General features: G+C 64.6%; 108 protein-coding genes and 3 pseudogenes (1 of these 111 running past the window's edge). 64 read left to right on the top strand and 47 right to left on the bottom strand.

From position 1 onward, the window contains the following. The 4 genes in view from QOL69_RS00555 to QOL69_RS00540 are tightly spaced (at most 6 nt apart) and all read right to left on the bottom strand, a layout consistent with a single transcriptional unit that may run on beyond the window. A protein-coding gene (locus QOL69_RS00555; protein WP_283401621.1) for a CbaC protein crosses the window boundary here: on the bottom strand, positions 1-66 show its 5' portion. 150 nt of this gene lie to the left of the window's left edge; 66 of the gene's 216 nt are visible here — the first part of the coding sequence; its start codon is at positions 64-66; the stop codon falls past the left edge of the window. Next, positions 63-1,853, bottom strand: a complete 1,791-nt coding sequence (locus QOL69_RS00550; RefSeq protein ID WP_283401620.1) for a b(o/a)3-type cytochrome-c oxidase subunit 1 — start codon at positions 1,851-1,853, stop codon at positions 63-65. Before QOL69_RS00550 ends, QOL69_RS00555 begins: the two co-directional genes overlap by 4 nt. Continuing rightward, a complete protein-coding gene (locus QOL69_RS00545) occupies positions 1,850-2,365 on the bottom strand; it encodes a cytochrome c oxidase subunit II (protein ID WP_048078135.1) in 516 nt (171 codons plus the stop codon). The genes QOL69_RS00550 and QOL69_RS00545 overlap by 4 nt, the downstream gene beginning before the upstream one ends. 6 nt (positions 2,366-2,371) lie before the next feature. Further along, positions 2,372-2,548 (bottom strand): hypothetical protein, encoded by a 177-nt coding sequence (locus QOL69_RS00540; RefSeq protein WP_195155808.1) that lies wholly within the window; start codon positions 2,546-2,548, stop codon positions 2,372-2,374. A 98-nt stretch (positions 2,549-2,646) separates the two neighbouring features. Here QOL69_RS00540 and QOL69_RS00535 point away from each other — a divergent pair, with 98 nt between their 5' ends. Both QOL69_RS00535 and QOL69_RS00530 read left to right on the top strand, forming a co-directional pair. After that, entirely contained in the window at positions 2,647-2,847 is a 201-nt protein-coding gene (locus QOL69_RS00535; RefSeq protein ID WP_048078134.1) for a DUF8131 family protein, read from the top strand. 74 nt (positions 2,848-2,921) lie between these two features. Beyond that, entirely contained in the window at positions 2,922-5,333 is a 2,412-nt protein-coding gene (locus QOL69_RS00530) for a heavy metal translocating P-type ATPase (protein WP_283401619.1), read from the top strand. A 443-nt stretch (positions 5,334-5,776) separates the two neighbouring features. Here the strand turns inward: QOL69_RS00530 and QOL69_RS00525 are convergent, their stop codons facing one another. The 5 genes from QOL69_RS00525 to QOL69_RS00505 all read right to left on the bottom strand — a co-directional run bounded on the left by QOL69_RS00525 (position 5,777) and on the right by QOL69_RS00505 (position 9,767). Continuing rightward, positions 5,777-6,019 carry an Rdx family protein gene (locus QOL69_RS00525; protein WP_048078132.1) on the bottom strand — a complete coding sequence of 81 codons (243 nt, stop codon included), beginning with the start codon at positions 6,017-6,019 and terminating at the stop codon, positions 5,777-5,779. A gap of 57 nt (positions 6,020-6,076) precedes the next feature. After that, positions 6,077-7,159 carry a sensor histidine kinase gene (locus QOL69_RS00520; protein ID WP_283401618.1) on the bottom strand — a complete coding sequence of 361 codons (1,083 nt, stop codon included), beginning with the start codon at positions 7,157-7,159 and terminating at the stop codon, positions 6,077-6,079. A 91-nt stretch (positions 7,160-7,250) separates the two neighbouring features. Beyond that, the gene (locus tag QOL69_RS00515; RefSeq protein ID WP_283401617.1) at positions 7,251-8,654 is read right to left on the bottom strand and encodes a heme o synthase; all 1,404 of its coding nucleotides are present in this window, start codon (positions 8,652-8,654) and stop codon (positions 7,251-7,253) included. A gap of 148 nt (positions 8,655-8,802) precedes the next feature. Continuing rightward, positions 8,803-9,255, bottom strand: a complete 453-nt coding sequence (locus QOL69_RS00510; protein WP_283401616.1) for an FAD synthase family protein — start codon at positions 9,253-9,255, stop codon at positions 8,803-8,805. Next, on the bottom strand, positions 9,252-9,767 hold the full coding sequence (locus tag QOL69_RS00505) for a Mov34/MPN/PAD-1 family protein (protein ID WP_048078129.1): 516 nt from the start codon (positions 9,765-9,767) through the stop codon (positions 9,252-9,254). Before QOL69_RS00505 ends, QOL69_RS00510 begins: the two co-directional genes overlap by 4 nt. 117 nt (positions 9,768-9,884) lie before the next feature. Here QOL69_RS00505 and QOL69_RS00500 point away from each other — a divergent pair, with 117 nt between their 5' ends. Then, on the top strand, positions 9,885-11,831 hold the full coding sequence (locus QOL69_RS00500; RefSeq protein WP_283401615.1) for a Hef-associated nuclease: 1,947 nt from the start codon (positions 9,885-9,887) through the stop codon (positions 11,829-11,831). Between the two features lie 28 nt (positions 11,832-11,859). Here QOL69_RS00500 and QOL69_RS00495 read toward each other — a convergent pair whose 3' ends face one another. Both QOL69_RS00495 and QOL69_RS00490 read right to left on the bottom strand, forming a co-directional pair. After that, positions 11,860-13,638, bottom strand: a complete 1,779-nt coding sequence (locus QOL69_RS00495) for a phospholipase D-like domain-containing protein (RefSeq protein ID WP_283401614.1) — start codon at positions 13,636-13,638, stop codon at positions 11,860-11,862. A 54-nt stretch (positions 13,639-13,692) separates the two neighbouring features. Then, on the bottom strand, positions 13,693-15,060 hold the full coding sequence (locus tag QOL69_RS00490) for a HEAT repeat domain-containing protein (protein WP_283401613.1): 1,368 nt from the start codon (positions 15,058-15,060) through the stop codon (positions 13,693-13,695). Between the two features lie 204 nt (positions 15,061-15,264). On the opposite strand from QOL69_RS00490, the gene QOL69_RS00485 reads away from it, so the two are divergent. Next, positions 15,265-16,728, top strand: coding sequence for an MATE family efflux transporter (locus QOL69_RS00485; protein ID WP_283401612.1), 1,464 nt, complete (start codon positions 15,265-15,267; stop codon positions 16,726-16,728). A 64-nt stretch (positions 16,729-16,792) separates the two neighbouring features. Here the strand turns inward: QOL69_RS00485 and QOL69_RS00480 are convergent, their stop codons facing one another. The 5 genes from QOL69_RS00480 to QOL69_RS00460 all read right to left on the bottom strand — a co-directional run bounded on the left by QOL69_RS00480 (position 16,793) and on the right by QOL69_RS00460 (position 21,480). Further along, positions 16,793-17,344, bottom strand: a complete 552-nt coding sequence (locus QOL69_RS00480) for a cysteine hydrolase family protein (protein WP_283401611.1) — start codon at positions 17,342-17,344, stop codon at positions 16,793-16,795. Next, positions 17,337-18,209, bottom strand: a complete 873-nt coding sequence (locus QOL69_RS00475) for a YqcI/YcgG family protein (protein ID WP_283401610.1) — start codon at positions 18,207-18,209, stop codon at positions 17,337-17,339. Before QOL69_RS00475 ends, QOL69_RS00480 begins: the two co-directional genes overlap by 8 nt. 160 nt (positions 18,210-18,369) lie before the next feature. Then, positions 18,370-19,569: a DUF6498-containing protein gene (locus tag QOL69_RS00470; RefSeq protein ID WP_283401609.1), complete on the bottom strand. Its 1,200-nt coding sequence runs from the start codon at positions 19,567-19,569 to the stop codon at positions 18,370-18,372. A gap of 136 nt (positions 19,570-19,705) precedes the next feature. Then, positions 19,706-21,190 (bottom strand): sodium:solute symporter family protein, encoded by a 1,485-nt coding sequence (locus tag QOL69_RS00465; protein ID WP_283401608.1) that lies wholly within the window; start codon positions 21,188-21,190, stop codon positions 19,706-19,708. Further along, positions 21,187-21,480, bottom strand: a complete 294-nt coding sequence (locus QOL69_RS00460; protein ID WP_283401607.1) for a DUF3311 domain-containing protein — start codon at positions 21,478-21,480, stop codon at positions 21,187-21,189. Before QOL69_RS00460 ends, QOL69_RS00465 begins: the two co-directional genes overlap by 4 nt. A 177-nt stretch (positions 21,481-21,657) precedes the next feature. Here QOL69_RS00460 and dnaG point away from each other — a divergent pair, with 177 nt between their 5' ends. Next, positions 21,658-23,274: a DNA primase DnaG gene (gene dnaG / locus QOL69_RS00455; RefSeq protein WP_283401606.1), complete on the top strand. Its 1,617-nt coding sequence runs from the start codon at positions 21,658-21,660 to the stop codon at positions 23,272-23,274. 38 nt (positions 23,275-23,312) lie between these two features. Here the strand turns inward: dnaG and QOL69_RS00450 are convergent, their stop codons facing one another. Then, positions 23,313-24,335 (bottom strand): A24 family peptidase, encoded by a 1,023-nt coding sequence (locus tag QOL69_RS00450; protein ID WP_283401605.1) that lies wholly within the window; start codon positions 24,333-24,335, stop codon positions 23,313-23,315. Positions 24,336-24,459: 124 nt separating this feature from the next. On the opposite strand from QOL69_RS00450, the gene QOL69_RS00445 reads away from it, so the two are divergent. Beyond that, positions 24,460-24,996, top strand: a complete 537-nt coding sequence (locus tag QOL69_RS00445; RefSeq protein ID WP_283401604.1) for an HPP family protein — start codon at positions 24,460-24,462, stop codon at positions 24,994-24,996. A gap of 6 nt (positions 24,997-25,002) precedes the next feature. Here QOL69_RS00445 and QOL69_RS00440 read toward each other — a convergent pair whose 3' ends face one another. From QOL69_RS00440 to QOL69_RS00415, 6 genes are all read right to left on the bottom strand, one after another. Continuing rightward, entirely contained in the window at positions 25,003-26,280 is a 1,278-nt protein-coding gene (locus QOL69_RS00440; protein ID WP_283401603.1) for a DUF6498-containing protein, read from the bottom strand. Positions 26,281-26,396: 116 nt separating this feature from the next. After that, the gene (locus QOL69_RS00435) at positions 26,397-26,609 is read right to left on the bottom strand and encodes a hypothetical protein (RefSeq protein WP_128909140.1); all 213 of its coding nucleotides are present in this window, start codon (positions 26,607-26,609) and stop codon (positions 26,397-26,399) included. Beyond that, positions 26,606-27,691, bottom strand: coding sequence for a GNAT family N-acetyltransferase (locus QOL69_RS00430; protein ID WP_283401602.1), 1,086 nt, complete (start codon positions 27,689-27,691; stop codon positions 26,606-26,608). Before QOL69_RS00430 ends, QOL69_RS00435 begins: the two co-directional genes overlap by 4 nt. Beyond that, entirely contained in the window at positions 27,688-29,007 is a 1,320-nt protein-coding gene (gatD, locus tag QOL69_RS00425; protein ID WP_283401601.1) for a Glu-tRNA(Gln) amidotransferase subunit GatD, read from the bottom strand. Before gatD ends, QOL69_RS00430 begins: the two co-directional genes overlap by 4 nt. Before the next feature lie 211 nt (positions 29,008-29,218). After that, a complete protein-coding gene (locus tag QOL69_RS00420) occupies positions 29,219-29,494 on the bottom strand; it encodes a PadR family transcriptional regulator (RefSeq protein WP_004597247.1) in 276 nt (91 codons plus the stop codon). Between the two features lie 423 nt (positions 29,495-29,917). Next, a complete protein-coding gene (locus QOL69_RS00415) occupies positions 29,918-30,064 on the bottom strand; it encodes a DUF8555 family protein (RefSeq protein WP_195155830.1) in 147 nt (48 codons plus the stop codon). A gap of 503 nt (positions 30,065-30,567) precedes the next feature. On the opposite strand from QOL69_RS00415, the gene priS reads away from it, so the two are divergent. From priS to QOL69_RS00400, 3 genes are read left to right on the top strand one after another with little or no spacing between them, the layout of a single operon-like run. After that, positions 30,568-31,731 carry a DNA primase small subunit PriS gene (gene priS, locus QOL69_RS00410; RefSeq protein WP_283401600.1) on the top strand — a complete coding sequence of 388 codons (1,164 nt, stop codon included), beginning with the start codon at positions 30,568-30,570 and terminating at the stop codon, positions 31,729-31,731. A gap of 10 nt (positions 31,732-31,741) precedes the next feature. Beyond that, positions 31,742-32,755 carry a DNA replication complex subunit Gins51 gene (locus tag QOL69_RS00405; protein ID WP_283401599.1) on the top strand — a complete coding sequence of 338 codons (1,014 nt, stop codon included), beginning with the start codon at positions 31,742-31,744 and terminating at the stop codon, positions 32,753-32,755. Positions 32,756-32,798: 43 nt separating this feature from the next. Next, positions 32,799-34,049 (top strand): MBL fold metallo-hydrolase, encoded by a 1,251-nt coding sequence (locus QOL69_RS00400; protein WP_283401598.1) that lies wholly within the window; start codon positions 32,799-32,801, stop codon positions 34,047-34,049. A gap of 34 nt (positions 34,050-34,083) precedes the next feature. Here QOL69_RS00400 and QOL69_RS00395 read toward each other — a convergent pair whose 3' ends face one another. Then, the gene (locus QOL69_RS00395; protein ID WP_283401597.1) at positions 34,084-34,341 is read right to left on the bottom strand and encodes a hypothetical protein; all 258 of its coding nucleotides are present in this window, start codon (positions 34,339-34,341) and stop codon (positions 34,084-34,086) included. Positions 34,342-34,512: 171 nt separating this feature from the next. Between QOL69_RS00395 and QOL69_RS00390 the strand changes: the two genes are divergently transcribed. The 4 genes from QOL69_RS00390 to QOL69_RS00375 all read left to right on the top strand — a co-directional run bounded on the left by QOL69_RS00390 (position 34,513) and on the right by QOL69_RS00375 (position 38,020). Next, complete coding sequence (locus QOL69_RS00390; RefSeq protein ID WP_283401596.1) at positions 34,513-35,385, top strand: inositol monophosphatase family protein; 873 nt, start codon at positions 34,513-34,515, stop codon at positions 35,383-35,385. Between the two features lie 497 nt (positions 35,386-35,882). Then, entirely contained in the window at positions 35,883-36,413 is a 531-nt protein-coding gene (locus QOL69_RS00385; RefSeq protein WP_283401595.1) for a DUF5817 domain-containing protein, read from the top strand. 69 nt (positions 36,414-36,482) lie between these two features. Then, entirely contained in the window at positions 36,483-37,499 is a 1,017-nt protein-coding gene (locus QOL69_RS00380; RefSeq protein WP_283401594.1) for a DUF7490 domain-containing protein, read from the top strand. Further along, positions 37,496-38,020 (top strand): DUF8060 family membrane protein, encoded by a 525-nt coding sequence (locus tag QOL69_RS00375; RefSeq protein WP_283401593.1) that lies wholly within the window; start codon positions 37,496-37,498, stop codon positions 38,018-38,020. The genes QOL69_RS00380 and QOL69_RS00375 overlap by 4 nt, the downstream gene beginning before the upstream one ends. A 13-nt stretch (positions 38,021-38,033) precedes the next feature. On the opposite strand, the gene QOL69_RS00370 is transcribed toward QOL69_RS00375, so the two are convergent. Both QOL69_RS00370 and QOL69_RS00365 read right to left on the bottom strand, forming a co-directional pair. Then, a complete protein-coding gene (locus QOL69_RS00370) occupies positions 38,034-38,369 on the bottom strand; it encodes a DUF8113 family protein (protein WP_283401592.1) in 336 nt (111 codons plus the stop codon). 91 nt (positions 38,370-38,460) lie between these two features. Further along, positions 38,461-39,306 (bottom strand): Rieske (2Fe-2S) protein, encoded by an 846-nt coding sequence (locus QOL69_RS00365; protein ID WP_283401591.1) that lies wholly within the window; start codon positions 39,304-39,306, stop codon positions 38,461-38,463. A gap of 258 nt (positions 39,307-39,564) precedes the next feature. On the opposite strand from QOL69_RS00365, the gene ppc reads away from it, so the two are divergent. Continuing rightward, complete coding sequence (gene ppc / locus QOL69_RS00360) at positions 39,565-42,267, top strand: phosphoenolpyruvate carboxylase (protein WP_283401590.1); 2,703 nt, start codon at positions 39,565-39,567, stop codon at positions 42,265-42,267. A gap of 329 nt (positions 42,268-42,596) precedes the next feature. Here ppc and QOL69_RS00355 read toward each other — a convergent pair whose 3' ends face one another. The 7 genes from QOL69_RS00355 to QOL69_RS00325 form a co-directional block, all read right to left on the bottom strand. Next, a complete protein-coding gene (locus QOL69_RS00355; protein WP_048078366.1) occupies positions 42,597-43,052 on the bottom strand; it encodes a 30S ribosomal protein S19e in 456 nt (151 codons plus the stop codon). Positions 43,053-43,183: 131 nt separating this feature from the next. Beyond that, positions 43,184-44,527 carry a hydroxymethylglutaryl-CoA synthase gene (gene hmgB / locus QOL69_RS00350; protein ID WP_283401589.1) on the bottom strand — a complete coding sequence of 448 codons (1,344 nt, stop codon included), beginning with the start codon at positions 44,525-44,527 and terminating at the stop codon, positions 43,184-43,186. A 161-nt stretch (positions 44,528-44,688) separates the two neighbouring features. Beyond that, the gene (locus QOL69_RS00345; protein ID WP_283401588.1) at positions 44,689-46,983 is read right to left on the bottom strand and encodes an Ig-like domain-containing protein; all 2,295 of its coding nucleotides are present in this window, start codon (positions 46,981-46,983) and stop codon (positions 44,689-44,691) included. Between the two features lie 96 nt (positions 46,984-47,079). Further along, positions 47,080-47,274 carry a hypothetical protein gene (locus tag QOL69_RS00340; protein WP_048078369.1) on the bottom strand — a complete coding sequence of 65 codons (195 nt, stop codon included), beginning with the start codon at positions 47,272-47,274 and terminating at the stop codon, positions 47,080-47,082. A gap of 325 nt (positions 47,275-47,599) precedes the next feature. Continuing rightward, positions 47,600-49,183, bottom strand: coding sequence for a transposase (locus tag QOL69_RS00335; RefSeq protein ID WP_283401587.1), 1,584 nt, complete (start codon positions 49,181-49,183; stop codon positions 47,600-47,602). Between the two features lie 80 nt (positions 49,184-49,263). Beyond that, positions 49,264-49,893: a nitrous oxide reductase accessory protein NosL gene (locus QOL69_RS00330; protein WP_283401586.1), complete on the bottom strand. Its 630-nt coding sequence runs from the start codon at positions 49,891-49,893 to the stop codon at positions 49,264-49,266. A 95-nt stretch (positions 49,894-49,988) separates the two neighbouring features. Continuing rightward, complete coding sequence (locus QOL69_RS00325) at positions 49,989-50,780, bottom strand: sulfite exporter TauE/SafE family protein (RefSeq protein ID WP_006630620.1); 792 nt, start codon at positions 50,778-50,780, stop codon at positions 49,989-49,991. A 266-nt stretch (positions 50,781-51,046) separates the two neighbouring features. Here QOL69_RS00325 and QOL69_RS00320 point away from each other — a divergent pair, with 266 nt between their 5' ends. From QOL69_RS00320 to QOL69_RS00305, 4 genes are all read left to right on the top strand, one after another. Further along, the gene (locus QOL69_RS00320) at positions 51,047-52,021 is read left to right on the top strand and encodes a deoxyhypusine synthase (RefSeq protein WP_049906728.1); all 975 of its coding nucleotides are present in this window, start codon (positions 51,047-51,049) and stop codon (positions 52,019-52,021) included. Between the two features lie 155 nt (positions 52,022-52,176). Then, positions 52,177-54,234 (top strand): NosD domain-containing protein, encoded by a 2,058-nt coding sequence (locus QOL69_RS00315; RefSeq protein ID WP_283401585.1) that lies wholly within the window; start codon positions 52,177-52,179, stop codon positions 54,232-54,234. Continuing rightward, complete coding sequence (locus tag QOL69_RS00310) at positions 54,231-55,046, top strand: ABC transporter ATP-binding protein (RefSeq protein ID WP_006630623.1); 816 nt, start codon at positions 54,231-54,233, stop codon at positions 55,044-55,046. Before QOL69_RS00315 ends, QOL69_RS00310 begins: the two co-directional genes overlap by 4 nt. Next, positions 55,043-55,909, top strand: a complete 867-nt coding sequence (locus tag QOL69_RS00305; RefSeq protein WP_283401584.1) for an ABC transporter permease subunit — start codon at positions 55,043-55,045, stop codon at positions 55,907-55,909. Before QOL69_RS00310 ends, QOL69_RS00305 begins: the two co-directional genes overlap by 4 nt. Before the next feature lie 41 nt (positions 55,910-55,950). Here QOL69_RS00305 and QOL69_RS00300 read toward each other — a convergent pair whose 3' ends face one another. Beyond that, positions 55,951-56,304: a DUF7471 family protein gene (locus QOL69_RS00300; RefSeq protein ID WP_283401583.1), complete on the bottom strand. Its 354-nt coding sequence runs from the start codon at positions 56,302-56,304 to the stop codon at positions 55,951-55,953. Between the two features lie 164 nt (positions 56,305-56,468). Between QOL69_RS00300 and QOL69_RS00295 the strand changes: the two genes are divergently transcribed. The 12 genes from QOL69_RS00295 (at position 56,469) to QOL69_RS00240 (ending at position 65,285) form a co-directional block, all read left to right on the top strand. Further along, complete coding sequence (locus QOL69_RS00295; RefSeq protein ID WP_006630626.1) at positions 56,469-56,969, top strand: winged helix-turn-helix transcriptional regulator; 501 nt, start codon at positions 56,469-56,471, stop codon at positions 56,967-56,969. A 107-nt stretch (positions 56,970-57,076) separates the two neighbouring features. Then, a complete protein-coding gene (locus tag QOL69_RS00290) occupies positions 57,077-57,802 on the top strand; it encodes an SCO family protein (RefSeq protein WP_049906732.1) in 726 nt (241 codons plus the stop codon). A 543-nt stretch (positions 57,803-58,345) separates the two neighbouring features. Next, positions 58,346-58,774, top strand: a complete 429-nt coding sequence (locus QOL69_RS00285; protein WP_006630628.1) for a CopG family ribbon-helix-helix protein — start codon at positions 58,346-58,348, stop codon at positions 58,772-58,774. Between the two features lie 127 nt (positions 58,775-58,901). Beyond that, positions 58,902-59,930, top strand: coding sequence for an ABC transporter substrate-binding protein (locus tag QOL69_RS00280; protein WP_283401582.1), 1,029 nt, complete (start codon positions 58,902-58,904; stop codon positions 59,928-59,930). Then, complete coding sequence (locus tag QOL69_RS00275; RefSeq protein WP_321169509.1) at positions 59,927-60,769, top strand: ABC transporter permease; 843 nt, start codon at positions 59,927-59,929, stop codon at positions 60,767-60,769. The genes QOL69_RS00280 and QOL69_RS00275 overlap by 4 nt, the downstream gene beginning before the upstream one ends. Continuing rightward, on the top strand, positions 60,760-61,542 hold the full coding sequence (locus tag QOL69_RS00270) for an ABC transporter ATP-binding protein (protein WP_048075804.1): 783 nt from the start codon (positions 60,760-60,762) through the stop codon (positions 61,540-61,542). Before QOL69_RS00275 ends, QOL69_RS00270 begins: the two co-directional genes overlap by 10 nt. 104 nt (positions 61,543-61,646) lie before the next feature. Continuing rightward, positions 61,647-62,057 carry a CopG family ribbon-helix-helix protein gene (locus QOL69_RS00265; RefSeq protein WP_048075805.1) on the top strand — a complete coding sequence of 137 codons (411 nt, stop codon included), beginning with the start codon at positions 61,647-61,649 and terminating at the stop codon, positions 62,055-62,057. 137 nt (positions 62,058-62,194) lie between these two features. Continuing rightward, positions 62,195-62,875, top strand: coding sequence for an energy-coupling factor ABC transporter permease (locus QOL69_RS00260; protein ID WP_283401580.1), 681 nt, complete (start codon positions 62,195-62,197; stop codon positions 62,873-62,875). Beyond that, entirely contained in the window at positions 62,875-63,198 is a 324-nt protein-coding gene (locus QOL69_RS00255; protein WP_048075806.1) for a hypothetical protein, read from the top strand. Before QOL69_RS00260 ends, QOL69_RS00255 begins: the two co-directional genes overlap by 1 nt. Positions 63,199-63,200: 2 nt before the next feature. Next, complete coding sequence (locus tag QOL69_RS00250) at positions 63,201-64,013, top strand: energy-coupling factor transporter transmembrane component T family protein (protein WP_049906736.1); 813 nt, start codon at positions 63,201-63,203, stop codon at positions 64,011-64,013. After that, the gene (locus QOL69_RS00245; RefSeq protein ID WP_283401579.1) at positions 64,010-64,891 is read left to right on the top strand and encodes an energy-coupling factor ABC transporter ATP-binding protein; all 882 of its coding nucleotides are present in this window, start codon (positions 64,010-64,012) and stop codon (positions 64,889-64,891) included. The genes QOL69_RS00250 and QOL69_RS00245 overlap by 4 nt, the downstream gene beginning before the upstream one ends. 4 nt (positions 64,892-64,895) lie before the next feature. After that, positions 64,896-65,285, top strand: coding sequence for a CopG family ribbon-helix-helix protein (locus tag QOL69_RS00240; RefSeq protein ID WP_006630636.1), 390 nt, complete (start codon positions 64,896-64,898; stop codon positions 65,283-65,285). 5 nt (positions 65,286-65,290) lie between these two features. On the opposite strand, the gene QOL69_RS00235 is transcribed toward QOL69_RS00240, so the two are convergent. Then, a complete protein-coding gene (locus QOL69_RS00235) occupies positions 65,291-65,722 on the bottom strand; it encodes a CopG family ribbon-helix-helix protein (protein WP_049906738.1) in 432 nt (143 codons plus the stop codon). A 103-nt stretch (positions 65,723-65,825) separates the two neighbouring features. Between QOL69_RS00235 and QOL69_RS00230 the strand changes: the two genes are divergently transcribed. From QOL69_RS00230 to QOL69_RS00190, 9 genes and pseudogenes are all read left to right on the top strand, one after another. Next, positions 65,826-67,043, top strand: coding sequence for a GTP-binding protein (locus QOL69_RS00230; protein ID WP_049906739.1), 1,218 nt, complete (start codon positions 65,826-65,828; stop codon positions 67,041-67,043). Then, entirely contained in the window at positions 67,043-68,389 is a 1,347-nt protein-coding gene (locus QOL69_RS00225) for a GTP-binding protein (RefSeq protein ID WP_006630639.1), read from the top strand. Before QOL69_RS00230 ends, QOL69_RS00225 begins: the two co-directional genes overlap by 1 nt. Then, entirely contained in the window at positions 68,386-68,970 is a 585-nt protein-coding gene (locus QOL69_RS00220; RefSeq protein WP_006630640.1) for a MogA/MoaB family molybdenum cofactor biosynthesis protein, read from the top strand. The genes QOL69_RS00225 and QOL69_RS00220 overlap by 4 nt, the downstream gene beginning before the upstream one ends. A 39-nt stretch (positions 68,971-69,009) precedes the next feature. Beyond that, positions 69,010-69,651 (top strand): annotated as a pseudogene (locus tag QOL69_RS00215) (cobalt-factor II C(20)-methyltransferase); the annotation flags it as partial. 407 nt (positions 69,652-70,058) lie between these two features. Further along, entirely contained in the window at positions 70,059-71,519 is a 1,461-nt protein-coding gene (locus tag QOL69_RS00210; RefSeq protein WP_283401578.1) for a metal ABC transporter substrate-binding protein, read from the top strand. Positions 71,520-71,733: 214 nt separating this feature from the next. After that, complete coding sequence (locus tag QOL69_RS00205; RefSeq protein WP_049906741.1) at positions 71,734-72,519, top strand: metal ABC transporter ATP-binding protein; 786 nt, start codon at positions 71,734-71,736, stop codon at positions 72,517-72,519. 119 nt (positions 72,520-72,638) lie between these two features. Continuing rightward, positions 72,639-73,577, top strand: coding sequence for a metal ABC transporter permease (locus tag QOL69_RS00200; protein ID WP_345782488.1), 939 nt, complete (start codon positions 72,639-72,641; stop codon positions 73,575-73,577). Continuing rightward, complete coding sequence (locus QOL69_RS00195; protein WP_321169508.1) at positions 73,574-74,866, top strand: FAD/NAD(P)-binding protein; 1,293 nt, start codon at positions 73,574-73,576, stop codon at positions 74,864-74,866. The genes QOL69_RS00200 and QOL69_RS00195 overlap by 4 nt, the downstream gene beginning before the upstream one ends. Before the next feature lies 1 nt (position 74,867). Continuing rightward, entirely contained in the window at positions 74,868-75,251 is a 384-nt protein-coding gene (locus tag QOL69_RS00190) for a DUF7124 domain-containing protein (RefSeq protein ID WP_049906744.1), read from the top strand. A 589-nt stretch (positions 75,252-75,840) separates the two neighbouring features. Here the strand turns inward: QOL69_RS00190 and QOL69_RS00185 are convergent. Further along, complete coding sequence (locus QOL69_RS00185) at positions 75,841-76,107, bottom strand: hypothetical protein (protein ID WP_283401577.1); 267 nt, start codon at positions 76,105-76,107, stop codon at positions 75,841-75,843. Between the two features lie 2 nt (positions 76,108-76,109). Then, positions 76,110-77,396 carry a GTP-binding protein gene (locus tag QOL69_RS00180; RefSeq protein ID WP_283401576.1) on the bottom strand — a complete coding sequence of 429 codons (1,287 nt, stop codon included), beginning with the start codon at positions 77,394-77,396 and terminating at the stop codon, positions 76,110-76,112. Between the two features lie 63 nt (positions 77,397-77,459). Between QOL69_RS00180 and QOL69_RS00175 the strand changes: the two genes are divergently transcribed. The 5 genes from QOL69_RS00175 to QOL69_RS00155 all read left to right on the top strand — a co-directional run bounded on the left by QOL69_RS00175 (position 77,460) and on the right by QOL69_RS00155 (position 83,816). Continuing rightward, positions 77,460-78,617 carry an NAD(P)/FAD-dependent oxidoreductase gene (locus tag QOL69_RS00175; RefSeq protein ID WP_283401575.1) on the top strand — a complete coding sequence of 386 codons (1,158 nt, stop codon included), beginning with the start codon at positions 77,460-77,462 and terminating at the stop codon, positions 78,615-78,617. Between the two features lie 2 nt (positions 78,618-78,619). Next, the gene (locus tag QOL69_RS00170; protein ID WP_283401574.1) at positions 78,620-78,805 is read left to right on the top strand and encodes a 30S ribosomal protein S14; all 186 of its coding nucleotides are present in this window, start codon (positions 78,620-78,622) and stop codon (positions 78,803-78,805) included. Continuing rightward, a complete protein-coding gene (locus tag QOL69_RS00165; RefSeq protein ID WP_283401573.1) occupies positions 78,798-80,519 on the top strand; it encodes a nucleoside recognition domain-containing protein in 1,722 nt (573 codons plus the stop codon). The genes QOL69_RS00170 and QOL69_RS00165 overlap by 8 nt, the downstream gene beginning before the upstream one ends. 607 nt (positions 80,520-81,126) lie before the next feature. Further along, the gene (locus QOL69_RS00160; protein ID WP_283401572.1) at positions 81,127-82,002 is read left to right on the top strand and encodes a DUF8172 family protein; all 876 of its coding nucleotides are present in this window, start codon (positions 81,127-81,129) and stop codon (positions 82,000-82,002) included. A 554-nt stretch (positions 82,003-82,556) separates the two neighbouring features. After that, positions 82,557-83,816: a PAS domain S-box protein gene (locus tag QOL69_RS00155; protein ID WP_283401571.1), complete on the top strand. Its 1,260-nt coding sequence runs from the start codon at positions 82,557-82,559 to the stop codon at positions 83,814-83,816. Between the two features lie 185 nt (positions 83,817-84,001). Here the strand turns inward: QOL69_RS00155 and QOL69_RS00150 are convergent. The 3 genes and pseudogenes from QOL69_RS00150 to QOL69_RS00140 all read right to left on the bottom strand — a co-directional run. Next, positions 84,002-84,118 (bottom strand): annotated as a pseudogene (locus QOL69_RS00150) (IS5/IS1182 family transposase); the annotation flags it as partial. Between the two features lie 255 nt (positions 84,119-84,373). Then, positions 84,374-84,802: a metal-dependent transcriptional regulator gene (locus QOL69_RS00145; RefSeq protein WP_283401570.1), complete on the bottom strand. Its 429-nt coding sequence runs from the start codon at positions 84,800-84,802 to the stop codon at positions 84,374-84,376. Beyond that, positions 84,799-85,296: a ferritin-like domain-containing protein gene (locus QOL69_RS00140; protein WP_283401569.1), complete on the bottom strand. Its 498-nt coding sequence runs from the start codon at positions 85,294-85,296 to the stop codon at positions 84,799-84,801. The genes QOL69_RS00145 and QOL69_RS00140 overlap by 4 nt, the downstream gene beginning before the upstream one ends. Positions 85,297-85,754: 458 nt before the next feature. On the opposite strand from QOL69_RS00140, the gene QOL69_RS00135 reads away from it, so the two are divergent. Genes QOL69_RS00135 through QOL69_RS00120 form a run of 4 tightly spaced genes read left to right on the top strand, consistent with a single transcriptional unit; the run spans position 85,755 to position 91,602 of the window. Beyond that, positions 85,755-86,969 (top strand): lysylphosphatidylglycerol synthase transmembrane domain-containing protein, encoded by a 1,215-nt coding sequence (locus QOL69_RS00135; RefSeq protein ID WP_283401568.1) that lies wholly within the window; start codon positions 85,755-85,757, stop codon positions 86,967-86,969. A gap of 22 nt (positions 86,970-86,991) precedes the next feature. Then, positions 86,992-88,173, top strand: coding sequence for an alpha-1 4-glucan-protein synthase (locus QOL69_RS00130; RefSeq protein WP_283401567.1), 1,182 nt, complete (start codon positions 86,992-86,994; stop codon positions 88,171-88,173). 39 nt (positions 88,174-88,212) lie between these two features. Continuing rightward, positions 88,213-89,349 carry an extracellular solute-binding protein gene (locus tag QOL69_RS00125; protein ID WP_283401566.1) on the top strand — a complete coding sequence of 379 codons (1,137 nt, stop codon included), beginning with the start codon at positions 88,213-88,215 and terminating at the stop codon, positions 89,347-89,349. A 24-nt stretch (positions 89,350-89,373) separates the two neighbouring features. Then, a complete protein-coding gene (locus QOL69_RS00120) occupies positions 89,374-91,602 on the top strand; it encodes a DUF7846 domain-containing protein (protein ID WP_283401565.1) in 2,229 nt (742 codons plus the stop codon). An 80-nt stretch (positions 91,603-91,682) separates the two neighbouring features. Here QOL69_RS00120 and QOL69_RS00115 read toward each other — a convergent pair whose 3' ends face one another. The 3 genes from QOL69_RS00115 to QOL69_RS00105 are packed head-to-tail and all read right to left on the bottom strand — an operon-like array spanning position 91,683 to position 94,731. Next, positions 91,683-92,477: a dolichyl-phosphate hexose transferase gene (locus QOL69_RS00115; protein ID WP_345782472.1), complete on the bottom strand. Its 795-nt coding sequence runs from the start codon at positions 92,475-92,477 to the stop codon at positions 91,683-91,685. A gap of 56 nt (positions 92,478-92,533) precedes the next feature. Next, on the bottom strand, positions 92,534-94,171 hold the full coding sequence (locus QOL69_RS00110) for a GMC family oxidoreductase (RefSeq protein ID WP_283401564.1): 1,638 nt from the start codon (positions 94,169-94,171) through the stop codon (positions 92,534-92,536). Then, a complete protein-coding gene (locus tag QOL69_RS00105) occupies positions 94,168-94,731 on the bottom strand; it encodes a gluconate 2-dehydrogenase subunit 3 family protein (protein ID WP_283401563.1) in 564 nt (187 codons plus the stop codon). Before QOL69_RS00105 ends, QOL69_RS00110 begins: the two co-directional genes overlap by 4 nt. A gap of 114 nt (positions 94,732-94,845) precedes the next feature. Between QOL69_RS00105 and QOL69_RS00100 the strand changes: the two genes are divergently transcribed. Both QOL69_RS00100 and QOL69_RS00095 read left to right on the top strand, forming a co-directional pair. Beyond that, positions 94,846-96,456, top strand: a complete 1,611-nt coding sequence (locus QOL69_RS00100; RefSeq protein ID WP_283401562.1) for an ABC transporter permease — start codon at positions 94,846-94,848, stop codon at positions 96,454-96,456. Between the two features lie 75 nt (positions 96,457-96,531). Next, complete coding sequence (locus tag QOL69_RS00095) at positions 96,532-97,467, top strand: NAD-dependent epimerase/dehydratase family protein (RefSeq protein ID WP_283401561.1); 936 nt, start codon at positions 96,532-96,534, stop codon at positions 97,465-97,467. Positions 97,468-97,585: 118 nt separating this feature from the next. On the opposite strand, the gene QOL69_RS00090 is transcribed toward QOL69_RS00095, so the two are convergent. Continuing rightward, on the bottom strand, positions 97,586-97,840 hold the full coding sequence (locus QOL69_RS00090) for an ATP-binding protein (RefSeq protein WP_283404189.1): 255 nt from the start codon (positions 97,838-97,840) through the stop codon (positions 97,586-97,588). A 106-nt stretch (positions 97,841-97,946) separates the two neighbouring features. Between QOL69_RS00090 and QOL69_RS00085 the strand changes: the two are divergent. From QOL69_RS00085 to QOL69_RS00065, 5 genes and pseudogenes are all read left to right on the top strand, one after another. Continuing rightward, positions 97,947-98,402: pseudogene (locus QOL69_RS00085) on the top strand (thioredoxin reductase); the annotation flags it as partial. A 171-nt stretch (positions 98,403-98,573) separates the two neighbouring features. Next, positions 98,574-101,039 (top strand): DUF5059 domain-containing protein, encoded by a 2,466-nt coding sequence (locus tag QOL69_RS00080; protein WP_283401560.1) that lies wholly within the window; start codon positions 98,574-98,576, stop codon positions 101,037-101,039. Then, the gene (locus QOL69_RS00075) at positions 100,999-102,009 is read left to right on the top strand and encodes a DUF7551 domain-containing protein (RefSeq protein WP_283401559.1); all 1,011 of its coding nucleotides are present in this window, start codon (positions 100,999-101,001) and stop codon (positions 102,007-102,009) included. Before QOL69_RS00080 ends, QOL69_RS00075 begins: the two co-directional genes overlap by 41 nt. Before the next feature lies 1 nt (position 102,010). Continuing rightward, on the top strand, positions 102,011-102,811 hold the full coding sequence (locus QOL69_RS00070) for a DUF7260 family protein (protein ID WP_283401558.1): 801 nt from the start codon (positions 102,011-102,013) through the stop codon (positions 102,809-102,811). Positions 102,812-102,969: 158 nt separating this feature from the next. Continuing rightward, complete coding sequence (locus tag QOL69_RS00065; protein WP_283401557.1) at positions 102,970-103,368, top strand: metal-dependent transcriptional regulator; 399 nt, start codon at positions 102,970-102,972, stop codon at positions 103,366-103,368. An 82-nt stretch (positions 103,369-103,450) separates the two neighbouring features. Here the strand turns inward: QOL69_RS00065 and QOL69_RS00060 are convergent, their stop codons facing one another. Further along, positions 103,451-104,020 carry a halocyanin domain-containing protein gene (locus tag QOL69_RS00060; protein WP_283401556.1) on the bottom strand — a complete coding sequence of 190 codons (570 nt, stop codon included), beginning with the start codon at positions 104,018-104,020 and terminating at the stop codon, positions 103,451-103,453. Positions 104,021-104,154: 134 nt separating this feature from the next. Here QOL69_RS00060 and QOL69_RS00055 point away from each other — a divergent pair, with 134 nt between their 5' ends. Together QOL69_RS00055 and QOL69_RS00050 are read left to right on the top strand one after the other, a co-directional pair. Further along, a complete protein-coding gene (locus QOL69_RS00055) occupies positions 104,155-104,322 on the top strand; it encodes a hypothetical protein (RefSeq protein WP_283404264.1) in 168 nt (55 codons plus the stop codon). Continuing rightward, complete coding sequence (locus QOL69_RS00050) at positions 104,323-104,607, top strand: amphi-Trp domain-containing protein (protein WP_283401555.1); 285 nt, start codon at positions 104,323-104,325, stop codon at positions 104,605-104,607. Between the two features lies 1 nt (position 104,608). Here QOL69_RS00050 and dpsA read toward each other — a convergent pair whose 3' ends face one another. Continuing rightward, positions 104,609-105,154 carry a DNA starvation/stationary phase protection protein DpsA gene (gene dpsA / locus QOL69_RS00045; RefSeq protein WP_283401554.1) on the bottom strand — a complete coding sequence of 182 codons (546 nt, stop codon included), beginning with the start codon at positions 105,152-105,154 and terminating at the stop codon, positions 104,609-104,611. 154 nt (positions 105,155-105,308) lie between these two features. Here dpsA and QOL69_RS00040 point away from each other — a divergent pair, with 154 nt between their 5' ends. Both QOL69_RS00040 and QOL69_RS00035 read left to right on the top strand, forming a co-directional pair. Continuing rightward, positions 105,309-106,499, top strand: a complete 1,191-nt coding sequence (locus tag QOL69_RS00040) for an ArsB/NhaD family transporter (RefSeq protein ID WP_283401553.1) — start codon at positions 105,309-105,311, stop codon at positions 106,497-106,499. A 268-nt stretch (positions 106,500-106,767) separates the two neighbouring features. Then, the gene (locus tag QOL69_RS00035) at positions 106,768-107,946 is read left to right on the top strand and encodes an ABC transporter ATP-binding protein (RefSeq protein ID WP_283401552.1); all 1,179 of its coding nucleotides are present in this window, start codon (positions 106,768-106,770) and stop codon (positions 107,944-107,946) included. A 201-nt stretch (positions 107,947-108,147) separates the two neighbouring features. Here the strand turns inward: QOL69_RS00035 and QOL69_RS00030 are convergent, their stop codons facing one another. Then, positions 108,148-108,498, bottom strand: a complete 351-nt coding sequence (locus QOL69_RS00030; RefSeq protein ID WP_283401551.1) for a cupin domain-containing protein — start codon at positions 108,496-108,498, stop codon at positions 108,148-108,150. Between the two features lie 356 nt (positions 108,499-108,854). Here QOL69_RS00030 and QOL69_RS00025 point away from each other — a divergent pair, with 356 nt between their 5' ends. The 5 genes from QOL69_RS00025 to QOL69_RS00005 all read left to right on the top strand — a co-directional run bounded on the left by QOL69_RS00025 (position 108,855) and on the right by QOL69_RS00005 (position 112,420). Then, positions 108,855-109,238: a cupin domain-containing protein gene (locus QOL69_RS00025; protein ID WP_283401550.1), complete on the top strand. Its 384-nt coding sequence runs from the start codon at positions 108,855-108,857 to the stop codon at positions 109,236-109,238. Then, positions 109,235-109,534 carry a cupin domain-containing protein gene (locus QOL69_RS00020; protein WP_283401549.1) on the top strand — a complete coding sequence of 100 codons (300 nt, stop codon included), beginning with the start codon at positions 109,235-109,237 and terminating at the stop codon, positions 109,532-109,534. The genes QOL69_RS00025 and QOL69_RS00020 overlap by 4 nt, the downstream gene beginning before the upstream one ends. A gap of 4 nt (positions 109,535-109,538) precedes the next feature. Beyond that, entirely contained in the window at positions 109,539-110,315 is a 777-nt protein-coding gene (locus QOL69_RS00015; RefSeq protein WP_283401548.1) for a class I SAM-dependent methyltransferase, read from the top strand. Positions 110,316-111,242: 927 nt separating this feature from the next. Further along, entirely contained in the window at positions 111,243-111,446 is a 204-nt protein-coding gene (locus tag QOL69_RS00010; protein ID WP_283401547.1) for a hypothetical protein, read from the top strand. A gap of 476 nt (positions 111,447-111,922) precedes the next feature. Beyond that, a complete protein-coding gene (locus QOL69_RS00005) occupies positions 111,923-112,420 on the top strand; it encodes a hypothetical protein (protein ID WP_283401546.1) in 498 nt (165 codons plus the stop codon). Positions 112,421-112,613 lie beyond the last annotated feature (193 nt).

Raw genomic sequence — 112,613 nt, 5'->3', positions numbered from 1 at the left:
GTAGACGATCACGCCGAATATCGCGAGCGTCACGAGCAGCCCGCCGCGGCTCACGTCGACGCTCATCGGACCACCTCGACGAGCGACGCCGACGCGTCGCCGACCGCGCCGAGCAGCGGCGCGGCGGCGTCCGCGAGCGCGTCGAACACGGGCGCGACCCACACCGGGTACGTGCCGACGCCGGGACCGAGCAGCCCGCCGCGGTTGATGATCGCCGCCAGCGGGAGCGCGTACGCGAGCACGACCAAGACGAGCGCGATGCTCACCCAGAGCCGGAGGTTATCGAGCACGCGCGGCGCGTCGTCGGGCCCGGACAGGGCCGGCGGCAGCGTCTCGCCGAGGCCGGCGACCTTCGGGTTCCCCATCGTGAGGAGGAGGTTTCCGATGAACAGGATCGTCGAGACGAAAAGCAGCGTCCCGCCGATCGCGATCTGGACGTTCAGCTCCTCGAACCCGCCGAACATCGACGCGTACTCGAACCCGGCGTACTCGGGTTCGGCGGTCCGGCGCGGCACGCCCATGATCCCCTGCGCGTGCATCGCGTTCGACATCAGCGCCATGCCGACGAACCAGACGACGACCTGTACCAGTCCGATCGTGCGGCTGTAGATCGGCTTGTTCGAGATCTGCGGCCAGATCCAGTAGGTGGCGGCCATGAACGTGAGCGCGACCGCGGTCCCGACGGTGAGGTGGAAGTGGCCCGGGACCCAGATCGTGTTGTGGATCATGTAGTTGATGTTCATCCCGGCGTTGACCATACCGGAGAAGCCGCCGGCGGCGAACATCAGTCCCGCGAGCATCATCCCGGTGAACGCCGGATTCCGCCACGGGAGGTCGGTGAGCCAGCCGAGCAGGCCGCTCCCGCCGCGCCGCCGCGCGCCGTACTCGACGCTCGCGACCACCGTGAACGCGGTGAGCAGGCTCGGCAACAGCAGGAACATCGTGTTCGTCATCGAGATGAACTTGAACCCTTCCGCGATCCCCGGGTCCAGGTACTGGTGGTGGATCCCGACCGGGGTCGAGAGGAGCAAGAATAGGACGAACACGACGCGCGCGAGCGGGTCGCTGAACAGGCGTCCCCCGGCGATCTTCGGCAGCACGGTGTACCACAGCAGGTACGCCGGCATCAGCCAGAAGTACACCACCGGGTGGCCGAAGAACCAGAAGAGCGTCCGGGTCAGCGTCGGGTTCACCTGATCGATCAGGCCGAGCGACCACGGGAGCAGGAAGATCAGCACGGAGGCCGCCACGGCCGAGGAGGCGATGTACCACATCGCCATCGTCGTCAACACCATGAACGTCTGGAGCGGGATCCGCTCGTCGGGGTGGTCGCGCTTCCACGCGAGCCACGCCCGGAAGAAGTCGGCTCCGGCGATCCACGAGCCGACGATGAACACGGCGAGGCCCGCGTAGAACATCGGGTGGGCCTGAAGCGGGGCGTAGAACGTGAACAGCACGTCCGCGCTCATGTCGATCGAGTCGACGAAGCCGGCGAGGATCGACACGCCGGTCATCGTCATCCCGACCGCCATGATGGCGTACCATGTCCACGTGACCTTCGTGTTGACGAGCGGTCGATCGAGGCTCCGCACGACCGCCCAAGTGAACAGGCCGACGAGGAAGAACGTCGTGAAGCTGATCGCGAGGAACACCCCGTGTGCGGTCAGAACGGTGTAGTAGTCGCTCGACGGGATGATCCGCGCCACGTCGGTCCGGTGGAGCGTCTGGACGATTCCGAGGGCCGCGCCGATCACTAACGCGAGGAAGGCGCTGAGTAGGGCGGCGCGGACGATCCGCGCTTCCTCGGGGAACTTGTCGGCGAAGGTCCGGTCCGCCTCGATCGCCTCGCTCATTCGCCGTCACCCCCGCTGGTCCGCTCTTCGTACTGCGCCTGACTGACGACGTTCACTTTCCCCTCCATGACGTGGTGACCGGCACCGCAGTACTCGTTACAGACGATCCCGTACTCGGCCGGGTCGTCCGTCTCGACGGTGATCTCGGACACCTCGCCGGGGATGACCATCGTGTTCGCGTTCGTGCCGGCGACCTCGAACCCGTGTGTCACGTCCGCGGACGTGACGTAGAACGTCACGGTGCTGTTCTCCGGGACAACGATCGGGTCCGGCTGGAAGCCGTACTGCCGGGCGACGACGTACGCCGCGTACTCGTTCTCGCCGATCTGTTCGACGCGCGGTTCCGAGAACCGTTCGTCCTCGTCGAGCGCGCCGGGATCGATCGTCGGCTCGGTGTCGCTCACCATCGCGATGCCGGGACCGACCGCGCCGTACGTCACGGTGCCGATGAGGGCGAGTATCAAAGCGATCGAGAGCGCGAGCCAGAGTTTCTCGTACGCGTGAATGTGCATGTCTGATCACCCCACAACGATGAGGTCTCGGCCGAGGAACTCGATGTAGTAGATGTACACCCACGAAAGAACCAGTATCGCGAAGTATATTCCGATGAGCGTGAGAGTTCCAATCGGATCGAACTCCTCGGTGTCACCGCTCACGTCGTCTGTGGGAGCGTGTGCGGTCTCGTTTTGACCCATGGACCGCGCTTATCGGTAATAGACTATATAACGTGTATTCGTTCTCGAAGCGTGAAAACACGGGTATTATATATTTTCGGGGAGCCGATAGTTTCGGTATGGACTTCTCGATCCAACAGGCCGTCCTCCTAATCCTCGGCGGGCTCATCCCCGCGGTGGTGTTCATCGCGGACCGGTCCGAGGTCTTCGTGGCGGTCTCGCTTGTGAACGTGTTGCTCATCTGGGTGAGCCTCCGGATCGCGACCGGCGGCAGCGTGCCGGGGATCAGCGGCGACGACACGGAGCCGGACCGGGCGTAATCGACCCGGACGCGACGAGGAACCGCCAGACTCGGTCCGCGAACCGTCCCGTGCGGCACCGGACGCAACCACACATGTCACACTGTACGCTCTGTGATCTCCCGGTCGGGGACGACCCGCACGTCGCCCCCGACGTCGACGGCGAGTTCTGCTGTCAGGGGTGTCTCGCCGTCGCGCGCTCGCTCGACGACGTGGACGACCTCGACGAGGTAGAGGAGCGACGACCGGACGCGACGCCCGACGACGAGTTCGACGGCGAGACGACGTTCCTCCACGTCGACGGGATGCACTGCGCGACCTGCGAGTCGTTCCTCGAGATGACCGCGGGCGAACAGGAGGGGGTCGCGGCCGCGGAGGCGAGTTACGCGACCGACACGATCCGGGTCGATTACGACCCCGACGCCGTGAGCGCCGAGGACCTCCCCGACCGGCTCTCCGTCGCCGGCTACACCGCGAGCGACCGCGCCGACCCGGAGCCGGACTCCGACGACGTGGCTGTCGTGCGGTTCCTGATCGGCGGCGGCTTCTTCGGGATGATGGCGATGCTGTGGTACGTCCTCTTCCTGTATCCCACCTACTTCGGCTACGACCCGATCCTCGATCTGGGAGGGGTCACCGGGACCTACCTCTTCGCGCAGATCTGGGTGTTCACCTCCATCGTCCTGTTTTACACCGGCTACCCGATCCTCCGCGGGGCGTACGTCAGCCTGCGGGCGCGACGGCCGAACATGGACCTGCTGGTGTCGCTCGCGGCGGGGAGTTCCTACGCCTACAGCACGCTCGCGCTCCTCGTCGGCCGGACCGACCTCTACTTCGATGTGACCATCGCCGTGATACTGGTCGTCACCGCCGGCAACCACTACGAGTCGGTCATCAAACGCCGGGCGACCGGACTGCTCTCCGACCTGACAACGGCCGAGGAGCGAACCGTGCGGACGGAGGCGGGCGAGAGCGTCGCCGCCGACGCCGTCGACCCCGACGACCGACTCCTCGTGCGCCCCGGCGAGCGCGTGCCGTTCGACGGTATCGTCGTCGAGGGGACCGCTGCGGTCGACGAGGCGCTCGTCACCGGCGAGTCGCTGCCGGCGACGAAGCGCGAGGGGGACGCGGTCCGCGGCGGCACCGTCGTCACCGACGCACCGGTCGTCGTCCAAGTTGGCGAGGACGCGACGAGTACGCTCGACACCCTCGTGCGCCTGCTGTGGGAGATCCAGAGCTCTCGGTCGGGCGTCCAGCGGCTCGTCGACAAACTGGCGACGGTGTTCGTCCCGCTGGTGCTTGCGGTCGCGGTCGTCGGCGCGGCCGCCACCCTCGCGCTCGGCTCGCCGCCGGTCGACGCCGCGCTCGTCGGGCTGACGGTGCTCATCGTCTCGTGTCCGTGCGCGCTCGGACTCGCGACCCCGCTCGCGGTCGCCGCCGGGATCCGCGACGCCGCGCGGCGGGGGATCGTCGTCGTCTCCGACGCCGTCTTCGAGGCGGCCGCCGACGTGGACACCGTCGTCCTCGACAAGACCGGGACGCTCACCGACGGCGAGATGCGGCTGCTCGACGCGACCGCCGAGGCGGGAACGTCCGTCGACCGCGTCCGAGAGCGCGCGGCCGCCGTCGAGCGCGCCTCGGTCCACCCGGTCGCCGAGGCGATCGTTTCGGGAGTGGCGGGAGGCGACCGAGACCGCACCGGAGACCGAGCGGCGGCCGACGGCGGGGCCGCGACCGCGGAGTCGACCGAGTCACCCGACGGTCCCACCGCGGCCGACGTCGACGTCCTCGACCGCGGGGTCGTCGGACGGGTCGACGGCGACGAGGTCGTCGTCGGCCACCAGTCGCTGTTCGGGGAGCGCGGCTGGCCGGTCGGCGATCGGCTCCGCGAGGCCGGCGCGGCCGCCCGCGACCGCGGGAACGTCCCTGTCTACGTCGGCTGGAACGGGCGGGTTCGCGGGGTCCTCACCGTGGGTGACGAGGTGCGCGAGGGCTGGGAGTCGGTCGTCGCCGACCTCGACGCGGACGGCCGGCGGGTGGTCGTCCTCACCGGCGACGCCCCCGCTGCCGCGCGGCAGTTCGCCGACCACCCCGCGATCGACGAGGTGTTCGCCGAGGTGCCGCCGGAGGCGAAAGCCGAGACGGTCCGGCGGCTCGGGGCGGACGGCCCGGTCGCGATGGTGGGGGACGGGAGCAACGACGCCCCAGCGCTCGCCGCGGCCGATCTCGGGGTCTCGATCGCCTCCGGCACCGACCTGGCGGCCGACGCCGCCGACGCGGTGCTGCTGGAGGACCGGCTCTCCGCGGTCCCGGAGCTGTTCGCGGTCACGCGCGGGACGAACCGGCGGCTGAAACAGAATCTCGGCTGGGCGTTCTGCTACAACGCGGTCGCGATCCCGCTGGCCCTGTCCGGCGCGCTCAACCCGCTGCTTGCGGCGCTCGCGATGGCGTCGAGCAGCCTCCTCGTGGTGACGAACTCCGCGAGAGCCGTTTATAAGGGCGACTGAGACGGGGCGGTGGGGGGTGAAGCAGTTTAAAAATGGACGGTGGCGCGCGCCTGCGAGCGTGCCGCCGAAGGCGGCCGCGAGGAGCGCCGCGCGAGGGACGCCGCGAACGCCCGAAGGGCGTGAGCGGCGAGGCTGGGGAGGCGTGAGGCTGCGGTTGCGGTGCTGGGCGGGACTCGAAGGGGCAGTCGCCGGCGGCGAAGCCGCCGGCTGCCCGAGGCGCGTAGCGCCTCACTGCCGCGGGGACGAAGACGCGCGATGTAAGCACCGCAGCGAGGGAACGAAGTGACCGAGTGAGGCGCGCAGCGAGCGCATCGAGTCCTCGCGGCTGGGGCTTCGGCGGTCACACTCACAACGGGATCAGCAGCGTATAGCCGAGCGGCTGGGGCTTCGGCGGAGTCCCTCGTCGGTCCGTGCGATACTGATTATAAAAGAACGACTGCGTACTACGCCGCTGCGCCGACGTACGGCTTGACCGCCCGGACGATGGCGTCCACGTCGTACTCGTCCTCCTCCTTGTCGAAGACGACCTCGTCGGCGGCGCGGACGACGAACACGCCGGCGTCGCCCGTCACCAGCGCGACCTCGTCGATCGACTCCCCGAACTGCTTGAGGATCGCCTCGGAGACATCCTGAGCGCGGTTCAACATGCCACACGGGACGCAGTACTCGATTTCGACGCGTGTCATATACCTCGCTTGGCTCCGAGCGAACTTAAATTGGGATCCGGATCGGCGGACCGCTCCCTACGTCGACCGCTCGACTCCGTCGATCTCGAACCGCGCCCCGCCGGCCGCCCCCTCCGTGACCCGTATCTCCCAGCCGTGGGCCGCGACGATCCGGTCGACGATCGCGAGGCCGAAGCCGGTTCCGCCGGCGGCGGACGTGTACCCGGGGTCGAAGACGCTGTCGCGGTCGTCGGCCGGGATTCCAGACCCGTCGTCCTCCACGTAGAGTCCGTCGCGGCCGTCAAGCGTCCCGACGCTGACGGTCACGCCTTCGCCGCCGTGTTCCACGCTGTTCCGAAAGAGGTTCTCGAAGACGTGCGAGAGGCGGTCGGGGTCGGCCCGGATCGTCGCCGTCCCCGGCGTTTCGAGCGTCGCGTCCCGCGTGTCGACCCGTTGCCAGCAGCCCTCGGCGCAGGTCGCGAGGTCGATGTCTTCGGTCTCGTCGACGGTCTTTCCCTGTCGGGCGAGCGCGAGGGTCTCGTCGACGATCGCCGACATCCGTTCGAGCGCGTTCTCGATCGCCTCGAGGTGCTCGTCGTCGGGATGCTCTCGGCGCGCGAGGTCCAGACGCCCGGCGGCGACGCTGAGCGGGTTCCGGAGGTCGTGTGAGACGACGCTCGCGAACTCGTCGAGTCGGTCGCGCTCACGCTGGAGTTCGTCCCGGCGGACGCGGGCACGCTCCGCCGCGACCTCCCGGTCGATTGCCCGGGCCTCGAAGACGCCGATCGCGAGTCCGATCCCCCCACCGAAACCGATCGCCCATCGAGTCCAGCCGACGACCTGAAACGTCGTCGCCGTCGGGATCGCCGCCATGAATCCGAAGTTTATCAAAAGGAACCCGACTGCCCCCGCGGAACACCAATAGCCGATCCGAGAGTACCGGTCGACCGACGGGCCCGACGTCGGAATCTGATAGACTGCGTATCCGATACCTGCGAGGATGACAACGGAGGAGACGGTGCCGGTCCAGTACCCGGCCGGTGCGGTGACAGCCCCGAGCGCGAGGAGTACCCCTTCCGCAACGAGAGAGACCGCAAGGAAAGTCCCGAGGCCCCACACCGGCCACAGTAGCCGCCCGCCGGCAGAGAAACGATTATTCATTTGACTATAGGGCGTATCAATGAAGACATACTTAAGATAAACTGTAGAGCGGGGATCTCGCCGAGACTACGTGAAAGTACGAGCCGACGGCTCAGACTACCAGCGCGTCGAGCACGACCGCGAACAACAGCAGGCCGAGGTAGGCGTTCGAGGCGTGGAACGCGCGGAACGCCGCCCCTTCGGTCTGCTCGTAGTGGAGCCGAACGACCGTCCAGAGGAAGACGGCCCCGACGGCGACCCCGACGACGGCGTACAGCGCGCCGAGCGGGTCGGCGGCCGCCGCGAGCGCCACCGCGGCGACCAGCGTCGCGCCGAGGTACCAGAGGATGTGGCGGCGCGTCGTGGTCTCGCCGCGGACGACGGGCATCATCGGGAAGCCGCCGCGCTCGTAGTCGTCCTTGTACGCTAACGCGAGGTTGTAGAAGTGTGCGGGCGTCCACAGGAAGATCACCGCCGCGAGCAGCAGCCCGCCGCCGCCGACCTCGCCGGTGACCGCGGCCCAGCCGATGAGCGCCGGGAGCGCCCCGGCCGCACCGCCGATGACCGTGTTCTGGACCGTGTTGGGCTTCAGGAGGAGCGTGTAGACGACGCTGTAGAACGCGATCGCGACCAGCCCGAGCACCGCCGTTAGCGGGTTCACCGTCCAGAACAGCCCGAGCGAGACGAGCGTGAGGAGTCCGCCGAACGCGAGGGCGTGCGAGACCGGCACGAGGTCGGTCGCGAGCGGGCGGTCGCTGGTCCGCTGCATCCGCTTGTCAACGTCGCGTTCGAGGACGTGGTTGAACGTCCCCGACGCGCCGACGGCGAGCGCACCGCCGACGAGCGTCGCCGCCACGACGCCGGGCGTGAACCCGGACCCGCCCGCGAGCGCCATCGCCGCCGCGGCGACGAGACAGAGCAGCCACATCAGGCGCGGCTTCGTCAGCCGGAAGTACGCCGCCGCGGTCGCCTTCAGCCGCGGGAGCGTCGCGGTCGGGAGGTCGGGTTCGGGGGCGTCCTCGACCGGCGGGAGGTCGTCGGTCCCCGGCTCGAAGTCGTCGGGGGCGTCGTCCGGATCGCCGGTCTCGCTCTCCAACCACCACGCGAGCGCGGCGAGGACGGCACCGAAGATGCCGACGCCGAGGAGGAGGTGCGCCGAGGCGAGCGGGCCCGGAAGGTCGCCGACCGCCACGAGCGCGCCGACCCCCGCCTGAGCGGGGTAGACGACGAGCGCGGCGAGGAGCGCCGCTCTGACCCGACGGTCCGCGCCGTCCCACCACGCGAGCGCGGCGGAGAGGGCGACGAGGAGGCCGACGGCGACCGCGAGGACGCGGTGGCCGAGGGCGATCCAGCCCGCGGTCGACGCCGGGAGGGCGGCACCGTTCCCGCAGGCGGGCCAGCCGCCGCAGGCGGTCGCCGCCTCCGTGAGAGAGGTGGTCGCGCCGACGACGACGAGCAGGTATACGCCCATCGCGGCCGCGGCCAGCACCGCGGGGAATCTGTCGGGGATGTTCACTCACCTCGATTTGGGAGTCAGTCCATTTAGATGCCGCGCTTCCGCCCCCATCGCCCCTGCCGCCTCCGTCGCCTACCGGCGAGCGAACCGATCCGACCGTCCCACGCCGGGGTCTCGGGCGGGGGCGCTGCGTCCGACCGCCGGCGGACTACGATGAGGATGCGTCCGACCGGCCGCCCCGCTCCCGGAGGATCCGGTCGACGATGTCGCCGCTGGAGAGCAGTTCCTCCTCGTACTTCCGCTCGCGGCCCGACGCGCGCTCGACCCGGCAGTCGATACCGCGCTCCGCGAGCGCGTCGGCGATGTCGCTCTCGTCGTGGTGCTGGTCGAATCCCAAGACGATCACGTCGGGGTCGAGCCGCTCGATGGGAACGAACACGTCCTCGGGGTCGCCGAGGTGCGCCTCGTCGACCGCGTCGAGCGCGGCGACCATGTCGCGGCGCTGACGGGCGCACAACACCGGCGCGGGCTTGTGCGTGACGTTGGTGCGGCGGGCGACGATGGCGTGGAGTTCGTCGCCGCGGGCCGCGGCGTCTTCGAGGTAGTGGACGTGGCCGGGGTGGAGCAGGTCGAAGGTCCCCTGCGCGACGACCCGGGTCATCGGAACCACGAGAGGAAGCCGCCGTCGTCGCGGTCAGCGAGCTCGCGGTCGATGTCCTCCTGCGTGAAATCGAAGAAGTGCTCGTCGGGCACCTCCACGTCGAGCACGTCGAGGGTGGTCTGTCGGCCCTCGTTGTCGAACGCCTTCCAGTCGCCCCATCCGTAGGGAGCGCCGACGATGATGTGGACCTCTCCCTGTCCGAACGTGGCGAGGTCGGCGTCGCTCGGGCGCAGCGCGCCGTTCGGGTGCGAGTGGACCGAGCCGACGGCGCGCATGTCGTTCGGCTTCATGTGGCTGCGGACGCTGGCGCTCGTCGGACTCGACTCCGTCCCGGGGATGACGAGGACGTCGGTTATCACCTGCCCGTCCCGGTCGAGGTCAAGCTTCCGGGCGTCGTCCGCGCGGAGGAACCCCATGTACTCGTTGGGGTGCGTCTCCTCGCTCGCCTCGAGGACGAAATCTAGGGTCTCTCGGGCGATCCCGAGGAGCTCGTCCGAGCGGAACAGTCGCATGGGCGAGACAAGTCGCCGTCGCCTCATAGGGGTTCCGGACCGCGGGACTCGGAGGCGGCGTATCCCTCCGAGCGGCGAGAGAACAGGCTTAACACCGGCCGTTCCCGAAAGACCTCCATGAGCGAAAACACCGCCGGAGGTTCCGGCACGCGAGGCGATTCGAGCCTCGAACCCGACGCCGACGCGGCGGAGGGGGCGGCCGACGACCGGCCGACCGTCTACGATCTGGCCCCGGACTGTACTCTCGAAGACGCCGCAGTCGACGCGCTGTACCACGCCGAGGTCAACGGCGTCGTCGACTACGGCGTCTTCGTCGACCTCTCCGACGCCGTGAGCGGGCTCGTCCACGAGTCGAACCTCGACGGCGACTACGCGGTCGGCGACCGACTGGTCGTCCGGCTCACCGAAGTGAAGGAGAACGGCGACGTGGCGTTCGACGACGTCGACCCCGACGACTACCGCACCGAGACCGTCGCCCACGAGCCGACGGTCTCGCGGGTCCGCGGGCTCGCCCCGGGCGACGAGGTGACCGTCGAGGGCGAGGTCGTCCAGGCGAAACAGACCGGCGGCCCGACGATCTTCGCCGTCGCGGACGCCTCCGGCGTCCTCTCCTGTGCCGCCTTCGAGTCGGCGGGCGTCCGGGCGTACCCCGAGGTCGAGGTCGGCGACGTGGTCCACGTGTCCGGCACGGTCGAGACCCGCGAGAACGCCCTCCAGCTCGAAGTGGACTCGCTGACGCGGCTCCCGGACGAGCGCGCCGCTGAGGCCCGCGAGCGCTACGAGGCGGCCCTCGACGAGCGCGCCGAACCGACCGACGTCGACCCCCTCGTCGAGTGGGAGGCGTTCGAACCGATCCACGAGGACCTCCGCGAACTCGCCCGGCTCCTCCGCCGGACCGTGCTCGCCGGCCGTCCGATCCGCGTCCGGCACCACGCCGACGGCGACGGGATGTGCGCCGCGATCCCCGTCCAGCTCGCCTTGGAGAACTTCGTCGAGGAGGTCCACGGGGACCCCGACGCGGCGCGACACCTGTTCAAGCGGCTCCCGAGCAAGGCCCCGTACTACGAGATGGAGGACGTCACCCGCGACCTGAACTTCGCGCTGGAGGGCCGGGCCCGTCACGGCCAGAAGCTCCCCTTCCTGCTGATGCTCGACAACGGGTCGACCGAGGAGGACGTGCCCGCCTACGAGAACCTCGCGCACTACGACATCCCCATCGCGGCCGTCGACCACCACCACCCCGACCCCGAGGCGGTCGAGCCGCTGCTCGACGCCCACGTCAACCCCTACCTCCACGACGAGGACTACCGGGTCACCACGGGGATGATGTGCGTCGAGCTCGCCCGTCTCATCGATCCGTCGATCACCGAGGAGCTCGAACACGTGCCGGCGGTCGCCGGGCTCTCCGACCGCTCGAAGGCGGAGGCGATGGACGACTACGTCGCGCTCGCCGAGGACGCGGGCTACGACGAGTCCGACCTCCTCGACATCGGCGAGGCGCTCGACTACGCCGCCCACTGGCTCCGCTACTCCGAGGGGAAGACCCTCGTCAACGACGCCCTCAACGTCGGCTGTGACGACGAGGAGCGCCACGAGGAGCTCGTAGAGTTCCTCTCCGAGCGCGCCGAACGCGACGTGGAGCGCCAGCTCGACGCCGTCGACGACCACGTCGAACACGAGCGGCTCGCCTCCGGGGCGCACCTCTACCGGATCGACTTGGACGAGTACGCTCACCGGTTCACCTACCCCGCGCCGGGGAAGACGACCGGCGAACTCCACGACGCGAAGGTGAAAGAGACCGGCGACCCGGTCATCACCATCGGCTACGGGCCGGACTTCTCCGTCCTGCGCTCGGACGGGGTCCGGCTCGACATCCCGAACATGGTGACCGAGCTGAACGAGGAGCTGCCCGAGGCCGGCGTCTCCGGCGGCGGGCACCTCGTCGTCGGCTCGATCAAGTTCGTGAAGGGACGCCGGAGCGAGGTGATCGAGGCGCTCGTCGCGAAGATGGCGGACGCCGAGATCGACGAGGCGCTCTCCTCGACCATCGCGCTCGACGACTAACCGCGGCGACTCCGCCCTCGGTCCCGCTTCACCCGACCGCGATCTCCCGCCGAGCGACGGCACCGGCTCCCGCGAGCGCGACGCCGAACCCGGCGAGGAGTCCGATCGGCAGGTGGACCCCGCCGCCCCGCCAGTCGGCCGCGTACACCCGGGCGTAGAAGTCCGCCACGGACTCGTTTTCGACCGCGATCACCACTTCGCGGTTGTTCGTCTCCGCGCTGGGATTCCAGTTGAGACTCCCGACGACCGCCGTGTCGTCGACGACGATCCCCTTCGCGTGGACCTTCCCGAACCGACCGCGCGGCGCGGCGAGGTCGACGGCGATCGGCTCGTCCGCGAGGGCCTCAGAGAGGTTGCGGTTCGCCTCCCGGTCGTACCACGCGTCCGAGAGCAACAGGTGAACGTCGACGCCGCGGTCGGCCGCGCGCCGGAGCGCGCGGACGATCCGGTCGTCGGGGCCGCCGACGCGCGGCACGATCGCGAGGACCCGCTCGTCGGCGGCGTCGATCCGCGCGACGATCCGGTCCGCCGCGTTGCCGGGCGCGGTCAGCACGGTCACGTTCGCGGCCGCCGGCTCCGCCGGGGCGTCGAACCGGGTCGGGTACGAGCCGTTCGCGCGCCCGCCCCCGTGGAACTCGGCGTCGGCGCGGAACTCGCGCCACGGGCGGGCGTCGTGCGCCCGGAAGTCGGCGACGAACAGGGCCGCCAAGTCGTCCGCGACGGTCCCGTTGCGCGCCGTCTTCGCGCCCCCTTCGGCGTCGATGCCGCGTTCGGCACCGACCCCGGTATCGACGCCGCCCTCGACGAACACTCCCCAGCCGCGGTTGCTCCGTCCGCCCGTGCCGGACCGCTTCCAGTTCTCCGTGAGCACGACGGCGTCGTCGTCCGCGACCGCGTACTTCGGGTGGTGGAAGCGGAACCGCTCGACCTCGCCGTCGAGGATCCGCACCTCGACGCCGGCGGCGGTCAGTCGGTCGAGCAGTCGCGCGCTCCGCGCGGAGAACCCGCCCACGGGCGAGCCTTCGAGCAGGACGCGGACGCGGACCCCGCGGTCGGCGGCCGCGACGAGCGCGTCCGCGACTCGCTCGGAGGTCAGCGTGTAGCCGGCGACGAACAGGCGGTCCTCGGCGGTCCGGAGCTGCTCGACCGGGACGCCGGGGCTGTCGGGGAGGACGAAGGGCGTCACGGCCGCGTCCGCGGTCCGCCTCGGCGGGCGTGGCTCGTAGCCGCGCGGCCGCCACTCGCCCCACTCCGCGCGCCAGCGGTGCCCCTCCGGCGCGCGGTCGTAGTCGACGACGGCGACGGCCGTTCCGTTCCGGCGGAGCTCGATCCGGTCGCCGGACGCAGAGAGCGGGAAGTAGTCGTCGAGCGCGCGGAGCTGCGTTGGACCGTGGGTTGCGCCCGCCGCCTCGTCGTCGAGCAGCGGCGTCGCGTTCGCGGGGTCCATCGACAGCGCGACGACGCCGCTCGCGTTCGCCGGAATCGCCGCCTCGTAGTAACCGTCGGAGAGCGACCAGTTCCCCCGCTCGGGGAGCCTGACGACGAGGTACTCGCCGCGGTTCTCGGCCGCCGTCGGGTTCGGGAACAGCTCGACGATCCGCGGCCGTTCCGACACGAGCGTCAGGTTCTCCGGGTCGTCCCCGGACCTCGCGACGCCCGCCGGGTCGGCTGCTCCGTCCCTCGGGCCGGGCTGGGCGTCGCCGGCGGTCGCAGCCGGCGCGGCGGCCGCGAGGACGAACAAGCCGAGCGCGACGGCGACGGCGCTCGCGACAGAGGCGCGTCGAGTGGTAGAGGGCGTAGCCGGCACGCGGGGTCTGCCCGCGCTATCGAACAAAAGGGGTCGTTCGAATTCGGGTCGGTGTCAGGCCGTCGCCGCGGGCTCGGTCTCGTCGTCGAGCGCGTCGCGCGCCTTCTCGCCCTCGGTCGAGACGATGAAGGAGCGTTCGTCGGCGTACTCGGCGGCCGCTTCGAGCGCCTCGCGGGTGCCGATCTGGCGGAGCGCCCAGCCGGCGGCCGCGCGGACGTCGTCCGACGGGTCGGTTTCGAGCGCGTCGGCCAGCGGGTCGACGGCGCGGGTGTCGCCGATCAGGCCGAGCGCGCGGGCGGCGTGCGGCCGGACCAGGTCCTCGGTGTCCCCGTCGGGGTCGAGCTGGTTCGCGAGCGGCTGGACGGCCTCCGTCGCCCCGATCTCGCCGAGCGCCTTGAACACGGCCTTCTGGAGCTGCGGGTTCGAGTCCTCGTCGACGTACTCGACGAGGGTGTCGGTCGCCTCCGCGGCCGCCATCTTCCCGAGAATCCGGATCGCGGGTCGGTCGCGCTTCTCGGCGCGACCGAGAATCTCCTCGACGGACGCCTCGCTTTTCCCGCGCTTGCCCATCCGCTCGAACGCCTCCAGACAGTGCCGCTCCATGAACTCGGACTGTAGGGAGTCGAGCGCGAGCAGGATCATGTCGACGTTGCCCCGCGCCTCGTGTTCCTTCAGCGCGGCCCACTCGACCGGGAAGTCCTTGTAGTGGCCCAGCACGTCGTAGTACCCCTGCGCGCGGAGCTGCTCGTGGGTCTCGAGGTCGTCCCACTCCTCGGCGTCGTCGAGTCCGGCCTCCAGCTCGTCGGTCGCGTCCAGCAGCGCGGCGATGTCGTCGGCGTCGTCGTCCGCGTCGAGGTCGGCGTCGGCGACCGCCTCGGCGACGGCGTCGAGCGCCGCGACGAGGTCCGCGATCTCGTCGCCGTCGGGACCCCCGTCGGCGTCGACCGTCTCGGCGGCCCTGTCGACGAACGACGCGACCGCGGCCGCGACGTCGTCGTGGCCGTCCTCGGTCCACTCGGTGTCCTCGATCGTTCCGGCGGCGGTCTCGATCGCCTCGACGACGTCCTCGCCGTAGGGGCCACGGGCGTCCTCGACGCCGTCGCGGACCTCCGCGACGCGGTCTTCGAGGTCGCCCCGGGGGTCGTCGGCGTCCTCGTCGTCCTCGTCCGGCTCGGGGAGGTCCGCGTCCTCGATGCCGGTCTCCGCGTCGTCCAAGAGCGCCTCGACGTCGTCGAGGTCCGCCTCCGTCTCGGCGGCGTCGAGGCGGTCCGCGATCTCGTCGAGGTACTCGGTCAGGGACTCCTCGGTCGGGTCTTCGGGGAGCGTCGGGGCGGCCGTCTCCGCCGACTCGCCGGCGTCCCCGCCGTCGTCCGCGGCGTCGGCCTCGTCGGCGTCCGCCGGGTCGTCGTCGCCGTTGCTCATATACCACGAACTCCGCGCGTAGTCCATTAAGAGGTTTCCCTTCGCGGCGGCTGGGGGCCGCGCGAAAGGAGGTTGAAGGAGCGCTCGCGTTCGGCCCGCCGGCCGTCGCTCCGGCGCGACGATCGACGGCCGACGCCCGGATCTGAGAGTCGTGTTCACGACCATCACACTTATATTATCGCCAGCTAATACCGGAACCATTCGATGTTAGACGTCGATCAGGAGGCGGTCACCGACGGGCCGGTCGGGCGCGTGCTGCTCGTTCTCGCCGCGCCGCTCGTCGCGCAGAACGTCGTGTACGTCGCGAACGCGCTGATCGACACGTTCTGGCTCGGGCGGGTCGGCGAGGACGCGGTCGCCGCGGTCGGTCTCAGCCTCCCGATCCAGTCGCTGCTCGGCGCGACGGTCGTGGTCGGCGCGATCGGCACGCAGATCCTCGTCTCGCAGCGCGCCGGCGACGACGATGCGAGGGGGGCGCGACGCGTCGCGGTCAACGGCGCGCTCGTCGCGCTCGCGGTCACGGCGGCGGTCGCGATCCCGGTCGTCGTCTACGCCGAGGAGGCGGTGGCGCTCCTCGGGGCCGACCCCGCGCTCGCCGGCACGACGGCGACGTACCTCGCGATCGTGATCGCCGTCCTCCCGATCGGGGCCGTCGGCGACACCGTCGAGAACTGCTTTACCGCGTACGGCGACACCCGCGCGGTGTTCCACGTGAGCCTCGTCAGCGTCCTCGTCAACCTCGTCGCCGCGCCGGTCCTCATCTTCGGGGTCGGTCCCGCCCCGGAGCTCGGCGTCGCCGGGGCCGCGCTCGGCACCGCCCTCGCGGGCGTCGCCGGACTCCTGTGGATCCTCGGGTACGCGGCCGGAATCGGCCGCGACACCTTCCGGCTCACCCGCGAGGCGTTCGCGCTCGATCCCGCGACCGCCCGCGAGGTCGTCTCCGTCGGGCTCCCGCTGGGCGGGCAGCGCGGCGTGAGCGAACTGGTCCGGGTGTTCGTCGTCGGGCTCGTCGCGATCGCCGGCGGCGCGGCGGGCGTCGCGGCGTACACGGTCGGCGCGCGGGTCGCGACGCTCGCGATCGTCCCGGCGCTCGGGATGCAGCAGGCCGCCCAGTCGATGGTCGGGCAGAACCTCGGCGCGGACGCCCCCCGACGCGCCCGCCGGACGACGACCGTCGGCACCGGGATGGTCGTCGCCGGGTTCCTCGCGCTCGGTGCCGTCCAGTTCCTGTTCGCCGGCGGGATCGCGGACCTCCTCGCCCCCGACCTCACGGCGACCGGGCGCGACCTCGCGGTGACGTACCTCCGGATCCTCGGGGCGTCCTACTGGGCGCTCGGCGGGACGTACACCCTGCTGGCCGGGTTCAACGGCGCGTCCAGGACCCGCACCGCCTTCGTCGCCGACCTGGTCAAGTACTGGGCGGTCCGGTTCCCGATCGCGGTCGCGGCCGTCCCGGTCGCGACGACGTTCGGCGCGCTCGGCGTCACCGTGACGCCGGGGCTGGGGTGGGGCGTCGAGGCCGTCTTCTGGGCGGTCGCCGCCTCGAACGTCGTCGGCTTCCTCGGACTGGGCGGCTACTTCCTGTACACGACCCGGCGCGGGATGTTCGCGAGCGCCGCCGAGCGCGCGAGCGGCGGCGGAACCGGGGCGGAGACGAGCGACGACTGAGCGCGGTCGCTCAGCGGTGCGGTCGCCCTCGGCGGTACAGTCGCCCTCGGCGGTGCGGTCGCGGTCAGCGCTCCCCGAGCAGGTCGCCGCTCTCGACGACCGTCGCGAACTCGCCGTTCAGGTGCGCGAGCGCGACGCGGTGGGAGGTCTCCGGGTCGATCCGCTCGCCGTCGGGCGCGTCGCGGGCGTGCGTCGCGGTCGCGTCGGCGACGACCCAAACGTCGTAGCCGCGGTTCTCGGCCTCGCGCGTCGTGGTCGAGACGCAGTGGTCGGTTGTCAGCCCGCAGACGACGAGCGACTCGTGACCCGCCTCGCGGAGCCACGCGTCGAGTCCGGAGTCGAGGAACGCCCCGTTGACCGACTTCTCGAAGGTCGGCTCGCCGTCGGCGGGGGCCGTCTCGGGCTTCCACGCGAAGCCGGGGGTGTCCGCCCGCAGCGGCGACCCCGGCTCGGTCGAGGCGTGGCGGACGTGCGCGACGGGCCGGCCCGCCTCGCGCCAGCGGTCGAGGAGCGCGGCCGCGACCGCCTCGGCGTCGGGGTTGTTGCGCTCGCCCCAGCCCGGTCCGTCGAAGCCGGTCTGGAAGTCGACGAGGAGGAGGACGGCGTCGTCAGTCATCGCCGAGTCCCGCGGTGAAGGAGGCGTCGCGGTCGACCGCGTCGGCGTCGCCCGCGAGCCGACGCCACGCGCCGGGTTCGAGCAGCGGTTCCGGCGCTTTCGGGTGGTCGCGGGTCGGGTCGAGGGGGCATTCGTCCGGGGCCGCATCGGCGTCCTCGCGGAACAGGTACTGCTTCCACTCGCGGTCGCCCTCGGCCCCCCAGTCACCGAGGTCGGCGTGGGGGCAGACGCCGTCGTACTCGCCCATGCGATCGCGGATGGTCTCGCGGGCGCGCTCGCCCGCCTCGGTGTCGGCCGTGATCCCCTCGAAGACGGCCCGCGGCTGGAAGGTGATCTCTAGCCCGACCGGCGAGTACCGGCTCTTCCGGTCGTCGTAGAAGGGGGCGCGGGAGGTCGGGAACAGCGCCTCGCCGCCGAAGCAGAACTCCCAGCGCGGGGTGTCCGGATCGGTGGGAATGTCCTCGGGCCACGGCTCCGGGTCGTGGACGTGGAGGAACTCCAGCACGTGCCAGAGCCGCTCGTGGTAGTGCGCCTCGCTGCGGTCGTCGTCGGGCGGGTTGAAGAACACCGCGAGCGGCGCGCGGTCGGCGTGGTCCCCGTAGGTGGCGAGGTATTCGAGGAGCGTGTCTCGCAGCCGGAGGAGGGCGGCCGGGTCCGTCGTCGACTCGCAGGCGGCGTACAGGAGGTCACCCTCTCGCTCGACCTCGATGCCGAAGTAGCAGGGGAACGGCGACCCGTCGCGCTCGCCGAGCATCGACTCCCGGAAGGTGCGGTAGTGCTCCCGCAGCCAGCCCGGGGCCTCGTCCAGTCGGTCGTGGAGCGTCTCCTGATCCAACAGCACGCCCTCGGTTCCGGGCTCGTTCATACTCCTGTTGGGTGGTAGACGAGCATTTGCCTTTCGACGACCCCACCGAGACGGGAACGACGGACACGCGGAGGGCCCCCGCTCAGGACCCATCGTCCGGTCGCTCCGCCCGTCGATCGAAGACGTCGAGAACCGGCCCCGGATCTGCCAGTCTTGGGAGTCAGACCTCCCGGTCGCGGAGCTCGACGACGACGGACCGGGTAGCCGTCAGGCGGTCGATCCGGTCGCGCTCGACGCGGAGGCCCTCCTCGTCCCACGGCTCGATCCGCCACAGTACCCCGCCGAACAGTCGGTCGTACGCGACGATCGAGGGATCCTCGTCGTCGATCCGGTACTCCAGCGGGCCGTACCGGATCAGCGAGTCGAACGCAGGAGCGGTCACCGGGGCCGTGACCGCGAGCAGGGCGAGTCCGACGGCGAGCAGGGTCGCGCCCGAAATCCCGGCTAGAAGCGTCGCAGTCGCGAGGAACGCCGCGAGGAGCCAGCCGCCCGGTCGTCGTATCCCGGCGAGCGGATGGCCGAGGACGCGGCCGATTCCGGTCGGTCGAAGTCGGCGGTCGGGATCCGGCACCGGATCGAGGTCCCGTTCGCGGGCGGGCAGGTCGTACGCCCATCCGAGGTCGTAATCCGTCGACTCGTCGAACACGACCAGCCGGTCGCCGTACAGGGCCGCGAGATCGAACGCGAACTTGACGAGCACGGCGAGCCCGAGGACGATCGGACCGAACGTCGTCGGCTCCGCGACCTCGCCGATTGGGACGTCGGCGTCGTCGGCGACGGCTGCCGCGACGAGTGGGACGACGAAGAACCCGACGAGCAGGAGCGTCGCCATCCGGAGGAGGACTCCCCGGAGGGCAGTCCCCGCGCTCTCGTCGCGGTAGCCCCCGCGATAGAAGTAGTCGACCGCGGTTCGGAGGGCCTCGGCGGCGGCTATCCCGACCGCGGCGAGAAGGGCGGTTCCGACCGTCTCGGGACGTACGCCTTCGGCCCCGGCGAGTGCCAGCAGTATCGGTCCGGTGACCGCCCACAACACGGCGAGAAACGGGACGAGAACTGCCAGAGAGAACAGCGAGGAGAGGTGGACCCGAACGCCGGTCCGCGGGACCGGAACCGAGAGCCGCTTCTCGACTATCGCGCCGAACACCAGCACGTTCGCGTCGAACCCGCTCGGACGCCCGGCGAAGACGCCGCGGAGGACCGCGAACGCCGCCACCACGCCCAGCTCGAACCAGTAGACCGTGACGAGCGTCGTCGCGTCCCAGCCGAGCGCGACGACGCCGACGAGGGGGAGGAGGTTCGCGATCCCGACGGCGACCGCTGCCGACCGGCTGGCGTCGGGCGACCGCGGGAGGGCGACCACGCCGGACGCTCGTCGCGATCACTCATAAAATGACTACGTACGGGCCGGGAGGCGTCGACGACCGGTATAACCAGACACGTCGACAGCGACGAGCGCTTATAAATAACCGCGACCGCAACGCGGTCGACCGCCCGCGTTAGTCGCCCGCGACCGCGAACCGTGAGGCGTCGCCCTCCTCCGTCGGCGCGGAGAGGATCGAGACGCCGACCGTGAGCGCGCCCGAGAGGACCATCAGCCCGAGCGCGACGTCCCAGCCGCCGAAGACGGTGCGCGACAGCGTCGGGACGAGCGGGAGGACCGCGGACAGCACCACGAGCAGGTACGCCGCCTGCGGGACGGCGATCCCGGCGACCATGCCCGTGCGGGTCGTCCGCGGCCAGTAGAGCGCGCAGATCACGGGGAGCGCGAGCAGCGCGAACCCGGAGAAGGCGGTGTCGCCGACCTCGATCAGCGTCCCCGGCCGGAACAGGCTCGCGACGAACGCCAGCGTCGCGAACGCCGCCACGCCGATCCGCGCGATCCACGCCTCGCGCCGCTCGGAGGCGTCCGCGTCGACGAGCGGGCGGTACAGGTCGCGGGTGAAGTACGACGACCCGGATAACAACATCGAGTCCGACGAGGACATCATCGCGGCCATCGCGCCCGCGATCACCAGCGCGGCGAACCACGCCGGCGCGTACTCGTTCAACACGACCGGCAGCACGTTCGCGCCCTCGGGGACCTCGATCGGCATCCCGGCCGCCCACGCGCCGAGCATGAACGCGGGGAGGAAGAGTAGGAGGACTAACACGGGCCACAGCGCGAACGACCGCTTCAGCGTCGCGGCCGACTTCGCGACGAAGAACCGCTGGTTGATCTGCGGGAACATCGTCACCCCGAACGCGATGGTGATCGCCGTCGAAATGATGAACCCGGGCGTGTACGTCCCGCCGCCGAAGCTCCCGAACTCGGGGCGGGCCGCTAACATTGCGCCGGTCGCGGCACCGACGCCGCCGACCGCGGAGAGGACCCACGCCGCCGCGATCCAGACGATGGAGAGCATGAACAGCCCCTGAAGCGTGTCCGTCCACGCCACGCCGCGGAGCCCGGCGACGGTGACGTAGAGGATCATGAACGCCGTGATGAGCGCCGCGCCGCCCCAGTAGGGGACGACGCCGTCGGTGAGTCCCACGAGCGCCTCGCCGGCCCCCATCTGCTGGAGCATCACGTACGGGAACAGCCACAGGAGGCTCACGCTGGCGACCAGCGCGCGCAGGCCGACGGAGCCGAACCGGTCGCCGAGCATCTCGCCGAGCGTCACGTAGCCGTTGCGAGCGCCGATCAGCCACTGCTTGTAGCCGATCACGTACCACAGCACGGCGAACAGGACGCCGTCGAGCGTTCCCATGACCACCAGCCACTCGGGTCCGGCGGCGTACGCGAGGTTCGGGCCGCCGAAGAAGGTGAACGCCGAAAGCAGGGTGGCGAAGGTCGTGAACAGCAGTACGAGCGTCCCGATCGACCGGCTCGCGAGGTAGTAGTCCTCGGCGGTCGTCTCCGAGACGCGGTACGCAACGAGGCCGAGCGCGAGCGCGACGACGAGGTAGCCGACGACGACGCCGAGCGAGAGACCGAGCGTCATCGGCGGTCGCCCTCCGCGTCGGCGGTCTTCGCGGTCCCGCTGGCGGTTCCGGGGGTTCCGCTGCCGGAGTCCGTCGTCGACCGCTGCCCCATCCCGCGCTCCCACGCGCCGCTCCGGACGAACAGCGCGAACAGCGCCGCACACAGCCCCAGCCACGCCACGTGCCACCAGATCCACACCGGCAGGCCCGCGACGACGCGGTCGACACCCCAGAGGGGCCACGGCACCGCGAACGCCACGAGTATCGCGAACGTCGGTATCCACACGAGATCGCTCCGTGAGCGCATCATGTGCGATAAATCTGTTTCCGTAGACACTAAGAACTATCGGATAGATTCGAAAATGCGTATCGGAGAGAAATTTTCTTCAATAGCCGTCGACGGAGGGGCGTGGCGATAGCTATTTTCCGCGAGGGACGAAACGTAAGGCGGGCGGCTTCTCCCGCCCGATATCACAATTCACACATCATGAAAGACACAGAAAAATACCTGATACACGCCACCATCGCGGCCGACGGCGTCGTCGAGCGGAGCGATGTCGTCGGGGCGGTGTTCGGCCAGACCGAGGGGCTGCTCGGCGACGAGCTGGACCTCAGGGACCTCCAGGAGTCCTCGCGCGTCGGCCGGATCGACGTCGCCGTCGAGTCCGAGAACGGGCAGTCGTTCGGCGAGGTCACCGTCGCCTCCAGCCTCGACAAGGTCGAGACCGCGATCCTGGCGGCCGCGTTGGAGACGATCGACCGTATCGGCCCCTGTCACGCCTCCGTGGAGGTGACGAGCATCGAGGACGTGCGGGCGGCCAAGCGCCGCGAGGTCGTCGAGCGCGCCAAGGAGCTGGTCGCCGGCGGCTTCGAGGAGACGAGCCTCGCGAGCAGCGACGTGTTAGAGGAGGTCCGCGACGCCGCCCGCGTCGAGGGCATCGTCGACTACGAGGGGCTCCCCGCCGGCCCGCGGGTCGGCGACTCCGACGCGGTCATCGTCGTCGAGGGCCGCGCCGACGTGTTGACGCTGCTCGACTGCGGGATCAAAAATGCCGTCGCGGTCGAGGGGACGAACGTCCCCGAGGCGGTCGCCGACCTGACCGCCGACCGGACCGTCACCGCCTTCCTCGACGGCGACCGCGGCGGGGAGCTCATCCTCCGCGAGCTCGGGCAGGTCGGCGAGGTCGACTACGTCGCGTTCGCGCCGCCCGGCGAGTCCGTCGAGGACCTCGACCGCGACGCCGTCTTCGAGGCGCTCCGCGGGAAGGTCCCGTACGCGAGCCTCGCGGACGCCGCCGACCTCCGGGCGGCCGCGAGCGACGAGGAGATCGCTGACGGCGACGACCCCGGATCGGTCGCCCGCGTCGGCGACGGCGGCGCGGTGCCGAGCGACTCCGCGGCGGACGATTCGCCCGGTCCGTCGCCAGAGTCGCCCGATCTGCCGGGCGTCGACGAGACGGACGAACCGACCGAACCGGCGAACGAACCCGACGGGTCCGACGAGGAACCGACCGAATCCGGCGGCGAACCCGACGCGTCCGGCGAGGAACCGACCGAATCCGGCGACGAACCCGGGCAGTCCACAGACGCGGACGCTGGACCCGCCGGCGGCGCGGCGACCGACGTCGAGTCCGACCCAGCGACCGACGCCGAACCCGACTCGGTGACGGACGACAACCTCGACGTGGAGCCGGTCGGCAAATCGGACGCAGAGCCGACCGAGGTCGACGCCGAGTCGGTCGGAGACGCGGAGACGGACGAATCGGACAGATCCGGCGAGGCCGACGAGACCGCCGACGAACCGCGATCGATCGCGGGTCACGTCAGCGAGGTCGTCGACGGTGAGAGCGGACGCGCGCGCTTCCTCGGCGAGGAGTTCGACATCCTCGACGAAGTCGACGCCGCCGACGCGTTCAACGCGCTCGACGCCGCCGACACCGCGCCTCAGGCGGTCGTCGTCGACGGGACCGTCGACCAGCGCCTGCTCGACGTGGCTGCCCAGCGCGGCGTCGGCGACCTGATCGGCCGCGACCTCGGGGAGTTCGTGAAGCGCCCGGTCGGGACGCGCGTCCTCGCCGCCGCCGACGTCTGGGCCGAGAACTGAGGCGAGTCGCCGTCAGGGAACGGGTTTTCGTCGCGGATTCAGACGAGTCCGACAGCGCCGAGAAGCGCGAACAGCGCGTCGCCGTTCGTGAGCGAGACGACGAGCCCGACCGCCATCGGGACGACGAACGGCATACCGGGCGAGACCAGCACGCGGTCCGCGTCGGCGACGACCTCCAGCCCGTCCCGGAGCGTCGCGGCGTCGGTGCCGTACGCGCCGTGATCGATGTCGTCGAGGAAGCGCTCGGCGGCCCACGGGTCGGCCGCGGCCGTTTCGTCGTCCGTGCCCGTTTCGTCGATCGCGGTTCCGCCGTCCGGGGCCGCGTCGTCGACTGCGCGCCCCCCGTCGGTCCGCGGGCCGACGTGGGTCCCGCCGTCGGTCGGGTCGAACGTCTCGCCGACCGAGTCGGGGTCGCGGAGCCCGTCCGGGTCGTCGCGCAGGTCCGCGAGCGTGAGGCCGCGCCAGCGGAGGTACATCCGGAGCGCGTCGAGGTCGAGACCGCCCCGCGTCGGTCCGTCGGGGTCCTCGAACAGCCGTCCGTGTCTGTCGGGCAGCGACGCGGTCGCGACCGGACGCGCGAGGAACATGTTCGACGAGACCTCGCCGCGGACGAGGTTGAGCACCGCGAGACCGACCGGGTAGGCGAGTCCGATCAACACCGTGTTCGTGAGGATCGTCAGCGAGAACACGCCGAGATCGGTGTCGACGAGCGGGAAGACGAGGGTCCCGACCTCGTAGGCCGGGAACGTCGGGAACGCGATCGCGAGCGCGATCATCGCCTTGGCGTCGGCCCCGCCGAACGCGCCGAGGTACCAGAAGGCGTAGCCGAGCGGCGCGACGAACAGCAGGCTAATCGCGGCCCGGACGAGGAAGATCCGCCCGTCGAACCCCGCGAACGGCCACAGGGTGGCGGCCTCCCAGACCAGAAGCAGCCCGCCGAACAGGTAAAGCGGCGGCCACATCCGGTTCGGGAGGCGTCGGGTCCGGACGTCCCGGATCGCCGCCCACGCGAACACGGGAACGACGAGCAGTCGGAGGAGGTCCGGCAGCGTCGCGAACATGTCATCACGGGGGAGACCGGCCCAATTAGGCGTTCGGGTTCGGCTATCGCGATCGATACCGCCGGTCCGGTTCGACACCGCCGATCCGCCGGGGCTTTGTGAGTCGGCTCCCGAGGCGCTCGCAATGTGCCGGCGGATCGGGACGAGCCTGTACGCCGGCCTGCTTTTCACCGTCCTCGGTACCGTCGCGTGGGCGACCGGCCAGCCGTTCGTCTTCCCGAGCCTCGGGCCGTCCGCGTTCGTCCTCACGTTCGACCGCCGGAGCGAGCGGGAGCGCGCCGTCCGCGTGGTCGGCGGCCACCTGATCGGCGGCCTCGCCGGGCTGGCGGCGTGGACGTTCGTCGCGGACGGGCCCGCGCTCATCGCCACGCCGCCCGCGTTCTCTCCTGAGGGGTTCCGGCTCGCGGCGGCCGCCACCCTCTCGCTCGTGGCGACCAGCTGGGCGATGATCGCGACCGGAACCGTCCATCCTCCGGCGTGCGCGACGACGCTCATCGTCTCGCTCGGCCTCCTCTCGACGCCGCGATCGGTGGCGATCATCGTCGCGAGCGTGACGGTCCTCGTCGCCTTCCACGCCGGCGTCATCCTCGTCTTCAAGCGGCTGGTCGGTGACTCACACCCGCTGTACGGGCGCGACGACGCGGATGACGGGGAGGGGTAGTCGGGGTCACTCGTCCGGCCGGTCCGGCCGTCTGTCGAAGACGTCGAGGATCGGGTCGGGGTCCGCGAGCTCCGGGATGCGGTACCCGTCGTCGCGGAGTTCGATCACGACGGTCTCGGTGCCGAGCCGCCGGTCGAGCCGACCGCGTTCTACCCGGAGATCCGTCTCGTCCCACGGCTCGACGCGCCACAGATCGACGCCGAACAGGCGGTCGCGGGCGACCAAGGCGTCGTCGCCGGCGCGGTACTCGACGAGTCCGTACCGGAGTTCGTGGTCGATCGCGGCGAGGGCGAGCGGGAGCGCGACGGCCGCCGCGAGGAGGACGGCGACGGTCGCCCACTCGCCGCCGATCGCGAACAGCACGGCGACGAGCGCGGGGATCCCGGCGACGTACCACAGGCCCGGGTGGGCGAGGAGGGTGGCCGGCACGCCGGCGAGCCGCGAGCGAACGGGCTGCCGGACCGTTCGGACCGGGTCCGCGACCGAACCGTCGATCGGCTCCGCCGGGGGCGGGTCGTACGAGAGCCCCAGTTCGAGCGACGACGACTCGTCGAACGCGGCCAGCCGGTCGCCGTACAGGCTCGCGAGGTCGAAGGCGAACTTCACCCCGACGATGCCGAGCAGGAGCGGAAGTCCGATCGCGTCGGGATCGAGCGCGGATATCGGTGTGTCGTCCTCCAAGGTCCCCGCGGCGACGACCGTAACGGTGAACAGCGCGCCGAGGAATATCGCCGCACCGCGGGCGAACACCCCTCGTATCGCCGTCTGCGCGCTGTGGTCGCGGTACTCGCCGCGACCGAAGTACTCGACGAGCGTCGTCGCCCCCTCGCCGACGAAGACGGCGATGACCGCGAGCGTCACGGTGTCGAGCGCCTCGGGCGCTAACCCGCCGTCGACGACGACGCCGACCGTGAGCGCGCCGACGATCCCCCAGACGACCGCGAGGATCGGCGTCGCGATCGGGAGGACGAGCAGCGAGGAGACGCGCACCTGAACGCCGGTCCACGGGATCGACAGCCCGACACGACGCTGCGCGAGCGGACCGGAGATCAACACCCCGCGTTCGATCTCGGACGGCCGGCCGGCGAACAGCGCGCGGACGAGGGCCCAGCCGGAGGCGATCCCGAGTTCGAACCAGTAGAGGGTCATCAGCGCGGCCGCGTTCCAGCCGAGCGCGACGACGCCGACGAGCGGGAGCAGGTTCGCGACCGCGACCGAGAGCGCTCGGGGGCGACGACCGCGGACGAACACGCGCAGCCGGGCGACCGGACCGGGGGAGGGCATCCGTCGGTCGTTTCGGGTCGTCGCCTAAAAGCGGTCGGGACCGCTCGACGCAGCGCGGCGTCGGACGAGTCGGCTGCGAGACACGGCGGACCGGTCGGCCGCGAGACGCGACCGAGTCACCGCGCCGGACCGGCGTCGCGGTGGAGGTAGAGGTACGCGAGCACCGGAACGATCGTGAACACGAGCGTCGAGAGCCCCCAGACGAGCGCGTAGCGGCTCCCGCGCGCCCTCGCGTCGCGGTAGATCCACACCGCAGCGGCGACGACGACGCCGTAGATCACGAGCGTGAGCGGGAGCGACCACGGGAGGGCGACGCCGAAGAGGGTCATGGCTCCCCGCCGGTGAGGTCCGCGGCCATGACGAAGTCCGGTTCGGCCGCGACCGGGACGCGGTTCGCCCCGGTGTCGCTCACGTGTTCGACGGTCTCGGGTATCAGCACGCGGGCGGCGTCGGCCTCGGCCGCCCCGGCGTCGGCGGCGACCGCGTCGTACAGCGCCCCCGCCGCGTCGACGCCGCGCCACGCGGCCGCGCCGTACGTCGCGGTCCGGACGGTCTCGCCGTCGACCTCGCGTTCCGTCACGCGCGTCCGGACCGCGAAGCCGGCGAACCCGTCCGCGTCGGCGACGCCGAGCAGTCGGTCCTCGGCGGCCGCGGTCGCGAGCCGCTCGCGGGTGAGCGCCGAGCAGGCCCACGACTCGTCGGGGTCGAGCGCGAGCCCGCGGAGGTGGTCGCGGGCGTCGCTGTCGCTCCAGAACGCCCACGCGGCGTTCGGGTCGGCGTCCGCGAGGACGTCGACCCCGGCGTCGTCGCCGTCGGTCGCATCCGAGCCGGAGCCGACTGCGTCGTCACCGACCGCGTCCGGGTCGGGGTCCGGCTCCGCGAACCGGAACTCGGTCGCCGGCTCGAAGCCGACCGCCCGCGACTGGCCGAGTCCCATGACGTTCCACGAGAACACCATGTTGCGGCAGACGGTCGCGCCGCGCTCGCGACTCCAGTCGAGCGCGGCGGTCGAGAGCGCGGTGCCGACGCCGTGGCCGCGAGCGGCGGGGTCGACGCGGATCCCCTGTCCCCACGCCTCCCACTCCGAGAGGGAGACGGCCTGGATACAGCCGACGACCGCCTCGGGATCGCCCGCGTCGGCGACCCCCGTCCCGTCGCCCTCGACGAGGGTGTCGCCCCCCTCTCGCCCGTCGAGACCGCCGGACTCGGCTGCCTCGGGGGGCAGCGTCGCGACGAACGTGCCGCGGTCCGGGTCTTCCGACGCGGCCCAGTCGGGGAACACCCGCGGGATGTAGTCCTCGTGGCGCTCGCCCCACGTGTCCCGCGTGAACGCCGCGATCGCGTCGGCGTCGGCGGGGCGCGCCTCGCGGACGACGGGGGCGGCCGCCGACTCCCCCTGCGCTCCCGTCATCGCCAGGGCCGCGACTCCTCGGTGAGTTCGCCCGCGAGGTCGCGGCCCATCGCCTCGGCGGGGTCCGAGCGGTTCGCGAGCGCCCACATCAGCTTCACCTTCGCGGTGCCGGGGAGGGTGTCGCCGGCCTCGACGACGCCCGCGTCGAGCAGGTCGCGGCCGGTGTCGTACACGCGGTCGCAAACCCGGCCGGCGAGACACTGGCTCGTCATCGCGACGACGGTCCCGCCCTCGACCAGTTCCTCGATCCGCGGGATGAGGTCGGTGTGGACGTGGCCGAGTCCGGTGCCCTCGATCACGACGCCATCCTTGTCGTCGAGGTACGCCCACGCGGCCGGGTCCATCCCGGGCGTGAACTTGACGAGTTCCACGTCGCCGTCGAGGTCGGGCGCGACGGCGACGCCGTCGCCCTCGGCGTCGCCGGCGGGGCCGGTGCCGGTCTCGCCGCGGGGGAGCGGCTCGCGGTTCCACTCGATCGCGGCGTCGGCCGCGTCGCCCTCGCTCCCCGCCTCCGCGGCGGCCTCGTAGTCGATCAGCCCGAGCGGCGCGGCACCGACCGTCTCGAAGGCGTCCCGGCGCGAGGTGTGGTTCTTCCGGACGCGCGTGCCGCGGTGGAGCGCGCAGGCGTCGTCGGAGGGGCTCGCGTGCATACACACCAGCGTCTCGGCGTGGTCGGCCTTCGCGGCCTCGACGGCGCACACCGCGTTCATCACGTTGTCGGAGGAGGGGCGGTCCGCGGAGCGCTGGCTCCCGGTGAACACGACCGGCACCGGCGAATCGAGCATGAAGGAGAGCGCGGACGCGGAGTACTGCATCGTGTCGGTGCCGTGCATCACGACGACGCCGTCGGCACCCGCCTCGACCTCCTCGCGGACGGCCGCGGCCAGCTCGCGCCAGATGGACGGCTCCATGTTCTCCGAGAGGATGTTCGCGACGACCCGGCCGCGGTAGTTCGCGCGTCCGGCGAGCTCCGGGACGGCCCGGAGGACATCTTCGGCGTCGAACTGGGCCGTGACGGCCCCGGTCCGGTAGTCGACGGTGGAGGCGATGGTCCCGCCGGTCGAGATGAGCGAGACCGTGGGCAGGTCGTCGTCGAAGGTGATCTCCGAGGTGGCGTCGTCGTCGGTCTCGGCCGCGGGGTCGACCTCGCGGACGGCGGATTCGAGCACCTCGACGTCGGCCGCGTCGCGGTCGATCCCGACGTTGTAGCCGCCGTCGAGCTTGACGACGAGGTGGTCGCGCGTCGTGGAGGGGAGCAGTACGCCCTCGTTGGTGACGCCCCCGCGCTCGACGCGGACGCGATCTCCCGGTTGCATACGACCGGGTTCCGCCGGGGCGGACTTGAATCCAACCGTTCGCGGCGCGCGCCTGTCGGTTCAGGGCGTTGCGGCTCGGAACTGGATGAACGGACGGCTCGGCGATCGGAACCGCTCGGCGGAAACGACGGAAGCGAAGGAAGAGGCAGAGACGGCGAGGCCGACGGAGCCGAGGGCTATCGGTCGGCTTCGGGGGTCGCTTGCGGGCGCGTCAGTGCTCGATGTACTCGGCTTCCCAGTCGGTGCGCGCCTCGATCTCGCGGCGACCGCGACGCGTCAGCGTGTAGTAGTTAGTACGGCGGTCGCGCTGGCCCTTTTCGACGAGCCCTTTCTCGACGAGCGTGTCGAGGTTCGGATAGAGGCGGCCGTGGTGGATCTCTTTCTCGTAGTACTCCTCGAGCTCCTCTTTGATAGCCAGCCCGTGCGGCTCGTCGAGCCCCGCGATCACGTAGAGGAGGTCGCGCTGGAAACCTGTGAGGTCGTACATACAACTGTCAGTACATACCTGTCGAAAATAAATAAATATACCGTTATATCAGTCTCCGTACGACCGGACGCCCCGCCTTACCACCCCGCAACGGACACGCCTGTCCTGTCAACTCCGTAACTGTCGTTGGCGGTTGGCGGTAGATTTGCGGTCGAGCGTCGTTTCTCGGGTCTGATACGTGGTGCGAACCGACGGCGACCGCACACGAGTCGGACCGGTCGCGAGGAACGTGGTGACTCGGCGAAGCGAACACGAACGGACCAAACCCGGGGCTACTCGGTCGAGTTATCGGAAGAAGGCACGCCCGACGCGGAAAAAAGCCGCGTCGGGCCTGCCGATTGGTCCCCGCTGACGCTTCGGCCCTCCAGACGAAGCGTCACCTGAACGTACACCGCAGAGCATCATAAACGTGTCGTACGTCGCTCACATGTGTTCCTCTTCTAACACCCAACCGAGCGCGCGCTTGTAGTGGGTGAAAAGCTCCTCGACGCCGCGGTGGTTCATCTCCTCGTCGTCCAGCTGTTCGCGGAGGAACTCGTACTGCTCTCTGATCTCTGCTTCGGAGCGCATGGTTCGGGTAGGGGACGCGCGTGGGGAGAGTGTTGTGGCCGATACCGGAATGATCGGGGAAGATTCACGCTCGACACGGACACCCCCGAAGCCCCAGCCGCTCGGCTGTACGTGACTGATTCTATTGTGACCGACTCTCCGACCGAGACCGCCGAAGCCCCGACCGGGAGGCGGACAGACGCTCGCTGCGCTCCTCGCTCAGTCGCTATCGCTCCTTCGCTGCGGTGCTTACTTCGCCTCTGTCCGCCTCCCGGCCGCCCCTTCGAGTCCCGCCCCGCAACGGCACCGCGACCGCACCTCACGCCTCCCCAACCTCGTCGGCCGCCGTCGCTTCGCTCCGGCGGCCGACTCCCTCGCGCGGCGCTCCTCGCGGTCGCCGAGGGCGACCGCTCGGAGGCGCGCGCCGCCGCACCGGTTGTTTCGTGCGAATCGTCGTTGCTCGCTCCTTGCCGTCGCTCGCGAACGGTAACGTTGATACGTCGACCGCGGGTAGGGACGGAGAGATGGACGACCGGACCCGCGAGTACCTCCGGGGTCGCTTCGGCGACTACTACCGGTCGGTCTCGCTGTCGCTCCCGCCCGACGCGAACCTCCGCGAGTGGGGCCACATCCCGTGGACGCCGGGGTCGGGAACGACGATGGTCCGACACCAGTCGCTGTTCGATCTGGGCGACGTGGACACGTTCTTCGCGGACAACGCACCGCGGCACGCCTACTTCTCGGCCGCGCGCTACGACGACCCCGGGGCGGCGACGATGGGACAGAAGGGGTGGCGGAACGCCGACCTCGTCTTCGACCTCGACGCCGACCACCTCCCGGGCGTCGACCCGGAGACCACCTCCTACCCGGAGATGCTCGCGGCGTGCAAGGACGCGCTCCTGCGCCTGCTCGATTTTATCGACGACGACTTCGCGTTCGAGGACGTGACCGTCGTCTTCTCCGGCGGTCGGGGCTATCACGTCCACGTTCGCGACGAGAGCGTCCGGGAGTTGGACAGCGACGCCCGCCGAGAGGTCGTCGACTACGTGCGCGCGATCGACCTCGACACCGACGGCCTGATCGACACCGTCTCGGACCGCGGCACGACGAAGCGCGTCCTCCGCACCGAGGGCGGGTGGGGCGCGCGCGTCCACGACGCGCTGATCGAGTACGCTGACGACCTCCGCGAGAAGGACGACGAGGCCGCCCGCGAGCGGCTGACGGAACTCGACGGCATCGGCGAGGGGCGCGCGGAGACGATCCTCGGCGCGTTCGACCGAAATCCGGCCGCGGTCCGCGAGGGCAACGTCGAGGCGGGCGGCCCGGGCGTCAGGCGGCTGGTCGCCGCGCTCGCCGCGCGCGTCGCCGCGGCGGACGCCGCGCCGATCGACGAACCGGTGACGACCGACACCCGTCGGCTCATCCGCCTGCCGGGGACGCTCCACGGCGGGTCCGGACTGGTCGTCACGCCGCTCGACCGCGATGAACTCGCCGACTTCGAGCCGCTTCGGGACGCGGTCCCGGAGCGGTTCGTCGGCCGCGATATCCGGATCGAGACCGACGCGGATCGGACGGTAGAATTAAACGGCGAGCGCGTTAGTGTCCAATCCGGCAGAGACACCGTGCCCGAGTACGCGGGTATCTTCCTCATGACCCGCGGCGAGGCGCGGAAAGCCCCCGAACGATGACGGACGACAAATGAACCTCGACGAACTCCGATCCGCGCAGGCGAAGGAGCGCCGGAAGGACAGCCTCCAGCACCTGCGGGACTCGTTTTACGACGACGTGGGCGCGTACGTCGCGGACCTGCGCGCCGCGCGCGACCGCCGCGCGGAGCAAGTCGAGAACCCCTTCGCGGACGACGACATCCGGCGGCTCTCCGACGAGGTCGAGACCGCCGAGGAGGTCGCCGAGGCGCTCTACGAGCGCCGGGTCGGCAAGGTCGTCAAGCTCGCCTCCTTCGCCGCGGCGGACATGTCGGTCGACGAGGAGGGGATGACGACCGAGGAGCGCCGGCTGTTCGACGACCTCGTCGAGCGCATCACCGCGAACAAGTCGCAGGTCCTCGACGTTCTCGCCGGCGAATCTCCGGTCGCCGACGAGGCGACGACGGCGAGCGAGCCGCCGGTTGGGGAATCGCCGGTCACCGAGGAGCCGGCCGACCCGGAGCAATCCGGGTCGCCGTCCGCCGACGCGGGCGCGCTCGCCGGCGCGATGGGCGGCGACGAGGCGGAATCGACCCCAGACGGCTCCTCGGAGCCGATCGATCGCGACGCGGCCCCGCCCGCCGAGTCCGCCGCGGACGGCGACGGGACGACGCCGGTCCCGCCGGATCCGGCACCCCCGGGAGCCGTCGGGGTCGACGACGAGACCGACAAGACCGACGGCACGGAGGGTCTCGCGGACGTAGACCCCGCCGGCGATGCGGACGGCAAGTCGAGTCCCGGGGCGACGACGGACGGCGGAGCGGTGCCCGAAGCGAGGGCCGGCGACGGAGCGGTTCCCGAGGCGCAGGCGGGCGACGAGCCGGCCGCCGGAGCCGACCCGCCGGAGTCGACCGACCGAGCGACCGTCCGGATCACCCGCGACGTCGGGGCCATCTTCGGCGTCGACGAGCGGGAGTACGAGCTCGCGAGCGAGGACGTGGTGTCGCTCCCGGTCGAGAACGCCGACCCGCTCGTCCAGCGCGACGCCGCCGAGCGGATCGACTGAGCGACCGACGAACACTAACCCCGCGGGCGGCTACGGACGGTCGATGGAGTTGGAGTTCCTCGGGGGTGCCCGCGAGGTCGGCCGGAGCGCCCTCCTCGTCGACGACGCTCTCCTCATCGACTACGGGATGCTGGCCGGCGAGCCGCCGCGGTACCCGGTGCGGGACCCCGAGCCGGAGGCGGTCGTCGTCTCGCACGGCCACCTCGACCACGTCGGTGCCGTGCCGGCGCTGCTGAAGGGGGATCGCCGGCCGCCGGTCCACTGGACCCCGCCGACGGGCGAGCTCGCGCGGACGCTCGCGGAGGACACGCTGAAGCTCCACGGGAACAGCCCGCTGTGTCCGTTCTCGACCGAACACGTCGCGCGGCTGGGCGAGGTGGAGCGCCGGCACGGCTACGGCGACCCCTTCCCGGTCGCGGGCGGGGTCGACGACGGCGGCTACGAGGTGACGCTGTTCTCCGCGGGTCACATCCCCGGGTCAGCGCACGTCCTCGTCGACGACGGGGAGACGCGACTGTTGTACACCGGCGACTTCCACACCGACGACCAGCGGCTGGTCGCCGGGACGACCGCGCGCCCCGACGCCGATGTCGTCGTCTGTGAGTCCACCTACTCGGACGTCACCCACGAGCCCCGGGCCGCCGTCGAGGACGGGTTCGCGGAGAGCGTCGAGACGACGCTGTGGGAGGGCGGCACCGTCGTCGTCCCGGCGTTCGCCATCGGTCGAACGCAGGAGCTACTCCTCGTCTGCGAGGCGCACGATCTCCCCTGTTACGTCGACGGGATGGGGAAGGGGGTGACTCGAATGTTGCGGCAGTACCCGGAGTTCGTCCGTGACGCCGACGCGCTCCGACGGGCGACCTCGCACGCCCGGTTCGTCACCGGGCGCGACGGGCAGCGCGAGCGGATCGCGGACCAGAACGCGGCGATCGTCACCACGAGCGGGATGCTCTCCGGCGGGCCGGCGATGACGTACATCCCCGCGGTTCGGTCGAACCCGACGAACAAGGTCACGCTGACGGGGTATCAGGTCGAGGGGACGCCCGGCCGATCGCTTCTGGAGACGGGTAGCGCCGAGATCGACGGGCGCGTAATGACCGTCGCTGCGCGGGTCGAAGGATACGACTTCTCCGCGCACGCGGACCGCGAGGGGCTGCTGTCGTTCCTCGACGCGTACCCGGACGCGCGGGTGCTGGTGAACCACGGGGACCGGTGTGCGGCGTTCGCCGAAGAGTTGCGGGGGGACGGGTTCGCGGCGAGCGCGCCCGAGGTCGGGGAGCGGATCGTAGTGTGACGCGGCGGCGGTGCGTTAGTGGCGCGGCAAAACCTCACTCCCCGCCGTCAGTGTACGCCAAGTCGTCGAGCACGCGCTCGGCCCGCCGGTTCGCGGCCGCGGGACTCGGTCGTTCGCCGTCGGCGACGGTCGCGGCGAGCTGGCAGGCCAGCTCGTACACGGCGCTCCCGTCCGCGCGCTCGGCCACCCGCTCGAAGGTGGGCCGGTAGCTCGCAGCGGCGCGCTGTCCGACGTCGTCGAGCGAGGCGTCGATAGTGTATTCCAGCTGACGGACCGCTTCCTCGGGTTCCATACAATGCCATCCGACCGCGACCCACTTAAGTGTACTCGGATTCGGAATTGAGTTAACTTCGACGGATCGGGAGCGGCGCGCTCGTCGCCGCCGACGAGCGCCGCCGCGGGAGTCGTCCCGTTTCGGCGACCGGATCGACGTTTATAGGCGTCCGGGGGGCCGATCGGGGCCATGACCGACACAGACGAGCGCGGCGACCGCCTCGGCGAAGGCGTCGCCGACGAGGTCCCCGCTCCCGCCGACCGCGCCGACGACATCGACGAGCGCGCCGCCGTCGCGGAGGAGGCGGCACGGGCGGGCGCGGCGCTCGCGAACGAACACTTCCGGAGCGACATCGACGTGGAGACGAAAGGCGAGGACGACGTGGTCACCGAGGCGGACCGCGCGGCCCAGCGCAGGGTCATCGAGGCGATCCGCGAGACGTTCCCGGACGACGCGGTCGTCGGCGAGGAGGAAGACGAGCGCAAGACCGTCCCCGACGAGGGCGCGGCGTGGGTGATAGACCCCATCGACGGCACGCACAACTACGTCCGCGACATCCCCGTCTGGGCCACCGCGGTCGCGGCCGTCGTCGACGGCGAACCGGTCGCGGCCGCGATCGTCGCGCCCGCGCTCGGCGACGTCTACACCGCGACGCCGGAGGGCGCGTTCCGCAACGGCGACCCGATCGCGGTCAGCGACGTGAGCGATCCCCGTCGGGCCGTCGTCGACCCGACGATCTGGTGGGACCACGACGCCCGCGACGAGTACGCCCGCGCGTGCGAGGCGATCGTCTCCCGCTTCTCCGACATGCGCCGACTCGGCGCGGCCCAGGTCGTGTTGCCCACGGTCGCCGCCGGCGGGTTCGAGGGGACGATCACGAACCTGCGTGCGAACCCGTGGGACACCGTCGCGGGCGTGTTCGCCATCCGGCAGGCCGGCGGGCGCGTGACGGATCTGGACGGGAACCGGTGGCGGCACGACTCGACCGGGCTGGTGGCCTCGAACGGCGACCTCCACGACGAGGTACTCGCTGCCGCCCGAGCTATCGAGGACCCGGACTGAGAGCGGCTATTTGCGTAAAGTATCGACGGCGCGTGCCTGCGAGCGGGCCACCGGCCCGCGAGCAGCACCGCGCGAGGGAGTCGGTCGCCGAGCGAAGCGACGGCGACCGACGAGGCTGGGGAGGCGTGAGGTGCTGTGCGGTGCGGGGCGGGGCGGGAATCGAAGGGGCAGCCGCGAGGCGGGCGCAGGGGACGCAAGGACCGCAGGGAACGAGCGCAGCGAGTGACCGAGGACCGCAGCGAGCGTGCGCCCGCCTCGCGGCTGGGGCTTCGGCAGTCGTGTTCTCTGTAGCGACTTCGTCGTAGCGAGCGGCTGGGGCTTCGGCAGTCGTGTTCTCTGTAGCGACTTCGTCGTAGCGAGCGGCTGGGGCTTCGGCAGTCGTGTTCTCTGTAGCGACTTCGTCGTAGCGAGCGGCTGGGGCTTCGGCGATCTCCGTTACACCGAGTACGACGACGTACAGCCGAGGGTTCAAATTCGGGGCCGACGAACCGGAGCGTATGTACGCGGTCGTCGGCTGCAACGAGTGCGCCAATATGTGGCTGGTTCGCGATCCGAGGACGAGCGAGACGGCAAAGTGCTCGCGGTGCGGCAAGACCCACCAAACCGCCAAGCTCAAGCACTTCTTCGAGTCCGACGACCGCGCGGCCGCACAGGAGGCGCGGTCCGCACTGCTCGCGAAGAAGCGGGGGGACAGCGCCGCGTTCGCGGAGGTCGACCACGTCTCGGAGCTCGAAGTCGCCGTCGAGGAGTCCGGGATCGACGACCGCGAGTACCTCGAATCGGCCGGCATCGACGCCGACGCGGTCGACGAGGCCGCCTCGCGCGCCGAGGGGGGCGGAGGCAGCTCCCGAAGCCGCACCCAGGTCGTCCGCGACGCGGTCGAGGCGGTCGACGACCCCACCGAGGCGGCGGTCGTAGAGCGCGCCGCGACCGACGGCGTGCCCGCCGAGGCGGCCCGCGAGATCCTGACGCGCCTCGCGCGCCGCGGGGAAGTGACCGAGTCGAACGGGCGGTATCGGGTTCTCTGAACGCTGTTTCGGACGCCTCGAACCGAACGCCGGACAAAGCACTTATATCGGGCTTGAGAGAGGTCGCGTATGGACACCCGCACGGCCCTCCTGGCGGCCGCGGCCGCGCTCCTCGTCGCGGGCGCGGTCGGCGCGGTCGCCGCGCCCGACGCCCTCACCGACCCGCGCGAGACCGACGAGCCGCCCGGCCGGATCGACATCGCCGGCGCGACCGTCGCACCGGGCGAGGTCCGGGGCGAGACTGCGGAACTCCGCCTCGGAACCGACCTCGAACACCGCGGCTCGACGGTCGAGAACGTCACCGTCCGCCACCGGGCGATCGGCAGCGAGTCCGGCCTCCTCGTCGACGAGACGACGGTCGACGTCGGCGACGTCGACTTCGAGGGCGAACGCACCGTCAACGGCACCGTCACCGTCGAGCGCGAGGGCGGGTACCGGATCGAGACGGTGGTCTTCGCGGACGGCGAACGCCGCACGAGCCGGACCACCCGGATCGCCGGCGTCGCGGCGCTCACGCCCGACTACGCGGACACGCGGGTCGGCTTCACCGACGGCGCGGTCTGGCCGACCGTCGCGGTGAGCGTCGCCGACGCCGACAACGAGACGGCGACGCTGTCGGTCTCCGTCTCGGTGACGAACCGCGGCGACGAGGCCTCGGAGGACGTCGACCTCCGGCTGTACCTCCGGCAGGCGGACTCGAACGTGATCGCCGCGGAGGCGACGGAGACGGTCGGGGCCGTCCGCCCCGGTCGGACCGACACCGTGACCGCCACCGTCGAGGTGCCCGACGGGTACAACTACTACGTCGACGCCGCGCTGTTCGACGACGACGTGCTCGTCGACGAGACGCAGGGCGTCGCGAACCTGAACCCCCGAGAGACGATCAGCGCGAACCAGACCGTCCGCGACGTGGAGTTCTCCGTCGAGGACTTCGAGCGCGGTGAAGGCGGTGCCGGGCGCGACGACGCCGGCGACGACGGCTCGCGGGACCCGAGCGCCAGCGACGACTCGGCCCCCGGCTTCGGTCCGGCCGTCGCGCTCGTCGCGCTCGTCGTCGCGGCCCTGACGGCGCGGAGGCGGCGATGACCGACGAGGAGCGCGGCCGCGACGCGGCCGACGAACCGGAGACCCCCGACGCGAACGACGACTCCGCCCGTCCCGCGAACGGCGACCCCGCGACCGACCCGACCCACGATCCACAGCCCATGACCGACGACACCGACCGCACGACGACCGCCACCGACCGCACGACGACCGCCACCGACCGCACGACGACCGCCTCCGACCGCACGGCGACCGCCTCCGACCGCGCCGAGACGGACCGCGACGCCGAGTCTGACGGCTCGGGAACCGACCGGCTCTCGACCGACGACCTCCGCGGGCTGCTCGACCGCGTCGGTCTCGCGGCGCTGTCGCTGCTCGCGGTGGTCGCCGGCTGGGGGTTCTACAGCCAGTCCGGCAACGCGATCCGGATCTGGTTCGACTCGGCGTACCAGTCGGTCGCGCTAGCGGTGTTCAACCTCGCGGTCCTGTTCGTCGCGCTCGCGGGCGTGACCCATCAGCTCCGCCGGATCCGGGCCGACGACCGCGACGGGTCTGCCGAGTGACCGGACGGCAGGGCTACTCGTCGGGGATCTGGTCGGTCTCCGTCGGAATCTGTTCGACCTGTCCCGCGAGCGTCGCGGCGTCGCCGGCGACCGTCGACGGCTCAACGCCGGCCTCGGCCGCGACCAGCCTGACGTGTGCGGCGAGCAGCGCGAGCGCCCGGAGCCCGGCACCGTCGGGGTCGTCGTCGGTGCGCTGGGCGAAGGTGGTGTCGACCTCGCCGTCGCGGACGACGCCGACGTGGACCGCGTCGATGTCGTCGCCGTCGAGGAGGTCGCGGGCGCGGGCGAGTTCCGTCTCGAAGTCGTCGCTCGCCGACGCGTCGGCGTCCGCGGAGGTGTCGTCGCTCATACCGTCCCTCGGACGAGCGGCGTGAAAAGCGCGACGACGGTCCTCGCGGGACGACTGTGGGAGGAAGAAAATCGAAAGCAGGCGGTCGCGGTTACTCGTCGGGACGGGGCCGCGCGATGAACAGCGCTTCCTCGATGACGAACGGGTCGTACACCGACTGGTGACAGACGCAGTACGTCCCGTCCGCGGCGTCGTAGCGGGCGGACTCGTCTAACACCTTGTAGCCCGGGATACAACAGAAGTGGGTACAGACGTTGAGGTACGCCATGAACCCCTGGTCGGTCGACGCCTGAAGCCACGCGTCGTTCTGGGCCGCCTCCTCGATCTCCGGCGAGCGGATGACGACCGCGTTGAGGTTGGTGTCGGCGTCCTCGGAGCGCCACGTCACCGACGCCGGCTTGCCGACCCCGTCGCTGCCGATCCCGTTGCCCCACTCGGTGTAGTCCTCGAAGTCGTCGATGTGGATCCGGTCGCCGCCCGAGTACGTCTCCGACTGCCAGTCGTACGGCGGGCCGCTCGCGGCGCGGAACAGGTTGTCCGACTCGAAGTTCGGCTGGACGTTCTCCTGCGACTCGACGCCGCAGTACTGGAACCACGCGCCAGAGTAGGTGACGCCGCTGTCGCCGAGCTCCTGTTGGGCGACCTCGATCTCCTGTCCCTCCTGCGTGACGGTCGTCGTCTCGGGCCAGATGCCCTCGATGTACCCGTCATCGGTGACGCGAACCGGGATCTGCGGGAGACCGCGGGGCGCGGGACCGCCGGTGTGGGCGATCGTCTTCGCGATCGTCGACCCGCCGCCGACGCCGCCGGCGGTCGTCAGGGTGTTCACGGTCGCCGACCCCATCGCGCCGACCCCCGCGAGGGCCGCGCCGCCGACGACGCCCTTCACGAAGCGTCGCCGCCCGGACTCTGACGGATACTTGTCGGACGCACTCATACTCGGTTCTGCGGTTGGATCGGTAAAAAGGGTGACGAACCCTCCACCGCGCCGAGAATCGTCGCGCCGCGACCGCTCGTGGCGGGGATCGGAATCCGGATCGTCCATCGTCGGGAACGGACCGGCCACCGTCGGGGATCCGGACCGGCCACCCGCGGCGGTCGCACAGAAACGATCGTGAAGGTGTTTACTCGGAACTGAGGCAAACATTCGTTCGTATCGCGGTTTTTAACCGACTTCGACGGGAGTATCCGTGGTATGGACCTACACAATCGAGACGTGCGGACGGACGTTCGGGAACTCGGGGCGCTGGTGGGAGACGTCCTCGCCGCGCAGGCCTCAACCGAGGCGTACGAGACGGTCGAGTCCCTCCGGAACGCGGCTATCGCGTACCGGCGGGGCGACGCCGCGGACCGCGACGCCCTCCACGAGGCCGTCGATGACCTCTCGACGGCTCGGGAGGAAGTCGTCGCCCGGGCGTTCACGACGTACTTCGAACTCATCAACCTCGCCGAGGAGCGCGAGCGCGTCCGCGAGGTGCGGAACGCCGACGACGGCACCGCCCTCCACGACTCCTTCGACGCGACGATCGCCGAGTTCGCCGAGGCGGGCGTCGACGCCGAGGAGTTAGAGGAACTGCTCGCGGACGTGCTCATCGAACCGACGTTCACCGCCCACCCGACGGAGGCCCGGCGGTCGACGGTGAAGTCCAAGCTCCGCTCCATCGCGAACCACCTCGAAGAGCTCGACGAACACAACCTCACCGACCGCGAGCGGCGCGCCGTCTGGCGCGACGTCACCGCCGAGGTGACCAGCCTGTGGGGCACCCGGCAGGTCCGCCAGCGAGCGCCCGAGCCGGAAGACGAGGCGCGGAACGTCCAGTGGTACCTCGAGAACACGCTGTTCGACGTCGTCGGCGACGCCTACGAGGAGTTCGAGGAGACGATCGCGAAGGAGTACGACGACGTCGACTCCCCCAAGCTCTTCGAGTTCCGCTCGTGGGCCGGCTCCGACCGCGACGGGAACCCGTTCGTCACCCCCGAGGTGACCGACGAGACGCTCGAACGCCAGCGGTCGGTCGCCGTCGAGAAGTACCGCGACCGCTGTAAGCGGCTCTCCGCCGTGCTGAGTCAGGACGGCGACCGGTACGGCGATAACGACGCGTTGGCAGCGTCGCTCGCGGCCGACGCCGACCGATTCCCGACCGTCGTCGAGGAGGCCCGCGAGCGCTACCCGGACGAGCCGTACCGTCAGAAGCTCCGGCTGATGCGCGAGCGGCTCGATCGCGTGAACGACGTCCGACCCGGCGAGTACCCCGACGGCGACGCCTTCCTCGACGATCTCGACGTCATCGCCGACTCGCTGCGCGCCGACGGACAGGAGTCGGTCCTCGAATCGTTCGTCGAGCCGTTCCGCCGGCAGGTCGACACGTTCGGGCTCACGCTGGCGTCGCTCGACTTACGGGACCACCGCGAGAACCACACCGAGGCCGTCGCCGAGGCGGTCGGCGTCGAGGGCGTCGACTACCGCGGGATGGACGAGTCCGAGCGCCAGGAGTTCCTCACGGACGCGATCCTTCAGGAGGACCCCGTCGTCGACCTCGACGAGCCGGGAGACGTCTCGGAGACGACCGAGCGCGTCCTCCGGCGGTTCGAGTCGTTCGCGGACTGGCAGGACGAGTACGGCCCGCAGGCGATAGACACCTACTGCATCTCGATGACGGAGGAGCCGAGCCACGTCCTGGAGGTGCTCTTCTTGGCCGATCAGGTCGGCGTCGTCTCCCTGCCCGACCACTGCGCGGTCGACGTCGTTCCGCTGCTGGAGACCGAGTCGGCGCTCAACGGTGCCGAGCGCATCCTCGGGACGCTCTTCGAGAACGAGGCGTACGCGACCGCGCTCGAAGCCCGCGACGAGGTCCAGGAAGTGATGCTCGGGTACTCCGACTCCAACAAGGAGAACGGCTTCCTCGCCGCGAACTGGGACCTCTACGAGAACCAGCGCCGGATCGCCCGGTTCTGCCGCGAGGAGGAGGTCACGCTCCGGCTGTTCCACGGCCGAGGTGGCTCCATCTCGCGCGGCGGCGGCCCGATGAACGAGGCGCTGCTCGCGCTCCCCAACGAGACCGTCACGGGGCAGGTGAAGTTCACCGAGCAGGGCGAGGCGATAGCCGAGAAGTACGCCAACCCGCGGATCGCCGAGCGCGAGCTCGAACAGATGCTCGACGCGCAGATCCGCGCCCGGAAGGAGGCGAACGAGGAGCCGGTCGAGGACGTGCCCGACCGGTGGGTGGAGGCGATGGAGGTCATGGCCCCCGCCGCGCGCGAGACGTACCGCGACCTGTTGAACACGGACGGGTTCGTCTCGTACTTCGAGCAGGCGACGCCGATCAGCGTCGTCGAGAACCTCAACCTCGGCTCCCGGCCCGCGAGCCGGTCGGGCGAGCGCAGCGTCGAGGACTTACGCGCCATCCCGTGGGTGTTCTCGTGGACCCAGACCCGGCTCATTCTCCCCGGCTGGTACGCGATCGCCTCCGGCATCGACGCCTACCTCGACGAGGTCGGCGAGGAAGAGGGGATGGAGGTCCTCCGCGAGATGTTCGACGAGTGGCCGTTCTTCCGAACGACGCTCGACAACGCCTCGCTGGCGCTCGCGCGGACCGAGCCGGAGATCGCCGCCGAGTACGCCGACCTGGCCGACGACGACCTCCGCGAGCGCTTCTTCCCGGAGCTCGTCGGTGAGTACGAGCGGGGCTGTGAACTCGTCTTGGAGATCAGCGGTCGCGACCAACTGCTCCGCCGCGAGTGGCTCGAAGAGAGCCTCGACCGCCGGAACCCCTACGTCGACCCGCTGAACCTGCTTCAGGCGAACCTGCTCGGGCGCACCCACCGCACCGACGAGGAGGAGCGCACCCTGCGGCTCACCGTCAACGGCATCGCCGCCGGGATGAAGAACACCGGATAGCGAGACCCGAACCCGGTCGAACCGCCGCGAAAACGCCCGCGACCGATTCGTCCTTTCGATTCTATCGAGCGTCAGAACCCGTAACCCCGTCTCTCCTCGACGAGCCACGCGGCCCGACGAGCGACATGCGACGAGTGTGGCGCTCCGCCGATCGGGACTCGCCGGCGCGGATCAGTTTTGATATAGCGAAATAAGATTTACGACGGATACGCGGGCGAAACTGCCGGCTACCGAGGATAGAGGGCCGATCGGCGGATTTCCGCCGGTTCGCGGCGTCAGAAGAGAGCTGCGGCTGAACGGTTACGGCGAAAACGAATCAAAGAGCCGCTCTACGCGTAGCGTTCGAGTTCCGGACGGTCGAGGTCCTCGAAGACCTCGGTCGCGACCTCCGAGAGGAACGCCTCGCCCTCGTCGGAGACACGGCGGCCCTCGCCGGCGGCGGTGGTGACGAGTCCCTCTTCTTCGAGCGCCTGAAGCGCCGTGCGGATGAGGTTACGCGAGCCGCCCTCGTGTTCGCCGGGACGGACCGAGTAGCGGTTCGAGCCGCGCTTCTTGGAGCCGTACTCGGTCGCGAGCCGCTCGATGCCGACCGGCTCGTTCTGAGCGACCTTGCGGAGCAGGCTCGCCGAGCGGACGTACCAGAAGTCTTCCTGCTCGGGCGGAAGCTCCTTGCCGGCACCGCTCTTGGTGAACTCGACCCAGTCGGGCTCGTCGATCCGGTCCTCGAGTCGCGCGGCGACGGCCTCGATGAGGTCGTCCGCCGGCACGTCGTAGATGGTTACCATTGGGTCTCGATTCACGCCAGCGTCGTTTAAAACCATCGTATCGCGTACGGCCCGTGTGAGCCGTTTTCACGGGGTTACGGGCCGCTCCGGGCGACTCGGGGATCGGAGAACGCGCACGGCGACGACCGCGCTTACTCGACGTACTCGTACTTCCGCTCGTTCATCCGACCCCAGCCGGTGAAGACGAACTCCCCGTCAGGCTGAGTGAACTCCTCGATCTCGCGTTCGACGTCCATGTCGTACTCGTGGACGTCGTGGACATCCTCGTACTCGTCCCACGTGAGGTCGTAGCGGGCGTCGAGCTGGTCGTCGATGTCGAGTCCCTCGATCTCCGCGCGCCACCCCTCGCGGATCGTCTCGGCGTGGATCTCGGCCTGCGCGCCGGAGCCGTAGGAGGCGACGAGCAGCGTCTCACCGACGAACTCCCGGTCCCGGGTCAGCGCGTCTCGCAGGGCGCTCACGCGGGCGATGTGGACGGAACTGGTGTACCAGTTGCCGACCTCGCGGGAGAGCTCTAAGGTCGGCTCGACGGCCGTATCGTACCACGTCTGATACTGCTCGGTGGTCTTCAGCTCGTCCATGTACCCGCGGATCGCCTCCTCGTAGGCCTCGCGGTCCTCGTAGTCCGCCTCTCGGGGCTGGCGGCCGATCTCGTCGGCCAGGGCGTCCTCGTGTTCGGTGTCGCGGATGACGTGCCGGTACGCCAACAGCGCGGCCTTGCGGACCATCCCGGGGAACGGCGTGTGGAACGGGGCGTACGTGAAGTCCTCCAGTTCGATGTCGTCCGTGACCGACTCGTAGTCCTCTAAGGCCTCGCGCATCCGGGAGAGGTACACCTGGACCGACCGCTTCCCGTCGACGCTCGGGAACTGCTGGTTCGGCTTGAGGAAGTCCGTCTCGTCTTTCGAGCCGTACCCCTGATCGGTCGACAGCTCAACGATCGAGGGGTCCTCGTCGATCAGCATCGCGACGGCTCCAGCCCCCTGCGTCGCCTCGCCGGGGTCACCGCGGGCGTACAGCGCCGTGTCCGTCGTGATGACGATTGCCGGGCGGTCCCGGTTCCGGCCGGCGCGGATCCAGTTATACGCGTCGTCGATGGCCTGCGTGCCGGCGAGGCAGGCGAACTTCCGTTCGCCCTTGTTCGCGTGGGTGAAGTCGCCGTCGTACACCTGTTCGAGGCAGCCGGCGATGTACGTCGACACCGGCTTCGAATGGTCGAACGCGGACTCAGTGGCGACGTCGATCCGGCCGACATCTTCGGGTTCGAGCCCCTTCCGATCCATCAGCCCCTTCGCGGCGTTCGCGCCCATCGTGACGATGTCCTCGTACACGTCGGGGAACGAGGAGTTGGTGAGTCCGAGCCCCTTCGTATACTTCTCCGGGTCGTCGCCCTTCTCGGGAGCGAACGTGCCCGGCAGGTCGAGTTTGAGCTTCCCGGTCCAGATCTCGATGCCGTCGATCCCGACTGCGGTCATATACGGTCGTTCACGAGGATGGCCTATGGCTTTGTCGATTAGTGATTACGACGATCGTTGTATTTTTCGGGGACGACTCCGCTGACCGGTGGTCAGCAACTCACCGGGACGGCGTGGCGAGAGGTTGATGACACCGAAGCTGCCTCGAAGTCAGCACGGCCTCAGCCGGCGTACTCAACCTCTCGTGTTTCGACGACTTCGTTTCCGAAGACGTCGGTCACGGTCAGCCGGACCGTGTACGTCTGTGCGGGCGGATTTCCGGTCTGACGGAGCTGGTCGGTCCCTGAAGCCCCGCCGCCGCTAGCGTCGTTGAAGACCGTGTCGACGGTGTTTCCATTCTCGTTTATCAGTTCGATTTCGACCGAATCGAGATTTCCGTCGTCATTGGTCACTACCCAGTCGACGTCGAACCGTGCCTGATTCCCGCTCCGATCTGTCACCTCGAACGAGTTGACCGCGGAGGCACCACCGCCGACGACGGTGACATCTTGGTCCAGTTCCGTCTCCTGCGCGTCGCTCTCGTACAGCGTGGCGGTGATTTCGTCCCCGCCGGAGAGGCCGCCGACGTCGGTCGAATCGACCTCCGTTAGTTCTCCATCGGTCGACTCGAACGACACCGATTGGTCGGTCGCCGTGTTCTCGACGACGACCTGTCCCGTCGTCAGGCTCTGGAACTGATCGGTGAACACACCGAAATCGGCGGCGCTCGGGGCGATGCTGTCCTGAAGGTTAACGTTTCCCGCTGGTCGCACCTCGACCGTCGTGACGAACTGCTTCGTTCGCCGCTCGCCGTCGATTTTGTACCCGACAGTCACGCTGAACGTCTCTCCGACGACGTCTGCGACGGTCGCGCCGGTCTGCCCGACCTCGTAGAACTCCGCCAGCGTGATCGTGGCACCTTCCCCGGAGTTCAGCGGGACCTCCACTCCGGAAAAGTCCGTTTCTGCGTCGATGTATTCCTCGAATCTCGTGTCGTACGCGCGCTTTTCAGGGCCGGACTGGAGGTTCAGTCGGAGCCCGCTGTTGGGGACGAACGTGTACTCCGAATCAGCCAGGAGAACTTCCTTGTTGCCAACAGCGCCGTTTTCCGACTCCACGTTCAGCTCGGCCCGTCCCGGTCCGGTGGCGTCGGCCTTATCTGACAGCCCGTTGAGTCTCGGGTCCTCCGGGAGAACCGTTACGTCGGTGATTCGAACCTGCGTGTCATGCTGGTTCTCGATGTCCAGTTGGAACCCACCTCGTTCGGCGGATCCGGGCCCGTTGAACGCGACGGCCTCCTCCGGAGCGACGAGGAGCGATTCGACGCCCCCGCCCGGGACGCCGGCACCGACGTTCTCGAACAGCACGGAGTCCCACGTGTCGGACCCGTCGTTGATCGCCATCTCAACGTCCGAAACGTCGCCGACTTCGTAGCTGACGCGGCCGTCGGCGTCGGTCCGAGCCGTCTCCACGGCGGTACCGTCGACCGAGATTTCGACGTCGGCACCCTCGACGGGGTTGTTGTACCGGTCGCGGACCTCCGCGACGGCGACGCCGTCGGCCGCCGAGACCTCGGTGATGTATCCGTCCGACTCGTTCGTCCCGGTGGCGTCGCTCCCGAGGCCGACCTTCCCGAGCTCGAGCCGGTACCCCTCGGTGCCGTCCAGTTCGATCCGAACTGTTCCGCCCGCGACGACGACGCTTTCTGCGTCGTCACCCAAGCGGTCACGCCACTGTTGTTCGAGGCTGTCCGCCCGCTCCATCGACACATCGGTCGGCAGTTCGACGACGATCGGATCACCGTCGGTCGAATTCAGCCTCACCGAACGCTCGATTTCCGACAGCGTCTCCGGGTCCAGGCTCGTCCGCCGGACGCCCGACTCCGATACCGTCCCGTCCAGGGCAGTTAACCGGACCCGATTGCGGTCGCTGTCCACCGCGATCTGTCCGCTCCGACCGAGGACGCTGGAATCAAATTCGGCAATGACGAGGGAGTGTTCGTAGACGAGGTCGGGGGCGTCTCGGAACTCGTTGTACCCGGGAGAGTACCGCAGCGATCGTGTGTCGAAGGTGATGGTATCCCCGGTTGCGGTTTCGTTAGTCCGGTTCGACCAGTACGCACCGACGTTGCCGCCGTCGTTCACAGTCACGTTCTCGATGCGCAGGGCCCTCGGTTCGGTCGTCGACAGTCGGCCCGACGCCGCTGGCGGGTTCAAGGCGAACGTCCGCTGCGGGTACCGAGTTCCGAGTTTCAACGACGTCGACCGGCCGTCGCCCGTGCCGCTCGCGCTCTCGACCGCGTTCCGTATATCAAGGAACTCTCCCTCGACCTGTTGGCTGTGTTCGAACTCGATATCGCTGTTCTCCTGAGGCACTACCTGTACCTGATACAGCGACAGCGCCAGAATCAGGAACCCGAACAGGATCACCGTCCCGACCACGACCGACTGGCCCCGACGGTCGCGACTGAAGCGCATTGCCAGATATCGACGCCGAGTGGGTATAAAATCCTCCGTCCGACCTCTCACTCGTGAGAATCGCTTACGGGTGTCGAACTCGGGGTGGCGACCGACTCAGTCGCCGTCCGCCCGCCGGGCGGTCACCCACGCCGAGACGACGGCCATGAAGCCGGCGAACCCGCCGATCAGCACGGCCTGCGTCCAGTTGAAGCCGAGCAGCGTCCCCGCGACGGCCGTGACGAGCAGGAACGCGACCGTGAGGGCACCGATCGTCGAGCCGAGGTCGGCCGAGGCGTCCGCGTCTGTCATACCCGAGCCTGATGCCGTCGGGCGATAAAACGGCCGATCAGTCGCGGATTCCGTCCCGATCGAACCGTCGACAGCTGCGGTCCGAAGGCAGCTATAAATTATATTTCGCGATATCAAATTCCGTTTCGAGGGTGTTCACAGTTTCGGAGGATAGGCCAGTTTCAGATCGAATTAGCATCTATTTGTGGCGCATCTCATCGATCAATCACCAATCAAATCCCTGCTGGCCGTATCTACCGGACGAACGGGCGAAATTGCGTGAATTTTGTCGCTCCTGAATAGGGTTGCCACTCCCAAACGGTGAGCTTAGTGGGGGATCAGCCGGTTAGTCGTGTGGAATCAACGCCGAGGCAACGAGTTCAACACACTCACCTGCGGTAAGTACGGGTGCGTAGTCCATCTCGCCGTCGACGTCCGCTTTCAGCAAGAAGTCGGTGAGCCGCCAGATATTGTACAGGAGGACCGCGAACACGAAGTAGAACAGGCGAACGCGGTAGTCTTTCGAGGAGGTCTTGGCGAGAAAGTCACCTTTGATTGATTTGTACTCACTCTCGATCTGCCACCGGCGACTGTACCGTTTACAGAACGCCTCGGCCTCGTCGGGTCCCACTTGGAGATTCGTCGCGAAGACGGCTGTCCCCTCCCCACTCGTCGACGGCACGTACAGCAGCCGCATTGGATGCGATCCAGATTCCACATGGACAGAAGCTGACTCAACAGCCACCTCTTGGTCGTCTTCCTCCATTTGTTCGAGTACATCCCGTTCGGAGCTGGAGACCCGCTTCGGAATGAGGTAGTTCACATCCAGGTTTGAGAGTGTCTGGAACACTTGTGTCGAGTCAAACTCTCGATCACACAGCACTGTCTCGATTGGAACATGCTCCTTCGCTCGTCGAACGAGCTGTCGCACAGTACGATGAATCTGATTCGACGGGTTTCCATCCCACTCGGAGCTCTCTCGGACCGGCTCAACGGCGAGAACGAGCGGGATATTCTGTCCAATGATTGAGAGTGTGGCGAATTTGAACGCTCGACCGTCTTTGTCTTTTGTCCCGCTGACCATCGGCATTCCCTCGACCTCTCCGTAATAGGGAATGGTGGTGATGTCGATCGCGGCAGTGACTGGTCGCCGGAACGATGCTTCAGAGGCGATCACGGAAAGCAAGCGATCTATCGTCTCGTTAAAACTATTCACGAGCTCTTCGGGATCAAACTGCTTGACTGCTCGGAGGTGGGTATCTCCGTGGGGACCGTACTCTTTGCCCCGCCGATACTGGAAGCGAGTCGCTCCTTGGGCGGTGCCACAGCGGACCATTCCCATGAACGTCTGTAACTCGAAGAATTGTGTGTCCTCATAAGAGGCGTTTGAGGCCCGGCCAGAGTCGAAGTGACCGAAGGCGTGGTCGCGTGCGAGGCGCGTCATCTGGCCGATTTTCTCCTGTGAGAAGGATTCGTCTTCTACTGAGTCTGCGGATTCCTCAGTATCGTCGACGATCTCTGCCTTTGGCCGAACCTCGGGCGCTAGGATGTTGCGATCGTGGACCTCTTTGACAACGAAGTTGGCGGTGGCGTGGACATATTCGTGGGTCGTGTCGTTGAACCGGTTCCGCCACGCCCGCGAGAAGGCTGATTCGTCTGGCACTCGGCTGAAGCCGAGAATACTGGCTACTTCTGGTTGCCGTGTAAGTCGTCGAGTGAACTCGGCGTACGAATCGCCCGTGATCTCCATGAACACAGACGAAAAGACCATCGCACGAAAGGAGAGTGGCGCAGGATGCCACGCTGGATACTCGTCTTCGATCGCGTCAATCGAGTGGTCGAGGCTCTCGAACGCAGTGACGAGGTCCGATCCTCCGAGTTCGTTCCGGATGGCGATCCCGAATTTGTACGCTTCGCACAAAGAGCGCATTTGCGGATGCTCATCACAAGCTTGGCTATCAAAACCGTTCATAGGATTGCTGAGGTGGAGATCGGGGTGAAGAGGCAGACCTACTTCATCCCAGTCATTTGGATCCCCTCAACGAGTGATCTGTCAATATCGTCGTACCCGAGAGTGCGCCCACCGTGATTATTCGCGAACGTTTCGGCTTCATCACTGTCAGAGAACGGCAGTAGGTCCGGACCCATTCCCCCCATCACGTCCGTTTCGACGGCGTAGGTGAGATCAGTCGCATCCGCAAAGGTCTCCGGTGCGGTCGGCGCTGGCATCTTCTTCCGTTCAGTTCCTTCAGGGATCTCCCAGTTTACGCGAGAGTAGTCCGTAACGTAGATTGCGGTCGCCTCCGCACCGTCATCCACCATGTCGAAGTGATACGGAAAGAGCCCGTGTGCGAGCGTGTGGAACCAAGCGAGGTACGCTGTCTCTTCAGCGTCCTCGGCAGGTCCCTGTTTGGGTTCCGGCTGTGTGTCGGCGTAGAAGATCTGTCCGTTCGGTCCACCGTGGTCTCCGATCACCATTCCGCCTTGGTAGTCCGTTTTTTGTCCCGACAGATCTACCGGTTCGGGAGTCGACTCGGCAGAGCTACCGAGACAACCGGCGAGACCCATCGTAGCTCCTAGACCGATCGCGTGAACAGCGTGTCGACGCGACACTGACCGCTGATTGAACTTGAGATCCATACGTTACCGTTCGCCCACGTACCGAATACCATTCTGGTGCGGCCGTCGAACGCCGTCTCCCCAGTAGAGCGAGCGACCCGCAGAACGTGTCAGTGTCACATCCCGCCGAGCGGCTGGTAGTGGGGGAACATCGGGTGCGGGAGATGGACGCCGAGCGCCATCAGTCCGTGTGCGAACAGGACGTACCCTAAGACGACGAACACGACACCGAGCAGGCGATGGACGCGACGCCGGTGGGCGACGTCGATAGACTGGATGACGGTTCCGTAGAGGAAGACGGCCGGGATCGTTCCGACACCGAGGGCACCGAGAGCGATCCCGCCGGTCGTCGGGGAACCGCTCGCGAAGGCGAACAGGTACGCGGGATACAGCATCGGACAGGGGAGAAACGCGTGGACGGCACCGAGACCGACGATACTCGGGCTGTTCACGTGACGGTGAACTCGCGCCGCGAGCCACGACGTCACGCGCTGGACGCCCGGTATGCGAATATCGCCGCCACTCCCCCCGATAACGTACCGAACTCCCGTCGCCACGATGAATCCGCCCACCGCGAGGCCGACGGTACCGCGCAGGAGGTCGGCGACCGGCGTCAGCTGGTCGGCGGTAACGAACACGACGCTCCCGAGCGCACCGAAGCCCGCCCCGAGAATCGCGTACGTCGTCGCTCGGCCGACGTTGAACAGGAAGTGCTGTCGAACTTCGTAGGTCGTGAGATGCCCGGCCCGTCCGTCGTTGACCGTCGCGGTTCCGCCGTCCGGCTGCGGCGTCATCTGTTTCGAGTACATCGTGACGAGCGGACCGCACATCCCGATGCAGTGTGCGCCGCCGAGGACGCCGATGAGAACGAACAGCGCGACGTCGATCCGGAACAGCGATTCGATCATAGGTGGTGTTAGTCGCCGACCGGTTTGTGTCGTCTGGTGCGATCCTCGACAAACAGACCTCGTCGAGTGTCGCGACGATATCCGAGAATTGTCACCCTGTGGAGCCCGCGATTGTGCGCGTTAGGTCTGTGAAATCCGTTACAGAGACAATTCTTGACCCGGTTCCGGTCAATACGGATGGCCTGACGCCGGGTCGACTCGGACGTACCGAGAGACTGGTGGCCGATTCCGAGTTATTCAAGCCGGCTGTCAGACTATTCGGTAGTATGGACGAAGATAGCTCTCACACGAACGTCGTCCCTGGGAGTGATGAGGAACTCGACACGGCGAACGTTCGCGGCTACGATTTCCGTGGGGAATTTGATTTTGGCGAGATGCTCGACGCCTACGCGACGACGGGGTTCCAGGCAACGCAACTCGCGGAGGCCATCGACATCGCCGAACGCATACAGGAGGCGGACGCCACCGTCTACCTCACGTTCACGTCGAACATCATCTCGTCGGGGCTGCGCGAGACCGTCGCGTACCTCGTTCGAGAGGGGTACGTGGACGTACTTATCACGACGTCCGGATCGCTGACCGAGGACGTGATCAAAACGGCGAAGCCGTTCAAGATGGGGAAATGGGACGCAGACGAGGCGTCGCTCCGTGAGCGTGGAATCAATCGGCTCGGCAATCTCTTCGTCCCCTCCGACCGGTACGTCTGGCTGGAGGAGTATCTCTACGACTTCTTCGACGACTTCTTCGCAGAAGAGAAGATCAGGACGCCGACGGCGTTCGCACGCGAGTTAGGCGAAACCCTCGACGATGAGGACTCGGTCCTGAAGCAGGCGGCAGACAACGACGTGCCGGTGTACTGTCCGGCACTGACGGACGCCGAAGTCGGCAACTTCCTCTACTACTACCGTCAGGGGTACGACTCAGACGTCGGTATCGAGATACTGGACGACTACGACTCGCTCATTGAGGATGGGTTGTTGGCGGACACGACGGGCCTCATCGCGGTCGGTGGTGGCGTGCCGAAACACCACGCGATCATGACGAACCTCTTCCGCGGAGGAGCGGATTACGTCGTCTACATTTCGACGGGGATGGAGGGCGACGGATCGTTATCGGGTGCACCGCCGAACGAGGCGGTCTCTTGGGGAAAAATCAAGGAGAAACAGACGAACTACACACAGGTCGAAGCGGAGGCGACGCTCGTCTTCCCGCTGCTCGTGGCGGAGGCATTCAAACGTTGACACCCTCCCCGCGCTGAAGCGCGAGGCCCTCTCCTCGATTCTCCGTAACACTCCCGGTACAGTACCCTCTCGGGGGTGAATCTCGCAGTTGACCCGAACTACGCGTTCGAGAGTCGCACCAGATCCGATAAGTCGGTGTAAGCCGAAACCACCGTGTGGCAGTTTTCGCTCCTGATGACGACCGGTCGCGACGCGTTCGTCTCGCGGTCGCCGCGGTCGTGGCTCTCGCTATGGTCGTAACTGCGGGCGCGTTCGTCGCCGATCCGGCCAAGTCGGTTCCCGATCCGGTGGCGTACGACGACACCACCGAACTGGGGCTCTCGTCGGAGACCGACGAGCTGATGGCCGGAAACGCGACGCTCCCGCGGACGCAGGTGTTCTACTCGCAGCTACAGTACGTTGTCGGATACAACGGGATCGGCTCGTTCGTGACATCTCTGTCGGATGGACGGACCGAGCGCCAGTTCGGCTACCCGCTCGTCGCGTACGTCGAGACCTTCGATCACCAGAATCCGGACACGACCAGCGACGGGCTGTTCACGGCGACCGGAGCCGGCGGGTGGACTCCGGCCGAGGAAGCGCACTACGTCGTCGACAGCGACGCCCGCACGCCGGCCGGCGAGGCCGTGATCCCCTTCCGAAGTCGAGAGGCGGCCGAGTCGTTCGCGGCTGACCACGACGGATCGGCGGTCGGCTGGGAATCAGTCCGGAACCGCTCGTTCGACGTCGACTCCGCGGCAACGGTGCGGTCGCTCGCACCGGATCGGTGGCAGGCGGCCGACGATCGGATCGCGAGGGCGGAACGGACTGCGGACCGCCCCGTTTCGGTGGTCGTTGGCGAGGACGCGCCGACGATCGACGCAGCGGTTGAGGTGGCACCGTCGAACACGACGGTCGTCGTCCCAGAGGGAGTGTATCGTGAGACGGTGACGGTCAACGAATCCGTAACTATCGCGGGTGACGGCGCGCGGATCACCGGCGACGGCAACGGATCGGTCGTCACCGTTCGCGCGGCCGATGTCGCCATACGGGGACTCCGGATCGACGGTGTCGGAAACCGGACGCGAGACCCGGAGGCGGCGCGTGCCTCCAGAGACGAGGAGATCGAGCCGTGGGACGCGAACATCCAGAGCGGGTACGGCCACGGCGACGCCGGGATCCGAGCGATCGCCGCACCGGGGCTCGTCGTCGACGACGTCGTGATCGAAACGAACGCGAGCGGACTCCTGTTGCGTGAAGGATCGCACGCGGTCGTCCGCGACCTCCGCGTCGACGGGTCCGAAACCTGGCGGAACGGATTCATGGGGATCACGGGGATGGAGTCGCGCGTGACCGTGACTGACAGCCGGTTCGAGGGCGGTCGTGACGGGATCTACCTCCATCGCGCGGACGGCTCGATCATCCGGAACTCGACGTTCACTGACAACCGGTACGGCGTCCATCTCATGTACACCGGCGACGCGCTGGTCGCGGACAACACCGCCCGCAACGAGCTGTTCGCGGGGATCACCGTGATGACCCGTCCGTCCGGAAACGCGATCGTCGGCAACGACGTGCGGAACTCCAGTGCGGGGATCCAGTCGTCGGGGACGCGGACGTACATCGCGTACAACACGCTGGTCGACAACGAACTCGGGTTCTCGACGAGTGCGCGCAGATCGCTGTACGAACGCAACGTGGTCGTCGACAACGAATTCGGCGCGCGTGCGACGACGGTCGTCCCGTCGAGTCGCGTCGTCGCGAACGACTTCGTCGGCAACGACGACCACGCCGCCGCCGGTGCGGGCGCGCTCCGCGTCTGGGCCGACGGCGATCGCGGTAACTACTGGGAGGGAGCGAACGTCGGACCGCGGCCGTCCGGAGAGCGGGCGTACCGTCCGACCTCGCCGGTCGACGCCGCGCTCCACCGCGAGGCATCGGCCGTTACCGTGCGCGAGTCGCCCGCGGCGGCTCTACTCGATCAACTCCGCGGCACCGTCCCCGGTGCCCGCTCCGGAAGCATCATCGATCCGATACCGGCGTCTGAGCCCTACGATCCCGAACGAATCGACGCGGTGACCGGTTCCGACGCCGAACGTGAGGGACCGATCCACGCGGACTGGCGAGCCGAACTCGGCTCGCTCACCGACGAGCAGGACACGACTCATGAGAACACGACGGATCAGAGTATGACAAATCGGAACAGTGCCAGAGCCGTGGGTGACTACAGATGAGTGAGCGCGCGCACGCTGAAGTCGTCGACCTGACTCGGACCTACGGCGGGGTCCGGGTTCTCGACGAGGTCTCGCTCTCGATTACCCCCGGTATCACCACGGTCGTCGGTCCGAACGGCTCCGGGAAGTCGACGCTGCTCGGCGTCCTCGCGGGAGCAGTTGAGCCGACTGCCGGAGCGGTACGGTACGCTCACGAGGGTAGTGCTGACGACGGGAGTGACAAGCGGATCGGCTACCTCCCGCAACGGGTCCCGTTCCGTGGTGAGTTCACGGCCCGAGAGACCCTCGGCTTCTACGCGGCGCTCGTCGGTGACGATCCCGATGCGGCGCTGGCGGACGTGGGACTTGCCGACGCAGGCGACAAGCGCGTCTCGGCGCTCTCGGGCGGGATGCGACGCCTCCTCGGGATCGCACAGGCGACGCTCGGGAATCCGACGATCGCGGTGCTCGACGAGCCGACGAGCGGGCTCGATCCGGAGATGCGCGAGCGAGCATTCCGAGCCGCAGCGGCCCGTGCGAGCGACGACACTGCCGTCGTTGTCAGCTCCCACGACCTCGACCTCGTCGACGCGTACGCCGACGACGTCGTCGTACTCGACCGGGGTCGCGTGGCCGCGGCGGGCTCCCGCGATCGTCTGATCAACGACTACGGGGTTGACGACGTGAAGGGGCTGTACCGCGCGGTCGTCAACGATAGCGTGAGCGCCGAGAGCGATATCGGTACCGGTGACACGGACGGCGACGACGGCTCTACGGATGCGGATGAGACCGTGTCGGAGTCCGTCCACGTCACGGGGGTGTCGGACCGATGAGTCGGTTGCTCGCGGACATCGGGACCGTGTTCCGTCGCGAACTGGTAACCGTTCGACGGACTCCTGGCTACGCCGTCCTCGCAGCAGGACTTCTCATCGTGCTCGGCGGACTCGTCGCGGTCGGTGGGGGCGGGGGGACCGGGTTCGTGCCGGCAGTCGTCGATCTTCTGCTCCCGACAGAGCTACTCGTCCCGCTTCTCGCGATAGTGCTCGGGTACCGTGCGCTGCTCACGGACGCCACGAGCGGCGAGTTCGCTGTGATACGGACCTATCCCGTGAGTACCGTCGGCTACGTTCTCGGCGTGTTACTGGCGCGTATCGCGGCGCTCGTCGCGATCGTGGGCGTTCCCTTCGCGCTGGTCGGGCTATACGTCTGGATAACTGCGACGCCGGACACAGGAATCTTCGCGACGCATAGCGGAGTAGACTCGCCGCTTCTTTTCGTGCGGTTCCTCGCGTTCGTCCTCCTCTTCGGGACCGCGTACCTGTCGCTGGCGGCAGCGGTCTCGGCGCTGGCGTCGAGCCGACGGAGCGCGATCGCACTCGGTCTCCTCGCACTGCTCGTCGGCGTCCTCGGCGGCGACCTCGCGATCCTCCGGTCGCTGGCGGGAGGTATGTCTCCGGAAGAGATCGCCGGAGCGATCACGCTGACTCCGAACGGGGCGTTTCGCGGACTGATCTTCGAACACGTTATCGGCGTCGCTTTCACCCCTGACGGCAGGTTTGTTCAAACTAGCCGCGCGGTCGGCTCACTCGTCGTCTGGATCCTCGCCGGGATCGCGGTCGCTGTCACGACGCTCACGTACGCCGCTCGGGTTGATGTCGTCGTCGAGCGGGCCCGCGAGCGGTTCGGAGAATACTGAGACGAAATTCGATTCCCAATCGCTTCGGCAAATATCGCTGTTCAGTCTGAGACGGTGTCGTTCCCGACCGATCCTGGCGCATATGCGTACACCGTGTAGAGAATGATCGCTGCGATCAAAAAGTCGAGACCATGTCCGACGAAGTGGTGGATCGGCATCGGCACGATACCGAGGATCGTTCCTGTGCCCACAATCGACCGGAACAACAACATGCTGACCGCGACAGCGATCAACTGGTACTGTGCCCCTTGGCGGCGACGATACGCGACGGCGCTGACGACGAAAAGGATACCCGTACCCATTCCGGCGACGAGTGCAGCCGCGAGCAGCAGTAGTGATCCCTCCACGGACCACCCATCGATCGCGGACAACAGGAGGGCGATTGGCTGCGTCACAACGGGCTTTGAACGGGGACGAATAAGAAAACGACCCTTCGATCGGGACTCCTGTGTCGTTCTGAGCCGATTTGTCGGCTAACGTCCCGGTTTCGTCCGTTCCCAAGCAGAGATAACGAACGCACACGTTTTACTCGGGTAACGGTTAGGTCGGCTGACCACAGATGCCGGACACCCGGACGCAGATCCGACGCCACGTTTGCGACACACCCGGTGTCCACTTCAACCAGGTCGGCCGCGATCTCGATATCGCGACCGGGCAAGTCCAGTACCATCTCCGCCGTCTCGTCCGTAACGACGAACTCGCCGTCGAGCGGATCGGCGGCCGCACACACTACTTCGACCCGTCGTTCGATCCGTGGGAACGACAGGCTCTTGCGTTTCTCAGACGAGAGACCCCCCGGGAGATCCTCATCCGGCTTCATGCCGACGGCCCGAAGCGACCGAAAACGCTCGCGAGCGATCTCGATCTCGCACGAAGTACGATCTCGTGGCACGTCTCGACGCTCGCGGAAAACGGGATCGTTGAGAAGTCCGACGATCGGCCGATGACACTCACATTGAACCGTCCGGACCGCACGGCCGAACTCATCGAGATCGTGTCGCCGTCGCTACCGGACCGGCTCGTCGATCGGTTCGTCCGGACCGTCGACGAGTTCTTTTGAGTGATCACCGCCTCGCCGAGTTGATTATACGCACAGATCGGATACGGGAACACGCATTCGAGGATCACACCAGATACCTCAAGTCCTCAGATCGACCACGATCGAGTATGGATCGACGAACGTTTTGTAAATCGACTGGAGCAATAGGTGCGACTATCGGTACCGCTGGTTGTCTCGGCGTGCTCGGTAACGAAGGTGCTGAGGGAACTGTCCTCGGTCCCCCAGAACAGGACCTAAGCGAGGCCGTTCACCCGAGCTACGGCGATGAGATGCCACATTTCACCGTTCCGGACCCGATCACGAACGAAGAGATCTCAATTAGTGAGTATGAGGGTGAGCGTGCCATCCTCTGGACGTCGTTCTACACGAACTGCCCGGACGGGGTGTGTCCCGCGCTCATCCTCCGCCTTCGTCGGGCACAGGAGGCTGCTTCCGAGGAGGAATACAGTGACAGGATAATGTCTCTTGCGATCACATTCGATCCTGAACGCGACACTGCCGAGACGCTCCATGAGTACGCCGGTCAGCAGGGAGTGAATCTTGATGCGAGCAACTGGCACTTCCTCCGCCCAGAAAGCTACGAACGGGGCCAGGAACTGCTAGACGAGAAGTTTGGGCTCGTGATCGAGAAGATTTCGGCCGATGAGCACGACGACGAGCACGAGAACGATGGGCACGACGATGAGCACGGGACTCTGGAGTACCAATTCCCGCACTATGGGCTGATCCTCCTCGCAAATAAGCAGGGGATCGTGGAGCGTGCGTACCCGAGAGGGCCGCAAACGGACATCGAACGGCTCGTGAACGATGTCGAACGGGTTGCCACGACATGAAGCGCCGGTCTAGCGTACTCGGGCTCGGTGTCTTTGGTGGAAGGGTATGCGCTGGTAGAGTCGGGCTGTGTCGTGCTCGTCTTCCTCGCAGTTATTGCCCATGCTGCCACACTGACGATAGAGACCGCCGCGCTCGTAGTGAGAATCCACGCTGGGGTCGTCGCAATCCTAAGCCGCGACTGCGGTTGCGACAGGTGTCGACCTCCTGAGCAGCGCTACTCGTGAGGGCTCGCGTCGGGGCGTTAAAACAACCTGCTGGCGTCGTAATTATCGTCACAGGCGCCAGCTAACTCTATCTCGCTCTCGTCGTTTATTTTTGACATCCTCCCCGCGCTGAAGCGTGAGGCTTTCTCCTCGATTCCGCATAAGTTCCGACACAGAAGCAGGAAGTTCCGTCCCCAACAAGTGAGAGCCGGGTAGGCCCGAGCGCGGTAGGACAGAGCAGTTCACTTGTGTATTTGTTTGTGTTGTCTAGATCGAGCTACGATAATTGGGATAGCCTAGACAACAATCTTTAATAAATAAGAACCGCTATCTTGTTATATGAGCGTCGTCAGCGTTTCAATGCCGGAAGAGTTGCTTGAGCGGATCGACCAATTCGCAGATGACCACGGGTATACCGGTCGCAGCGAAGTGGTCCGTGAGGGGAGCCGGAATTTGCTCGGCGAGTTCGAGGACAAGAAGCTCGAAGGTCGCGACTTGATGGGTGTTGTCACAGTGCTTTTCGATTACGAGACGACAAGCGTTGAGGAGAAAATGATGCATCTCCGTCACGAACACGAAGACATCGTCGCCTCGAACTTCCACAGTCACGTGGGGGGTCACCACTGTATGGAACTGTTCGTATTAGAAGGATCACTCGAAGACATTTCGACGTTCGTCGGAAAGATTCGAGCGACACAAGATACGATCACGATCGACTACTCTGTATCGCCGGTAGACGACTTCGGCCCGCTGGCAGACATAAATTAATTCTTCCGCACTTCTCGCGGAAATTATGTCTCTCTAGCAACTCCTACGTCAAGAGTATCTAATATGTTAACTATATCTTCTCAAATCACAGGAATTATTATAATTCAGATTAGTGTTAGCAACACTGATGAATCAGATCTCGCGCCGAAAACTGCTACAGAGTGCAGGCGCAACCACAGTCGCTGCGACGGGAATAGCCGGTTGCCTCGGTCAGGGTGGCAACTCACTCGACTCGGTTACCATCGCGTACGTCCCGATCTATCCGAATATGCAACACTATGTGATGGAACGGGAGGGCTACTACGAGGATATCCCGGCAGAGGTCGCGATAGAACGGTTCAACTCTGGCCCTAGCGTTGTCAAGGCGTTCGCCAGCGGTGAAGTAGACGTCGCGCTCTTCGGCATTACTCCTGCGATGGTTCTCGCCGACAAAGGTACCGACGCCGGTATCCTCGCGGCGAATTCGAGGAACGGGTTCAAGATCATGGGGGCGACCGAACTCGTCGATCGCTACGAGCAGGAAGGTAAAGCGGCGTTCGAGCACTTCGAGCAGGAGCGCGGCCGCAAGGTCCGGTTCGGTGCGCCGCCCGACGGGAGTGTGCCCGACATCGTCCTTCGATACTGGATCCAGGAGGATCTCGACCTCGGAGAGATGGAATCGGTCATTGCCAAATCGAAAGTCCCACCGGCGAAGGCGGTCCAGACGATCCAGTCGGGCGATATCGACGCGACGATCATCCAAGAGCCGTTCGCGACGATTATCAGTCAGAATGATAACTTTGGGGAGCTCGCGTGGTCCGGGAACATACTCGAAAACCATCCAGTCACGGTACTGTTCGCGAACCGGAAAATCCTCGACGACACCGAAGTTTCCCAATCACTCGCTGAACAACACACTGCTGCGACCGAGTTCACGACAGGCTCGCCGGATCGAGCTGCTGCCCACGCCGCATCGGTGATCGGCTCCGGTGTGAGCGAGGACCTCGCGAAAGCCGCTATGGAGTCCAAGGCGTCAGATTTCCTCTCGGATCCGCACGCGATTACCGACCAAGCCACGACGATGGGGGAATTCGTCGCGAACGTCGGCAACATCGAGAAACCGGTCGCGACTGAGAACCTATTTGCGTTCGATCCCTACGACACCATTCAAGAATGAGCACGCGTACTGACACCAGATCCGACACGCCGGTCGCCTACGGTTTTGAGGGGAATCTGCGGCGGTATCTCCGCGGACTGGGCGGACTCATTGTGTTCCTTCTCGTCTGGTGGGTCGGCGCGATGCTGACTCAACCGTCATACCTGGTGCCGAGCCCGCTCGACTCGGTCCGCGCGTTCATCGATCTGTTCGCGACCACGACCGCGATTGTCGTCCCCGTCTCGGGATCGAGTCTAGTGCTGCCGACCGGGCTCGCGCACCTCACGGAGACGCTGTTCCACTACGTTCCTGGCCTTCTTCTCGGAGCTGGCGGTGGCATTGGACTCGGACTATTAATGGGTTGGAACGGCGCACTCGACGACTGGTTACGCCCACTCGTTCGGGTCCTTCGCCCGATCCCGCCGCTTGCGTGGATCGTCTTCGCGATTGTCTGGTTCGGCATTCATCACACCGGTGCGGCGTTCATCGTCTTCATCGGGGCGTTCTGGATAAACTTTTACGCCGCCTACGGTGGCGTCGAAGGCGTCGCAGGCGACTTGACCGATGCCGCATCGACGCTCGGCGTGGAACGCGATCTCTCGATGCTGAAACTCGTCGCCCTCCCGAGCGCAGCGCCCCAAGTGTTGACTGGGTTCCGGACGAGCATCGGTCGGTGCTGGATGATCGTCGTCGGTGCCGAGCTGTTCGGCGCGCCCGGCGTCGGGTACGAGATCATCAACGCCTCGAACAACCTCGCGATGGCGACGAGCGTCGCCTACATGTTTCTGATCAGCCTAGCGTTCCTGTGTATGGACATCGGTTTTCGCCTTTTCGAAGGGAGGGTTCTCGCATGGCGCTGAGTTCCGAGTCGCCAGTCAATCGAGAGTCACGCGAGAAGATTACTGTCCAGAACGTCAGCAGGGCGTACGACTCCACCCAAGCGCTCGAGGGTGTCTCGCTCTCGGTCGGGGAGGGTGAGTTCTGCTGTATCGTCGGCCCGTCGGGATGCGGAAAGACGACGCTGTTGCGGGCGATAGCGGGCCTCGATGACCCCGATACCGGGTCGATACTGGTCGGCGGGGACCCGGTTACCGGCCCCGGACTGGACCGGGGGATGGTCTTTCAGGAATACGCGCTGTTCCCGTGGCGAACGGTCCGTGGCAACATCCGGTTCGGCCTCGACCGACCCGCGTGTGGCTGTCCCGACTGCGAGGCGCGGGCTCGAGAGCTGATCGAGTTAGTGGGACTCGACGGATTCGAGGACGCGTATCCCAAAGAGCTGTCCGGCGGGATGAAACAGCGCGTCGGGATCGCTCGCGCGCTCGCGCCCGATCCAGAGATACTCTTGATGGACGAGCCGTTCGGCAGCGTCGACGCCCGGACGCGCGACCGACTACACACCGAACTGCTCGATATCTGGGCGCAGACGGAACAGACGGTCGTCTTCGTCACACATGACATCGACGAGGCAGTAAAGCTCGCCGACCGTGTGGTTGTTATGGATGCCGAGCCGGGAATGGTCCAGTCGACCGTCTCGATCGACGTAGAGCGCCCACGCGAACGGACAGCACACGACTTCGTCGAGTACGTTGCACAGATTCGGGCCGAACTCGGGGAGCCTGAGCCGCGTTAGTCGAGGATCTCCCGCTGAGATATAGTTATTAACAATATTCTTTATATCGTTATATCTATTATCTCTGAGTTATTATTTAATATATGCCCATTGTGAGCTCTTCGATGACGGAGCAACTCCGCGAGGACCTCGACAGTTTCGCGGAAGAACATGGCTATAGCGGGCGCAGCGAGGTCATACGCGAAGCGTGTCAGGGACTGCTTGAAGAATATCAAAAGAGCGATTACGAGAACCGACGTGTCTTAGCGACAGTTACTGCCGGATTTGAATATGATGCACCGGATATCGAACACAAAATGATGGATATTCGGCATGAATTTGAATCGCTGATCCGGTCGAATTCGCACAACTGCTTGGAAAGTAATGCCGGATGTGTCGAGACGTTCGTCATCGAAGCGACTGGTGACGATGTGTTGAGATTCATCGGGACCATTCGGGGAACGGACGAGTCGGTTTCAGTCGAATACACAGTCATACCCGTCGATGAGTTACACGCGGAACCCAGTGAAGACTGAGTCCGGTATATAACAATAGAAACGAAAGCATCGCTTCTACTTATCAATACTTGAGCCTACTCTGTACTACTATTGTTATTTGGATCCATTTATTGCGACAAGTTTATTATAACAGGTCTTAGAATTGTGAAACAGACATGCCACACATCCACCTTGGAGAAGGTTCGTTCCCCCTCTGGGCGCTAGTGCTTTGGACGCTGATCGGGACCGCGTTGATCAGCACTGTGGTCTACCGGGTCCGGAAAGGCGGTATCAAAACACATCAGATTGCGCTCGCGGGTATTGGAGCGGCCGCGAGTTTCGCAATTTTTCAACTGAATATCCCCGTCTGGGGTGGGATTCATATGAATCTCACCGGTTTAGTGGGTATCATCGCTGGACCGCTACTCGGCGCAATCGTCGCACTTGTCGTTAACGTGTTCTCGGCTGCTCTCGGCCATGGAGCAGTCGGCCTCATCGGAGCAAACACCCTCATCAACGCCAGTGAGGCGATTGTCGCCTACTACGCATTTAAAATTCTGATTGGAATGGACTGGGACGTCTTTCCTGCTGGCGCGAGTGCAACAACACTCGGTCTTTCGGTGGGTTCCTTCCTGATGGCTGCGATCATCGTCATTAGTGGGGTAAACGGAAGCGCGCTACCGCGTGGTGACCTGACAATTGCCGTGGCCGGACTCGCAGGACTCAACCTCGGTGTCGCCGTTGTTGAGGGAATTCTCACCGGTCTCATCGTTCAATTCCTTGCCTCCGTGCGCCCCGATCTTGTTGGGCTCACGGACCGCGACACCCAAGAGGAAGCCACGGGGGTGACGGCCTGATGCAGCGCTGGAAGCAGTACGGCGCGTTGTCTGCTCTCTTCGCAGCCTTTCTTGCTGCTGGATACTGGGGTTTCACTGCGACCGGCGGCGCCCTTCCATGGGCAAAGCGCTCCTCACAGGCGCTTCAGCGCGGTATTCAAGAGGGTGGTGGAGGACTTGTCAATTTGGGACGTGGTATCCTCGTAGCAGGCCCTATCCGAAAAGGAGGAATGATGCTTGAGTTCGCTGGGCTCTTTCTTTTACTGCTGTTCCTCGGTATCGGGATGTACGTTTATGTCGACCGCTACGGCGGCTTTGGGGGCGGGGAACGCGCGTCCCGGTAATCGTGACAACGCTCTCAAATCACGTCCCGGACCCACGACTTATTACTGCGTTCGCCGAGCGGCGGGACGGGCCGCTACACCAGGTTAACCCTTGGACGAAGGTCGGGATTATCGGCGCGCTTGTCCTCGCAGTTACGGTGTTTGACCGGCTCGCACTCCTCGCGGGACTGTACGGGACCGTCCTCATCGTCTACGGTCTTGCTGAGCTACCGTATCGGCGTCTCGTCGGCTGGTACACACTCCCGATGTTATTCATCGTCTCCGTTGCAGGGCCGCTAGCGTTTTTCGAACCGGGTACGCCGATCGGTGGTGCGCTTTCGACGCCACTCGGAAATATCTCGGTCACGTGGGCTGGGCTCGTCCTCTTCTTCGAGCTCAGCTGTCGGTCACTCACTGTCGTCACGTTCGCACTGACGGCATCAATGACGACGAAGTACACCGACGTGGCGTATATGCTTGGACGGTTACTCCCCAGACCGATCGATCAGGTCGCGTTACTCACGTACCGGTTCACCTTTGTCATGCTTGAGACGCTTGAAGACCTCGTGAAAGCCGCACTCTCCCGTGGAGCGAACTTCTCGGAGTTTTGGTCGAACAAGCGGCTGTACGCGAGAATTCTCGGCATGACGATGCTATCAGCGATCGAGCAGTCCGAACGGCTGGTCAAATCGATGGAGGCTCGCGGTTATGACGGAGATATCGTGCTGTACGGGGACGTTTCGCGACCGCCGATCCACGAACTGTTTGTCGTCGCCGGTTCGTACGTCGCCGTTGTGGGGTACGCGCTGATTGCGGTCTACGAGGTGGGGCTATGAGCCAAGACGATTCACCGTTGGTCGAGCTTCAGTGTGAAGCTCACACCTATCCTGACGGGACAGTCGGCATGCATGACGTCGACTTCTCGGTGTACCCCAACGAAGTCGTCGCGCTTGTCGGTGGCAACGGTGCCGGGAAGTCGACGCTGCTCGAACACCTGAACGCGACGCTCGTTCCCGATGTCGGCGAGCTCGTCGTTGACGACACGCCAATCACCGAAGACAACAAGTCATATGCTCGAAAGGAGGTCGGATTCGTCTTTCAGGACGCCGATACGCAACTGGTCGCCCCCACAGTTCTTGACGATGTCATGTTTGGTCTCCAAAACTACGGCGTACCTAGTGACGAAGCGAAAGAACGCGCCCGTGAAGCGCTCGCGACCGTCGACGCGAGCCACCTCGAAGACCGGATTCCCCACTACCTAAGTGGCGGGGAAAAACGTCTCGTCGGTCTCGCCGGTGTGCTGGTACTTGAACCGAGCGTGGTCGTGCTGGACGAACCACTCGCGGGACTCGATCCCGAGCGGTCACAACTCGTGGCCGACCGAATCGAACAGGTCCATCAGGAGGGTATTAGCGTCGTTCTCTCGACGCACGATCTGGACTTTGCTGCTACGATCGCAGACCGCGTCTGTGTAATGGCCGACGGCAACGTCATCGGAAACGGAACGCCTAGAGAGGTGTTCTACGACGACGCATTATTAGCAGAAGCCAATCTTCATGCTCCGAGTACAGTTCGTATAGCTCGCGATACAGGGCTGGGAGAGAAAGCACAGCCTGTCACAGAATCTGAGCTTGTCAGGCACCTCACAGCGGCAGTTGAGGATGTGAACTCGAATCAAGTCTCATCTGTCGATACCACCCAAACGAATCAGTAGACCAATGCGGACGAGTTTCAATATATCCGATGATCTCCTCGCTGAGTTCGACGAAACGTGGCAGTCGGAGGGATTAGACTCGCGTTCGCGCGGCGTTCGCGAGGCGATGCAAGAGTACATCGAAGACCACGCGAGACTGGAGGATATCGAAGGCGATGTCGTCGTCATCATCTCCTTCGATTACGAACACGAAGCAGTCATCGAAGACATTCATGACGTACAACACCGATTTCAGGACGTTATCACGACGACGAATCATATCCACGAAGGAGAATGGTGTCTCGAGACGCTCTTTTGTAGCGGGGCTGCATCACGCGTCAGAGACCTCACGTATCGCTTGCGTAACTTCGATACGGTAAGTCAAGTCAAACTGATGCTTCTCGCGGAGCAGTAGCGCGTTCACGACTCGATAGCTTGGTTAAGAGGTACATTATTGAGCGAGGTAATCGAGTACTTGACTGTCTGGACATCTGGCACTGCTCGGACCGCGTTGACAAATCCGGACAGTTCCTTTGTGATTCCTTCCAAGACGTACAACTCCATACAGTACTGGTCCTGTACGTGTACGTGGGTAGTCGCAGAGACGATACCGTCGTACTCGTGACGCACACTCGTGAGACGCTGCTGGACCGCGGGCTGACAGTACTCAAAGAACACTGTCACTGTACACATCTGTTTTTGTCCGTCGACACCTTGCCCTTGGAACTCTTCGAGCAGCGTGCGTGTGCCTTCGCGTACGACCTCGCTCCGCCCACTGTACCCGTGTTTGTCGGCGAACTCGTCGATATGTTCGAGTAACACTTCTGGCATCGAAATGCTAACTACGCTCATATACTATACTAAACTAATATTCTAATATATTATTTCCTGTTATTACTTGATGCCTCACAACGTAATAATTAGTATTTTAACCTTCGACTTTCATAAGACGGATGTGCTGTCTAACAACGATCCGATTCCAGTGACGGTCCTCAGCGGAAGCCTCGGCGCGGGAAAGACGACGACCCTCAATCACATTCTTGAGAGCGAGCAGGAACTGAACGCTGCCGTCCTCGTCAACGACATGGGGGAGGTGAACGTCGACGCCGACCTCGTCGAGCGTGAATCGGACCTCACGCAGAACGACGACGAGATCATCGAGATGTCGAACGGGTGTATCTGCTGTCGGCTTCGCGGCGACATGCTCGACGAAGTGGGGCGGCTAGCAGACGAACGCGACTTTGAGTATCTCCTCGTCGAGTCGTCCGGGATCAGCGAGCCGATTCCGGTCGCCCAGACGTTCGCTCGTGGGTTCGAGGACGCTGACTTCGATCCCACGGGAGTGTACGAGCTCGACACAATGGTTAGCGTCGTCGACGCACACAGCTTCTGGAAAGCGTTCGACTCCGGGCAGGCACTCACCGACGACTCGGTCGACCCACAAGGGAATCGCGTTCCGGAAGAAGCGCTCATGGACCAGATCGAGTTCTGTGACATCCTCCTGTTGAACAAGTGCGACCTCGTCCCGGACGACGAACTCGACGAAATCGAGGCGGTGCTGAAGACGCTACAACCGCGGGCAAAGATCATTCGGACCGAACACGGTGCGGTCGCTCCCGAGGAAATCCTCAACACTGGTCGGTTCGACTTCAACCGTGCCAGTCAGTCGGCCGGGTGGAAGCGCGAACTCCAGGAGGGACATCACCACGAGTCGGCCTCCGACGAACACGGCGTCGCGTCGTTCGTCTTCGACGCTGACCGACCGTTCCACCCCGAACGCCTCTCGGAACTGTTTACGGGCCTCCCAGACGGGATCATCCGCGCGAAGGGCTTCTTCTGGTCGGCGGGTCGCGAAGATGTCGCGATGGGGCTGGATAAGTCCGGGCAGTCGGTCCGAGCCGGTCCGAAGGGGACGTGGGTCGCCACGCTCCCGAAGGCACAACAGGAGCGCTACTTCGCCGCGCGTCCCGGGATCAAAGAGAACTGGGACGAACAGTGGGGCGATCGGGGGTCGGAACTCGTGTTCATCGGTCGCGAGTTCGACCAGGAGTCACTTGTCACAGACCTCGAAGACTGTGTCCTCTCAGACGCGGAAATGGACGAGAACTGGAACGAGTACCCGGATCCGTTCGGTCGTGACGAGCAGCGCGAACTCGTGTTAGCCGACGACTAATGGCCGTCGACGAGCAACCTCCCGTAACGATCCTCAGTGGCGGGCTCGGCGCCGGCAAGACGACCCTGCTGAACCACCTGCTTCGGGTCGCTGGCGAGCAGCGCGATATCGCCGTCCTCGTCAACGACGTCGGAGAAATGAACGTCGACGCCGAACTCATCGAGAACGGTTCCGAGCTTTCGATGGAAGACGGCGGCGTTACTGAACTTTCAAACGGGTGTATCTGCTGTGGGCTCCAGAACGAGCTCGATCAGGAGCTACTGCGTCTCGCCTTCGACGAGGAGTTCGATCACCTCGTCATCGAAGCCTCGGGGATCAGCGATCCGGTCCCCATTGCTCAGCGGTTCGTTTCCCCCGCACGTGCCGCCACACTGTACGAACTCGACACGACCGTTACCGTAGTCGACGCCGCACAGTTTCACCGCGTGTTCGTCGATGGTCACCCGGTCAAGTCGACGGACGACGAGGCTCGACCGCTCTCGGACCTCCTTGCCGAACAGGTTGAGTTCTGCGACGTGCTCGTCCTCAACAAGTGCGATCTCGTCTCGGATGAAGAGTGTGAGGCGGTCGAACGCGTGCTTGAAACGCTTCATCCAGGCGTCGACATCGTCCGCACGACTGAGAGCGCCGTCGAACCCAACGACGTTCTCGGAACCGGACGATTCGACAGAGAGCAAGCAAAACAGTCCGCCCGGTGGAAACAGGTACTCTCAACCGACCACGAGGGTGCCACAGAATCGAGTGAACACGGACACGGTGACGATCACGGCCATGAGGACGGGTCCGGACACGACGACGGCTCTGGACGCGTGGACGATCACGATCATGCCCACAACGAAGACGCCGGTGACGACCATGACCACCTCCACCCGCCCGAAGAGTTCGGCGTCGACTCGTTCGTGTACGAGCGCCACCGGCCGTTGCACCCTGAACGATTCAATGAGTGGCTCAGCTCATTCCCTGAGTCCGTTGTGAGAGCGAAAGGGCATCTGTGGGTCGCCGGACGCGAACGATACGCGCTCGACTTGAGCCAAGCGGGCACGCAGACACACGTCGAAGTCAACGGTCGATGGGCGGCCACAGTCCCCGAGTTTCAACAGGACTCCTACCGGGAGTCGCGACCGGACCTCCACTGGGACGAGCAATGGGGGGACCGCGAAGTGAAACTCGTCTTTATCGGCGCCGGAATGGACGAGTCGGCGATTACTGCCGCCCTCGACGACTGTCTCCTCTCGGAGCCGGAGATGGAGGACAACTGGGACGAACTCAAGAATCCGTTTCCGGGGACGAGAGAGTGGTCTAAACCACCGATGGAACAACGTCTCGTGGTCGGTGACGGACCATGACCGAGAGTCACTCGGAACTCCCGTCCCCGGCGGATCGACGGACGACAGACGCTGATGGTCACGACTGTGTCGATCCGCTCGGCGTCGCCGTCGTAACCGTCTCGTCGTCTCGGGGAACCGCTACGGAAGTAGATCCGTCCGATCCCGGTGGTGACGCTGTCGAGACCATTCTCGTCGATGCGGGTCACGTCGTCACGTCACGCCGAACGATTCCCGACGACTACGTCCAGATCAAGACCACCGTGGGCGAGTGCCTCGAACGTCCGAATGTCGACCTCGTCGTGACTACTGGCGGGACAGGGGTCACCGTCGATGACATCACTCCGGACGCAGTGGGCGAACTCTTCGACCGCGAGCTCCCAGGCTTCGGGGAAGCGTTCAGACGGCTCTCGTGGGAGGAGGTCGGAACACGGGTCGTCGCGACCCGCGCGACGGCGGGTATCGCTCGCGACGTCCCGGTGTTCGTGTTACCGGGAAGCGTGAACGCCGTCGAACTCGCCACGGTGGAGATCATCGCCGAAGAAGCCCCGCATCTCGCCGGACTCGCGACGCGACACACAGTCGGTGAGACCGATGCGTGAATACGTGAGCCGAGTTTCGACCCCACGGAGGCGTTAATCATGACGCTCTACGGAATCGGACTGGGACCGGGTGCGACCGACCTGCTTACAGTTCGCGGCAAGCGACGACTCGAATCGGTCGGCGTCGTCTACTCGCCGGGGCGATTGTCGCGGCGCGTCGCGGCCGAGTACGTTCCCGACTCGAAACTGGGCGACCTCGATTTCCCGATGACGACCGATCCCGACGAACTACAGGCGGCGTGGAAGACAGCGGCCGCCGAAGTCGCACCGAACGTGCGAGACGCTGACGCGGCGTTCGTTACGCTCGGCGATCCCTGTATCTATTCGACGTTTGGACACCTACGTCGGACGCTCCGTGACCAGCACCCGGACGTCGACGTCGAGGTCGTCCCGGGAGTCAGTAGTATGACGGCGTTCGCCTCCGTCCTCGGGGTCGATATCGATGCCGGCGCGGAGTTGACGCTCCGCGAGGCGACCGGCGGTACAGCGCCGATCGGACCGGACCGGTTGATCCTGTTCAAAGTGACCGACGCACCGACGACCCACAAAAAACTGGTCGAGGCAGGGTACGACGTGACGTTCGGTCGGCGACTCTTCATGGATACAGAAGAGACACTCGTTTCGAACGACCCCACCGATGTGACCGACCGGGACTACTACACGCTCGCGTACGCTGAGAAACGGAACGCAACCGACCCCGAGTGACGCGAGCCCTATCGGTCGTTCAGACCGGGCCGAGATGGGGAAATCAGGCAGTAACGCCGAGACTCTCTAGTTCCTCGGTGGAGTATTCGGCGCGGAGTTCTTCGGTAGAGTGTTCGTCAACAATTTCCGCTTGCTCTTCGTCGCTCATTTCGGTCAGTTCGCTGAAGCAGTGGCACATTGCGATCGTATCTGAGGCTCATAGATACAAAATGCCTGTTAGCACGCTTCTTACGCTTATGTAATACAGTATCTGGGATAGCAACTATTAGCAATTCTAGGACCCGCATTATTTAGTAAGACTACTGTCTATCTAGTGATTAATTACTAAATCTACTATCTCAAATCATAGCATTTATTATTTAGTCTCACAGTATTAGCAATAGATGCCTCAATACACTCGGCGACGCCTCGTCGCAACCGGAATTGGATTCACCGCTATCAGCGCACTCGCTGGCTGTACGTCGAATGACGCCGACAGCGGTGACTCAACTGGAGATGGACCGGGAGCCCAGTCTTCGTTCTTCGTGTTCGGCGACTTCGCCACACACGTCGCGGGCGACGCCGCGACTGCCGAGACGCTCGTGCCGGTCGGCCAACACGGCCACGGCTGGGAGCCCGGTCCAGATATTCAGGGAACCATCCTCGAATCCGATCTGTTCATCTACGGTACCGACGGGTTCCAGCCGTGGGTCGGCGACCTCATTACGAGCCTCCGTGACGACGAAGCAGACGTCGAAATGGTTTCCGTCGGCGAAGGGGTTGACCTCATCGAGGGGGGTCACGATCACGGGGGCGAAGACGAGCACGACCACGAGAAAGAAGGTGAAACTCCATGGGAGCACGCCGGACTGTACCATCTCGAAGCAGGATCGTACAGCTACACGTTTGGGGAAGGGCCGGATCCGGAGATGTCACTCGCGGTGCTCGCAACCGACGAAGGCGGCGATCACGGGATCGAACACGTCGAAGAGACGGCGAAAGAACTCTATACAAGCGATCACGAGGCACATACCACAGTCGAGGGCGGGGATACACTTACGCCCTCGCAGGAGAGCCTCTACGTGCTAGAGTTTACGGACTCGGGCGAGACGAACTTTAGCCTCGACATCGATACGGAGGGTCATTACGTGCTGTTCAGCCAGCACGTTCCGGCCGAGTTCGATGCAGCGCTCACTGATAGCGGTGGGGCTGTTGTCAAGCCCGAGGCGAGTGAGACGGCTGGTGGACACGACCACGAAAGCGAGGACGAACACGACCACGAAAGCGAGGACGAACACGACCACGAAAGCGAGGACGAACACGACCACGGAGCGATGGACCCGCATTTCTGGCTCGACCCCCAGCGAGCCGCCCAAGCGGTCGGTAAACTTGAGGCGACGTTCGCCGAGATGGACGGCGAAAACGCCGAGGTGTACGCCGACAACGCGGCCGCCTACCGCGACCAGCTCGAGGAACTCGACGGCGAGATCCAGTCGATCGTCGACGACGCGCCGAAGGAGACGCTGTTCGTCGCCGGTCACGACGCGTTCCAGTACCTCGAAGACCGCTACGGCCTGCGTGTCGAGTCGCTGACGGACCTCTCGCCGGACGACCAGCCCACGCCGCGAGACATCGAGCGCGCCCAAGACATCATCGACGAACACGGGCTCGCGCACGTCTGTGCCGATCCGCTGGAAGATCAGACCGCGGCCGAACAGCTCGTCGAGGAAACCGACGCGACTGGGATGCTACCGCTGACGGCGATCCCGGGGCAGACAAGCGAGTGGGCCGACAACGATTGGGGGTACATCGAGATCATGGAGAACATCAACCTCGACACGCTCGAAACCGCGCTCAACGCATGAATAATACGGACCCCGACAGCACGCGTCCGAGCTGGGACGGAACAGAAACGCCCGGTCCGTCTGACCGCCAGCGACCGGAACTCCTCGCGCTCGTCGTCGGGTCCACAGACGAGCCGACGTGTACGATCTACCCGCCGGATGTGGCGGCTCCATACCGGTCGACGACCTGGATCAGCGCGTCCGGTGACGGCTTCGTACGTCTCGAACAGCACCGATGACAACCGAAACAGCAGGGGCTGAATCGCTCCGAAGGCGTTCGGAAGAACTCGTCGTCAGCGTCGATGATGTCAGCTTCGCGTACGGGGACCTCCCCGTGATCGAATCGGTGTCGATCGATGTCGAGCCGGGGGCGTTTCTCGGGCTCGTCGGGCCGAACGGCAGCGGAAAGAGCACGTTGCTGAACCTGATGCTCGGTCTCCAGAAACCGGACACGGGGACGGTTCAGCTGTTCGGTGAGCCCGCAGGCGAGTTCGACGCCGGCGAGCGGATCGGCTACGTCCCACAGAACGCCACGGCCGCCGCCGATCGAATGCCAGTGACCGTTCGCGAACTCGTCACGATGGGGCGATACCCCCGGCGGCTCGTCGGTCGGTTCTCGGATGAAGACCGCCGCGCGATCGACGATGCGCTCCGCGCGGTCGAGATCACGGACCTGGCCGACCGTCGGGTCGGTCAGCTCTCCGGAGGCCAGCGCCAGCGCGTCTTCATCGCGCGTGCGCTCGCCGCCGAAGCCGACCTGCTCGCGCTCGACGAGCCGACGGTCGGCGTCGATGCCGAGTCCAGAGAGGCCTTCTACGAGCTGTTAGCTGACCTCAACGACTCGGGGCTCACTATCCTGTTGATCGAACACGATATCGGTGTCGTCACGACCTACGCCAGCGAGATCGCCTGTCTCAACCGACGACTGTACTTCGACGGCGATCCCGAGGACTTCGTCGCCACTGACGCTCTCGCAGCCGCGTACGGCACCGATCAACACGTGTTAACTCACGATCACTGAGTATGACTTCCCACCACCTCGCGACGATTCTGTTACAGGGATCGACAGATAGCTTTTCACCGATCGAGAGCTTGTGGCGGCTCTTCGAGTGGTTGCTCGTCGACGTGTACGGAACCGGAATGAACCTCCTGTCCGAGCTGTTGGGCGTGCGGATGCTCGGCTATCCGTATATGCAGCGAGCCTATCTCGCGGCGGTCTGTATCGCGGTGATCGGCCCGCTCGTCGGCACGTTTCTCGTCCACCGCGAACTGTCGATGCTCGCCGACACGCTCGCTCACACCGCCTTCGCGGGCGTGGCGGTCGGGCTGTTTCTCAACGCGGCATTATCGCTGTCGCTGTCGCCGCTGTTGACCGCAATGATCGTCGCCGTCGGAACGGCGCTGCTCGTCGAACTGCTGATCGATTACGCGGACGCCTACAGTGACACGTCGCTGGCGATCGTCCTCACGACCGGGTTCGCACTCGGAAGTGTCCTCATCACCGCGACGGACGGTGGGATCGCCGTCGGAATCGACGCGTACCTCTTCGGCAGTCTCTCGACCGTCTCGAAGGACAACGTCGGGTTGCTCGTCGCGATGAGCCTCCTCATCGGCACGCTCGTCACAGTCGCGTACCGCCCGCTGTTGTACGTCACCGTTGACGCAACCGCGGCACGGGCCGCCCGGATCAACGTTCGGCTCTACAAGCGCCTGATGGTCGTGCTTACGGCGCTCGTCGTCGTCAGCGCGATGCAGATCATGGGGGTCATCTTGGTCGCGGCGATGCTCGTCGTGCCGGTCGCCACGGCGGGATTCGTCGCACAGAGTTTCAAACAGTCGATACTGCTGGCGATCCTTGCCGCCGAGTTCGCCGTGCTGTCGGGCGTGACACTCGCGTATGTATATGGAATCGCGGCTGGGGGCTCAATTGTCCTCTCGGCGGCAGCGGTCTACGCGACGGTTCTCGTGGTGACCAAAGTCGACATCCGGTGGGTGCTTCGGCTGCTCCCGACGCGTTCCGGACCCTCAGTCGAGCATGCGGAGCAGGGGCTCGAAGCCGATGGCGGTGAGCGAGAGTGACGACCAACGACGCTCTCGAAGAACACCCGGCCCCCAACCGTCAGCCGTACGAATATGTGATCGTCGGCGGCGGGATCCACGGCACGTGTCTCGCGAACTACCTCCTCACAGAAGGAGAATACACGCACGACGAGATTCGAATACTCGATCCGCGCGAGGAGTTACTCGCGTCGTTCGGCAAAAAGGCTCGTCAGTGTGGGATTGAGACGCTTCGGTCGACGTTCGTCCATCATATCGATACCGAGTCGTTCTCGCTCGAGTCGTTCGCGGAAGGACACCACCGAGCGCACGAGCTCGTGTCGACGGAGAATCACCCCGATCGACCGACGCTTGACCTCTTTCTCGACCACGCGCGCGACATCATCGACCGCCGTGACCTCGATAACTGTCACTACCGGTCAAGGGTGATAGGAATTTCCCGATCTACGTCTCAGGAGGCCTATGTCGTGGAAACAGACGCGGAGACGATTGAGGCCCACCGCGTCGTCCTGGCCGTCGGACTCGGCGCGACGCCCACGCTCCCGGAGTGGACGACGTCGCTCTCGGAGGACACGCCGCTCGCACACGTGTGGGACGACGAGTTCGATCCGACAACGACGAGCGAATTCGAGGGGCGGACGTTCGTCGTCGGAGGCGGCATCACGGCCGGGCAGCTCGCCTGTCGCCTGGCAGAACAGACTGACGTGACGCTCCTGTCGCGTCACGAACTCGATATCGAGCTGACCGAGGCCGACCCGTACTGGATCAACTGGCGTCACATCGGCAAGGAAATCCACACGCTGCCACCGGGGTCGGAGGCTCGTCTCGATCGGATTCGGGCCGTCAGAAACGACGCCACCATCCCGCCATACGTCGAACAGCGACTGTCCGAAGCGTGTGACGACGGTGCACTCGAACTCCGGCGAGGCGAAATCACGTCTGCGCACGCGACAGACGAGGGGTTGTCCCTCCGCTTCGACGACGGTACGAGGGCGACAGGCGCACGGGTCGTCCTCGCCACCGGACTCGAACCGGTTCCGGAGCGGCCGGTGGTCAAACGCGTCAGCGAGTCGCTGTCGCTCGCACGTGGGGCGGAGGGGTTTCCCGTCCTCGACGATCGAACACTCGCGTGGAGACGGACCGACGGCGACGAGTCCGCGGTGTACGTTTCGGGCGCGCTCGCGGAGCCCAGCGTCGGCCCCTTCGCTCGCAACATCGTCGGCGCTCGACGCGCCGCGGAACGAATCCTCGATCCCCCAGACCAGGCGCGGGCAGAGTCGCTCCCGATGAGCTCTCGAAGCGGGTCCTGACGTGGCTTCGACCGATCTCACGCTGGCCGTCTCGTTGGGCGCACTCGATCGACTCGCACGGCCCGACCGCGCGCTCGAAGACGCCGCAACGTGGGCAAGTCACGTCGGAATCGTCTCCTCGGAGCCGTCATACATCGAACGACGGCGAGTGCGAGAGGCCGGCTATCATCAGGAGTTTCTGTCCGGGCCGCGTTCCGTAGCAGAGGCGCTCTCGGCCGTTCGAAACAACTTCCAGACGGAGCGGTACGTGTTCGTCGGAACCGATGAGACCAGCGGGGCGGTGGAGGCGGTCTCCGGCTGGACATATCAGCCGATTGTGGACGCCGCGACGGCTGCGGACTGGAAACTGTCGACTCCCTCTAGTGTGAACCGCGACTGGCCGTAGCGGCAACATTCTCCCCGCGCTGGAGGTTGAGGTCTTCTCCTCGATTCTGCGTAACTCTTCCGTCTCGAGTCATATCTGGCGGGTAATCCGACTCAGATACCGAGCCAAGTTCGGCTGCTGACTGAACCTCTATATTCAGCATGACTACCTAGATTCATCGGCAGATAAGGACTTCAACGAAGCCGAATCGCTCTGATCGGGTCGTAGCCGAACGTGTGTTTGGATGTGTGACTCCGTCTGCGAAGGAAACCCAGTATCGCGATCGGGGTTGCGGCGGTACCGTACTGAGGAGTACCGATCAGTGACTCTCGTGGACGTGCTCGCGTAGCGAGTCGGTCCCTTCGAACTCCTCATCGCACACGGCACATCGGTCGTGGTGTAAGGCGACGTGCTGGGTCACACCGGCAGCGCTCTGGAACTGTGCATCGCAGTTGGTACATGCGTACGACATTACATTAACAATTCGGGACCATATATACAAGAATCTTATTAAGAAATGGGACACGATAACTGCTTTAGAATATTAATTGGGGCTATCAGCTAACTAATTCCCGTGCGCACGGCGAGAACCGACGAGCCAGACGAAGCGTTAGCGCAGCTGGTCTGCCCGCTCTCGGAGCGCTGTCGGCAGGCTCGCGTCATCGGCCAGCGCCGCGAGCTCTGTCGTCGCTCGGCACCGACCCAGCCCGTTCAACGCCTGCCGGCGGAACGACCCGTTAAATCCGTCCGCGACGACGATAACGCGGAGCTGCGTCGTCGCGGCGATCTCAGCGAGTTCATTGATCGCCGTTGTGCGGGTCTCGCGTGGCGCGTTCTTGTCGACGGCCGTCCGGAAGAGGGAGCGTGGCGAGGACATCGTCAGTCCGCGAGGCCGACCTCCTCGGCGCTGTCGTCGGTCGTCCCAGCCGACCCTTCGGTACCCTCGCCGGGTTCGGCGTCATCCTCGATCTCCCACGTCGGGAACCGGTCGTCGAAGGCGTTCCAGTCGGCGTCTATCTCCTCGTCGGTCAGCAGGGTCGCGTCAAGGTCGGCACGGAGCGCGTCGTGGTCCATCTCCGTCCCGATGAGCACGAGTTGGGTCCCCCTGTCGCCCCACTCGTCGTCCCATATCTCTTCGAGTCCCGGATTGGCCTCGAAGTAGGTCTCGCGCTCTTCTTCCGGTAGCGTCGCGATCCAGTCGCCGGCCGATCCGACTCGGATCGACCGTCCCGCGACGTTCAGGCCGAGCGCCGTCCTCTCGCGACCCGCCACCCAGAAGTGGCCCTTCGAGCGGACGACGTTCGCGGGGAACGCGTCGAGCAGATCGGCGAACCGCTCGGGGTGGAACGGACGGCGCGACGTGTAAACGAACGACGTAACGCCGTGTTCCTCCTCGGCGGACTCGTGTGGCTGCTGGAGTTCCCGTACCCATCCCGCGGACTGACTCGCTTCCTCGAAGTCGAACCGGCCCGTGTCGAGGATCTTGTCGGGATCGACCGCGCCGTGTTCCGTCCGGATGATTTTCGCACGCGGCTGGAGGACCTCGATCATCTCCTCGATCTCGTCGAGCGTCGCCTCGCCGACGAGGTCGCACTTGTTCAACAGGAGGACGTCACAGAACTCGATCTGCTCGATGAGCAGGCTGCCGAGGTCTTTCTCGGTGTCTCCGTCCATGAGCGACTCCTTCGAGTCGAACGCCGTCCAGAACTGATGGGCGTCGACCACGGTGACCGTCGTGTCGAGTTCGTAGTAGTCCATCACCTCGATGCCGGTCTCCTCGTAGAACTCCGTCGGGTCGAGGTCGCCCTGATCGAACCCCATCGTGAGGGTCTGTGCGACGGGTAACGGTTCAGCGACGCCCGTCGATTCGATAACGAGATAGTCGAACTCGCGGGCCTGAGCGAGCTTCGCGAGCGCGTCCAGCAGGTCGCCGTGCAACTCACAGCAGATACAGCCGTTCGACAGTTCGATCAGGTCCTCGTCGTCTTCGGAGATATCCGAGTGCTCGGCGACGTGTTCCGCGTCGACGTTCACCTCCCCCATGTCGTTGACGAGGACCGCGATATCGAGGTCCGTTCGCGTGTTCAGAAGGTTGTTCAACACGGTCGTCTTTCCCGCGCCGAGGTTGCCGCTCAGTACCGTGACGGGGATCGTCTCTCGACTCATCTGTTATTAAGACTATAGCGTATATTATTTATATTTGGCTATTAAGATTCAATTGTTGCTAAAATGGCATCGACAAACCTCCGAAAGTGCGAGTCGCTCGATGCGGTGATCGTCGGCGCGGGCGCTGCCGGCGTCGGAACCGGCGTCGTCCTCGAGGATCTCGGTCTCGACTCCTACGCGATCCTCGACCGAGAGGCGGTCGGCGCGTCGTTCAGAGGGTGGCCCGACGAGATGCAACTGATCACGCCCTCGTTTCCGAGCAACAGCTTCGGCTGTCGAGACTTGAACGCTGTGACCACTGATACATCGCCGGCGTTCGCGCTCGATAGCGAGCATCCGAGCGGTGACGAGTACGCCGAATACCTCGAGGGGGTTGCCGAGTTCTACGACCTCCCCGTCCAGACCGGCGTCGACGTGGAGTCGGTACAGGGTCACGACGACGAGTTCATGCTTCATACGTCGAATGGTCCGATCCAGAGTCAGTTCGTCGTCTGGGCGGCCGGCCAGTTCGGCCGGCCGAACGACGAGCCGTTCCCGGGTGCGAGCCACTGTATTCACAACACTCGGGTCGGGTCGTGGAGCTCGTTCGCCGACGAGTGCGTCGACGATCCGGTCGTGGTCGTCGGCGGGTACGAGAGCGGGATCGACGCGGCGCTCACGCTCGCCGACGAGGGGCAAGAGACGATCGTTCTCGACGAGGAGGGGCCGTGGCGGTTCCGTGGCCCCGACCCGAGCGAAGTGCTCTCACCGTACACGAGCCAACAGCTGCGCGAAGCGTTCGAACGGGACGCGCCGATCACGCTCGAAGACGGCGTCCGCGTCGAACGGGTCGAACGCGTTGAGAGTGATAGCGAGTCGTTCGAGGTCGTCAGTACGGACGGTGAGACGTTTGCGACGCAAAACCAACCCGTGCTGGCGACGGGGTTCCAAAGCGGACTCGGCCCCGCAGACGAACACTTCGCGTTCGACGACGGTCGACCGGAACTGACCGAGCGGGACGAATCGACGACGACTCCCGGCATGTTTCTGGTCGGCCCACAGGTCGCACACAACGGCCAACTGTTCTGCTTTGTTTATAAGTTCAGACAGCGCTTCGCCGTCGTCGCTGACGAGATCGCTGCCAGACTCGATATCGACCGCGCCCCCATTGGGGAGTACCGTGAGAAGGATATGTTCCTCGAGGACCTGTCCTGCTGTGAGCCCGACATGTGCGACTGCTGATCATGACACGAGACACATCGAACGAAGACAGTAGCATCGAGCAATCAACCGGAGCGAGTAACGACGATCGACACGTCTGTCGGGTGACCGGCCGCGAACAGGGTCTCGTTGGGAAGTACGATATCTGGCTCTGTCGGCAGTCGTTCCGCGAACTGGCCCCCGCAATCGGGTTCGAGAAGTATGACTGAAAGCCGGGAGCGACCGGGCGACACACCGGCTGCGGAGGACGCCGACAGAGAGACCGTCGTGGTCGTCGGGAAGGAGAGTGTCGGGAAGTCCGAACTCATCTCCTCGGTCACGGGCGACCGGCCGACCAGTGGGAACTTTCGGGGCACCACCACCCGCAGTGAGCGGTACACGACCGACGGGTACGAGTTCGTCGACACGCCTGGGATCGTCCTCGATGCCGACACCGAGGGGACGCGGGACGCACTGGCGCAGGTCGACGAGAACGAGACGGTGTTGCTCGTCGTTCCGGCGACGGATGTCGACGACGACCTCGACGCGCTACTGCCGCTGGTCGAATCCCATCTCGGAGCCGTCGTCGTTACCTTCTGGGACAAAGTCGAGGAACGAACCGAAACCCGCCGAGCACTTGAGGAACTAAGCGCCGACATCGGCGTTCCGGTCGTCCCCGTTGACGCTCGCACGGTTGAGCGGCCGATAGTCGACGGCGGGACGCCGGAGTCGAGCGCCGGAACGTCGACCGACGCCTACGGGCAGATCATGGACGCCTTGGCTCAGCCGGGGATTTTCCCGAACGCTGCGCGCAAGCAGGTCGGTCGGCGGATCGAACCGCCGAAAACGGTGTTTGAGTGGCCGATTGTCGGCCCGCTGGTGAGCCTGTTGCTCCTGTTGGTCCCGGCCGGCGCAGCGGTCTGGTTCGCCAACACGCTCGCCGGTGAACTCGATCCGATCGTGGGAGCCGCTTTCGAGCCGCTGGTCGCGGCCGCCGAGCGGCTTCCGGAGCCGCTCGCGGTGCTGTTGACGAACGACTACGGCCTGTTGTCGATGGGGCCATTTCTGTTCGTCTGGGCCGGGCCGACGATGCTCCTCTTCGCGGTGATTCTCGGCGTGTACAAGAACACGGGCGTCGTCACCCGCATGACCGTTGCGCTACATCCGACGATGCGACGGATCGGCCTCTCCGGGAGGGACCTCATTCGCGTCGTGATGGGGTTCGGCTGTAACGTCCCCGCAGTGGTCAACACCCGCTCGTGTTCTGACTGTACGCGGTGTACGACCATTTCGGCCATCTCGTTCGGCTCGGCCTGTTCGTACCAGTTTCCCGCGACGCTCGCGGTGTTCGCGGCGGTCGGCATGGGCTGGCTCGTCGGCCCCTACCTCCTCGTGTTGGCGGTCACGACGTTCATCTACGTCGGGGTGATCGCGCCCGCCGAAGCCCGAGAGTCGACCACCGTGATCGACCGCCGAACGTTCCTCCAGTGGCCAGACCCGAAGGCGGTCGCCCGCGAGGCCTGGAGCGCGCTCAGGGAGTTCTTTATGAAGGCACTCCCTGTCTTCGTCGTCATCACCTTCGTCGCCGCCGCGCTCGACCGTCTCGGTGTGATCGACGCGCTGGGATCGGTGCTTGGACCGGCGATGGCCCTGTTCAATCTCCCGGCGGATGCCGCGCTCACAGTCGTGCTGGCGTCGATTCGGAAGGACGGAATCGCCCTGCTAACTGCTGACGGCGCGTCGACGGCGGCCGCACTCTCTCCCGTGCAGGTTCTCGTAGTCGTCTATCTCGCAGGGGTCTTGCTGCCGTGTCTGGTGACAGCGTTTACCGTTGCCCGCGAGGTCTCACCACAATGGGCTCTGACAATGATGATTCGGCAGGCGGTTGCTGCGATCGGCTTTGCGGCCGTGATCGCGTGGGGAGGTGTAATTGTCTTCGGCTGATCTCTGGGAGATCTAGAGAGTAGGATCCTCGATTAGATTTGTTCATTTTAATTCTGCTTGATAAGAAGGCACGCATCAAATCCATCCTCCGAGATTGTGGAAGTTGAGACTATAGCGGGTTTAGCGGGTGTGAGATGCGTGATTTCGACTGAATCGGTACGCAGATACCGGTTGGACGATGCCTCCGAGAGCGGTTTCGTGTCGGCCATCGAACTATTTCGGGAACTGACCGACTGTCACGAGAGCGCTGCCGCTCACGAACTGGGGCACCCCCTGAGTCTCAGATAGCTGCTACCCGATTCCTGTCTCCTGCCGGAGCAATGTCAGCGTGTTCTGCGCCGTTACAACGGGTTCACGGTCGTACACACCACCTCTCTCACACTGGAACAGCATATCGATCCCTCGCCAGATCGAGTACAGGACGGCACGCAGACATACTGAACGGGTGACGCACCCCCTACCGACGTCGAAAGAAAGGAACGCATCAGTTCCATTCTCCGAAGCTGTGGCCGTATACATTGAGATAGTTGGTCTCAACTTACGCGGGCGGTGTTCGATGCCGCTCGTGAACTTGATTAATCAGCACTGACGAGTACTTCGTACGCAGATGGGCCACGTCTACTATCACCACCCCGGCGACAAGCAGTTCTCTCTTGACTTCGTCCATCCAGATCCTGACAAAATCGTCTCGCAGATCGTCGGCTACGGCGACGACGTCGCAGTGAAGGTCCAGAAATACGATATAGACGAAACTTTCTACGTCATCTACACATCCCGCGTTGGCGGTGGGTCTGTTCAGGAGATGGATTTTGACCTGAACGAGTCACTCTCAGAGATGAGTGCCGACAACAGCACCATCGTCGTTCGTCTCCTCGAGATTTACCGTGCACTGCTCGCTCAGAACAAAAAAGAAGAGGGAACGCTCGTCGAGGCGTACAAGAATATCGACGTCGATGTATTACCAGACGTTCTCGATCGGACATTGTGGGAAGGACCAGCAACAGACGTAGCGGGCCAACTCGCCTCGAACCTGATCCTCAAACACGCACTTCCGAACGCCAATCATCGAACCGCTGTTGCGCTAATTCAGTTCTACCTTCGGCGCCTAAATCCGGACTTCGCTATGCCAGAAACCTCCGTAGAGACCGGTCCAGAATCCTACGACTGGCGGGAATGGGTAAACGGGTACATCAACGAATCGAAGCGACTGTTGACCGTTCGACGGAAGAACATCCTCTTCAAGCACCTGTATAGCTTCGGTGCGAGAACACTTGAGCGAAAACACGCGGTCGAGATCGACCTGACTGAATACGAGCTGGATATGTACCCGAGTGAGGCGAAAGTCGTCTACGCAGAGAAGCACGAGGATCTCTGGGTCACGTTCGTTGAGGAGGCTGTCGAACGTGCCGGCTATCCGGAGTTAAAAGAGACGTCTGGCCTCTCAAAAGCAGAATTCGCGGAAAAAATCCGAGATCTCGACTAAGCGGTTCTACTAATCTTGAAGCGTGGCGACTGTTCGGCCCGTTTCCTCGGCCTCTTCGCTGCGCGACATATTGTACGTCGCGAGCGCTTCGTCAACCGCTTGATCAAGGCTCATTAGCTAGCTAAACTTTGATTCTCCTACCGTATAAACGCTTGTGTCAGCCGATCTGTTGTGAACTATCCAATTTCGATTCTTCTGCCCGTTCCACAGGGGAGGTTCTTGACGGTCTAAAGCGAAGGGAGATGTGATGTTCCGCAAACGCTCTTGGGTAGAGGATTGTTGGTGAGAGTTCGTCAGTTCCGGTTGGTTCCGAGAAAGCACGATTTAGCCGGATTTACGTCCGTTCTAGTAGGGTGGGTCAAGAGAGTAGAATCTCGCAAAATCGCAAGACAGCTCTCCACCAACAATCTACGCCACAAGAGTGTCGCGTATTTTTTCGTATTCTTTTATAATTATTGCGTACCTTATATAACAAAAATAACTATACGGCTCGTAGAAGGAGGTGGCGGTAAAAAGAAGCGTTTATATTTTATAATCTTTTAGGTCTACCTAAAATGGCGGATCACGCGGAGCAGCTCGTCGGGACTCTATTCCGTGTTCTCTCCGAAGAGGGGCATGAAGAAACCCAGCAAGCGCTGTTGAAAGCCTATCAATCGCAAGCGACTACAGAGCGTGAAGAGCTCACCCAAGATCTCTTTTCAGATCTTCTTACGGTATTACACAGACAGCTCGATACCGAAGCTCAAGTCGATATTCTCACTACAGCGGTTGAGCGCCTTCTCAATCGCTTTACGGCCGTTGTTGAAGCCGCTCCTGTGGCTATCCTCGTCGTTGATGCGGACGGCATGGTTCAGGTCTGGAACAACGGTGCCGAGAGGATATTTGGGTGGACCGATACCGAAGTGCGCCGACAGATGTATCCACAGGTGCTTTCCTCATCGTCGGGAACCACCGAGGAGATTCTTCCTCGCCTCCAGAACAACGAGCAACTACACGGAGTGGAGGCACGGCATACCCACAAGAACGGAAGTGTGCTCGACGTCCGGATCTGGGCTGCCCCGGTTCAAACGCAAGACGAGGAGTTCAGTGGCGCAGTACTCATTATAAGTGATATTACCGATCAGAAACAGCGTGAACAACGTCTTACCGTTCTCAACCGTGTTCTGCGCCACAATATACGGAACGACGTAAATGTGATTCAGGGACGCCTCGAGATGCTGGTCGATGATTTATCTATCGAAAATGAGCATACTGACATAATAAATAAACATCTATCGAATATTATCGAACTGAGTCAAACAGCACGGAACATCGAACAGCTTCAGGACGATAGTGAGGCAGAACGTACGACAGTCGATCTGGGTGTAATGCTGCGAAAACGAGTCGAGCAGCTTCGTATCAAGTCACAGAACTCGCACATATCCGATGAGATACCGGAATCGCTCTCCGTCGTGGCTCACGAGCTGTTGCCGTACGCATTCGATAACATCCTTGATAATGCTATCGAGCACAACGATTCAGAGATTCCTAGGGTGACAGTCGCTGTAGAGGTCGGACCCTCTCAGAACCACGTTACCGTGAGCGTCGCGGACAACGGCCCAGGGTTGCCCTCGATAGAACAGGAGGTGCTTACATCCGAAACTGAAACATCGCTCAGTCACAGTAGCGGATTGGGATTGTGGCTTACCCGCTGGATTGTGCGGAGTTCCGGTGGATCGATAACCGTACGGGAAAGTGAGTTTGGAGGTACCTGCGTCTCGGTTCGCCTCCGAGCGCAGTCCGAACCTACTGCCGCTTCAAGTCTGAACGGCTAGATACGACTGATAGACGGCCTGTAGCAGGAACCTAGCAGATCACGACTGAAGTCCTACTACTGCTGTGCGCGGATAGAGTGGAAGTCTACTAATAAGGATCACCGTTGTTGTACGGCCGTACACACTCAGAATATCGAATACCGTGACCGATTGGACTGCTCTGCTGAATAGACGTTGAGTCACAATTACAGAAGCTCACATAGCGGTTCTCTGTTAGTGATGACAAACATCAAGACGATTTTGCGGAACTGTCGATACCAGCTCAGTGCTCACACGGTATCACCGAGCGTACTACCGGTCGAACAACTACAGAAACAGGATGGTATGTGACTCAATTCTATAGAATTCGTGTAGATTTGAACAGAAGGCACAGATCAAACCATCCTTCAAGATTGTGTACGTAACACTCTCAGGACCCTGATAGTGATTAGTGCGAGTCTTTACCGCCGTGACGATCTGGACCGGTGCGAAAAACTGCTGAAACGGCGTCTTTTGACACCGTCTGCGAAACTATTCGCACTAATCACTATGAGGATATCAAAAAAATAACCATATGATCAGTCGTCTGTCTCGCTGTCGCCCAAGAACGCGCATTGGTCGGTCTCAGCGTCGAAGCAATCTGGGCATTCGGGGCGACGATCGATGATCGTATCTAATCGCTCCGCAACTGTCGCATCGATCACGCCCTCCAACTGGCTGGCTTCCTCGCGATACGCTTCGATGCCTAACACCGAGTGGAGGAACCGCTCGATGATACAATAAGTCTCGACGGACTCACGAGCCTGCTCAATGCCTGCCTCGGTGAGTGTCACCCCTTCGTATTTCTCGTGCTCAGCCAAGCTATCAGATTCGAGTTTACCGATCATCTCGTTCGCACTCGCCGGACTTATATCAAGTCGCTCGGCGATAGCACCCGTTCCTGCCGGTTCATTTGTCGTTACCTGGATCAGGTAGATCGCACGGAGATAGCGGTCTTTCGTGTTCATTGTTGGTCCATAAGGTTCGTCACTCGTTCGGCACCCTCTGCTTCCTCCTCGCGGATAGTTTTGAGCGTCTCAAGCAGGCGTTTCCGTGGTAGGCTGAACGCTACGTCGGACTGCTCAATACTTTCGATCAGATCATCGTAAAACTTGTACGCCGACTCTTCGGAGTGGAGTTGATCGTATAGAAGACCGTCGAAGTCGTCAGGTTTTGTCGCGCCGTACTGCTCGGCGACCAACGTCTGGATTTGTTCGAACGCAATCGTCTCGGCGTCGAGTTCGTCAATCAGCTCTTCGAGCCTGCGTCGGTGGTCCGCCGATTCTTTTGTCGTCTCTGTCAGTAGATTGGTAACCTCTTCACTCACCGGTTGATGTTCAGTGTCAGAGAGATTCCGATAATGCTGCTCGGCCCGCGCTTCAACTACTTCTTCGAGCACTACGCCGACCTGTAAGAGTCGGACAAGTTGGTGCTCAGAAGCGACACGGGCCTTTACATTCATATACTACCGTTAGTGAGGGGAAATTAAAAAACCCAATTAGTGTCTGACTCACGTTCTTGGAAATCGGATTTGATATACCTGTTTATAACTCTCTATTGAGGCTGTGTTTTAGATCGGTCGGTAAATCGTCTCAAAGGATCTGTGAGATAATGAGTGTGGGTACTATTACGATGCTTGTCAAGGGATATTTCTGAATCTGGAGTATCGACCTGCTGAACACCACGAATCCAATAATAGAATGAGTCTCGAAACCGGTCGAACTCGATGGGGCGATCGCGTCAAACAAAGTTAATCACTGCCGTACCGGTTGGAGCGTGTCAAACACTACTGGACCGTTACCATTATATGTTTTAGGTGTACCTAAATCAGTGTATAATGTTTGAACGGGGCCCCGAGCGGCTTTACACTCACTGGACGGGCAGACGAATTTACCCGCCCCAAAGTGGAGACACACGTCCATGACAGAGAGGAGCCTCCGAGCGCGCTTCCGCGCCGAGGCCTCGCGCGAGCGTCTTACGCTTCTCGGAACGTTCATAGTCCTCGGACTCGGCGCTGCGTACCTCGTCCGTAGAGTCGATCTCAATGAGGTTGTTACAGCAGCGATGGTAGCGGACCCGGCGCTTCTGGGCAGCGCTTTGCTCGTCTACGTGCTGTCGTGGCCGGTGCGTGGGCGTCGCTACGGCGACATGCTGGCGGCTATGGGTCATCGCTGCTGGACCGGGTTCCTTACCATGACGGTATTCGCGAGTCAGACTGCGAATCTCGTCGTCCCGGCCCGCGCCGGTGACGGCGTTCGGGCGTACCTGCTCAAGGAGCGACGGGATGTACCGTATCCGACTGGCGTCGCCTCCCTCGCCGTTGAGCGCGCGTTCGACCTCGTGGCGATCGGTCTCCTCGGTGGCATCGCGCTTGCGTTCCTACTCCTGACTGATCGATCCTTGGGATTGGGCGAATCGGTCGGGACTGTCACGCCATTAACGGCACTTTCGGCCGCGGCTGGCATCGCTGCTGTCGCCGTGACTCTCTCGGCTATCACCGTCGCAGTCGCCCGGAGTGACCGCCAGTTCGGCCCTACACTCTACGCTCGGGTTACGGGCCAACGCATGGAGAAGGTCGTCAAGTCCGTCGTCGATTTCGGTTCGTCGGTTCGGGTCGTCGCCGCCGACCCCCGGAGCCTTGGGACAGTGTTCCTCTGGAGTGTCGTCATCTGGTCGCTTGACGTACTTACAGCCGTCCTCGTGCTCGCCGCGCTCACGGGCGGAATTGGAGGGTTTGTCCCGACGCCGACGCTGCTTGTCGTCGGGACGCTTGCGGTTAGCGTCGGTAACCTCGCGAAGGTACTCCCGCTCTCACAGGGCGGTATCGGGCTATATGAGGCGGCATTCACCGGTCTCGTCGTAAGTGCGACGGGACTGCCAGTCGAGACAGCGCTCGCGGCCGCAATCCTCGACCACGCGCTAAAGAACGTGGTCACACTCGTTGGTGGCGGGACAGCGGCGCTCGCGCTCGGGCTCTCCCCAACGGCCGGTCCTACGGAGACCGATGAGCCGAATCGGGCAGCGAAAGCCGACGGCGGGGATGTTGCTGAAGCGTCGGATACAGAAGGCGTCGCTGAGCCGTCGGACCCCATCGAGGAGAGCAAGTCGTCGACCTCCGAACCGCCAGATTTTTAGGACAACCTAAAATTTTAGTAGTATGGAAGCACGTCGATCGGCCGCCGCAAGCGGTGACATCTGTGTAATCATTCCTACAATCCGGGAGTATGAGTGTCTCCGCGAGTACGTCGCAAACGCTCGGGAGCACGGATTTGATATCTCACGGCTCCACTTCGTACTTGTTACGGAGGACTTCTGTGATGTCGACGCGATGCGCGACATGCTTACCGACCTTGATGTCTCTGGTGAGGTGTTCGATGGGACGCACCGCGAGGAGTGGTACGAGGCAAACGGCGTAGCGGAGTACTCGCACGTCGTCCCGGCCGCGAGCCACGCGGAGACGAGCTTCGGCCTGCTGTATATGTGGGCGAACGAATCGTTTGAGTACGGTCTGTTCATTGACGACGACACGCTTCCGCACGAGGATGTCAATTACTTCGGCCGCCACATGGCGAACCTCGCGTTCGGGGGCGAGGTCGAGCGCGTGCGCTCCAACGAAGATTGGGTGAACGTCCTCTACCAGAACGCCGACGACCACGGCCTGTACCCCCGCGGGTATCCGTATTCCGCGATGGACGAGACAGTCGAGACCGATGCCGTTGAGGTCGACGCCGGTGAGATTGTCGCCTCGCAGGGGCTGTGGACCAACGTCCCGGACCTCGATGCCGTCCGAATTCTGATGGACGGCGACTTGGAGGGGCAGGCACAGACACGGACGACTGTAGACGACTTCGAACGCGATTTTGTCGCCGCGCGCGGCAACTACCTCACCGTCTGCTCAATGAACCTTGCGTTCCGCCGCGAGGTGATCCCTGCATTTTATCAACTCCCGATGGACGACAACGAGTGGGACGTCGGTCGGTTCGACGACATCTGGTCGGGACTGTTCCTGAAACGCGCCTGCGACGTGCTCGACAGGCGGATCTACAACGGAGATCCCCTCTGTGAGCACAACAAGGCCCCGCGCTCGACGTTCGACGACCTCGCGAACGAGGTGGCGGGGTTGGAGCTGAACGAACACGTCTGGGAGGTAGTCGACGAGGCGGGCGAGGACGCGGACTCCTTCGAGGCGGCGTTCGCAGAGATGGCCGACGCGCTTGTGGAGGGCGACTTCTCCGAGTGGAACAACGGCGCATTCCTCAACCACTGCGGCGAGTACATGCGTGACTGGCTCGACTGTCTCGACGCGGTCCATCGGGCGCCGGCGGTCGCGGATGACTGAACCGACACGACTAAGAGTGTTTAGGCAAGCCTAAAGCACATGACGAACCACGACCGAAGCGAGACGAGGATGAACCGTAGGCGCTACCTCGCGAGCGCCGCCGCAGTCGGCGCGGTCGGACTCGCGGGCTGTAACGGGACGAACAACGACTCTGGCGGCGACGGCAGCGACACCGGCTCGGTCGGACAGATCGGCTCGGGCCGCTCGGGGCGTGGGCTTCCCGGCGGTACGTCGATGACGGAGATGCCCGACCTGTCCGGTGAACTCACCGTCTACTCCGGGCGGGGAGAGTTCCTCGTCGGCGAGCTCATCCAGTACATCGAGGACCTGTACGACGAGTTCGACCTGACGGTCCGGTACGGCGGCTCAACCGACCTCGTGAACCAGATCGCCAACGAGGGCGAGGGCTCCCCGGCCGACGTGTTCTACTCGGTCAACTCCGGGTCGCTCGGCGCGCTCGCCAACGAGGGGCGGACGGCGGCGCTGTCCTCCGAGATCACTGACTTGGTCCGCGACGAGTTCCACACTGACCAGTGGATCGGTACCTCAGGGCGGGCGCGGACGATCCCGTACAACACCGACGAGTACTCCGAGGGAGACATTCCGGATGACATCATGGCGTTCCCCGAGGAGTTCGACGGCGACCTCGGATGGGCGCCCTCCTACGGCTCCTGTCAGGCATTCGTCACCGCGATGCGGCTGATCGAGGGCGAGGAAGCCACCCGCGAGTGGGTCGAGGCTGTCGTCGACTCCGGCATCACCAGCTATCCCGACGAGTTCGCCGCCTGTCAGGCGATCGCCGCCGGCGAGATCGACGCGGCGTTCACGAACCACTACTACATCCAGCGCGTCCTCGACGGCAATCCTGAGGCCTCCATCGCGACGGCCTTCACCCGCGGTGACGCCGGTGCGGTGTTCAACGTCGCCGGTGCCGCGGTCGTCGACAGCACCTCGGACGCGACCCTCGCGGAGAACTTCGTCCGCCACCTGCTGTCGGCAGAGGCGCAGGACTACTTCGCTCGGACGACCTTCGAGTACCCGCTGATCCCGGACGTCGAGCCGATCGGCGGCCTCCCCACGATCGACGAGCTCGACGTCCCCGACATCGACCTGACGCAGCTCTCCGACCTGGAACCGACGATCGACCTCATGCGCGAGGCCGGCGCCGAGCTATAGGCGTTCGAACGGTTTCCCTCACCCGTGTCGCTTCGCTTCGACGATGTCTCTCCGGACCGACTCGCAAACCGCATCCGCGAGCGCATCGCTCGCGTCGACCGGCTCACCGTCGCGGCGGCGCTGGTCTCGCTCGCGGCCGGACTCCTGACGTTCGCGATCGCGACGACCGTCTTCGCGTACCATTCGTTCAACCACGACGAGGGCGTCTACCTCACGCAGGCCGCGCTGCTTCTGGAGGGTCAGTTGGAGTTCCATGCCGGCGCACTCGCAGACGCCTTCCACCCGTGGTTCTTCGTCGAGGACGGCGGACGACTCTACCCGAAGTACAACCCGGTTCCCGCCGCGATGTACGCGGTGACGATGTGGCTGTTCGGCGAGCCGCGGGTGACGCTCGCGGCGGTCGCCGCCGGCAACGCCGCGCTCGTGTACCTGCTCGGATCGACCGTCTTCGACCGGCGGGTCGGCCTTGCGGCCGCGGTCCTGTTCGCGGCGTCGCCGATGGCGGTCGTCACCTCTTCGGTGTTCCTCCCGTACGCGCCGACGACGTTCCTGAACCTGCTGTTCGCGGTCGCGTACCTCCGGGGCGTCCGCGATCGGTCGCTCCCGCTCGCCGGCCTCGCCGGCCTCGCGATTGGCCTCGCCTTCTTTGCCCGGCCGTTCACGGCGGTGCTGTTCGCGGCCCCGTTCATCCTCCACGCGCTCGTTCGGACCGCCCTCGCGCTTCGGGACACCGGACTACCGCCGCTCCCCCTCCCCGTTCCGGTCCGTCGTCACGGACTCACGGCGTTTCTCGGTACCCTCTTCGTCGGCGTCACGCTGGCGTACAACCTCCGGATGACGGGGTCGTTCCTGATGTTCCCGTACGAGGCGTTCGCACCGATGGACGGACCCGGATTTGGCGAGCGGCGAATTCTCGGCCACAGCGAGGAGTACACGCCCGAGCTGGCGCTCCGGTCGAACGGGTACGGGCTGTGGTACCTCGCCACTCGATGGATCGTCGCCGGGCCGCTCGGCACGCTGCTCGCGCTCGCGGGGGCCGGGCTGGCCGCGTGGGCCTGGCTGTCGGGGCGACGCGCGTCAGGGGCCCCGGGAGACGGCGGCGTCGACGCTCCCGCGGAACCGGCGTTCGAGCGAACCGCCGGACTCCTCCTCAGCGGCGTCGTCGTCTCCGTCGCCGTCGGGAACCTGTTCTTCTGGGGGACGAACAATCTCCTCGCGACGTTTTCGGACCCGACCAACGGACTGATATCCGGCTTCGGGCCGTTCTACCACTTCGACCTGCTCGTTCCGCTGTCGGTCTTCGGCGGCGTCGCCGTCGTTGCCGGCGGTCGGGGGCTCTCTCGGCTCCGCGCGTGGCTCGCGTCTCGGACCACGGGGGAAACGGCGCGGGCGGTCGTCGCGGCGGTCGCAGTGCTTGCGGTCCTCGGCGGTGCCCTCGGTGCCGCGGCTGCGGCCGAGGGGCCCCTCGACCGTCACGCGGCCCACGCCGACAAGCACGAGGCGGCCTACGATCCGATCGAGTCGGCTGACTTCGACGACGACCTCGTCTTCGTTCCGACCCCGTACGGCGAGTGGCTCGGCCATCCCTTCCAGCCGCTCCGGAACGAGCCGGGGCTGGACGGCGATGCGGTGTACGCGCTCGACCGCGACCCGGCCGAGGACTTCGCAGTGACCGACGCGTATCCCAACCGCGACCTGCGGCGGTACGCGTATCGAGGCACGTGGACTCCGGACCCGAACCGACACGTCGCGCCGAAGCTCGAACCGCTCGATGTCCGCGAGGGAGCGCGGATCGACGCGACGGCGACGGTCGGCGTTCCCAACCGCGTCCGACGCGCGACGGTTCGACTGGAGACCATGCGCGGCGAGCCCTCCGGCACCGGCGAGACGGCCGACGCCGAGTACGACGTGCGCGACCTCAACGACTCGTTTGCGGCCGAGTGGTTGCTGACGCCTGAGGGCGCGCGGCTGGCCGGCGCGCCGAACGCGACCGTCCCGATCGACCCCGCGGGCGACGAGGTGATCGTGACGGTGACGCTCGTCGACCCCGCGGGCTCGACGTTCACCTACCGGCAGGAGGCGACGGTCCGAGCGACGAACGAGGGCGTTGAGGCGATCTGGCCTCCGGAGCGGTTCGTCTGTCGGCTCACCACGGAATGCGGGACAGAGGGCACCTACCTCCCCGAGGATCCGGACGCCCACTCGGACTGGGTCGCCTTCGAGACGGACGCAGAATCGGACGCGAACGCGTGAACCGCGGGCGTTCGCGGCGTGAGTTCGGAGACGCGAACCGCCGGTGTCTCAGTCGGTCGCCGATGGAGAGTTGTCCTCGTCTACAACCGACGCAGCTGTTCTTCCAGACACACCGTTACGATCGACTTCGCGATGGCGGCCCCGCCGCCGATCGGATCGAGTTTCGTCTCACCGAGGCGCTCGGCGTAGTGGATCGGGCGCTCGCGCACGTCGTAGCCGCGCATCAGCGGCCGGATCAGGAGTTCCGCTGAGAGCCCGGTGTTCTCTGTCCAGCCGATCTCCTCGACGACGTCGCGGCGGTACGCGCGCATCCCGGTCGTGGTGTCGTGGACGCGCTCGCCCATCAGGAGGCTCGCGAGCGCCGCGAACGCGTGGTTGCCGAGGCGGTTGAACGCCGGCATCGCCTCCGCGCCGTGGTAGAGCCGGTCGCCGCTGACGACGTCGGCCCCGTCGTTGATCTCGGCGAGGAACTCCGGCAGCGCCTCCATCGGGTAGGTGTCGTCGCAGTCTGTGGTGACGACCACGGGGCGGTCGGGCGTCAGGATCGCTTCCCGGACCGCCACGCCGTACCCCTGCGGCTCCTGCTCTATGACTGTCGCACCGTGTTCGCGAGCGATCTCCGCGGTGCGGTCGGAGGAGCCGTCGACGCAGACGACCTCGGCCTTCCCGTCGGTGACCTCGTCGATGTCTTCGAGGACCGTCGCGATCGCCTCCTCCTCGTTGTACGTCCCCATCACGACGCTGAGGTCGTCGAAGGTGTAGTACCCGACGTGCTTGGCGTCGTCGGTCGCCGATTCGTCGTCGGTCGCGGGTGCCGCTCCGTCCTCCGTCTCGTCGACCTCATCGGCCGACCCGTTCGCGCTGAGTGAACTCATTACCTCGAAGACGCCCCTCTACCCACTTGAGCTTTTAGGTTTACCTAAAGCAATTGTTAGAGCCGCTCTCGAACGTTATCAGCGACGCGGAGTGCCAGCGCGGCGATCGTAAGTGTGGGGTTCATTGCGCCGCTCGTGGGGAACACCGAACTGGAGGCGATCCAGCAGTTGTCCAGGTCGTGGGTCCGACAGTCGGCGTCGACGACGCCCCGATCGGGGTCGTCGCTCATCCGGGTGGTGCCCATGTGGTGGTAGGCGGGACCGGTGGCGTCCGGGCCGGCGACCCACTGGACATCGACGCCGAGCTCCTCTAAAATCTCGACTTGGATCTCGTTCGCCCGTTCGATCGTGTCGAGCGCGCGGTCGCCGACGGTCCAGCTGATCTCGGGAACGGGGTTGCCGCGGTCGTCGGTGCGGTCGGGGTCGAGCCCGATGTAGCTGTCCGACCGGGGGAGCTGTTCGACCAGCCCGCCCATCGCCACGTGGGTGCCGTAGCCGTCGCGGAGCCGCTCTACGAGTTCGTCCCCCCAGTCGTCGCCGGAAAGTGCCATCCCGACCGGCGAAGGGCCGGCGTAGTTGAAGAACTCCAGTTTGAACGGGGCCTGCGTCTCGTCGGCCTCGTCGTAGAACTGGTCGCAGGCGCTGGTGTAGAAGCCGACGTGGTTCTGTCGAGTGGGCTCGTCAAGGACGCCGCCGGCACCCGCGAACAGGTGGTCCATGAAGAACTTCCCGACGGTCCCGCTGGAGTTGGCGAGACCATCGGGATACTTGTCGGACTCGGACAAGAGCAGGAGTCGCGGCGTCTCCACGCCCCCGCAGGCGACGACGAAGGCGTCGGCCTCCTGCCTGTGCGTCTCGCCGTCGGGAGTCGCGTAGACGGCAGCGGTGACTCGGTCGTTCCCGTCGTGTTCGAGCCGCTCGACCGGCGCGCGGTCGATGACTGTCGCCCCCTGCTCCTCCGCGCGCTCGACGTGGACCGTCGCGTCGTACTTCGCGCCGGCCGGACAGACGGGCTGGCAGGTGCCGTAACCGACGCAGGCGGAGCGCCCGTCGTACGCCTCGGAGTTGCGTGCGTTCGGCACGGAGTGCATGTCGATCCCGAGTTCCTCGCAGGCCTCCGCGAACAGCGAGTCGCTGTAGGAGGGCTCGAACGCGGGCATCGGGTGCGGCTCCTCGCGCGGCGGGGCGTAAGGGTTGTCAGAGGCGCCCGCGACGCCCAACTCGCGTTCCGCCTCGGCGTAGTACGGCCGGAGGTCGGCGTACTCTATCGGCCAGTCCGCCCCGACGCCGCGTTCCGTCTCGGAGTCGAAGTCGTCCTCGTGGAGCCGCATCACCATCCCCTGCCAGTGGAGCGTCGACCCGCCGACCCCCTTGACGCGGGCGTGATTCAGCGGGTAGAACCACTCGCCGCTGTTGGCGTGGGCGTCGCGCTCGCCCCCGACGTCCCACACGTCGGGCCGGTCGTAGCTCGGACGGATCGCCCGCTCCTGTCGCGCGAGCCGGTCCGCGGGGTCGAACCGGGGGCCGGCGTCGAGGACAACCACGTCGTAGTCGGCGGCCAGTCGGTCCGCCACGAGCCCGCCCGCGGGCCCCGCGCCGACGACGCAGACGTCCGCGTTCGCGACCGGGGAGCGGTCGACGTCGCGGACCGCGGCCCGCGTTATCTCCCCGTCCTGGGCGTCCTCCACACTCATTGGGGCCCCCGCCGGTAGCTCTTGATCCCGCCCGGGTGCCCCTGCGGGTTCTCCAGTCCGACTAGCTCGCCGCCGGTCGGCGAGGCGTAGAACGCGAGCAGGAGCTCGTTGACGACGTAGTAGCGCACTCGCTCCGCGAGCGTCCCGTCCGGATCCTCCTCGGCGGTGTCGGCGCCGACCTCTCGGAGGAGCCGATCGCGGTCGCCCTCGGAGAGCTCGGTGATCGGGGCTCCGTGCCACGATCGAGCCGCGCCGTCGAGCTCTCCGATCGCCTCGCGGATCCCCTCGGCGTGACCCGATCCGTCGAGCCGGCCGTCGAGAAACCCGTCGACGAACGGCTCGACGCCGTCGACTTCGCTCGGGTAGAGGACCGTCGCGACCCCGGCCATCGACGCGCGGACGGCCGCTTCGTCGAGGGGTTGGTCGTTCCCCTCACCGGCGTCACTCGATCTTCCGCCGTCGCCAGGACCGTCGCCTGCGCGTCGGGCCGCGAGGGCGACCCCACCGGTCGCGCCGACAGCGGCCAGCGCGGCCGCCGCGTCGCGCCGCGTCAGTTTCATAACCGGTTTAGGTTCCCCTAAAGTATTATATCCGTCGGACCCGATTGACGACCGGATCGGAACTTGTAACAGTCGGTGCGCCCGCCCCTTGACAAGTACGTCCCTTCCCGGATTATGAGTCTGACACGCCGGATACGCGACTTCCTGACAGACGGCGACGGCCGACTACCGCTGGGGTTGACCCTACTGTCCGCGGCCATCGCTGCGACGATGGTGTTCCCGCTGGCGTGGCTGGTGATCGAGGCGGTCACCGTCGAGCGGTCGCGCGCGCTGGAGCTCCTCTTCAGCGGTTCGACAGCCGAGGTCTTGGCCAACAGCCTGCTGTTGATGGCCGGCGTCACGGTCTTTTGCATCCTGTTGGGCGTCCCGCTAGCGTACCTCACGGTCCGGACTGACCTCCCCTTCCGTCGGTTCTGGTCGGTCGTCTCCGCGCTCCCGCTCGTCGTGCCGAGCTACGTCGGCGCGTTCGCGTTTGTCTCGGCGTTCGGGCCTCGAGGCGAATTCCACGAGGTACTTTCGCCGCTCGGCATCGAACGCGTTCCGGAGATATACGGCCTGCCCGGCTCGATACTCGTCATTACGCTGTACACGTACCCGTATGTCTACCTGACGACGCGGGCAGCGCTCCTCTCGTTCGACACCACGCTGTTGGAGGCGGCCCGGACGCTGAACCACGGCCGGCTCGCGTCGTTCCGTCGGGTGACGCTCCCTGCGATCCGACCGGCGATCGCCGCCGGGTCGCTGCTTGCGGCGCTGTACGCGGTCTCAGACTTCGGGACGCCCTCGATCATGCGGCTGTCGGTGTTCACCCGACAGATCTACGTCGAGTACAACTCTTTCGGGAGCGACTACGCCGCGCTGCTCTCCTTACAGCTGCTCGTTGTCGTGCTGTTCGTGCTCGCGTTGGAGTGGCTCGTCCGCTCTGACGCGTCGTCGCACGGCGACGACGCGGGTCGCACCGACCACCGGGTGTCGCTGGGACGACTCCGGTGGCCGGCGACGCTGCTGCCGGCGGGGGTCTCGGCGCTCGCGCTCCTCGTCCCGCTGTGGATTCTCGGGCTGTGGCTGGTGCGTTCGGAGGCGGGTCGACGGCCGTCGATGGCGTTCGAGCCGATACAGGTCGTCAACTCCGTCTCAGTCTCCGCGGCTGCGGCGGTCGTCGCCGCGCTGGCGGCTATCCCCATCGCGTACTTCGCCGCGAACCACGACTCGCCGCTCGCGGTCGTCTTCGAGCGCGCGACGTACGTCGGGTTCGCGGTGCCCGGCATCGTGCTCGCGCTGGCGCTCGTCTACTTCGGGTCCGGCTACGTGCCGCGGCTCTACCAGACGCTGCCGCTGTTGGTGTTCGCGTACGTTGTCCGCTTTCTCCCGCAGGCCGTCGGATCGAGCCGGACGTCGATCCTTCAGGTCGACCCCAAGTTGGTTGAGGCCGGTCGCACCCTCGGGGAGTCATCCATGGGAGCGTTCAGACGGGTCACGTTCCCGCTCACGCGGTCGGGAATCGTCGCGGGTGCCGCGCTCGTCTTCCTCACGACGATGAAGGAGCTGCCCGTCACGCTGATCCTCCGCCCGTCCGAGTTCGACACCATCGTCACGCAAATCTGGCGCGCACAGGAGACTGCGCTGTACCAGTACGCCGTGGTGCCGACGCTCATCCTCCTTGTCATCTCCGGGCTCTCGATGGTCGTCCTCCTCGCGCAGGAAGGCGGGCACGAGGGATTATAACGGCGGCCGCGCGGCAGTCCTCGTCGCGGCGTTCGGATTCCACACGTATTTGTTCGTCACCGCTAACGGGCCAGTATGAATCTCGACGATGCGCACGTTCTCGTGACGGGCGGCGCCGGACTCGTCGGAAGCCACCTCGCCGCCAGCCTGCTCGGTCGCGGCGCAACCGTTCGCGTCGCCGACGACCTCTCGAAGGGGACTCGCGACCGCGTACCGGACGATGCCGAATTCGTCGAGGCGGACCTGACCGATCCCGCCGCCGTCGCCCGCGCGGTGACCGACGATCTCGACATCGTCTTCCACTTCGCGGCGTTCACCGACACGAACTACGACGACGACCGCACGCTGTTCGAGGACAACACCGCGATGACGTACAACGTCTTAGAGCGGATGCGGGAGGTCGGCGTCGATCGCTTCGCGTTCACCTCTTCGTCGACGGTGTATGGCGAGGCGCCGCGGCCGACGCCCGAAGACTACGCGCCCATGGAGCCGATCTCCGTGTACGGCTCCGCGAAGCTCGCGGACGAGGCGCTGATCTCGACGTTCGCGCACTCCTACGATGTCCAGTCGTGGGTGTTCCGCTTCGCGAACATCGTCGGGCCGCGCCAGCGCGGGAACGTCATCCCAGATTTCATCGAGAAGCTTGACGCCGACCCGGCCGAACTGGAGATCCTCGGTGACGGCCGACAGGAGAAGTCGTACATGTACGTCTCCGAGTGCGTCGACGCGATCCAACACGTCGTCGAAGCCGCGGACGACGACTACAACGTCTACAACCTCGGGACGCGGACGACCACCTCGGTGACGCGAATCGCGGACATCGTCAGTGAGGAGCTGGGCGTCGACCCCGAGTACAGCTACACCGGCGGCGACCGCGGTTGGACCGGCGACGTGCCGAAGATGCGGCTTTCGATCGAGAAGCTGTCCGCGCTCGGCTGGGAGCCGTCGGTTGAGAGCGACGAGGCCGTTCGGCGGAGCGCGCGAGAGCTTATCGCCGAACTCGTCAAATAGAGCGTAGTCGTTTCGGATTTGTCGAACCAATCAGTCGCCGATAGTTCGTCGGGGTGACGCCGAACACGGTGCGCGTGTCTCGTCCGTAAGTCCTCCAGAAAACAGACCGTTTGAACCCTCACTGCTCACGGGGGGAACTCGACGCAGCCGGAAGTCTGACCGTGATCGTCGTGCCCGGCTGCGACTCGGACACCTCGATTTCACTATCAAGGCTCCTGACGACCCAGTAGGCAAGGTACAGGCCAACCCCCTGCCCGTGAACAAGTGCTTCTTTTTTTCCGTTCGCCAGTACTTGTCGTTCGTCCTCAGGAAACCCGGGACCCTCATCAGCGACCGTGATCAGTACCCGTTCGTCGCCGACAGTGACAGTGATGTCAACAGTCGGTCGAGGTCAAGCGTGTTCGACAGCGTTTTCAAGCAGTTCCTATACCGCCGTTTCGACCCGTGGCAACGTCTCAGCAACGACCGTCTTGGGGATCTCGGTCGAGACCGACGAGGACGACCGCTACCGCACAGAATAGGTCGTCGCGGCGACGAAGAATGATGTCGGCTACCTCGACGGCGTCGACGGTATCGGAATCATCGAACGCGGGAAGGCTTTCGTCGACGTCGACGAGCGCGGCCGGACCGATATCAAGGGACTGTACGCGGCGGGTCGACTAGCCGATAAGCCCCATCAGGCGGTCGTCTGCGCCGGCCACGACGCGGAAGTCGGCGTGACGATCCTCGAAGACGACGACAGACCGTTCTACCACGATTGGGTCGCCCCTGAGGACTACTTCACTGACCGCGGCCGAGATCTCCCGCCCGGCTGTAAGGAGATCGACGACGAGGAGCAACGCGAGCGCGAAAATACCTCGCTGGAAGTGATGTGTGACCGCTTCACCGAGCCGCACCCCAACGAGGAGGAGACACACCCAGATCTCGAGAACTAATGAACCGTGTTTGTGTGGATAATGAATCTATCGATCAGAGAATCTCGTTCCGCTCCTAATTCTAATGTATCGTCTATTACCCAAGATAGCAGCGGCAGCCACCGTGATTGGCCTATTTTAGGCCAGCCAAAAAACCAGAACTGATTTATACTTTTAGGTTAACCTAAACATATGCGACGGACACGGCGTACGTTGCTCGGCGGAACTGGTACAGCACTCCTCGCCGGTCTCGCAGGGTGTTCTGGGATCCTCGGGAGCGATGGAGACGAGACAGATCAACCCTCGAACGGCGACACTACAACCGAACAGTCCACCGACGAGTCAGGGATAGCGGATCCCGACCCGACGGACGCGGCGGTCGTCTCGGAGTGGAACGCGATGCGAATCCGCCTGCGCGACCCCGTTATCCTCGGACACGCCGAGGAGTTCACCGCCGGCGCGTCGGTTGCGAGCCGCATCTTCGAGCGGTTCGAGACCGCTTCGGGTGAACACAACGCCCACGAGGTGCTCGAGGACACTAGCGAGGAACACTACGAGGGGTTCGAGGAAGGGTTGGGCGACCTCCGCGGGGCACTGGAGGCCGAAGACCTCGAAGGCGCACACGACGCGATGCGTACCGCCGACGAACATCTGCGGGGTGTACAGGGCGCACTCATCGGGTCCGAGGCGGTGAAGCCGCTGAACGTCCTCGTGATGGGTGCCCACGTCTCGGACGCGGCACTGCTCGCGCAGATCGGAGACTTCGAGGACGCGGCGGGGGAGTTCTCGCATATCGGTACGAAGTTCGAGGAGAAGGGGCTTCGCGAACTGCTGGCTGGAGCCGACGCGGAGGCCGCTGATGCCTTCGTTACCGCACTCGACCGAGGAGCCGCTGCGGCCGACAGCGAGGATGGCGAGACTGCTGTTGCGGCCGCAAACGAGGTGGTCGGGGCGGCTACTCGGGGCAGTTACTCGCTCCTCCCGGAGTCGGTCGCCAGCGCTACGCATATCAGTACCCTTCAGGGGCGGGGGTGGGACGCTGCCGCGCTCACGGGGTTGGGTGGTGCCTCGACGGAGTTCGCCCACGCTGCTGCCCTGACCGTCTACCGGGCGCGCGTCCACGACGCCGCCTGGCTGTACGAGCGCGGGCACGCCGACGCCGCCTCGGAACGCGTCGAAAACACCTTTGCCCACTTCGAGGGCGCCAGAGCGCACGAGGCGTTAGAGGAGTCTAGCGAAGACGCGTACCACCGGTTCGAGGACGACGGACTGAGCGCGCTCTCGACGGCTATCGACAACGACGACTCGGAGAGTGTCACGGCGGCGGTCGAGACGATCAACGGCGCGTTGGTCGACGGGATCGAAGCGCTCGGCAGCGGTGACGAACCCGCCCTCCTCGAGGCGGGCTACGTCAAGGCTCGGATCGAAGACGCACTGGAGCGGTACCGACTCGGGGAGGCAGGGCTCGCAGCCGAGACTGCTCGCAATGTCTTCGGGACCTTCGAGGCAAACGAGGCCGACTTCCACGAAACGCTTGAAGAGACCGACGAGTCCCTCTACGAGCTCTTCGAAGACGAGCACCTGACAGGACTGATCGAGGCCTTCGAGGACGGCGACGACGCGGCCGTCGAGGACCACGTGGCCGGGATCCGGGAGACGTTGTTATCCTTCGAGACGACCGCGGGGACGACCGCTCACGTGAGTGCCGTCGAGAGCGGCTACGCCGCGGCCCGGGTCTTCGATGCCGGGGTCCTCGACGACGTCGGTGACTCCGACCGCGCGGCTTCGGTCGTCCAGGCGGTATTCCGGCACTTCGAGGCTGGGGCCGGCGGCTTCCACGAGGCCCTCGAGGAGGCCGATCACGACCGCTACGAATCTTTCGAGGCCGCACTCAGCGCGACAGAGAGCGCCGCTCGGGAGGGCGGGAGCGTCGCCGAGCAGGCTCAGGAGTTCAACGGCGAGGCGGTCGGGGCCATCTACGCCGTGGTGGCGTCGGCCGGCGGTTCGTTCGGGTCGGAGGCGGCGTCGGTGATGCAGGACACCTTCGCTCACTTCGAGGAGGCCCGCGTCCACGAGGCATTGGAGGACGCCGACCGGGACGCCTACGAGGGATTCGAGGGGATGTTGGAGGAGTACATCGGCGCGCTCGACTCGGGCTCGGACGTTGACGCGTCCGCCGAGGGGTTCGCACAGGCGGCGCTGCGCGCGCAGTTCGCGGTCGCAGGCGCGTCGGACGCGGCTCCCGTGGACGGATCCGAAATGAGCGACGAAGAGGATGGGGAGTCAGAATTGGAAGGCGGCCCCAACATCGTCGAGGGAGTACCCGACGATGCCGACCACGTGGTCGAGATGAACGCCGTCGCGTTCGAGCCGGAGCAACTCACGGTTTCACAGGGAGACACAGTCGCATGGGCGCACAACGCCGGTGAGCCACACAACGTGGTCGGCTACGCGGACGAAATCCCGGAAGCCGCCGACTACTGGGCGTCCGGCGGGTTCGAATCGGAGGAAGCCGCACGAACCGGCTGGGAGAACGGGGAGGGAGCTGTCCAGTCCGGACAGTCGTACGTACGCACCTTCGAAACGGCCGGGACACACGAGTACTTTTGTGTCCCGCATGAGGCCGCCGGCATGGTGGGATCAGTCACCGTGGAATGAATCCAATTCAAGGAGGACATCTGTGATTGGAACCACACTCGCCGAAATCCGCGACCACATCGAGTCGCTGGCCAGCGACGACGGCGAGTACTACCTCATCTGTGCGCGGTACGGCGACCGCCCCGTCCCTGCTTCGGACCTCCGGTTCGACACGCGAGCCACCGCGAGGGCGGCCGCGCAGGCGACCACGCAGTACCGACAGGCGCTCCGTCGGTACGACCCGCAGGTTCCGTACTACGACATTGTCGCGTGTCAGGCCGTGGATATCCAGACTCGGTGTGCGCGCATCGAGCGACGGCGCTGTGACTCGCAGTCCACCTATCCGGCAGCACTCGCCGAGCCGGTCGTGAAACGCTCGCTGTCGGTCGCCCGCGAACTCGTCGAGTTCTGTCACCGCGTCGCCGCGGCGGTCTTCGAGACCCTCTCCGAGCGCGGGTACGACGCCGTCGAATCCGCGATCATGGACGCGTACTTCGCACACGCCGAAGAGCTCTCCGACCCCAACGGACTCTGTATCCGGCTTCTGGAGAGCATGGCGGTCGAACTCGCCGACCACCTCAATTCGTCCGAACAGGTCGCCTTCCTCTCGGCGGCGGCAGAACGACTGGAACACGAGCCGAGAGACGCAACGGGCTCCCCGATGCGGTCCTCTGGAGAACAGTCAGTCGACGAATCGCTGTCCGTGCTTCAGAATACCGGTCTTTATTCTCGGGGGAGCCAAGTCACCGACAGCGAGGCAGACGGGTGTGCCGCGGAACTTATCGTTGATGTCTCCGGGTACGCGCTCCAGCCGTCCGACGGCCGCTTGCCGCTGCTCCCAATTGCGCTCACCGTCCACCGGTGCGACGACGCGTGGGTTCCGACCCGAGTGGATACATCTGGGAATAACATACAGATCTCATTTCGACCTGTCGAGGACTCGGAAACGCTCGATCAGTCCGGTCCAGTTTTCGCTCCGGAGGTGCGCTAGGATGTCGATCGAGACCCACATCGATAGTGCGATGACGCGTGTCGAGCGGGAGCAGACACACTTCGACGCGGAGCGTAAAGCCTACGAGCGCTTCCGATCGGGAGTCGCGTCGCTATCGCCACAGTCGGCAGCGACGCCCTCGACAGGCCTGTCGGCCGATGGAGGGACCCTCTCTGTCGCAGGCGGATCACGGCATGAGGCGGTGACCACCGACGCCGATCGCGTCCGTGAGCTATTCACCGAAACCGTTCGTCCCCACAGCGTCGCCGATCTTGACGGCGAGGAACCGGTCCTCGAAACGATTCGCGAAGAACTCGGTGACTCTCTTGCGTTCGTCCTCGCATCCGAAACGGATGCCGACGTAACCCCACAGGTTCAGAGCGCGATCTGTTCGAAGGCCCAACAGCGACTCCAAGAACTCACTGCGATGAGCAGTGCGCTCGATCGCGAGACTGAGTCGCTCCAAGCGGCTGCCCAAGACTGTCAAACCGTTACCGAGTGGGTAGAAAAGCACAATCAGACGTCACTCCTCAAACTCGGGTTCCCCGAGCTTCAGCGACGCCACGAACAGCTATCGGCCCACCGAGAACGGTGTGATGAGCGCCTCCGTGTTCGACAGAAGACTATTCAGGCTACAACGAACCGAGGGCCTAACGCGGGACTCAAACATCGCTCACTCATGACGTTTCTCTATCAAGAGTTTCCGGTCTCGTATCCTGTCCTGTCGACGGTAACGCGTCTCAACGGGCTGTTGGTGGACTGTCAGCGATCTGTTCGCGATCATCTGACCCAGAGGGTATAATCTATGGGTGAAACACCTCGCTCTCACCGTGCCCAGGTCTGGGTGTGGCTATACCTCCAACTGTTCGGAACCCCCGAAAATGACGACGACGATACTTCCGAAGAGGTTCGCGAAGCGGGACAACGGACAACCGGAGAGACCGCCGATGGGGAATTCAAATGACCGCAGAATCAGACTACCTCCTCGCTCTGTTCATCGCCGAACAGCAGTCGTCTCCACCGATATCGTCGGGACAGCTCGCGACGGCACTCGACCGCTCACAGGCTGCGACAACCGAGATGTTCCAGCGACTTGAGACAGAGGGGCTCGTCGAATACGAACCGTACGAGGGGGCAAAACTGACGTCCTCAGGCTGTGAGCAGGCGGAAGCGTTACATGAGACCTACGTGACGCTCTCGTGGTTTTTCCGCTCGGTTCTGGACCTCGATACGCACGAACGCGAGGCGATGCGAATGGCCGGACTAGTCAGCCCGACGGTCGCCGAGCGACTCGCAGAGACGCTCGTTCCGGCCGATGAGGTGCCTGACGAGGAGGCGGGATCTCTCTCCGAGTACTGAATAGCCGACTCGGTAAAACCGTTCATAATAGGATATGAATTTCACCGATACCACGATCGTCCAGTCGAATCGGGGACGTGGTCTATGCCTGTGAGTCGACGACGAGCGCTCCTTTCATGCCTAAATCCAGATGCGGTTCACACTGGTAGAGAACGGTTCCCGCCTCGTCGAACACCTCCGTATGTAGGTTGTTTTCTCGCTCGACGATCTCCCCCGAGGAGAACGCACGGTTCGATTCCCCCAATTGCGCGTTGGGATCCGACACGACGTTGTGATGGCCGTGGGCAGTCCAGACCCATTTGACGACGGTTTCCGGAGAGATAATCACGGCAGAGGGATCGAACGCGACCGGGCCGCCGTTCCCCTCCGCACCGACCGTGATCTCGGGGTTATCGAGGCCACGAGCATCGACGATCGTTCCGTTGAACGTATCGTCCGCACCTCCCACCTCGTCGGTGTCGAGCCAGCGTCCAACGAGCGGGTAGTCATCAGCTGGCAGTGTCTCTAAATCATCCATCGAGTCGACTACTGTCGCATCTGGTGACGTCTCGTCGGTACCCATACAGCCCGTCACGGCTATACTCCCGAGAACACCGGTCGTAGTGAGGAGATCACGACGATCACAGGTAGGATGAGTTAGTTTTTCGGTCACATTTTTAGGTTGGACTAAAAATATAAAAGTGCCACGCTACACGGTCTTGAACGCGTTTGTCCAATCGAAGTTCTCTTTGCTGACGGCCGTACGGGATCGGAACCGTTTTGTTTTAGGTTAGCCTAAAGACATCCATGTCAGCCGGTACGCAAGATGAGATGGGGCGACCCGTCGAATTGCCCTCCGAAGACAGGCCGGAGCTTGCCGTCTGTGAGAGCGCTCCCGGCAAGGCAGTGTTCATCGAATGTGAGAACAGCGACGGCTGGATCGCGATCGACGAGCCCGTCGAGGTGGCCCTGTAGATGTCCGACGTCGATGACGAGCAATCGACGATTCGGTCGGGACGGAACTTCGAGGAGGAGTATCGACTGGACGCGAGTGAGGCGGGCGAGTTCCTGATCGCGCTCGGCGAACAGCTTCGTGACGACGATAAACTGACGATCGTCGGCGACGAGTGGGAACTCCCCTTCGCGTTCGGAGAGCCGGTCGAACTGGAAGTGGAGTACGAGGGCGTCGACGAGCCGGAACTCGAAATCGAGCTCGAACTTCCGGGGCGGACCGACGAAAGTGGCCCCGAAATCAAGTAGCTTACTGGGTCGCCGATTCGAGCACGAGCGTATCGTCTTCGAGGTAGTGCTCGATATGGTGGGTGTGCTCTTCGAGCGTTTCGAGCTGTTCACGAAGCATCTCACCGGTCGCGTAGTCGCCGAGGCTATCGGCCAGTTCGACGTGTTCACGGTAGCTCTCGATGATGTCGCCCATCACTTCAAGATCGTTCGACAACGATGTCCGGATGTCGTAGACGTTCTCGTCTTCGACCTCGACAGTCGCGTGTTCCGCGAGCGTGGTCATGCTCCCATGCGGGACGCCCCCGAGCGCCTGGAGCCGCTCCGCGAGCTCGTCGGCTGCGTCCTCGACATCCTCGTAGACCTCCTGAAGGAACACGTGAACCTCGAGGAACTCCGCGCCTTCGACATTCCAGTGGTGTTTGTGGAGCTGGTGGTAGAGGGTGTACGCGTTCGCGAGGTCTGCGTTCAACGCCTCGACGATCTGTTCGGCTTTGCCCGTGTCAAGTCGGAGCGCGTTCTCTTTGACGGTCCCCGGCTCCTGTCGAACAGTCTTCTGTGTGTTCATTACGTCTCTAACAAGGTCCCCCGGCTACTTCAAACTTCTCAATTAACAAATAATTTTTCGGATTACCTAAAACAGCGTCTGTGTTTGGCTCAACGTACACCAGTGGATATAGGGACCGCCTCGGCAAATAATTTATCAGAAGAAATATATTAAAATGGTTTCTGACGCGATAGTAATCTCCGTTGTTCTCGCGGCGTTCGGGCTGCTCTTTTTCCGGCAGATCCGGGTCTATCCGCTCACTCGGTCGATCACAGCCGCGACCGGGGCGGTCGTCGTCGTCGCACTTGGAGCTATCTCTCCCGAAGAAGCACTCCGCAGCATCGACAGCGAAACGATCCTGCTGCTGTTCGGGATGCTCGCACACGTCGAGGCGCTGTCGAGAAGTGGATTTTATCCGTGGGCGGCCACACAACTGGTCCGACGGACGGGGACGGTTCGGCGACTGGTGATCGGGACACTCTGGTTGGCTGCGATCTTGAGCGCACTCGCGCTCAATGACGCTATTGTACTTCTGATGACGCCCGTGTTGATACAGGCTGTTCGAGACGCCGAGGTCGACGCCACCGGGCCGCTCGTCGCGGTCATCCTCGGGGCGAACATCGGGAGCGTCGCGACGCCGCTCGGCAACCCACAGAACGCGTACATCCTCAGCCAGAGCGGCCTCACAACGCTCGAGTTCGTGGGTGTACTCGGTCCGATCGCTGGTGTGTCTCTCGTCGTTACGACGGCGATGCTCGCAGTACAGCATAACGGCACGCCAATTGAATCGACTATTTCAGTCCCCGATCTCGATCGTCGGTGGGCGATCTCAAGCGGCGCGTTTCTGATCGGAACGTTCGTACTGATGGCTGCGCTTCCGACGGTACCCGCCGGGATCATCGCCGCAGGGATGGGGATTTGTCACCTCGCGTGGCTCCAACTGTTTCGTCGACTTCCCGGCCAGAAGATCCTCGCAGAGATGGACTGGGGAATCCTCGTGTTGTTTGTTGGACTGTTCGTACTCGTGGGGAGTGTCCGTGATACCGTCCTCGTCGAAACGCTTCAGCAGGTCGGCAGCGGATTGGGCTTAGCCGGTGTGACGTTCGTCCTGTCGAACCTCGTCAGTAACGTGCCTGCCGTCGTGTTGTTGTCGACGGCCGTATCCGATCTCACTGGGTGGTATCTTCTGGCAGCGGTCAGCACGCTTGCGGGGAATGCGACGCCGATTGCGAGCGCGGCAACGCTAATCGTCCTCGATCAGGCGAGTCGACGTGGGGTCGATCTCTCCGTCGTCCACCTCATTCGTGTCGGGCTTCCGGTCGCCATCGTGACGAGTGTGCTCGCGACAACAATCCTGTTAGTCTGATGGGAGTCACCCATTACGAGGGTGCGTTTCAGCAGTTCTGTGCTTTTTATTGAATATATCTCACACTCTCTACGGGGCGATTCTAACTGTTTTATTTCACGCCTGAGTGAGGGAGACACTTTAATTCACAATCCATTCGGATAAAATTGCTCGAAATGTTTTGGTTGAGGACTATTCTATGACTGGCTCGAACGACACAGTTTTAGGCATACCTAAAGAGTATAACAGTACGTATCGGACGCTAGTCTCCGGCGCCCGCTGACTACCGATGATATCCACGGACCCAGCCGATATGGCACGAGCGATCGACAAGACTAATGAGACAGCCGGCAACCGCGGGGCCCCTCCGTGGGCAGCCGAAACGGACGAGCGACCGACTGATGCGACGGCCGATCCCGTCCTGTCGCTGTCCGGCGTCACGAAGTCGTTCGGCCCCGAAACCGCTGTTGACGATGTTTCGCTTGACGTCTATTCCGGGGAGCTCCTGACTTTCCTCGGCCCGTCCGGCTGCGGGAAAACGACCACGCTCCGCACCATCGCAGGGCTCGACGAGCCGACCCAAGGGCGGATCTCGCTTGGCGGCGAGGTCGTCGCAGGCGACGGGTTGTTCGTCCCGCCGGAGCGGCGCGACGTGGGTATCGTCTTCCAGAACTTCGCGCTGTTTCCCCACCTCACCGTCCGCGAGAACATCGCGTTCGGACTGACGGACGCCGACGCCACCGAGACCGAGGCACGCGTCGACGAGTTGTTGGCGCTCGTCGAGATGAGCGACCATGGCGCGAAGACGCCGGACCAGCTCTCCGGCGGGCAGAAACAGCGCATCGCGCTCGCGCGGTCGCTTGCGCCCGAGCCCAAGGTGCTCCTCTTGGACGAGCCATTCTCGAACCTCGACGTGCGCCTCCGCGTCAAAATGCGCGAAGAGGTTCGTCGCATCCTGAAAGAGGCTGGTGTCACCGCTGTCTCCGTCACCCACGATCAGGAGGAGGCGCTGTCTATCTCCGACCGCGTCGCCGTCATGAACAACGGCCAGATCGAACAGGTCGGCAGTCCGAAGACGGTGTTTGAGCGGCCTGAGTCGAAGTTTGTCGCCTCTTTTCTCGGACAAGCCGCCTTCCTCGAAGGGGAGCTCAGTGACGGGTCGGTCGAGACCGCGATCGGTCGAGTCGACGCGGTCACACTGGAGGGGTACGAGACGGTGTACGACCGCGCATCCGTGGACATCCTCGTGCGGCCAGACGACCTTCGTGCGACGCCCGTGACCCCTGACCTAGCGGACGGCGTCATCGTCTCGCGGCAGTACGTCGGCCCCTCATTCGTCTATCGGATCGAGCTTGACGCCGGCGGCGCGGTCCACTGTCTCCACAACCACGTCGATGAGTTCGACCTCGACCAGCCGGTCTCGGTGGAACTCACCGCGGACCACCCGATGGCTTGGTACCCGCGGTGATAGGAGGGCTTTATTAACTGAGTTGAATCGGTGTAAAGTGTATCAATTCCTACTAAATTTGCGCCCTGTATCTTATAGCCACTTATCCAACTACCTAATTGTTGTTAGAAGTCGCGTGTAAGATGTAGAGGATCTATTGAGCAGGCTCGATCCCGGTGATTTCGAACCGTGCGCCGCCATCGATCACACGAGATATCGAGACTACCGGGAAGCTTCTTCATACCCGATGTCCGGACCTGAATGGATCGAGACGAAGATCACGTTGTCAGTCCCTTCGTTAACGCCTCCGTGGACGATTTCCTCTGGATCGACATCCACCTGACCGGCTGTGATTTGCTTGGTTTGCCCGTCTCCAAGATAGTAGGTGAGTGTTCCTTGGATCATCACCCACGTGTCTTGGCCGTCGGAGTGGATATGGCCCGAGAGCTCCTGACCGGGTTTCACTCTCCAGACAAAGACCGCCGAATCGGACGTTTCGACGATTTGCGTGCTCTCGGCGTGTTCGTCGGAAAACTCAATTGCCTCTGTTGCGGTGAAAACTCTCCCGTTCATTCCGACACAAGTCTGAGTGATATTAACGTAGTAGAACAAATAGTGAACATGTTCGGGAGTCAATTTAGGATCCTTCCTCAGAGATTTCAAACTGGATTAGGCCAGCCTAAAATGATACGAAATCACGTCCACCACCTGTGGCACAAAATCGACACCAAACCACCCGCAGTTCGCCTTGTCGTTGCTGTGCTCGCACTCGCGTCGCTCCCACTGTTCGGAGCCGGCGTCCGACATCTCGGGGAGGTTCTCGCACTTGGGCGCGCCGTTCTCCCGTTACTCGTCGTTGCTCACATCCCGGCGCTTATCGCTGGACTTGCCCTGTGGTCGCTCGGCTGTGACACGTTCGGAGGAAAATAATGCCGGCGACAAATTTCGACACCGAACGCGAGTACAACCCTGAACGGTTCTCCACTCGGGAGATCTTCCGGTCCGAGCGACTGAAGATCGTCCTCGGATACTTCGAACCGGACCAGTTTATCCCGGTACATGCGCCGGGGAGTGACCTCGTCGTCTCGATTCAACGAGGGTCGGGAACCATCCGGGACGGCGAGACGGATCGTCGTGTCGCTTCCGGAGATGTCGTTGTCGTTCCTGCCGATGCCGACCGCGGCATTCGCGCAAACAAGGAAGAACGACTCGAAGCGCTGCTAGTGACTGCGCCGCCGCCGACCGATGCTGAGCATCGACCGGTCCGAGAGGGACTGCGAACGAACGACTTCGAACCTGAACACGACCAATGAAGACCGCAAACGTATCTGCTCTGGACGCATCGCCGCTCGAACGAATCTTCGATAACGTGGAACCGCACACAAATCTCTTGGAACTCCCGGCTGGTGAGGGAGTTTCTGAACACGAACATCCCGACCGGTCGATCGTCTTCTACGTCCTCGAAGGCGAGATCAGGCTCCGCGTTGGTGACGAGACCGAAACGCTCCATGCGGGAGCGATCGCACAGTTCGATGGCAATCAGTCGATCGCCCCGAAAGCCGAGACCGATAGTCGCGCATTACTCATTCTCTCGCCGGATGCTGACTGAGAAGATGGACGACGCCGATATCGCCAATCAGCCCGCCCACTGGCTCCTCGCAAACCTCGGCAAGCGAGTGCTCCGACCTGGCGGAAAGGAGCTGACGCTCTCGTTGCTCGATGCCCTCGAAATTGACTCCGAGGACGATGTCGTCGAGTTTGCGCCCGGCGTCGGATTCACCGCCGAGCGCGTTTTCGACTGCGAGCCGCAATCCTACACGGGTATCGACCTGAGTCGTGAAGCGGTTGCTGACCTCAAATCGAAATTCGGCGGTCCGGGGCGAGAGTTCATCGTTGGCAACGCGGCAAACGCGGAGCTATCCGATGAGGCCGCGGATGTCGTGTACGGTGAAGCGATGCTGACGATGCATCCTGACGACGGGAAGGCGTCGATCGTCAACGAGGCGTTTCGCCTGCTACGTTCCGGCGGCCGATACGGAATCCACGAACTTGGTCTCACGCCAGATGATCTCGATGAGGAGACAAAGACAACGATTCAGCGGGATGTCGCCGGTGCGACGAATGTGAACGCGCACCCACAAACGGTGGCTGAATGGGTTGGGCTTCTGGAGTCGGCTGGGTTTTCGGTGACGTGGCAATCGACGGCACCGATGCACCTACTGGAGCCGCGACGAGTGCTCGCCGACGAGGGAGTGCTCGGTACACTCAAATTTGGATTCAACGTACTCACTCATCCAACGGCTCGAGAGCGCGTTCGGGAGCTGCGGAGAGTCTTCACAGAACACGAACAACATATGAACGCGATTGCGCTCGTTGCCGAAAAGCCGTAACTCCGTGTTGGCGTTTTTTGTCATCACATCGGGCAGAGCCAGATTGCGTAAAAGAAGGGAGCTGGTATGTCGATTTTGTGGTTTTCAATGGTCTGGCGGAACGGTTTCGAGTTTCCCACACGGTCCAAAAAATAACCGATATAGTATTATATTTTGTACTGACCTACCCACCAATCACCCGATAGATTTCGCTGTTTCACTGTATCCAGTAAGACCCAGAACGCCAAATCGAACAGACATCAATCTCAGTCCGGGTTCCGAAATCAAGCTGCGCGACTACGGCTCCAGATTGAGCCCAGCGGCGGCGTCTCCGTCGCCGGAGCACTAATCCCCGACTGAGATCACGGGTGCCGTTCATCTCACACTGCGGGCTGACGCACATCATCTGATTCGCGCTCCTCTTGGGTGTTGTTAGAGCGGCTGGTGGCGCGCTTCTCAGCTTGTCGGGAGGGTTACCGAGATGGTTACTCTCGTTGTCGTTAGTGGCGTCGTGGGTACCACGGTTCTCGGACGCCTCGTAGCCGACGCCCCTACGTCGATGAAGATTCGCCCGTTTGACCCCGTGTCAAGTATTTTTGTTCCCTCGGCGTCGCGAAGGCAGCGAATCCGATCGCGAACTACGCGTTCTTGGGCGTCGGCATTGCTGCTGCAGCCGTCGCGATCGACGCCGGGGGCGCAATCGCGGGCGTGCTCGGACTGTAGAACCGACCTCGTCGAGTCTTCAACTGGGTGTCTGGGGAGCGGCAGAGTGTGTTAACCAACATAGAACCCACTCACTGGATAGATATTGGTTAAGACTCGAATCCGCTCGTCGACGTCAAGATCAAGGTCGACCTCAAGGTCCTGGACGCTCGTCTCGTGTCCAAGAGCGTGCTGTAGGAAGTTATGTATCTCGCCACCACCGAGCCGAGTGAATCAAGACAATTCATGAACAACAACGATATCGACCTCCCCATTAGCGATCGCTTCGCGAAGCCGGCGATACTCAGTGCTGTCCTCATCGTCAGTCCCCGAAATGATGTCGGCGAACCGCTCGACGTTTGCGTCAGGATACTACTCGGCGACAAACTCCTCGAGCTCGCGGATCTGTCGCTGGTGACCTTGGCGGTCGGTCGAGACGCCGGCGTATAACGCGACGTGAGCCACACTTTCCGTTTTGCCCGGTTGAGTATATAATAGTAAACTCCTTTTTGTGGATGTCTATTACCAGTACCTTCTCGACGGTTTTAATTGAGAAAATCTCAGTTGCGGGAGAACTCAATGTTGTTTGGAGTCCTCAGAATTAATCGGCCTCATCTGTACGACTATAATTAACAAGAACAGAGATGCGGCCAAGAACAGTTTCTATCTGAACATCAAGTCTCTCAGCCTTTTCAGCTAGCACCAAAGCTGTAATTAATACAAGAAGTAGACAAAAGAATATAAATAGGCAAATGGGGACTAGGACCATCAACATCGTTGGGCGGGAACAAATACGATACAAGAGCGTCTATAACTTTTGTACCCCAAAGCTGAGATTTGATAACCGCAATTTCAAGTTTTACTTTCTATTGACAGCTACAAAACTTAAGGTGAAGATTATAATAATCACAAAACTAATTACAGATATGCCGGAGTTCAGATCACCACCATTTGACTATCCAGAAGAGGCTGATGAGTTTGAAGGAGACGATTGGACCCTGGTAACTGTCTCAGATGATTGTAAGCTTACGACCAAGCAATGGAATCAATTGATACATGGAACTATGAGGCAACTTAACGACCACACCGGTCAAGGTGAGAATCTAAAACCGATTGAGGAGACCCAGCCCAACCCCGACGGCGATCATATTGGTTGGATAAAAATTAATCTGGAAGACTTATATAAAATCCTATATGAACACGAGCGATATTCGTCCGCCAAAGGATTCTCAACCAGTGAATTAGACGTTCTCAGAGCAATTGAGGAGACCCATGAAGAACGGGTGGTGCTACAGGATTTTAAAAATGATTTTAGAGTAGAGGATTATGCTGAATCGACGATCTATAATGCTCTGAATAGTCTTGTTGAGAAGGATCTGGTTGAACGAGTCGCACGTGGGGTGTACCGATATACAGGCCCATAACCTCATTATTTCACAAAGCAGCTTAGTTAAAAAGTCTGCTTGCTGCGAATGTGCCTAGCAAACAACCGATGACAAGAAGATTGTCTGAACACAATCCATACTGATTGACTATTTCCCAAGTATTTAAACCCGATATTGAAGTCTGATAGTTATTTGCGGTCGGTTGTGGTGCTACGTATCGAGCTTGCGGCCC

It is taken from the genome of Halorubrum sp. DM2 (assembly GCF_901686465.1).
Classification (GTDB): Archaea; Halobacteriota; Halobacteria; order Halobacteriales; family Haloferacaceae; genus Halorubrum.
Note: the sequence above shows the minus strand (reverse complement) of the source record. Positions and strands in the feature narration are given on the sequence as shown.

Coding starts and splice junctions, on each gene's coding strand:
- QOL69_RS00550 (WP_283401620.1), bottom strand. CDS start 1,853: ATGAGCGAGGCGATCGAGGCGGACCGGACCTTCGCCGACAAGTTCCCC.
- QOL69_RS00545 (WP_048078135.1), bottom strand. CDS start 2,365: ATGCACATTCACGCGTACGAGAAACTCTGGCTCGCGCTCTCGATCGCT.
- QOL69_RS00540 (WP_195155808.1), bottom strand. CDS start 2,548: ATGGGTCAAAACGAGACCGCACACGCTCCCACAGACGACGTGAGCGGT.
- QOL69_RS00535 (WP_048078134.1), top strand. CDS start 2,647: ATGGACTTCTCGATCCAACAGGCCGTCCTCCTAATCCTCGGCGGGCTC.
- QOL69_RS00530 (WP_283401619.1), top strand. CDS start 2,922: ATGTCACACTGTACGCTCTGTGATCTCCCGGTCGGGGACGACCCGCAC.
- QOL69_RS00525 (WP_048078132.1), bottom strand. CDS start 6,019: ATGACACGCGTCGAAATCGAGTACTGCGTCCCGTGTGGCATGTTGAAC.
- QOL69_RS00520 (WP_283401618.1), bottom strand. CDS start 7,159: ATGAATAATCGTTTCTCTGCCGGCGGGCGGCTACTGTGGCCGGTGTGG.
- QOL69_RS00510 (WP_283401616.1), bottom strand. CDS start 9,255: ATGACCCGGGTCGTCGCGCAGGGGACCTTCGACCTGCTCCACCCCGGC.
- QOL69_RS00505 (WP_048078129.1), bottom strand. CDS start 9,767: ATGCGACTGTTCCGCTCGGACGAGCTCCTCGGGATCGCCCGAGAGACC.
- QOL69_RS00500 (WP_283401615.1), top strand. CDS start 9,885: ATGAGCGAAAACACCGCCGGAGGTTCCGGCACGCGAGGCGATTCGAGC.
- QOL69_RS00490 (WP_283401613.1), bottom strand. CDS start 15,060: ATGAGCAACGGCGACGACGACCCGGCGGACGCCGACGAGGCCGACGCC.
- QOL69_RS00485 (WP_283401612.1), top strand. CDS start 15,265: ATGTTAGACGTCGATCAGGAGGCGGTCACCGACGGGCCGGTCGGGCGC.
- QOL69_RS00480 (WP_283401611.1), bottom strand. CDS start 17,344: ATGACTGACGACGCCGTCCTCCTCCTCGTCGACTTCCAGACCGGCTTC.
- QOL69_RS00475 (WP_283401610.1), bottom strand. CDS start 18,209: ATGAACGAGCCCGGAACCGAGGGCGTGCTGTTGGATCAGGAGACGCTC.
- QOL69_RS00465 (WP_283401608.1), bottom strand. CDS start 21,190: ATGACGCTCGGTCTCTCGCTCGGCGTCGTCGTCGGCTACCTCGTCGTC.
- QOL69_RS00460 (WP_283401607.1), bottom strand. CDS start 21,480: ATGATGCGCTCACGGAGCGATCTCGTGTGGATACCGACGTTCGCGATA.
- dnaG (WP_283401606.1), top strand. CDS start 21,658: ATGAAAGACACAGAAAAATACCTGATACACGCCACCATCGCGGCCGAC.
- QOL69_RS00450 (WP_283401605.1), bottom strand. CDS start 24,335: ATGTTCGCGACGCTGCCGGACCTCCTCCGACTGCTCGTCGTTCCCGTG.
- QOL69_RS00445 (WP_283401604.1), top strand. CDS start 24,460: ATGTGCCGGCGGATCGGGACGAGCCTGTACGCCGGCCTGCTTTTCACC.
- QOL69_RS00440 (WP_283401603.1), bottom strand. CDS start 26,280: ATGCCCTCCCCCGGTCCGGTCGCCCGGCTGCGCGTGTTCGTCCGCGGT.
- QOL69_RS00435 (WP_128909140.1), bottom strand. CDS start 26,609: ATGACCCTCTTCGGCGTCGCCCTCCCGTGGTCGCTCCCGCTCACGCTC.
- QOL69_RS00430 (WP_283401602.1), bottom strand. CDS start 27,691: ATGACGGGAGCGCAGGGGGAGTCGGCGGCCGCCCCCGTCGTCCGCGAG.
- gatD (WP_283401601.1), bottom strand. CDS start 29,007: ATGCAACCGGGAGATCGCGTCCGCGTCGAGCGCGGGGGCGTCACCAAC.
- QOL69_RS00420 (WP_004597247.1), bottom strand. CDS start 29,494: ATGTACGACCTCACAGGTTTCCAGCGCGACCTCCTCTACGTGATCGCG.
- QOL69_RS00415 (WP_195155830.1), bottom strand. CDS start 30,064: ATGCGCTCCGAAGCAGAGATCAGAGAGCAGTACGAGTTCCTCCGCGAA.
- priS (WP_283401600.1), top strand. CDS start 30,568: ATGGACGACCGGACCCGCGAGTACCTCCGGGGTCGCTTCGGCGACTAC.
- QOL69_RS00405 (WP_283401599.1), top strand. CDS start 31,742: ATGAACCTCGACGAACTCCGATCCGCGCAGGCGAAGGAGCGCCGGAAG.
- QOL69_RS00400 (WP_283401598.1), top strand. CDS start 32,799: ATGGAGTTGGAGTTCCTCGGGGGTGCCCGCGAGGTCGGCCGGAGCGCC.
- QOL69_RS00395 (WP_283401597.1), bottom strand. CDS start 34,341: ATGGAACCCGAGGAAGCGGTCCGTCAGCTGGAATACACTATCGACGCC.
- QOL69_RS00390 (WP_283401596.1), top strand. CDS start 34,513: ATGACCGACACAGACGAGCGCGGCGACCGCCTCGGCGAAGGCGTCGCC.
- QOL69_RS00385 (WP_283401595.1), top strand. CDS start 35,883: ATGTACGCGGTCGTCGGCTGCAACGAGTGCGCCAATATGTGGCTGGTT.
- QOL69_RS00380 (WP_283401594.1), top strand. CDS start 36,483: ATGGACACCCGCACGGCCCTCCTGGCGGCCGCGGCCGCGCTCCTCGTC.
- QOL69_RS00375 (WP_283401593.1), top strand. CDS start 37,496: ATGACCGACGAGGAGCGCGGCCGCGACGCGGCCGACGAACCGGAGACC.
- QOL69_RS00370 (WP_283401592.1), bottom strand. CDS start 38,369: ATGAGCGACGACACCTCCGCGGACGCCGACGCGTCGGCGAGCGACGAC.
- QOL69_RS00365 (WP_283401591.1), bottom strand. CDS start 39,306: ATGAGTGCGTCCGACAAGTATCCGTCAGAGTCCGGGCGGCGACGCTTC.
- ppc (WP_283401590.1), top strand. CDS start 39,565: ATGGACCTACACAATCGAGACGTGCGGACGGACGTTCGGGAACTCGGG.
- QOL69_RS00355 (WP_048078366.1), bottom strand. CDS start 43,052: ATGGTAACCATCTACGACGTGCCGGCGGACGACCTCATCGAGGCCGTC.
- hmgB (WP_283401589.1), bottom strand. CDS start 44,527: ATGACCGCAGTCGGGATCGACGGCATCGAGATCTGGACCGGGAAGCTC.
- QOL69_RS00345 (WP_283401588.1), bottom strand. CDS start 46,983: ATGCGCTTCAGTCGCGACCGTCGGGGCCAGTCGGTCGTGGTCGGGACG.
- QOL69_RS00340 (WP_048078369.1), bottom strand. CDS start 47,274: ATGACAGACGCGGACGCCTCGGCCGACCTCGGCTCGACGATCGGTGCC.
- QOL69_RS00335 (WP_283401587.1), bottom strand. CDS start 49,183: ATGCGCTCTTTGTGCGAAGCGTACAAATTCGGGATCGCCATCCGGAAC.
- QOL69_RS00330 (WP_283401586.1), bottom strand. CDS start 49,893: ATGGATCTCAAGTTCAATCAGCGGTCAGTGTCGCGTCGACACGCTGTT.
- QOL69_RS00325 (WP_006630620.1), bottom strand. CDS start 50,780: ATGATCGAATCGCTGTTCCGGATCGACGTCGCGCTGTTCGTTCTCATC.
- QOL69_RS00320 (WP_049906728.1), top strand. CDS start 51,047: ATGGACGAAGATAGCTCTCACACGAACGTCGTCCCTGGGAGTGATGAG.
- QOL69_RS00310 (WP_006630623.1), top strand. CDS start 54,231: ATGAGTGAGCGCGCGCACGCTGAAGTCGTCGACCTGACTCGGACCTAC.
- QOL69_RS00305 (WP_283401584.1), top strand. CDS start 55,043: ATGAGTCGGTTGCTCGCGGACATCGGGACCGTGTTCCGTCGCGAACTG.
- QOL69_RS00295 (WP_006630626.1), top strand. CDS start 56,469: ATGCCGGACACCCGGACGCAGATCCGACGCCACGTTTGCGACACACCC.
- QOL69_RS00290 (WP_049906732.1), top strand. CDS start 57,077: ATGGATCGACGAACGTTTTGTAAATCGACTGGAGCAATAGGTGCGACT.
- QOL69_RS00285 (WP_006630628.1), top strand. CDS start 58,346: ATGAGCGTCGTCAGCGTTTCAATGCCGGAAGAGTTGCTTGAGCGGATC.
- QOL69_RS00280 (WP_283401582.1), top strand. CDS start 58,902: ATGAATCAGATCTCGCGCCGAAAACTGCTACAGAGTGCAGGCGCAACC.
- QOL69_RS00275 (WP_321169509.1), top strand. CDS start 59,927: ATGAGCACGCGTACTGACACCAGATCCGACACGCCGGTCGCCTACGGT.
- QOL69_RS00270 (WP_048075804.1), top strand. CDS start 60,760: ATGGCGCTGAGTTCCGAGTCGCCAGTCAATCGAGAGTCACGCGAGAAG.
- QOL69_RS00265 (WP_048075805.1), top strand. CDS start 61,647: ATGACGGAGCAACTCCGCGAGGACCTCGACAGTTTCGCGGAAGAACAT.
- QOL69_RS00260 (WP_283401580.1), top strand. CDS start 62,195: ATGCCACACATCCACCTTGGAGAAGGTTCGTTCCCCCTCTGGGCGCTA.
- QOL69_RS00255 (WP_048075806.1), top strand. CDS start 62,875: ATGCAGCGCTGGAAGCAGTACGGCGCGTTGTCTGCTCTCTTCGCAGCC.
- QOL69_RS00245 (WP_283401579.1), top strand. CDS start 64,010: ATGAGCCAAGACGATTCACCGTTGGTCGAGCTTCAGTGTGAAGCTCAC.
- QOL69_RS00240 (WP_006630636.1), top strand. CDS start 64,896: ATGCGGACGAGTTTCAATATATCCGATGATCTCCTCGCTGAGTTCGAC.
- QOL69_RS00235 (WP_049906738.1), bottom strand. CDS start 65,722: ATGAGCGTAGTTAGCATTTCGATGCCAGAAGTGTTACTCGAACATATC.
- QOL69_RS00225 (WP_006630639.1), top strand. CDS start 67,043: ATGGCCGTCGACGAGCAACCTCCCGTAACGATCCTCAGTGGCGGGCTC.
- QOL69_RS00220 (WP_006630640.1), top strand. CDS start 68,386: ATGACCGAGAGTCACTCGGAACTCCCGTCCCCGGCGGATCGACGGACG.
- QOL69_RS00210 (WP_283401578.1), top strand. CDS start 70,059: ATGCCTCAATACACTCGGCGACGCCTCGTCGCAACCGGAATTGGATTC.
- QOL69_RS00205 (WP_049906741.1), top strand. CDS start 71,734: ATGACAACCGAAACAGCAGGGGCTGAATCGCTCCGAAGGCGTTCGGAA.
- QOL69_RS00200 (WP_345782488.1), top strand. CDS start 72,639: ATGAACCTCCTGTCCGAGCTGTTGGGCGTGCGGATGCTCGGCTATCCG.
- QOL69_RS00185 (WP_283401577.1), bottom strand. CDS start 76,107: ATGTCCTCGCCACGCTCCCTCTTCCGGACGGCCGTCGACAAGAACGCG.
- QOL69_RS00180 (WP_283401576.1), bottom strand. CDS start 77,396: ATGAGTCGAGAGACGATCCCCGTCACGGTACTGAGCGGCAACCTCGGC.
- QOL69_RS00175 (WP_283401575.1), top strand. CDS start 77,460: ATGGCATCGACAAACCTCCGAAAGTGCGAGTCGCTCGATGCGGTGATC.
- QOL69_RS00170 (WP_283401574.1), top strand. CDS start 78,620: ATGACACGAGACACATCGAACGAAGACAGTAGCATCGAGCAATCAACC.
- QOL69_RS00165 (WP_283401573.1), top strand. CDS start 78,798: ATGACTGAAAGCCGGGAGCGACCGGGCGACACACCGGCTGCGGAGGAC.
- QOL69_RS00160 (WP_283401572.1), top strand. CDS start 81,127: ATGGGCCACGTCTACTATCACCACCCCGGCGACAAGCAGTTCTCTCTT.
- QOL69_RS00155 (WP_283401571.1), top strand. CDS start 82,557: ATGGCGGATCACGCGGAGCAGCTCGTCGGGACTCTATTCCGTGTTCTC.
- QOL69_RS00145 (WP_283401570.1), bottom strand. CDS start 84,802: ATGAACACGAAAGACCGCTATCTCCGTGCGATCTACCTGATCCAGGTA.
- QOL69_RS00140 (WP_283401569.1), bottom strand. CDS start 85,296: ATGAATGTAAAGGCCCGTGTCGCTTCTGAGCACCAACTTGTCCGACTC.
- QOL69_RS00135 (WP_283401568.1), top strand. CDS start 85,755: ATGACAGAGAGGAGCCTCCGAGCGCGCTTCCGCGCCGAGGCCTCGCGC.
- QOL69_RS00130 (WP_283401567.1), top strand. CDS start 86,992: ATGGAAGCACGTCGATCGGCCGCCGCAAGCGGTGACATCTGTGTAATC.
- QOL69_RS00125 (WP_283401566.1), top strand. CDS start 88,213: ATGACGAACCACGACCGAAGCGAGACGAGGATGAACCGTAGGCGCTAC.
- QOL69_RS00115 (WP_345782472.1), bottom strand. CDS start 92,477: ATGAGTTCACTCAGCGCGAACGGGTCGGCCGATGAGGTCGACGAGACG.
- QOL69_RS00110 (WP_283401564.1), bottom strand. CDS start 94,171: ATGAGTGTGGAGGACGCCCAGGACGGGGAGATAACGCGGGCCGCGGTC.
- QOL69_RS00105 (WP_283401563.1), bottom strand. CDS start 94,731: ATGAAACTGACGCGGCGCGACGCGGCGGCCGCGCTGGCCGCTGTCGGC.
- QOL69_RS00100 (WP_283401562.1), top strand. CDS start 94,846: ATGAGTCTGACACGCCGGATACGCGACTTCCTGACAGACGGCGACGGC.
- QOL69_RS00095 (WP_283401561.1), top strand. CDS start 96,532: ATGAATCTCGACGATGCGCACGTTCTCGTGACGGGCGGCGCCGGACTC.
- QOL69_RS00080 (WP_283401560.1), top strand. CDS start 98,574: ATGCGACGGACACGGCGTACGTTGCTCGGCGGAACTGGTACAGCACTC.
- QOL69_RS00075 (WP_283401559.1), top strand. CDS start 100,999: ATGAGGCCGCCGGCATGGTGGGATCAGTCACCGTGGAATGAATCCAAT.
- QOL69_RS00070 (WP_283401558.1), top strand. CDS start 102,011: ATGTCGATCGAGACCCACATCGATAGTGCGATGACGCGTGTCGAGCGG.
- QOL69_RS00065 (WP_283401557.1), top strand. CDS start 102,970: ATGACCGCAGAATCAGACTACCTCCTCGCTCTGTTCATCGCCGAACAG.
- QOL69_RS00055 (WP_283404264.1), top strand. CDS start 104,155: ATGTCAGCCGGTACGCAAGATGAGATGGGGCGACCCGTCGAATTGCCC.
- QOL69_RS00050 (WP_283401555.1), top strand. CDS start 104,323: ATGTCCGACGTCGATGACGAGCAATCGACGATTCGGTCGGGACGGAAC.
- dpsA (WP_283401554.1), bottom strand. CDS start 105,154: ATGAACACACAGAAGACTGTTCGACAGGAGCCGGGGACCGTCAAAGAG.
- QOL69_RS00040 (WP_283401553.1), top strand. CDS start 105,309: ATGGTTTCTGACGCGATAGTAATCTCCGTTGTTCTCGCGGCGTTCGGG.
- QOL69_RS00035 (WP_283401552.1), top strand. CDS start 106,768: ATGATATCCACGGACCCAGCCGATATGGCACGAGCGATCGACAAGACT.
- QOL69_RS00030 (WP_283401551.1), bottom strand. CDS start 108,498: ATGAACGGGAGAGTTTTCACCGCAACAGAGGCAATTGAGTTTTCCGAC.
- QOL69_RS00025 (WP_283401550.1), top strand. CDS start 108,855: ATGCCGGCGACAAATTTCGACACCGAACGCGAGTACAACCCTGAACGG.
- QOL69_RS00020 (WP_283401549.1), top strand. CDS start 109,235: ATGAAGACCGCAAACGTATCTGCTCTGGACGCATCGCCGCTCGAACGA.
- QOL69_RS00015 (WP_283401548.1), top strand. CDS start 109,539: ATGGACGACGCCGATATCGCCAATCAGCCCGCCCACTGGCTCCTCGCA.
- QOL69_RS00010 (WP_283401547.1), top strand. CDS start 111,243: ATGAACAACAACGATATCGACCTCCCCATTAGCGATCGCTTCGCGAAG.
- QOL69_RS00005 (WP_283401546.1), top strand. CDS start 111,923: ATGCCGGAGTTCAGATCACCACCATTTGACTATCCAGAAGAGGCTGAT.